Source organism: Clavibacter michiganensis, assembly GCF_021216655.1.
GTDB classification, from domain to species: domain Bacteria; phylum Actinomycetota; class Actinomycetes; order Actinomycetales; family Microbacteriaceae; genus Clavibacter; species Clavibacter michiganensis.
The window spans coordinates 1,645,044-1,759,260 of the sequence record NZ_CP080437.1 but is presented as its reverse complement, the minus strand read 5'-3'; the positions used below and the strand labels follow the sequence as shown (position 1 = coordinate 1,759,260).

100 protein-coding genes, 2 tRNA genes and 2 pseudogenes (2 of these 104 only partly in view) are annotated in these 114,217 nt (G+C 71.5%); 54 read left to right on the top strand and 50 right to left on the bottom strand.

Annotated features, from left to right (window positions below):
- From K0V08_RS08150 to K0V08_RS08135, 4 genes are all read right to left on the bottom strand, one after another.
- Positions 1-1,182, bottom strand: the 5' portion of a protein-coding gene (locus K0V08_RS08150) for a hydantoinase/oxoprolinase N-terminal domain-containing protein (protein ID WP_079534876.1). Its footprint begins 378 nt before the window's first position; the window shows 1,182 of its 1,560 coding nt (coding positions 1-1,182); it begins with the start codon at positions 1,180-1,182; its stop codon lies off the left edge, out of view.
- Positions 1,179-2,546, bottom strand: a complete 1,368-nt coding sequence (locus K0V08_RS08145; protein WP_079534874.1) for a purine-cytosine permease family protein — start codon at positions 2,544-2,546, stop codon at positions 1,179-1,181. The genes K0V08_RS08150 and K0V08_RS08145 overlap by 4 nt, the downstream gene beginning before the upstream one ends.
- Before the next feature lie 246 nt (positions 2,547-2,792).
- A complete protein-coding gene (locus K0V08_RS08140; RefSeq protein WP_128516991.1) occupies positions 2,793-5,339 on the bottom strand; it encodes a DEAD/DEAH box helicase in 2,547 nt (848 codons plus the stop codon).
- Positions 5,336-6,334: a HamA C-terminal domain-containing protein gene (locus K0V08_RS08135; protein ID WP_128516992.1), complete on the bottom strand. Its 999-nt coding sequence runs from the start codon at positions 6,332-6,334 to the stop codon at positions 5,336-5,338. Before K0V08_RS08135 ends, K0V08_RS08140 begins: the two co-directional genes overlap by 4 nt.
- Before the next feature lie 275 nt (positions 6,335-6,609).
- Here K0V08_RS08135 and K0V08_RS08130 point away from each other — a divergent pair.
- A pseudogene (locus K0V08_RS08130) lies at positions 6,610-6,897 on the top strand (restriction endonuclease); the annotation flags it as partial.
- 10 nt (positions 6,898-6,907) lie between these two features.
- Here K0V08_RS08130 and K0V08_RS08125 read toward each other — a convergent pair.
- The 3 genes from K0V08_RS08125 to K0V08_RS08115 all read right to left on the bottom strand — a co-directional run bounded on the left by K0V08_RS08125 (position 6,908) and on the right by K0V08_RS08115 (position 7,811).
- Positions 6,908-7,240 carry a HepT-like ribonuclease domain-containing protein gene (locus K0V08_RS08125; protein ID WP_079534870.1) on the bottom strand — a complete coding sequence of 111 codons (333 nt, stop codon included), beginning with the start codon at positions 7,238-7,240 and terminating at the stop codon, positions 6,908-6,910.
- Positions 7,240-7,701 (bottom strand): XRE family transcriptional regulator, encoded by a 462-nt coding sequence (locus K0V08_RS08120; RefSeq protein ID WP_012039140.1) that lies wholly within the window; start codon positions 7,699-7,701, stop codon positions 7,240-7,242. The genes K0V08_RS08125 and K0V08_RS08120 overlap by 1 nt, the downstream gene beginning before the upstream one ends.
- 38 nt (positions 7,702-7,739) lie before the next feature.
- Positions 7,740-7,811: transfer RNA gene (locus K0V08_RS08115), tRNA-Arg, on the bottom strand.
- Between the two features lie 234 nt (positions 7,812-8,045).
- Here K0V08_RS08115 and K0V08_RS08110 point away from each other — a divergent pair.
- On the top strand, positions 8,046-11,771 hold the full coding sequence (locus K0V08_RS08110) for a DUF4011 domain-containing protein (RefSeq protein ID WP_079534868.1): 3,726 nt from the start codon (positions 8,046-8,048) through the stop codon (positions 11,769-11,771).
- A complete protein-coding gene (locus tag K0V08_RS08105) occupies positions 11,771-12,037 on the top strand; it encodes a hypothetical protein (protein WP_079534866.1) in 267 nt (88 codons plus the stop codon). Before K0V08_RS08110 ends, K0V08_RS08105 begins: the two co-directional genes overlap by 1 nt.
- A gap of 41 nt (positions 12,038-12,078) precedes the next feature.
- On the opposite strand, the gene mscL is transcribed toward K0V08_RS08105, so the two are convergent.
- The gene (gene mscL / locus K0V08_RS08100) at positions 12,079-12,561 is read right to left on the bottom strand and encodes a large conductance mechanosensitive channel protein MscL (protein ID WP_079534864.1); all 483 of its coding nucleotides are present in this window, start codon (positions 12,559-12,561) and stop codon (positions 12,079-12,081) included.
- 32 nt (positions 12,562-12,593) lie between these two features.
- On the opposite strand from mscL, the gene K0V08_RS16165 reads away from it, so the two are divergent.
- Entirely contained in the window at positions 12,594-12,842 is a 249-nt protein-coding gene (locus tag K0V08_RS16165) for a hypothetical protein (RefSeq protein ID WP_394336960.1), read from the top strand.
- Between the two features lie 62 nt (positions 12,843-12,904).
- Here K0V08_RS16165 and K0V08_RS16160 read toward each other — a convergent pair.
- Positions 12,905-12,997, bottom strand: a pseudogene (locus tag K0V08_RS16160) (FmdB family zinc ribbon protein); the annotation flags it as partial.
- A 6-nt stretch (positions 12,998-13,003) separates the two neighbouring features.
- Positions 13,004-13,579, bottom strand: a complete 576-nt coding sequence (locus K0V08_RS08090) for a 5-formyltetrahydrofolate cyclo-ligase (RefSeq protein WP_043583310.1) — start codon at positions 13,577-13,579, stop codon at positions 13,004-13,006.
- Positions 13,580-13,619: 40 nt separating this feature from the next.
- Between K0V08_RS08090 and galU the strand changes: the two genes are divergently transcribed.
- The 7 genes from galU (at position 13,620) to K0V08_RS08055 (ending at position 20,352) form a co-directional block, all read left to right on the top strand.
- Positions 13,620-14,516, top strand: coding sequence for a UTP--glucose-1-phosphate uridylyltransferase GalU (gene galU / locus K0V08_RS08085; RefSeq protein WP_012039135.1), 897 nt, complete (start codon positions 13,620-13,622; stop codon positions 14,514-14,516).
- Positions 14,517-14,573: 57 nt separating this feature from the next.
- Complete coding sequence (locus K0V08_RS08080; RefSeq protein WP_079534860.1) at positions 14,574-15,242, top strand: GNAT family N-acetyltransferase; 669 nt, start codon at positions 14,574-14,576, stop codon at positions 15,240-15,242.
- Positions 15,243-15,328: 86 nt separating this feature from the next.
- Positions 15,329-16,297, top strand: a complete 969-nt coding sequence (locus K0V08_RS08075) for a hypothetical protein (RefSeq protein ID WP_079534858.1) — start codon at positions 15,329-15,331, stop codon at positions 16,295-16,297.
- A gap of 159 nt (positions 16,298-16,456) precedes the next feature.
- Positions 16,457-16,529: transfer RNA gene (locus tag K0V08_RS08070), tRNA-Ala, on the top strand.
- A 446-nt stretch (positions 16,530-16,975) separates the two neighbouring features.
- Positions 16,976-18,250, top strand: coding sequence for a cellulase family glycosylhydrolase (locus tag K0V08_RS08065; RefSeq protein WP_231689065.1), 1,275 nt, complete (start codon positions 16,976-16,978; stop codon positions 18,248-18,250).
- 77 nt (positions 18,251-18,327) lie between these two features.
- The gene (locus K0V08_RS08060; protein ID WP_079534856.1) at positions 18,328-19,947 is read left to right on the top strand and encodes a DUF7059 domain-containing protein; all 1,620 of its coding nucleotides are present in this window, start codon (positions 18,328-18,330) and stop codon (positions 19,945-19,947) included.
- 9 nt (positions 19,948-19,956) lie between these two features.
- Positions 19,957-20,352: a DUF3054 domain-containing protein gene (locus tag K0V08_RS08055; protein WP_012039130.1), complete on the top strand. Its 396-nt coding sequence runs from the start codon at positions 19,957-19,959 to the stop codon at positions 20,350-20,352.
- Positions 20,353-20,371: 19 nt separating this feature from the next.
- Here K0V08_RS08055 and K0V08_RS08050 read toward each other — a convergent pair whose 3' ends face one another.
- On the bottom strand, positions 20,372-20,809 hold the full coding sequence (locus K0V08_RS08050) for a hypothetical protein (protein WP_012039129.1): 438 nt from the start codon (positions 20,807-20,809) through the stop codon (positions 20,372-20,374).
- 120 nt (positions 20,810-20,929) lie between these two features.
- Between K0V08_RS08050 and K0V08_RS08045 the strand changes: the two genes are divergently transcribed.
- The 5 genes from K0V08_RS08045 to arfA all read left to right on the top strand — a co-directional run bounded on the left by K0V08_RS08045 (position 20,930) and on the right by arfA (position 26,968).
- The gene (locus K0V08_RS08045) at positions 20,930-21,931 is read left to right on the top strand and encodes a LacI family DNA-binding transcriptional regulator (protein ID WP_012039128.1); all 1,002 of its coding nucleotides are present in this window, start codon (positions 20,930-20,932) and stop codon (positions 21,929-21,931) included.
- Positions 21,932-22,035: 104 nt separating this feature from the next.
- Positions 22,036-23,385 (top strand): extracellular solute-binding protein, encoded by a 1,350-nt coding sequence (locus K0V08_RS08040; RefSeq protein WP_012039127.1) that lies wholly within the window; start codon positions 22,036-22,038, stop codon positions 23,383-23,385.
- 94 nt (positions 23,386-23,479) lie between these two features.
- Entirely contained in the window at positions 23,480-24,424 is a 945-nt protein-coding gene (locus tag K0V08_RS08035; protein WP_079534854.1) for a carbohydrate ABC transporter permease, read from the top strand.
- Positions 24,421-25,341 (top strand): carbohydrate ABC transporter permease, encoded by a 921-nt coding sequence (locus tag K0V08_RS08030; protein ID WP_079534852.1) that lies wholly within the window; start codon positions 24,421-24,423, stop codon positions 25,339-25,341. The genes K0V08_RS08035 and K0V08_RS08030 overlap by 4 nt, the downstream gene beginning before the upstream one ends.
- A gap of 88 nt (positions 25,342-25,429) precedes the next feature.
- Complete coding sequence (gene arfA, locus K0V08_RS08025) at positions 25,430-26,968, top strand: arabinosylfuranosidase ArfA (RefSeq protein ID WP_079534850.1); 1,539 nt, start codon at positions 25,430-25,432, stop codon at positions 26,966-26,968.
- A 70-nt stretch (positions 26,969-27,038) separates the two neighbouring features.
- Here the strand turns inward: arfA and K0V08_RS08020 are convergent, their stop codons facing one another.
- Positions 27,039-28,664 (bottom strand): S1C family serine protease, encoded by a 1,626-nt coding sequence (locus K0V08_RS08020; RefSeq protein ID WP_228511055.1) that lies wholly within the window; start codon positions 28,662-28,664, stop codon positions 27,039-27,041.
- A 135-nt stretch (positions 28,665-28,799) separates the two neighbouring features.
- Between K0V08_RS08020 and K0V08_RS08015 the strand changes: the two genes are divergently transcribed.
- Both K0V08_RS08015 and K0V08_RS08010 read left to right on the top strand, forming a co-directional pair.
- A complete protein-coding gene (locus K0V08_RS08015) occupies positions 28,800-29,312 on the top strand; it encodes a hypothetical protein (RefSeq protein WP_228511053.1) in 513 nt (170 codons plus the stop codon).
- Positions 29,313-29,321: 9 nt separating this feature from the next.
- Entirely contained in the window at positions 29,322-30,314 is a 993-nt protein-coding gene (locus tag K0V08_RS08010; protein ID WP_079534846.1) for an aldo/keto reductase, read from the top strand.
- Between the two features lie 67 nt (positions 30,315-30,381).
- On the opposite strand, the gene K0V08_RS08005 is transcribed toward K0V08_RS08010, so the two are convergent.
- Both K0V08_RS08005 and K0V08_RS08000 read right to left on the bottom strand, forming a co-directional pair.
- Positions 30,382-30,855, bottom strand: coding sequence for a hypothetical protein (locus K0V08_RS08005; protein WP_079534844.1), 474 nt, complete (start codon positions 30,853-30,855; stop codon positions 30,382-30,384).
- 95 nt (positions 30,856-30,950) lie between these two features.
- The gene (locus K0V08_RS08000) at positions 30,951-32,162 is read right to left on the bottom strand and encodes an MFS transporter (RefSeq protein ID WP_012039119.1); all 1,212 of its coding nucleotides are present in this window, start codon (positions 32,160-32,162) and stop codon (positions 30,951-30,953) included.
- Between the two features lie 376 nt (positions 32,163-32,538).
- Here K0V08_RS08000 and K0V08_RS07995 point away from each other — a divergent pair, with 376 nt between their 5' ends.
- From K0V08_RS07995 to K0V08_RS07970, 6 genes are all read left to right on the top strand, one after another.
- Entirely contained in the window at positions 32,539-35,043 is a 2,505-nt protein-coding gene (locus K0V08_RS07995) for a ribonucleoside-diphosphate reductase subunit alpha (protein WP_012039118.1), read from the top strand.
- A 171-nt stretch (positions 35,044-35,214) separates the two neighbouring features.
- Positions 35,215-36,210 (top strand): ribonucleotide-diphosphate reductase subunit beta, encoded by a 996-nt coding sequence (locus K0V08_RS07990; RefSeq protein WP_012039117.1) that lies wholly within the window; start codon positions 35,215-35,217, stop codon positions 36,208-36,210.
- A 134-nt stretch (positions 36,211-36,344) separates the two neighbouring features.
- Entirely contained in the window at positions 36,345-36,878 is a 534-nt protein-coding gene (locus K0V08_RS07985) for a GNAT family N-acetyltransferase (RefSeq protein ID WP_012039116.1), read from the top strand.
- 28 nt (positions 36,879-36,906) lie between these two features.
- On the top strand, positions 36,907-37,755 hold the full coding sequence (locus tag K0V08_RS07980; protein WP_079534842.1) for a sulfurtransferase: 849 nt from the start codon (positions 36,907-36,909) through the stop codon (positions 37,753-37,755).
- A gap of 1,028 nt (positions 37,756-38,783) precedes the next feature.
- On the top strand, positions 38,784-39,383 hold the full coding sequence (locus K0V08_RS07975) for a hypothetical protein (RefSeq protein ID WP_012039114.1): 600 nt from the start codon (positions 38,784-38,786) through the stop codon (positions 39,381-39,383).
- Positions 39,380-40,348, top strand: a complete 969-nt coding sequence (locus tag K0V08_RS07970) for a hypothetical protein (protein ID WP_012039113.1) — start codon at positions 39,380-39,382, stop codon at positions 40,346-40,348. Before K0V08_RS07975 ends, K0V08_RS07970 begins: the two co-directional genes overlap by 4 nt.
- A gap of 42 nt (positions 40,349-40,390) precedes the next feature.
- Here K0V08_RS07970 and K0V08_RS16065 read toward each other — a convergent pair whose 3' ends face one another.
- The 6 genes from K0V08_RS16065 to hrpA form a co-directional block, all read right to left on the bottom strand.
- Positions 40,391-41,836 carry an ABC transporter ATP-binding protein gene (locus K0V08_RS16065; protein ID WP_079534840.1) on the bottom strand — a complete coding sequence of 482 codons (1,446 nt, stop codon included), beginning with the start codon at positions 41,834-41,836 and terminating at the stop codon, positions 40,391-40,393.
- Positions 41,833-42,657, bottom strand: a complete 825-nt coding sequence (locus tag K0V08_RS07955; protein WP_079534838.1) for an ABC transporter permease subunit — start codon at positions 42,655-42,657, stop codon at positions 41,833-41,835. The genes K0V08_RS16065 and K0V08_RS07955 overlap by 4 nt, the downstream gene beginning before the upstream one ends.
- On the bottom strand, positions 42,654-43,628 hold the full coding sequence (locus K0V08_RS07950; RefSeq protein WP_079534836.1) for an ABC transporter permease: 975 nt from the start codon (positions 43,626-43,628) through the stop codon (positions 42,654-42,656). Before K0V08_RS07950 ends, K0V08_RS07955 begins: the two co-directional genes overlap by 4 nt.
- Positions 43,625-45,163, bottom strand: a complete 1,539-nt coding sequence (locus tag K0V08_RS07945; protein WP_079534834.1) for an ABC transporter substrate-binding protein — start codon at positions 45,161-45,163, stop codon at positions 43,625-43,627. The genes K0V08_RS07950 and K0V08_RS07945 overlap by 4 nt, the downstream gene beginning before the upstream one ends.
- A gap of 136 nt (positions 45,164-45,299) precedes the next feature.
- The gene (locus tag K0V08_RS07940) at positions 45,300-45,740 is read right to left on the bottom strand and encodes an AAA family ATPase (RefSeq protein WP_079534833.1); all 441 of its coding nucleotides are present in this window, start codon (positions 45,738-45,740) and stop codon (positions 45,300-45,302) included.
- A gap of 32 nt (positions 45,741-45,772) precedes the next feature.
- Positions 45,773-49,591: an ATP-dependent RNA helicase HrpA gene (hrpA, locus tag K0V08_RS07935; RefSeq protein ID WP_079534831.1), complete on the bottom strand. Its 3,819-nt coding sequence runs from the start codon at positions 49,589-49,591 to the stop codon at positions 45,773-45,775.
- Positions 49,592-49,731: 140 nt separating this feature from the next.
- Between hrpA and K0V08_RS07930 the strand changes: the two genes are divergently transcribed.
- From K0V08_RS07930 to K0V08_RS07915, 4 genes are read left to right on the top strand one after another with little or no spacing between them, the layout of a single operon-like run.
- Positions 49,732-51,318 carry a long-chain-fatty-acid--CoA ligase gene (locus K0V08_RS07930; protein ID WP_012039107.1) on the top strand — a complete coding sequence of 529 codons (1,587 nt, stop codon included), beginning with the start codon at positions 49,732-49,734 and terminating at the stop codon, positions 51,316-51,318.
- Entirely contained in the window at positions 51,315-52,157 is an 843-nt protein-coding gene (locus K0V08_RS07925) for an aldo/keto reductase (protein ID WP_079534829.1), read from the top strand. Before K0V08_RS07930 ends, K0V08_RS07925 begins: the two co-directional genes overlap by 4 nt.
- A 47-nt stretch (positions 52,158-52,204) precedes the next feature.
- Complete coding sequence (locus K0V08_RS07920) at positions 52,205-53,371, top strand: magnesium and cobalt transport protein CorA (RefSeq protein ID WP_079534827.1); 1,167 nt, start codon at positions 52,205-52,207, stop codon at positions 53,369-53,371.
- 40 nt (positions 53,372-53,411) lie between these two features.
- Complete coding sequence (locus K0V08_RS07915) at positions 53,412-55,313, top strand: thioredoxin domain-containing protein (RefSeq protein WP_079534825.1); 1,902 nt, start codon at positions 53,412-53,414, stop codon at positions 55,311-55,313.
- 4 nt (positions 55,314-55,317) lie between these two features.
- On the opposite strand, the gene K0V08_RS07910 is transcribed toward K0V08_RS07915, so the two are convergent.
- Genes K0V08_RS07910 through K0V08_RS07890 form a run of 5 tightly spaced genes read right to left on the bottom strand, consistent with a single transcriptional unit; the run spans position 55,318 to position 60,733 of the window.
- On the bottom strand, positions 55,318-56,286 hold the full coding sequence (locus tag K0V08_RS07910; RefSeq protein ID WP_172405427.1) for a 5-dehydro-4-deoxyglucarate dehydratase: 969 nt from the start codon (positions 56,284-56,286) through the stop codon (positions 55,318-55,320).
- Positions 56,286-57,518: an enolase C-terminal domain-like protein gene (locus K0V08_RS07905; protein WP_079534823.1), complete on the bottom strand. Its 1,233-nt coding sequence runs from the start codon at positions 57,516-57,518 to the stop codon at positions 56,286-56,288. The genes K0V08_RS07910 and K0V08_RS07905 overlap by 1 nt, the downstream gene beginning before the upstream one ends.
- A 4-nt stretch (positions 57,519-57,522) precedes the next feature.
- Positions 57,523-58,428 carry a carbohydrate ABC transporter permease gene (locus K0V08_RS07900; RefSeq protein ID WP_079534821.1) on the bottom strand — a complete coding sequence of 302 codons (906 nt, stop codon included), beginning with the start codon at positions 58,426-58,428 and terminating at the stop codon, positions 57,523-57,525.
- On the bottom strand, positions 58,425-59,387 hold the full coding sequence (locus K0V08_RS07895) for a carbohydrate ABC transporter permease (protein ID WP_079534819.1): 963 nt from the start codon (positions 59,385-59,387) through the stop codon (positions 58,425-58,427). Before K0V08_RS07895 ends, K0V08_RS07900 begins: the two co-directional genes overlap by 4 nt.
- Positions 59,384-60,733 (bottom strand): ABC transporter substrate-binding protein, encoded by a 1,350-nt coding sequence (locus tag K0V08_RS07890; protein WP_167435228.1) that lies wholly within the window; start codon positions 60,731-60,733, stop codon positions 59,384-59,386. The genes K0V08_RS07895 and K0V08_RS07890 overlap by 4 nt, the downstream gene beginning before the upstream one ends.
- A 110-nt stretch (positions 60,734-60,843) precedes the next feature.
- On the opposite strand from K0V08_RS07890, the gene K0V08_RS07885 reads away from it, so the two are divergent.
- The 3 genes from K0V08_RS07885 to K0V08_RS07875 are packed head-to-tail and all read left to right on the top strand — an operon-like array spanning position 60,844 to position 63,529.
- Positions 60,844-61,638, top strand: a complete 795-nt coding sequence (locus K0V08_RS07885) for an NAD-dependent epimerase/dehydratase family protein (protein ID WP_079534817.1) — start codon at positions 60,844-60,846, stop codon at positions 61,636-61,638.
- A complete protein-coding gene (locus K0V08_RS07880; protein ID WP_079534815.1) occupies positions 61,632-62,426 on the top strand; it encodes an IclR family transcriptional regulator in 795 nt (264 codons plus the stop codon). Before K0V08_RS07885 ends, K0V08_RS07880 begins: the two co-directional genes overlap by 7 nt.
- The gene (locus K0V08_RS07875) at positions 62,423-63,529 is read left to right on the top strand and encodes a hypothetical protein (protein WP_079534813.1); all 1,107 of its coding nucleotides are present in this window, start codon (positions 62,423-62,425) and stop codon (positions 63,527-63,529) included. The genes K0V08_RS07880 and K0V08_RS07875 overlap by 4 nt, the downstream gene beginning before the upstream one ends.
- On the opposite strand, the gene K0V08_RS07870 is transcribed toward K0V08_RS07875, so the two are convergent.
- The 4 genes from K0V08_RS07870 to K0V08_RS07855 all read right to left on the bottom strand — a co-directional run bounded on the left by K0V08_RS07870 (position 63,526) and on the right by K0V08_RS07855 (position 66,433).
- Positions 63,526-63,921: an SdpI family protein gene (locus K0V08_RS07870; RefSeq protein ID WP_012039095.1), complete on the bottom strand. Its 396-nt coding sequence runs from the start codon at positions 63,919-63,921 to the stop codon at positions 63,526-63,528. The genes K0V08_RS07875 and K0V08_RS07870 overlap by 4 nt on opposite strands.
- A gap of 37 nt (positions 63,922-63,958) precedes the next feature.
- Positions 63,959-65,326, bottom strand: a complete 1,368-nt coding sequence (locus K0V08_RS07865) for an L-serine ammonia-lyase (RefSeq protein ID WP_012039094.1) — start codon at positions 65,324-65,326, stop codon at positions 63,959-63,961.
- Positions 65,327-65,335: 9 nt separating this feature from the next.
- A complete protein-coding gene (locus K0V08_RS07860; protein ID WP_079534811.1) occupies positions 65,336-66,004 on the bottom strand; it encodes a hypothetical protein in 669 nt (222 codons plus the stop codon).
- A gap of 168 nt (positions 66,005-66,172) precedes the next feature.
- A complete protein-coding gene (locus K0V08_RS07855) occupies positions 66,173-66,433 on the bottom strand; it encodes a GlsB/YeaQ/YmgE family stress response membrane protein (RefSeq protein ID WP_012039092.1) in 261 nt (86 codons plus the stop codon).
- 186 nt (positions 66,434-66,619) lie between these two features.
- Here K0V08_RS07855 and K0V08_RS07850 point away from each other — a divergent pair, with 186 nt between their 5' ends.
- Positions 66,620-67,129, top strand: coding sequence for a DUF427 domain-containing protein (locus tag K0V08_RS07850; RefSeq protein ID WP_079534809.1), 510 nt, complete (start codon positions 66,620-66,622; stop codon positions 67,127-67,129).
- 18 nt (positions 67,130-67,147) lie between these two features.
- Here the strand turns inward: K0V08_RS07850 and K0V08_RS07845 are convergent, their stop codons facing one another.
- The 4 genes from K0V08_RS07845 to K0V08_RS07830 all read right to left on the bottom strand — a co-directional run bounded on the left by K0V08_RS07845 (position 67,148) and on the right by K0V08_RS07830 (position 72,045).
- Positions 67,148-67,666 (bottom strand): CoA-binding protein, encoded by a 519-nt coding sequence (locus tag K0V08_RS07845; protein WP_050976383.1) that lies wholly within the window; start codon positions 67,664-67,666, stop codon positions 67,148-67,150.
- A 251-nt stretch (positions 67,667-67,917) separates the two neighbouring features.
- The gene (locus K0V08_RS07840) at positions 67,918-69,213 is read right to left on the bottom strand and encodes an O-acetylhomoserine aminocarboxypropyltransferase/cysteine synthase family protein (RefSeq protein ID WP_079534807.1); all 1,296 of its coding nucleotides are present in this window, start codon (positions 69,211-69,213) and stop codon (positions 67,918-67,920) included.
- 100 nt (positions 69,214-69,313) lie between these two features.
- A complete protein-coding gene (locus K0V08_RS07835) occupies positions 69,314-70,318 on the bottom strand; it encodes a YeiH family protein (RefSeq protein ID WP_079534805.1) in 1,005 nt (334 codons plus the stop codon).
- The gene (locus K0V08_RS07830; protein ID WP_079534803.1) at positions 70,318-72,045 is read right to left on the bottom strand and encodes a dolichyl-phosphate-mannose--protein mannosyltransferase; all 1,728 of its coding nucleotides are present in this window, start codon (positions 72,043-72,045) and stop codon (positions 70,318-70,320) included. Before K0V08_RS07830 ends, K0V08_RS07835 begins: the two co-directional genes overlap by 1 nt.
- A gap of 222 nt (positions 72,046-72,267) precedes the next feature.
- Between K0V08_RS07830 and K0V08_RS07825 the strand changes: the two genes are divergently transcribed.
- On the top strand, positions 72,268-72,822 hold the full coding sequence (locus K0V08_RS07825) for a hypothetical protein (protein ID WP_079534801.1): 555 nt from the start codon (positions 72,268-72,270) through the stop codon (positions 72,820-72,822).
- Between the two features lies 1 nt (position 72,823).
- Complete coding sequence (locus K0V08_RS07820) at positions 72,824-73,360, top strand: hypothetical protein (protein ID WP_079534799.1); 537 nt, start codon at positions 72,824-72,826, stop codon at positions 73,358-73,360.
- A gap of 52 nt (positions 73,361-73,412) precedes the next feature.
- Here the strand turns inward: K0V08_RS07820 and treS are convergent, their stop codons facing one another.
- Entirely contained in the window at positions 73,413-75,659 is a 2,247-nt protein-coding gene (gene treS / locus K0V08_RS07815) for a maltose alpha-D-glucosyltransferase (protein WP_079534797.1), read from the bottom strand.
- Positions 75,660-75,841: 182 nt separating this feature from the next.
- On the opposite strand from treS, the gene K0V08_RS07810 reads away from it, so the two are divergent.
- Complete coding sequence (locus K0V08_RS07810; protein WP_079534795.1) at positions 75,842-76,063, top strand: hypothetical protein; 222 nt, start codon at positions 75,842-75,844, stop codon at positions 76,061-76,063.
- A 12-nt stretch (positions 76,064-76,075) separates the two neighbouring features.
- On the opposite strand, the gene K0V08_RS07805 is transcribed toward K0V08_RS07810, so the two are convergent.
- Positions 76,076-76,519 (bottom strand): DoxX family protein, encoded by a 444-nt coding sequence (locus tag K0V08_RS07805; RefSeq protein WP_079534793.1) that lies wholly within the window; start codon positions 76,517-76,519, stop codon positions 76,076-76,078.
- A gap of 579 nt (positions 76,520-77,098) precedes the next feature.
- On the opposite strand from K0V08_RS07805, the gene K0V08_RS07800 reads away from it, so the two are divergent.
- Positions 77,099-77,419, top strand: a complete 321-nt coding sequence (locus tag K0V08_RS07800) for a hypothetical protein (protein ID WP_079534792.1) — start codon at positions 77,099-77,101, stop codon at positions 77,417-77,419.
- A complete protein-coding gene (rsmI, locus tag K0V08_RS07795) occupies positions 77,416-78,231 on the top strand; it encodes a 16S rRNA (cytidine(1402)-2'-O)-methyltransferase (protein WP_079534788.1) in 816 nt (271 codons plus the stop codon). Before K0V08_RS07800 ends, rsmI begins: the two co-directional genes overlap by 4 nt.
- A gap of 19 nt (positions 78,232-78,250) precedes the next feature.
- On the opposite strand, the gene K0V08_RS07790 is transcribed toward rsmI, so the two are convergent.
- Entirely contained in the window at positions 78,251-78,811 is a 561-nt protein-coding gene (locus K0V08_RS07790) for a CGNR zinc finger domain-containing protein (protein WP_172401784.1), read from the bottom strand.
- 73 nt (positions 78,812-78,884) lie between these two features.
- Between K0V08_RS07790 and K0V08_RS07785 the strand changes: the two genes are divergently transcribed.
- Complete coding sequence (locus tag K0V08_RS07785; RefSeq protein ID WP_079534784.1) at positions 78,885-79,850, top strand: EamA family transporter; 966 nt, start codon at positions 78,885-78,887, stop codon at positions 79,848-79,850.
- 18 nt (positions 79,851-79,868) lie between these two features.
- On the opposite strand, the gene K0V08_RS07780 is transcribed toward K0V08_RS07785, so the two are convergent.
- The 5 genes from K0V08_RS07780 to K0V08_RS07760 form a co-directional block, all read right to left on the bottom strand.
- Entirely contained in the window at positions 79,869-80,972 is a 1,104-nt protein-coding gene (locus K0V08_RS07780; RefSeq protein ID WP_079534782.1) for an FUSC family protein, read from the bottom strand.
- Positions 80,973-81,044: 72 nt separating this feature from the next.
- A complete protein-coding gene (locus K0V08_RS07775; RefSeq protein ID WP_227334909.1) occupies positions 81,045-81,704 on the bottom strand; it encodes a sortase family protein in 660 nt (219 codons plus the stop codon).
- On the bottom strand, positions 81,701-83,230 hold the full coding sequence (locus K0V08_RS07770) for a tyrosine-protein phosphatase (RefSeq protein ID WP_079534780.1): 1,530 nt from the start codon (positions 83,228-83,230) through the stop codon (positions 81,701-81,703). Before K0V08_RS07770 ends, K0V08_RS07775 begins: the two co-directional genes overlap by 4 nt.
- Positions 83,231-83,498: 268 nt before the next feature.
- Positions 83,499-84,092, bottom strand: a complete 594-nt coding sequence (locus tag K0V08_RS07765) for a TetR/AcrR family transcriptional regulator (RefSeq protein WP_079534778.1) — start codon at positions 84,090-84,092, stop codon at positions 83,499-83,501.
- Complete coding sequence (locus tag K0V08_RS07760; protein ID WP_079534776.1) at positions 84,089-84,682, bottom strand: sugar O-acetyltransferase; 594 nt, start codon at positions 84,680-84,682, stop codon at positions 84,089-84,091. The genes K0V08_RS07765 and K0V08_RS07760 overlap by 4 nt, the downstream gene beginning before the upstream one ends.
- A gap of 24 nt (positions 84,683-84,706) precedes the next feature.
- Between K0V08_RS07760 and K0V08_RS07755 the strand changes: the two genes are divergently transcribed.
- Positions 84,707-85,294, top strand: coding sequence for a DUF1349 domain-containing protein (locus K0V08_RS07755; RefSeq protein WP_079534972.1), 588 nt, complete (start codon positions 84,707-84,709; stop codon positions 85,292-85,294).
- A gap of 416 nt (positions 85,295-85,710) precedes the next feature.
- On the opposite strand, the gene K0V08_RS07750 is transcribed toward K0V08_RS07755, so the two are convergent.
- Together K0V08_RS07750 and K0V08_RS16120 are read right to left on the bottom strand one after the other, a co-directional pair.
- Entirely contained in the window at positions 85,711-87,123 is a 1,413-nt protein-coding gene (locus K0V08_RS07750; RefSeq protein ID WP_079534775.1) for an MAC/perforin domain-containing protein, read from the bottom strand.
- A gap of 890 nt (positions 87,124-88,013) precedes the next feature.
- The gene (locus K0V08_RS16120; RefSeq protein WP_079534773.1) at positions 88,014-88,919 is read right to left on the bottom strand and encodes a GNAT family N-acetyltransferase; all 906 of its coding nucleotides are present in this window, start codon (positions 88,917-88,919) and stop codon (positions 88,014-88,016) included.
- Positions 88,920-89,020: 101 nt separating this feature from the next.
- Between K0V08_RS16120 and K0V08_RS07735 the strand changes: the two genes are divergently transcribed.
- The gene (locus K0V08_RS07735; RefSeq protein ID WP_079534771.1) at positions 89,021-90,571 is read left to right on the top strand and encodes an MmgE/PrpD family protein; all 1,551 of its coding nucleotides are present in this window, start codon (positions 89,021-89,023) and stop codon (positions 90,569-90,571) included.
- A complete protein-coding gene (gene prpB, locus K0V08_RS07730; RefSeq protein ID WP_079534769.1) occupies positions 90,571-91,485 on the top strand; it encodes a methylisocitrate lyase in 915 nt (304 codons plus the stop codon). The genes K0V08_RS07735 and prpB overlap by 1 nt, the downstream gene beginning before the upstream one ends.
- A 3-nt stretch (positions 91,486-91,488) precedes the next feature.
- Here the strand turns inward: prpB and K0V08_RS07725 are convergent, their stop codons facing one another.
- The 5 genes from K0V08_RS07725 to K0V08_RS07705 all read right to left on the bottom strand — a co-directional run bounded on the left by K0V08_RS07725 (position 91,489) and on the right by K0V08_RS07705 (position 96,067).
- Complete coding sequence (locus tag K0V08_RS07725; RefSeq protein WP_157444680.1) at positions 91,489-91,644, bottom strand: hypothetical protein; 156 nt, start codon at positions 91,642-91,644, stop codon at positions 91,489-91,491.
- Positions 91,645-91,704: 60 nt separating this feature from the next.
- Complete coding sequence (locus K0V08_RS07720; RefSeq protein ID WP_079534767.1) at positions 91,705-92,325, bottom strand: NAD(P)H-dependent oxidoreductase; 621 nt, start codon at positions 92,323-92,325, stop codon at positions 91,705-91,707.
- A 34-nt stretch (positions 92,326-92,359) separates the two neighbouring features.
- Positions 92,360-92,533, bottom strand: a complete 174-nt coding sequence (locus tag K0V08_RS07715) for a hypothetical protein (protein WP_231689064.1) — start codon at positions 92,531-92,533, stop codon at positions 92,360-92,362.
- Between the two features lie 65 nt (positions 92,534-92,598).
- Positions 92,599-94,407 carry an AAA family ATPase gene (locus K0V08_RS07710; RefSeq protein ID WP_079534763.1) on the bottom strand — a complete coding sequence of 603 codons (1,809 nt, stop codon included), beginning with the start codon at positions 94,405-94,407 and terminating at the stop codon, positions 92,599-92,601.
- A gap of 190 nt (positions 94,408-94,597) precedes the next feature.
- Complete coding sequence (locus K0V08_RS07705) at positions 94,598-96,067, bottom strand: dihydrolipoyl dehydrogenase family protein (protein WP_079534761.1); 1,470 nt, start codon at positions 96,065-96,067, stop codon at positions 94,598-94,600.
- A 247-nt stretch (positions 96,068-96,314) separates the two neighbouring features.
- Between K0V08_RS07705 and K0V08_RS07700 the strand changes: the two genes are divergently transcribed.
- The 7 genes from K0V08_RS07700 to K0V08_RS07670 all read left to right on the top strand — a co-directional run bounded on the left by K0V08_RS07700 (position 96,315) and on the right by K0V08_RS07670 (position 105,739).
- Positions 96,315-97,466 (top strand): bifunctional 2-methylcitrate synthase/citrate synthase, encoded by a 1,152-nt coding sequence (locus tag K0V08_RS07700; RefSeq protein WP_079534759.1) that lies wholly within the window; start codon positions 96,315-96,317, stop codon positions 97,464-97,466.
- Between the two features lie 247 nt (positions 97,467-97,713).
- The gene (locus K0V08_RS07695; protein WP_079534757.1) at positions 97,714-99,816 is read left to right on the top strand and encodes an ATP-dependent nuclease; all 2,103 of its coding nucleotides are present in this window, start codon (positions 97,714-97,716) and stop codon (positions 99,814-99,816) included.
- 557 nt (positions 99,817-100,373) lie between these two features.
- Positions 100,374-101,951: a methionine--tRNA ligase gene (metG, locus tag K0V08_RS07690; RefSeq protein ID WP_079534755.1), complete on the top strand. Its 1,578-nt coding sequence runs from the start codon at positions 100,374-100,376 to the stop codon at positions 101,949-101,951.
- 71 nt (positions 101,952-102,022) lie between these two features.
- Positions 102,023-102,973 (top strand): TatD family hydrolase, encoded by a 951-nt coding sequence (locus K0V08_RS07685; RefSeq protein ID WP_012039058.1) that lies wholly within the window; start codon positions 102,023-102,025, stop codon positions 102,971-102,973.
- Positions 102,970-103,884: a 16S rRNA (adenine(1518)-N(6)/adenine(1519)-N(6))-dimethyltransferase RsmA gene (rsmA, locus tag K0V08_RS07680; protein ID WP_012039057.1), complete on the top strand. Its 915-nt coding sequence runs from the start codon at positions 102,970-102,972 to the stop codon at positions 103,882-103,884. Before K0V08_RS07685 ends, rsmA begins: the two co-directional genes overlap by 4 nt.
- A gap of 10 nt (positions 103,885-103,894) precedes the next feature.
- Positions 103,895-104,833, top strand: coding sequence for a 4-(cytidine 5'-diphospho)-2-C-methyl-D-erythritol kinase (locus K0V08_RS07675; RefSeq protein ID WP_012039056.1), 939 nt, complete (start codon positions 103,895-103,897; stop codon positions 104,831-104,833).
- Positions 104,834-104,860: 27 nt separating this feature from the next.
- Entirely contained in the window at positions 104,861-105,739 is an 879-nt protein-coding gene (locus K0V08_RS07670; RefSeq protein WP_228511051.1) for a DMT family transporter, read from the top strand.
- 55 nt (positions 105,740-105,794) lie between these two features.
- Here K0V08_RS07670 and K0V08_RS07665 read toward each other — a convergent pair whose 3' ends face one another.
- A complete protein-coding gene (locus K0V08_RS07665) occupies positions 105,795-106,298 on the bottom strand; it encodes a CGNR zinc finger domain-containing protein (RefSeq protein WP_079534751.1) in 504 nt (167 codons plus the stop codon).
- 87 nt (positions 106,299-106,385) lie between these two features.
- Between K0V08_RS07665 and K0V08_RS07660 the strand changes: the two genes are divergently transcribed.
- Positions 106,386-107,261 carry an alpha/beta fold hydrolase gene (locus K0V08_RS07660; protein ID WP_079534749.1) on the top strand — a complete coding sequence of 292 codons (876 nt, stop codon included), beginning with the start codon at positions 106,386-106,388 and terminating at the stop codon, positions 107,259-107,261.
- Between the two features lie 12 nt (positions 107,262-107,273).
- Here the strand turns inward: K0V08_RS07660 and K0V08_RS07655 are convergent, their stop codons facing one another.
- A complete protein-coding gene (locus K0V08_RS07655; RefSeq protein ID WP_079534747.1) occupies positions 107,274-108,980 on the bottom strand; it encodes a glycosyltransferase family 39 protein in 1,707 nt (568 codons plus the stop codon).
- 136 nt (positions 108,981-109,116) lie between these two features.
- Here K0V08_RS07655 and K0V08_RS07650 point away from each other — a divergent pair, with 136 nt between their 5' ends.
- The 5 genes from K0V08_RS07650 to K0V08_RS07630 form a co-directional block, all read left to right on the top strand.
- Entirely contained in the window at positions 109,117-110,166 is a 1,050-nt protein-coding gene (locus tag K0V08_RS07650; RefSeq protein ID WP_231689063.1) for a ThiF family adenylyltransferase, read from the top strand.
- Positions 110,163-110,972 carry a nucleotidyltransferase domain-containing protein gene (locus tag K0V08_RS07645; protein ID WP_079534970.1) on the top strand — a complete coding sequence of 270 codons (810 nt, stop codon included), beginning with the start codon at positions 110,163-110,165 and terminating at the stop codon, positions 110,970-110,972. Before K0V08_RS07650 ends, K0V08_RS07645 begins: the two co-directional genes overlap by 4 nt.
- A gap of 99 nt (positions 110,973-111,071) precedes the next feature.
- Positions 111,072-112,064, top strand: coding sequence for a hypothetical protein (locus K0V08_RS07640; protein WP_079534743.1), 993 nt, complete (start codon positions 111,072-111,074; stop codon positions 112,062-112,064).
- Positions 112,057-113,517, top strand: coding sequence for a hypothetical protein (locus tag K0V08_RS07635; RefSeq protein ID WP_197278527.1), 1,461 nt, complete (start codon positions 112,057-112,059; stop codon positions 113,515-113,517). Before K0V08_RS07640 ends, K0V08_RS07635 begins: the two co-directional genes overlap by 8 nt.
- Before the next feature lie 140 nt (positions 113,518-113,657).
- Positions 113,658-114,217, top strand: the 5' portion of a protein-coding gene (locus tag K0V08_RS07630) for a GNAT family N-acetyltransferase (RefSeq protein ID WP_079534741.1). 52 nt of this gene lie beyond the right edge of the window; the window shows 560 of its 612 coding nt (coding positions 1-560); it begins with the start codon at positions 113,658-113,660; its stop codon lies beyond the right edge, outside the window.

The following is a 114,217-nucleotide window of genomic DNA, read 5'->3' as shown; positions in this document are numbered from 1 at the left end:
GCGCTCCACGACGTCCGCGACGCGCATGGCGATGGTGTCGAGCGCGCGACGGACGAGCTGCGGCGAGAGGTGCGCCACGCACGCCGGGTCGCCCACGTCGACCATGCCGGCCGCGACCGCGATGTCCGTGGTCGTGAGGGTGTCGCCGCCGAACACGAGCGCGCGGCGGCCGAGCTCGTAGCCGACCGACTCGGGGCCGACCAGGTCGCCTTCGCCGCGCACGAGGGATCCGCCGCCGATGCCGATGGAGAGCACGTCCGGCATGCGGAAGTTCGTCCGGACGCCGGCCACGCTGATCTCCGCCGTCGCCTCGCGCGGGAACCCGCCGGCGAGCACGCCCACGTCGCTCGTGGTGCCGCCGATGTCGACGACCGCGCACGTGCCGAGGCCGGAGAGGAGCGCCGCGCCGCGCATCGAGTTGGTGGGACCGGACGCGAATGTCGCCACGGGGTACCGGCGTGCGAAGTCCACGCCCATGAGCGTGCCGTCGTTCTGCGACAGGTAGAGGGGAGCGGTGATCCCGTGGCCGCGCACCGCGCCCTCGAGCCCGCCGACGATCTGGTCGGCCAGCTCCCGCAGCGACGCGTTGATGATGGTCGCGTTCTCCCGCTCCAGCAGGCCGATGCGGCCGATCTCGTGGGAGAGCGAGATGGCGACGTCCGGCCCGAGCTCGGCGGCGAGCACCGCGGCCGCCTCCACCTCGAACTCGCTGTTCACGGGTGCGAACACGCTGGAGATCGCGACGGACCGGAGCCCCCGCCGGGCGATGTCGGCCGCATGCCGCTTGAGCTCGTCGTGGTCGAGCGGGGCGATGACCCGTCCGTCGAACTCGTGGCCGCCGTGCGCGAGGTAGCCCGTGCCGCGCACCGCCGAGACGAGCTCCTCGGGCCAGTCGACGAACGGCGGCAGCGAGGCCGTGGCGGGAAGCGCGAGCCGCACGGCCGCCGTGGGCGCGAGCCGCCTGGCCTCGACGAGCGCGTTGATGAAGTGCGTCGTGCCGATCATCACCCCGTCGATGTCGGCCGGGTCGAACGGGTGCTGCCGGTCGAGCTCCGCGAGCGCGCCGACGATGCCGCTGGTCACGTCCTCCGTGGTCGAGGACTTGATGCCGACGACGACGCGGTCGCCGTCCATGAGCACGGCGTCCGTGTTGGTGCCGCCGACGTCGATGCCGATCCTCATCGCGCGGCCACCTTCCCGGCCGTGGCCGCGTCCGGCGCGGCGACGCCAGCGGCGGCATGGTCGGCCGTCTCGGTGCGCACCTCGCCGACACCGCGGATCAGCCCCGCCTTGCCGAGCACCGCGTAGAGCACGAAGGCCGTGATGACGGCGTTGAGGCTGCCGAGGCCGAAGGTCGCGTAGTAGCCGACGAGCGCGGACACGACCCAGATCGCGAGGCTCACGGGCACCCAGCGCGGCGCGCTCGCCGGCAGCGCGCCGGCCTCGCGGGACGCGTCGAGCGCCGGCCGCCAGTTCCTCACGACGAAGTACTCGGCGATCATGATCCCCACGATGGGCGGGAAGGCCACGCCCAGCAGGATCAGGAACTGCGTGAACTGCCCGAGGATCCCGGCCGCCGCGAGCACCGACCCGATCACGCCGACGACCACCGTCACGAGCGCCCGGTTCACCCGCCGCCCGAACACCGTGTCGATGAAGTTCACGACGCCGAGTCCCGACGAGTAGAGGTTCCAGTCGTTGATCTTGATGGTGCCGAGCAGGATCACGAGCACGCCGACCCAGCCCACCGACGACAGGATGATCGCCGACACGTCGGCCGTGCGCACCGCGTGCGCGAGCAGCACGCCGGACAGGCCCGTCAGGTACTCGCCGACCGTGATGCTCACGACGGTCTGCTTCACGACGTCGGCCGCCGAACGGTTGTAGCGCGTCTGGTCGGGCGAGATGAGCGCGCCGACGATGAAGCCGCCGGCCACGATCGAGGCGCCCGCGATGATCGACATCTGCGGGCCGGGCGCCGGCTGCGTGACGAGCTCGGAGATGTCGTGCTTCTGCAGCTCGATGACGACGGCCCAGCCGACGAGCAGCAGGAAGAGGGGGACGGCGACGTTCGCGACCCACTGCATGCCGTGGAAGCCGAGCATCACGACCGCGGTGATGATGAGGCCGAACGCCAGCGACCAGGCCCACACCGGCAGCCACGGCATGATCGAGTTGAGGCCCGAAGCGGAGACGCCCGACTGGATCCCGAACCAGCCGATGAGGCTGACGCCGATGGCCAGGCCGATGAGCGCGGAGCCGTTGTGCCCGAAGCCCGTCCAGCGCGACAGGATCGAGGTGTTCAGCCCCTCGCGCTGCCCGATCAGCCCGGTGAAGATGCAGACGACCTCGAGGATGACGGCGCCGATGGTGATCGCCCAGAAGGCGTCCCAGAAGCTCATGCTGAAGCCGAGCGTGGCGGCGACGACGAAGGCGCTCAGCGCGGAGAGCTGGCCGACGCGCTGGGTTGCGATCTGGAACCAGTGGTAGCGCGCCTCCTGCGGGACCCGCGCGAGCGCGTAGTCGTCGGGTGCGGTGGATGCCATGGGGAGTCTCCTCGGGGGATGCATGCGGCAACGGGTTGCCACAGCGTAGGTATCGGCCCGAGGAGGCCGCCATGTGCAGAGTGTCGTGTCGGGGGTGTGAAGCGGGGCGGGGTGCTGGGTAGTCAGCAAGGATCGTGCGAGCAATAAATCAGAGCTTCTCCCTACGCATAAGAAGGGTTCATGCTAAAAGCGCACTTCCCGAAGTGCGTATTGCTCATGCATCCTTGACCATCTGCCTGTCAAAAGTCAGTCGGCGCGCTCGATGCCCAATCTTTGATTGCGCTTGATTTCGGAAAGGGCAAATGTCGGAATGTCTAGTAGTTCAACATCCACGCTCATTAACCAATGTTGGCATTCCGCAGGAGTCCAAGATTCGTCAGGGATGACATCCGCCAACGAACGTGTGGTGGCTCGCGAAAGTCCAATCGCAATGAACGACATATCAGTTTTTCTCGGTACGCCCAGCTCGAGCATGAGCTGAACATCCAACGGCTCCATTCCTTCCGCTTGACCGAGACTTACGCTTGCCAGATTTACAACGTCGGAATAGCAAGCCAAGAATTTCGGTGCTTCGAATCGGGCGATATCTTCAACCTGTTCCATCACGCTACGGATCAACTTTGGGTAGATGACCTCAGCCCCCCGGCTTCGTTGCCATTTCGCGCGATTATCAATAATGACAGAAAGGGGAACGCCACGCATCCAGTGGACGATAAGTCTCGAAAGGGAGCGGCGACGAGACTCTGATTCAAAAGAGCCACCTAAGAATAACGCCACGTACGAAAGTGCGGCGTAATACTCTTCAAAGGCATCATCGCTCAAAGGTGACACCAAGGCAAGCCCTGCCGGATCTCCATGAGCAATAGTTGCGTCGTAAAGTCGTTGTATGGAGTTCGGACTAATGCCCGCGTGCCCTCTAACCAAACTTAACGGAATTGACAAGTCTACTACGGCTGTACTGATAGCACTCTCAATGCGCCGAGCGTCTTCGGCGTTCAAGTGAATGCCGTATGCGTCGTTTAGCGGTGCGCCATCAAGAACACGCCCCGCCGTCCAGCTAAAGGCAGCTTCCAACGTTGGGTCACTTAACCTCTGCCTGTCCGCTCTTTGGGCGCTAATGTAATCTGTGAAACCAATACCCGAGTTGAGGGCCTTGTGAATCGAGGGAGTTATTCGCGATCGGGTCCGCTTTGCTGGCTTTTGCTCCCAAAGAGCCGAGTCGTGAACGTCGATACACACAATGTTTCCCTGAAACTCTTGACCCCACCGCCCTGCTCTACCTGCGAGATTCCAGAAGTCACCTGCGGCCATTTTTGTGATTCCCTTTCGGGGACCGCGCATGAAGATGTTTCGACACGGAAGGTTGACTCCTTCGAGCAGTGTAGACGTGCACACAAGGTATTGAATGGCACCGGACTTGAAGGCTTCCTCGACGCGTGCCTTCAGGACAAGGGGCATGTCGCCATAATGGAAGGCGACGCCGCGAGTGACGACAACGGATAATAAGTACTTGTCGTGCACGACTCCGTTGGAAAAATCGATCAGCTCTTGGATCTCCGCGTTGACGCTGTCTGCATCTGGCCCTAATTCCTCGTAGATCTGGCGGGCGTACTTTTCCGCCTCCGCGGCCCCGTTTGCGTATATAACATTACCGCCACGCGTACCGCCCAAGGCGACGGTTATTAGGGCGACCTTCCCACCTGGGGTACTGGGATTGTGGGACAAAGAAATTTGTCCCAAATATAGCTCTTCGCCGCGATACGCTAACGTTAGATTGTAATCCCTAGGAGCGCGGTGCACTTGTCGAACGTAAACAAGGCTTTGCGTCACCGTGACGGTTTCTCCAAGCAGTGATGCGGCGGTATCATCCCCGGGCGCTCCGCTGATCAGGATCTCTGGATTCTCCGACAATGGGCTGGCAAATATGAGCTTGACGTCAGGCTGACGCCTCACGGACTCATCTACGACTTGTGACAACAGAATTCCTCGGGAGCCTTCTGAGATCTTTTGGGCCTCGTCGATAAAGATGGTTTCGCATACGAATGAGGGTATGCGCTGTTGTAACGCATGTAGCCTCTCTTGGGTGAGGACATAAACGCATATAACTACGGATTCATCGTCACCGTCCCAAGGAAGAGTGTAGATACCGACGCTGTCGGGGAACGTTCGGCGCATATTTGCGCCGACTTCTTCTACCAGAGCCCTTGTCGGCGCGAGATAAACGACGACCTTAGGACCGCCTGACGATATTAAATTACGTATCCACTCCTTGACTATAAATGACTTGCCGGCTGACGTCGGGGCAGAAACGCTAATCCACCGGTATTCATTTACTAGTTGCCAGAAATCACGCTGGAAGGGATTAACAGAAGTCGTCTCACCATCTGCGGAAACTATTGTAAGTTCATTGCGCCGTTGAAGCGAATCTATAGCGAGATCGCCTGTAATTGCTGGGTACGATATCGCCGTTGCAAGGTTCCGGTTTTGGGCCAAGCGCATTGCTGGTCGATTACCTACTCGTTCCAGCATGAGCATGGCCGCTACTTTTTGTGTTTCCGTTGTTTGTGTTGAGGACAATATTCCCTGAGCGACCCGGAGAACGCTTTCTTGCGCACCTTCGTCGTCTTGTGCCGTTAATGCGCTTGCGCAAGATAAAGCAAAATTCCAGTTTATCTCGGCTCCCGGGGCGGACGTTTCATCGAGCTGAAGTTCTTTCCGCGCTGTGTCCACCGCAATAGAAGCAAGGAGGCTCCTGAACGCGGGTATGGCGAGTACCTTGTCGCTTAAGCTCATGGTGTGGCGCCTCCCGTGGCTGAAGTTCCATCTACGTCAGCAGGGGCCACAATTAACGGTATGCCGAGCTCATTCTTTATGGCATCGCGGAAATCTTGAGCCGACGGGACGGGAACAAAGAATAGTTCTATGGTGTAGTTTTCCAGTGATCGATTGGTCAACCTGGTCTTCATTGACCTGCGCCACGATTTCAGTGCGGTATCGAGCCCTTCCTGCAGTTGCTCTAGGTCACGGGGTAGGGCGGGATAGTCGGCGTGGGAGAATCCAATCAAGCACGCTCCTCGCATTTCCACTTGCGCTGAGAGCATGGAGGCATTATCAAAGTATTCTAAAAGCTTAATGGTGATGTCCTCCGTGCCTGCATCGGCATAGTGTTTCAAGAGAAAGACATCTTGTTCATGGGCGTTGCCGATTAAGTACGGAGACAAGCTGTCGAGACAATCTGCCATTGCAGCCGAAACTGACTCATACATTTTGGCCTCACCCCAGTACAGGGCAAGATCTCCATTATCTTCCAGTTTTGCGTGAACACCATCGGCGCCATGGATCTGCATTTCGGTGCTAGTTTTAAGTGACATTTTGCTCAGGACCTGTGGAATGCCAAGGAGTTTTTCTAGCATCGCATAGAGAAGCAGCTCCGCACCCTCGCCAGTTTTCATCTGCGTTTGCGTAAATAGTTTTGATGCGTCGCGGGCTAGGCGACTGGTTGCCGCGTCTCGTTTGTCGTCGTCGAGTTGTCGAATAGCAATTATTTTACGGCGGGGGATGCAGTAATGAATAAGCATGTCTGCAAGTTGCTGCGCCAAGGCGTCAAGTCGCGCTCGCCCGTTTGGATCGCTCCTTAAGAAATGACACCTTAGGGTTGCTCGTGTTCCACGTACCGGAGTGACTTGGCCGTGTGAGATCAAGGTGCTTTCGAGCTCATCCCAACCTCCTCGGACAAGCCTCTCAATGGCGGCCTGGAGTGTTTCCGTTAGATTGTCTACATCAGGCACGCAGTGTCCTTGACCTTAAGTTCGTGTGCTCCAAAAGAGGTCTTTTTGGTTAGCGCAGCTCGGGCGTACGTACGGCTCACTCTACGCAAGTCAACCCCTGGGTAGAATGCCGATGCGCGATCGTCGCGGCCCCCATATGGGGGCTAGATAGTGTGTGCGGCAACCCGTGCGGATGTGGGCTGGCCCTCGTTCCGATGGCAAATCGACGGCCACTTTTGAAGGCTTTGAGGCTCTGACGGTACGGCCTTGGCGGGACTGTAGCCATCGTGGCGACGCTCGAGGGCTACCAGATCGTCAAAGCCATCGCCTGCAGCGAGGTGAAGCCGCAGCGCGTGGTCCACCGCGACGCGAAGTCGTATCTCGCGATCCTGCTCGACGACAACAACCGCAAGCCCATCGCCCGGCTGCACTTCAACGGCAAGAAGCAGAAGTACCTCGGGCTCTTCGACGCGCACAAGGTCGAGACGCGCCACCCGATCGGATCGCTCGACGAGATCTACGCGCACGCGGACACGATCCGCGAGGCGATCCGCGTCCACGCGGGCGACGCGGTCGGCGCATAGCGCGGAGCGCTCACCCCAGCAGCGCCCGCGCCACCCGCGGGAACTCCACCGCCACCGCCTCCCAGAGGATCTCCTGATCGGTCCCGGCGTAGTCGTGCGCGATGAAGTTCCGCACCGCGTGGATGCCGTTCCAATTGACCTCCGGATGCGCCTCGCGGAAGGAGAGCGGCAACCGCGCGGCTGCGGTGGACAGATCCAGCACCAGCGAGCACGCGATCCGCCGCTGCTCGTCGTCGTCGGGGTCGGCGAAGCGGGCATGCCCGCGTTCCACCACTCGACGCGCGGAGGCTGCGAAGCGCGCGATGTCGGCGAGCAGCGCCGGGACCCGCTCCTCGTCGAGCATCAGAGGGCGACCGCCTCGGTGCGGATGCGGTCCATGACCGCCCCCGTGCCCCGATCGGAGACCACGTCGACGTGGACGCCGAGGAGCTCCGTCACCTCGGCCATGAACCCCGCCACGTCGAAGATGGACGCGCCCGGCGCCGGGTGCACGAGGAGATCGACGTCGGACCCTGCGGTGGCGTCCCCGCGTGCGACGGACCCGAACACGCGGACGTCGTCCACGCGGCAGCGAGCCGCGACCTCGAGGATGCGCTCTCGAGATGCCCGGACCCGCTCCAGCGACGGGATCCCCAGCGCGGCACGAAGGCGTGCCAGCGTCTCCGCCGACGGCTGCCGGCGTCCGCTCTCGTAGGCGGCGATGTTGGGCTGCGGCACATCGGCGAGCGCGGCGAGCTCTCGTTGCGATAGCGCGGCGAGACGGCGCAGCCGCCGCAGCTCCTCGCCGACGGACGCATCGCTCATGGCCACGATGATAGCGGGTCGATATCGCGAAGCGGAGGTGCCCCTGGAGGGACTCGAACCCCCAACCCTTTCCTTAGGACGGAACTGCTCTTCCATTGAGCTACAGAGGCTGACCGGCCCATGGTAGCGGAGGCCCGCCCGCGCGGACGTGGCGGCGCCGACCGGCGAAGAGCCGGGACACGATCGCCGACGGGCCCCGCAGATCCGGCCCCGCGCCGCCCCGCCTGCCGGTTTCCCCACCCGCCGCGTCGTACTGTTGCCGGGTGTGGCGTGCCAATGAACGATCCGACGACGACGACGACCTGCTCTCCGGGTTCGCCGCCGAGCCTCTAGAGGACCCCCACGTGAATGCTTCCCACAACAGCACCAGCCCCCACGACCTCCGGGTCGGCGACGTGCAGCTCGGGAGCGGCAACGTGGCCGAGCCCCGCTGGCGCGAGTGGCGCGAGCAGCTGGCCGGCATCGGCGGCACCTCTCCTCTCCTGCACTTCGTGGACGCGCCCGGCTCCCGCATCGAGCTGAGCACCACGCACCCGGGCGGCCTCGCGCAGTTCATCACGGGCAAGACGACGCTGCTGTCGTCCCTCATCCGCGACGACCTCGCGCTCCGCAGCGCCCGCAAGGCCGCGAACCGCATCACGCAGAAGGGCATCGAGCTGGTGTCGGCCCGCGGCATCGAGTCGATCCACCTGGCCATCGGCCTCGCCGAGTGGCGCTTCGCCGACGAGCAGTTCCGCGCGCCCGTGCTCCTGCGCCCGCTCGCGATCCGCCGCCACGGCAGCGACTACGAGGTGCGCCTCAAGGGCCAGCCGTTCCTCAACCCGGCGCTCGCGCGGGCGCTCGAGGAGCAGTTCCAGATCACGCTCGACGCCGACTCGTTCGTCGCGCTCGCCGTGCAGAACGGCGCCTTCAAGCCGCAGCCGGTCATCGACCGCCTGCGCGGCCTCACCTCGCACCTGCCCGCGTTCGCGGTGCAGCCGCGCCTCGTCGTCTCCTCGTTCGCCGAGGTGGGCCGGGCGCTCGCCGAGGACGCCGAGCACCTCGACCACCTCGTCATCGATGCCATCGCAGGCAACCCCACCGCGAAGTGGGGCGTCGGCGAGGCGTACGCGCCCGTGGACCCGATCCCGCAGGACCAGCGCCCGCCCGTCACCGACACCCTGCTGCTCGACGCGGATCCCGAGCAGGAGTACGTCATCGCGCAGATCAACGCGGGCAACTCGCTCGTGGTGACCACGCTCCCCGGCACCGGCGGCACGCAGACCATCGTCAACTCCATCGGCTGCCTGGTCGCGCAGAACAAGCGCGTGCTCGTCGTGAGCCCCCGCGCCTCCTCGCTCAAGGGCATCGGCCAGCGCCTCGCCGACGTCGGCCTGCCCGGCCTCGCGGTGGCGCCGAAGTCGCTCAAGCGCGACGTCGTGCAGTCCATCGTCCGAAATGAGAAGGCCGCGCCCGCGCAGACCGCCGAGGTCGACGACGCGCTCGTGCGCCTCCGCCACGTGCTGCTCGACTACCGCTTCGCGCTCGGCCGCCCCGACAGGGACCTCGGCGTCTCCGTGCTCGACGCGCTCGGCGAGCTGTCGCGCCTGGCCCTGCTGCCGGATCCGCCGGCCACGACCGCGCGCCTGACCCGCGAAGCGGTGGTCGCCATCGCGCACGACCGCGCGAGCGCCGCCGCCTCGTTGGTCAAGGCCGCGAGCCTCGGCGAGTTCCGCTACGGCCCGGGCGACTCGCCCTGGTACGGCGCCACGTTCTCCACGAGCGCCGCCGCGACCCACGCGCACGACCTCGCGAAGTCGCTCTCCGCCGACGGCCTGCCGCGGCTGCTCGAGCGCGCCGACGAGCTCATCGGCCAGACGCGGATGCGCGCCTACACGTCAATCGACGAGCTCGGCGTGTACCTGCGCCTCCTCCTCGACGTGCGCGAGACGCTCGACAAGTTCCAGCCCGTCGTGTTCGACCGGTCGCTCAGCGAGATCATCGCGGCCACCGGATCCCGCCGCGACGCCCCCGAGATGACGAGCATCACGCGCCGTCGCCTCCGCAAGCTCGCGCGCGAGTACGTGCGCCCCGGCGTCCACATCTCCGACATGCACGAGAGCCTCAAGGCCATCCAGAAGCAGCGCATCCTGTGGCAGCGCTACGTCGCGGTCGGCTCCACGCCCGAGGTCCCGCGCGGCATCTCCGACGTGCACGTGCGCTACCAGGAGGTCGCCGCCGACCTCAAGGTGCTCGACGAGCCGCTGAGCATGCTCACCCGTCCCACCCCGCTCGGCAAGCTCCCCGTGGACGAGCTGCGCGAGAAGGTGGCCCAGCTCGCCGAGGACAGCGAGGTGCTCCAGAACCTGCAGGAGCGCACCTCGCTGCTGGCGGAGCTTCGTCGTCTCGACCTGGATCCGCTGCTCCGCGACCTCTCCGACCGGCACGTGCCGCAGGAGGCCGTCGCCGCCGAGCTCGAGCTCGCGTGGTGGCAGTCCGTGCTGGAGCAGATGCTCGCGGGCGACAAGGCGCTCCTCAACGCGAACACGAGCGTGCTCGACCGCCTCGAGTCCGACTTCCGACTCGTCGACGAGGCGCACGCCACCGCCAGCGCGGGCCTGCTCGCCTGGCAGCTCGCGGAGACGTGGAAGATCGGCGTGGTCGACTGGCCCGAGGAGGCGCACCACCTGCGCCAGCTGCTCGGCGGATCCACTTCCGTCGACGCCGCGGCCCTCCACCACTCCGCGCCCCACCTCTCGCGCACCATCGCGCCGGTCTGGCTCGCATCGCCCTACGAGGTGCCGGCGATCACAGACGAGATGCCGTTCGACGCGGTGTTCCTCGTGGACGCCGGCGCCATGACGCTCGCGGAGGCCCTCGGCGGCATCCGGCGCGGAAAGCAGACCGTGGTGTTCGGGGATCCCGTCACCCAGACGCCGTCGCCCTTCACGATCGCGGTCGTCCCGCAGCCGGAACGCTCCACGCCGCAGCTCGCGGACGACGACTCGACGCTCGAGGAGCGCCACGCCGACTCCGCGCTCGCGCGCCTCGGCGAGCTGCTCCCCACCCTCTCCCTCACGCGCAGCTACCGCGCGGGCGGCGAGGACCTGGCCGAGCTCGTCAACCGCCGCTTCTACGGCGGCCGGATCCAGTCCCTCCCGTGGGCGGGCACGTTCCTCGGCCACGGCAGCCTGTCGCTCGACTTCGTCGCCGACGGACACGGCATGCCCGACGAGGACACCGGCGCCGTCGAGAGCGTCGACGCCGAGGTGATCCGCGTCGTGGAGCTCGTGCTCGACCACGCGAGCCACCGCCCGCGCGAGTCCCTCATGGTCATCACCGCGAGCGCCCGCCACGCCGTGCGCGTGCAGCAGGCCGTGCTCCACGCGGCGGCCAAGCGCAGCGACGTCACCGAGTTCTTCATCGGCGACCGCGCCGAGCCGTTCATGGTCGCGACGCTGGAGCAGTGCGTGGCGCAGAGCCGCGACCGCGTGATCTTCTCGGTCGGCTACGGCCGAACCCCGCACGGCCGCGTGCTGTCGAACTTCGGCGCCCTCGCGGCGCCCGGCGGGGAGCGCCTGCTCGCCGTCGCCATGACGCGCGCGCGACGCTCGATGGTGGTCGTCTCCTGCTTCCAGCCCTCGGACATCGACCAGGACCGGATGAAGCACGGCATCGTCGCGCTCGCCCAGATCCTCTCGGAGGCGGAGGCCCGCTTCAAGGAGGACCCGATCCCGGACGACGGTGACGCCATGCTCGTCGACCTCGCCCGCCGCCTCGAGGGCCTCGGCCTCGCGCCCGCCCTCGGGCACCGCGACAAGCTCGGGCTCGTCGCGTCGTACGGCGGTCGGGCCATCGCGATCGAGACGGATCCGGTGGTCAACCAGACGAGCCTCCGCGAGTCGCTGCGGCTCCGGCCCGAGATGCTCAAGCGCCTCGGCTGGCACTACCTCCGTGTGCACTCCTTCGAGCTCTTCGCGGATCCGGACGCCGTGGCCCGCCGCATCGCCACCGCACTCGGCGCGATCTCCGACGCGCACCCGGTCACCGCGCCCGTGCAGGTCCAGGCCGGCGCGCACCGGGCGGACTGATGCCGGAGCGCGACGCGTCGGACGCCGAACCCGCGGCCGACGCCGCGCCTGCGGCCGACGCCGCGGGGGAGCGTCGCCCGACCCGCCGGTCGCGGCGGGCGTCGACGCCGCCGGTACCCGGATCCGACCCCACGCCGCAGGCCGCCGCCCGCGCGCCTGCGGTGCCCGCCGCCGAGGACGCCCCGCAGGGCTGGGGCGACGCGCCCGCCGCCTCGGACGCGAACGACGACCGCCTCCGGCTCGACCGCCCGCCCCACTGGGGCTGACGGGTCGACGCCGGAGGCGGTCGGGTCGTGCGGAGGGCGCGCTAGGCCGGCGTGCCGGGCTCGGCCACGTGCTGGCCGGTCGACGACGGCACCGTGTGCGAGCCCTCGGGCGACGGCCGCCCGGCCAGCAGGTCGCGGATCTCGATCAGCAGCTCCGTCTCGGTGGGCGGCACGTCCTTCGGCGTCGCCTCCTCCGCGGCCTTCTGCTTCGCGAACGCGACCTTCTTGAGGTGGTTCACCGGCAGCACGAGCGCGAAGTAGACGACCGCGGCGACGATCAGGAAGTTGATGATCGCGGCGACGACGGCGCCGAAGTAGATGGTGTTCTCTCCGCCCGACACCGTGGGGATCGTGACGGGCAGCGCCGTCGCGAGATCCTCCGCATCGAACAGCGCCCCGATCACAGGGTTGAAGACGGACGTGACGATGGCCGTCACGATCGCGGTGAACGCGGCGCCGATGACGACCGCGACCGCGAGGTCGATGACGTTGCCGCGGAGGATGAATTCCTTGAAGCCCTTCACGGGTGCTCCTGTCTGGCGGGCCGCCCGATCAGGTGGACGGCGAGGACGAGCCGGAGCCCGAGGACGCGGGACCGGAGGGGGTGCTGGGGGTCACGGTACCGGAGCCCTGGCCCACGGTGCCGGAGCCGGAGGAGCCCGACGAGTCCGACGAGCCGCTGGACGAAGACGATGAGGAGTCGGAGGACGAAGACGACGACGAGTCGCCCGACTTCGCCGACGACGACCCTGACGGCGACCGCGACCGCTTAGCCGCGTCCTCGGTGCGCGAGTCGTTGCGGTAGAAGCCGCTTCCGGTGAAGCTCACGCCCACGGCGGCGAACAGCTTGCGGAGCTTGCCGCCGCAGACGGGGCACTCGGTGAGGGAGTCGTCGGTGAACGCCTGGACGATGTCGAAGGCGTTGCCGCACACCGTGCAGCGGTAGGAGTACGTGGGCATGGGTCCCTAGAAGGAGTGGATGAGGGTCGGGGTCACGATGCCGTCGACCGGCATGTCGTGCTTCTCCCGCGGGAGCTCGTCGACGAACTCGGCGTCGAACACCACAGCGTAGACCGGGGGGCAGGCCTCCATGGATCCGAGGGTCTTGTCGAAGTAGCCGCGGCCCCAGCCCATGCGCATCCCGCCCTGGTCGACCGCGGCGGCGGGCACGACGATGAGGTCGACGTCGTTGATGGCGATCGGCCCGAGCAGCTCGCCCACCGGCTCCGGCAGGCCGAACAGGCCCTCGGTCTCGGTGCCGTCGCTCACGACCCAGTCGAGCAGGCCGTCGTTGCGCGACACCGGCAGGAGCACCTGCCGGTCGTTCGCATGCAGCCACTGGAGGAAGGGCCGCGTGGTGGGCTCGTCGACCGTGGAGAGGTAGCAGGCCACCCGGCTCGCGTCGTGGTTCGCCACGAGCTCCGTCAGGCGGCTGGTCAGCCCGTGCGCCGCCTCGTCGCGCTCCGTCGAGGTCATCTGCCGACGACGCTCCCGCAGCTGGGCGCGCAGGGCCCTCTTCTCGTTCCCGACTTCGCTCGGCATGGGTCGAGTCTAGGGAGATCCGCCCGGTACGCTCGATCGCATGGTCACCCACATCACGAAGGCTGTCATCCCCGCCGCGGGACTCGGAACGCGATTCCTTCCCGCGACGAAGGCGATGCCGAAGGAGATGCTGCCGGTCGTGGACCGCCCGGCCATCCAGTACGTGGTGGAGGAGGCCGTGGGCGCCGGACTGCACGACGTCCTCATGATCACGGGCCGCAACAAGACCGCCCTCGAGAACCACTTCGACCGCAACGCCGAGCTCGAGGCCACCCTCCAGCTCAAGGGCGACGACGCGAAGCTCCGCAAGGTCAACGAGTCCACGGACCTCGCCGACATGCACTACGTCCGCCAGGGCGACCCCAAGGGCCTCGGCCACGCGGTGCTCCGCGCCGAGATGCACGTGGGCCGCGAGCCGTTCGCCGTGCTCCTCGGCGACGACATCATCGACAAGCGCGACGTGCTCCTGTCCCGCATGATCGAGGTCCAGCTCCAGCGCGGCTGCTCCGTCGTCGCGCTCCTCGAGGTGGATCCCTCGCAGACGCACCTCTACGGCGTCGCCACGGTCGAGGAGACCGACGACGACGACGTCGTGCGCATCACCGGCATGGTCGAGAAGCCCGCCGCAGGCACCGCGCCCTCCAACCTCGCGATCATCGGCCGCTACGTGCTGCGCCCCGAGGTCTTCGACGTGCTGCACAAGACGGAGCCCGGCAAGGGCGGCGAGATCCAGCTGACGGATGCGCTCGAGAAGATGGCCGCCGCGCCCGAGTGGACGGGCGGCGTGTACGGCGTCGTCTTCCGCGGCCGCCGCTACGACACGGGTGACCGGCTCGACTACCTGAAGGCCATCGTCCAGCTCGGCGTCGACCACGAGGACCTCGGCGAGGGCCTGCGTGAGTGGCTGCCCGAGTTCGTCAAGACGCTCGAGCGCTGATCGGAGACGGCGCCGCGCGGTCCGGTCGCACCGGCGCTCCTGCGGAGGCCTAGGCTCATGGACGTGCCGCAGACCGTACCCACCATGCGGGACGGGCGCATCTCCGTCCGGCCCATCCGGCTCCGCGACTCCCGGGCCCTCGAGCGCTCGCTCCTCGACAACCGCTCCTGGCTCCGCAAGTGGGAGGCCACGAGCCCCTACGCGCCGATGGCGTTCGACACGCGCGCGAGCATCAGGTCGCTGCAGGCCAACGCGCGCGCCGGCCTCGGGGTGCCGCTCGTCATCGACTACGACGACGAGTTCGCCGGGCAGCTCAACGTGTCCTCCATCGCCTACGGCTCTCTCTCGAGCGCGACCATCGGCTACTGGGTCGGCCAGGAGTTCGCGGGACGGAACGTCACGCCCACGGCCGTCGCGCTCGCCACCGACTACTGCTTCACCGCGCTCGGGCTGCACCGGATGGAGATCTGCATCCGGCCCGAGAACGCGCCCAGCCTCCGTGTCGTGCAGAAGCTCGGCTTCCGGTACGAGGGGCTGCGCCGCCGCTACATCCACATCAACGGCGACTGGCGCGACCACTTCTGCTTCGGCCTCGTCGTCGAGGAGCTCTCCACCAGCGTGCTCGCGCGCTGGAAGGAGGGCGGCGTCGATCCCGAGTGGTCGCGCGTCCCCGACGCGGACGTGCAGGCGGCCGCCGTGCCGCTCGCCGTGCAGCGCCGGATCTGACCACCCACCTGCGGATGCGCCGGTCCCGCAGTGGACACGCGGCGCGCTTCCCGCGTCGGGCCCGCCGGACCTCCTAGCCTCGGGACATGCAATCCGGCGGCATCATCATCGCGCTCTCCGCGGTGCTCTGGCTCGCCTACCTCCTGCCCACGTGGCTGCACCGGCGCCAGTACATGGCGACCGAGCGCAACGCGGTGCGCCTCCAGCAGACCCTGCGAATCCTGGCCGAGACGGCCGAGGTCCCCGACGCGGTGCGCGCCGAGACCAACGCCCGCAGCGTCGTCGAGCAACAGCGCGCCCTCCGCCGGGCCGCAGAAGAAGCCGAAGCCGCCGCGCGTGCGCGAGACGCCGCCGCCGAGCGCGCCCTACCGAAAGTGGCCCCCGTGTCCGCAACGTCGCCCTCCGCCGCCACGCGCCTCCGTCGCAGCCGGCTCGCCGCCACCGCGATCCTCGCCCTCGCCCTCGTCGGCGTGATCGCCGGGATCGCGCAGGTCGCCGGTGCCGGCGCGTGGACGCTGCTCGTGATCTCCTCGCTCGCCACGTTCGCGTCGCTCGCCTTCCTGCAGCGCATGTCGCAGGTCGCCGCCGCGCGCCGCCTCCAGGCGCCGGAGGCCCGCCCGAAGCCGCGCACCGGGTTCACCGACTTCCTCGAGCAGGCCGCGCAGCCCGCCGAGCCCGTCGCGGAGCGCGAGGAAGGCGAGTCCTGGACCCCCGTTCCCGTGCCCAAGCCGCTCTACCTCTCCCGCTCGCAGGCACCCGGGCCGCGTCCCGGTGCCGGCAGTGCGCCCCGCACGCCGCTCTCGCCCGTCGAGGAGATGCGCCGCGCCGCCGCCGAGTCCGAGGCGACGCTGCGCCGCGCGCACCTCGAGCCCGAGGTCGCGCGCCTGTCCGCCGAGGAGGAGGCGGAGGCGCCCGCCGCATCCGCCGCTCCTGCCGCCCCCGCCGCGCGCACGGCTCCCGTCAGCCGCTTCTCGCGCATGGGCATCGTCGACGACGCCGAGCCCGGCATGGGCGACCTCGACGAGGTGCTGCGCCGCCGCAGGGCGGTCGGCTAGCGCGCCGGTCCGTCCATCGGAGGGCCGCCGCAGGGCGGTCGGCTAGCTCGCCGGTCCGTCCATCGGCGGGCCGGCGTCGGACGGTCGGCCTCTCGGATCCACGGCCGCCTCGGCGGTTCGAAGGGCTCCGCGCGACGTGGTAGTCTCGTGGAGTTGTCAGGGCCTATGGCGCAGTTGGTAGCGCGCCTCGTTCGCATCGAGGAGGTCAGGAGTTCGAATCTCCTTAGGTCCACAAGAACCCCGCTCCGGCGGGGTTTTTGCTTTTCCCGGCAGCGCTCGTGGGCGCATCCCTCACGGGGTGTGAGGGATGCGCGCGCGGCGCGCGCGGCGGTCCTAGCCTTCCCGCATGAAGACACGAAGAGGCCTCACCTCCGCACGGCTCGGACTGCTCCTCCCGGTCGCGCTCGCGACGGCGGGAGCGTCAGCTGCCTCGGCCTCCGCAGCTGACCCGGGCTCCGCCTCGGCGCATCCCGCCGCGGCGTCGACCGCATCCACCGCGTCCGGATGGCTCCACACGGACGGCGGGAGGATCGTCGACTCCACCGGTTCCACGTACACGATCCGCGGAGCCGCATGGTTCGGACTCGAGTCGTCGGGCTGCGTGCTCCACGGGCTCGACAAGATCACCCTCGACAGCGGCATGAAGCACCTCCACGACATGGCTTCACGACGGTGCGCATGCCGTTCGCGAACAGCTGCCTCCGGGCGTCGAGCGTCGCGGACTGGGGGACCACCGCCAATCCGGATCTGAAGGGCATCACCCCGCTGCAGCTCATGGACCGTGCCATCGCCTCTGCGAAGGCCAACGGCCTGAACGTGTTCCTCGACCAGCACCGCCCGACGACCGACGGCCAGTCCGAGCTGTGGTACACGAACGACCTCCCCGAGTCCCAGTGGATCTCCGACTGGAAGATGCTCGCGGACCGCTACAAGGACGACCCCACGGTCATCGGCGTCGACCTGCACAACGAGCCGCACGGCCAGGCTTCCTGGGGCACGGGCGACACGGCCACCGATTGGCGGCTCGCCGCCGAGCGCGGCGGCGACGCGGTGTTGTCGGTCAACCCGAAGCTGCTCGTCATCGTCGAGGGCACCGACAAGCAGCCCGACGGATCCGGCACGTGGTGGGGCGGGGCCCTCGGCGCCGCGGGCGACAAGCCCGTCGAGCTGAGCGTGCCGAACCGCGTCGTGTACTCGCCGCACGGCTACCCCGCGAGCATCTACGCGCAGTCGTGGTTCAGCTCGCCGGACTACCCGAACAACCTGCCCGGCGTGTGGGACGCCCACTGGGGCTACCTCGCGAAGAAGAGCATCGCCCCGGTGCTGCTCGGCGAGTTCGGCACGAAGCTGGAGACCACCAGCGACAAGCAGTGGCTCTCGACGCTCGTGTCGTACCTCCAGACCACCGGCATCAGCTCGTCGTTCTGGTCGTTCAACCCCGACAGCGGTGACACCGGCGGGCTCGTGATGAGCGACTGGGTCACGCCCGAGCAGGCGAAGCTCGACGCGATGGCGCCGATCCTGCACCCGGCCACCGGGGGATCCGGCTCCGGGTCGGGCTCGTCGTCGGGCTCCGGGTCGTCGTCGGGCTCCGGCTCGTCGTCCGGATCCACGCCCGCGCCGCAGCCGCAGCCGCAGCCCGCGCCCTCCACGTCGGGCGCCGTGACGGCCACGTGGCAGCCCGGCGGATCCTGGTCGTCCGGCTACGTGGCCGACCTCGACGTCACCGCGAAGTCCGCGGTCGCCGGGTGGACCGTGTCGTGGGCGAGCCCGGGCACGACCTCCGTGGGGAACAGCTGGGGCATGCGCTGCATCGTCGCCTCCGGCACCGTGACGTGCACGGGCGCCGACTGGGCAGGTGCGCTGTCCGCGGGTCAGACCGTCCATGTCGGTCTGCAGGCCGCGGGCGGGCCGGCTCCGTCCTCGCCGCAGCTCGCCGTCACGAGCCGCTGACCCCTCTTCCCTCATCCACGGCGCCGGTCGCCGGGCACCCGCCCGGCGGCCGGCGCCTCGCCGGTTAAGATCGACCGGTGCCCCGCCCCGCGATCCCGCCCGTGACCATCGCGACCCCGGAGGTGCGGGCGCTTCGCGCCGACCTCGAGGCGGCGCCCTTCACGCTGGCGTCGGCGCTCGACGTCTGGGGCGACGCGGCCGGGCAGGCGCTGCACCGCGGGAACCGGATCCCGGCCCGTCGCGCCGTCGAGGCCGCGCGCACCGCCGACGGCCTCCCGGCAGCCGCCGTGCTCGCGGCCCTGTTCGTGCTGGGCGACCCGGTCGACGCCGACGACCTCGGTGCAGCCCTGCCGACGCTGGGCCTCGAGGGTGCCGCACGCCTCGGCCTCGTCGAGGTCGACTGCGTGCGCGTGCGCCCGGCCGTCGACCTCCGCCCGTACGGCTTCATCGACGCGCACGGCGTCGGCGAGTGGTGGATCGCGTCCGACCTGGGCGAGCTCGCCACCGGCGGCGCCCTCGACGAGGACCACGTGCTCGGCGTCGGCGGCGCGTCCGCCACCCTCAGCGGCCTCATGATCTCCATGCCCGTCGCCAGCGCCCTCGACCTCGGCACCGGCTGCGGGATCCAGGCGCTGCACGCGTCCCGGCACGCCGACCGGGTCGTCGCGACGGACATCTCCGCGCGCGCCCTCGCGTTCGCGGCGCTGAACGCGGCGCTCAACGGGATCACGACCATCGAGCTGCGGCTCGGCAGCCTGTTCGAGCCGGTCGCGGGGGAGCGGTTCGACCACATCGTCTCCAACCCGCCCTTCGTGATCACGCCGCGCGCGGAGGGCGTTCCGGCCTACGAGTACCGCGACGCGGGGCTCGTGGGCGACGCGCTCGTCGAGGGCGTCGTCGCCGACCTCGCCGACCACCTGACGCCCGGCGGCCTCGCGCAGCTCCTCGGCAACTGGGAGCACCGCGCCGGGGAGCCCGGCCTCGAGCGCGTCGCGGGCTGGCTGGACCGGGCGGCGGCGCGCGCCATATCCGGCCTCGACGCCTGGGTCGTGGAGCGCGAGGTGCAGGACGCGGCGCTGTACGCCGAGACGTGGATCCGCGACGGCGGCACCCGAGCAGGCACCCCCGAGTCGGAGGCGCTGATGGACGCCTGGCTCGACGACTTCGCCGCGCGCGGGGTGGACGCGGTCGGCTTCGGCTACCTCACCCTCCGCCGGCCGACCTCGGGGACGCCGACGCTCCGCCGCCTCGAACGGCTGCACGGCGGCCTCGGCCACAACCCGACGGGCCTCGGCGACCACCTCCAGGCCTCCCTCGCCGCGCACGATGCACTCGCCGCCGTCGATGACCGCGCGCTCGCCGGGCTCGCGCTCGTGGTGGCCGGCGACGTCACGGAGGAGCGGCACTACTGGCCGGGCGCCGAGGATCCCACGGTCATGACGCTCCGCCAGGGCGCGGGCTTCGGCCGCGAGGTGCCGCTCGACACCGGGCTCGCGGCGCTGGTCGGGGCATGCGACGGGGAGCTCGCGGTGGGCGCCATCGTCGACGCCGTCGCGCAGCTCACCGCGGTGGACGCCGACGCCCTGCGCGCCGAGCTGCTGCCGCGGATCCGCGCGCTCGTCGCCGACGGGTTCCTCACGCTCCCGAGCGCGGTGTCCGACGACGGGCTCGCCGAGCGCCCAGCGCGCGACGCCTAGGATCGCGGGGTGACTCCCCGAACCGCCCGCCGCGCCGCCCGTCCCGAGATCGTCCGCGCCGTCGTCCTCGACGCCGCGCTCATCGTCGTCTTCGTCCTCATCGGGCGGGCGAGCCATGGCGAGGACCTCGCGCCGTCGGGCGTGCTCGGCACCGCGTGGCCGTTCCTCGCGGGCGGGCTCGTCGGCTGGATCGTCGCCCGTGCCTGGCGCAGCCCCTCGCGCGTCGTGCCCACCGGCCTCCTGGTGTGGGGTGTGACGCTCGTGGTCGGCATGGTGCTCCGCGCGCTCAGCGGCGAGGGCGTGCTGGTGCCGTTCGTCATCACGACCGCGATCATCCTGGCGGTGCTGATGCTCGGCTGGCGCGCGATCTCGGCCCTCGTCGTCCGTCGGCGCGCGCGGGCCTGAGCCCGGCGGCGACCCCGCGTCAGGCGGCGGGCGGCGTCCCGGACACGGCCTCCATCACGGCGATGAGCGCCTTCGCGTAGGCCTCCTCGGCCTCGAGGTCGCGGTGCTCGACCTCCTGGCCGTCGATCACGACGAGCACCACGTGCGCACCGTCCTCCGCGCCGCCGATCTCGCGCCGCAGCGACCGGAACGCCCCGCCGAGCAGCGCCCGGAGCTGGTCCTCGCGCGGCAGCCACAGGCTGTCCTCGAGCGCGACCGAGTCGAGCGCCCACTCGGTCGTGCCGTTGAAGCCGAGCACGGTGCCGGTCGCGTGCTCGTGCGCCTCGATCGTGAGCTCGCTGATCGTGAAGACGTCGGACTCGAAGCCCTGGCCGCGGATCCGGAACCGGTCGCCGGGCTCGGGGCTCCACTCGAGGCCGAGCTCCAGCAGGGTCGTGGCATGCGCGGTGGAGATCATCCGTGCAGTATGCCGGGCGCTCCCGGGCGTCGCCTCCGCGGGCGGGGGAATGCGTGTGCATTAGATTCGCATGGCACCGCGTGCGGCAGACGACGCCGACGGTCGGACAAGGGGAGGACCATGCGCGCGACAGTGAAGGACGTCGCCGCGCGCGCCGGGGTCTCCCCGAAGACGGTGTCGAACGTGATCACCGGCCGCGTCGCCGTGAGCCCCGCCACGCGCGAGCGCGTCGAGCGGGCGGTCGCCGATCTCGACTATGTGCCGAACCTCTCCGCGCGCGGCCTCCGCAACGGGCGCACGGGCGTCATCGCGGTCGCCCTGCCCGACCTCGGCACCGCGTACTCCGCGGAGCTCGCGCACCACCTGGTGGAGGTGGCGCACGAGGCCGGCTACAGCATCCAGATGGAGGAGACGGGCTCCCGGCCCGACCGCGAGCGCGACCTCATGTCCCGGGCGCGCGAGCACCTGGTCGACGGCCTGATCCTGAACCCCGTCCTGCTGTCGCGGAGCGCCATCGCCCGCGCCGAGTCGCTGCCGCCCGTCGTGGTGATCGGCGAGGTCGAGCAGGAGATCGTCGACCGGGTGCTCGTCGACAGCGTCCGGGCGGCGTACGACATGACCCGCCACCTCCTCGGCACGGGCGCCCGGCGCATCGCGGCGCTCGGCACGGCCACGCGCGAGGAGTCCGCGGCGGGCGACCTCCGCCGCATCGGCTACCGGCGCGCGATGGAGGAGGCGGGCGAGGTGCCCGTCGAGATCGACCGCACGGGCTGGAACAGCGCATCAGGGGCCGAGGCCGTCGAGGCCTGGCTGGCCGACGGCAACCCCGTGCCGGACGCCCTGTTCTGCTTCACCGACGGCCTCGCGTTCGGCGCCCTGCGCGCGCTCGCCGACCACGGGGTGCGCGTCCCCGAGGACATCCAGGTCGCGGGCTTCGACGACGTCGACCAGTCGCGCTTCTCGATCCCCACCCTCACCACCGTGCACTTCGACATCCGCGCCTACGCGGAGGCGGCCGTCGGCCAGCTGGTGCGCCGGATCGAGGAGCGCGACGGCCCGCCCGTGCAGCTCGTGATCCCGCACCGCATCGTCGTCCGCGGCAGCACGCGCCCTACCGCCTGACCACGCCTGACCCGACGGCGAACCTCCGACGGATCGGCCCGGGGGAAACGTTGCGCTTCGCATTACAACGATGTAAAGATCGTCGCATCACAAAGGAGTGGTCAATGGATCCTGTTACGGGAAAGGCCGGGGGACGTCCCTCGGCGTGGTCGAGGCGTCAGATCCTCATGGGCGGAGCGGCGGCCCTGGGCGGCGCGTTCCTGGTCGGCGGTCTCTCCGGCTGCGCGCCCCAGGTGGCGTCGGCCGGCGGCATCGTCGACCTGAAGTACTGGCACCTGCTATCCGGCGGCGACGGCATCCGGATGACGGAGATGGTGAAGGAGGCGAACGACTCCGGCGACGGATTCGACGTCACCGCCACCGTCCTCGCCTGGGGCCAGCCGTACTACACGAAGCTCGCCATGGCGTCGGTCGGCGGGCGCGCCCCTGACGTCGCCATCATGCACGCGGCCCGCGTGCCCGGCTTCGCGCCCGGCGGCCTGCTCGATCCGTGGGACACCGACAGGCTCGCCGAGCTCGGCGTCACCCAGGCCGACTTCGAGCCGCGCGTCTGGGACAAGGGCGTCGTCGACGGGAAGCTGTACTCCATCGCCCTCGACAGCCACCCGTTCATCCTCATGTACAACACGGACGTCGCGGCCCAGGCGGGCGTGCTGGGCGGCGACGGCCAGCTCGAGGAGATCACGTCGCCCGACCGGTTCCTCGAGGTCATGCGGGCGATGCAGGCCGTCACGGGCGAGCACGCCCTCAGCTACGGGTACCTCGGCGACGGCGCCCAGATGTGGCGCCTCTTCTACACGTTCTACAAGCAGATGGGCGGCGACATGGAGCTGCCGACGGGCGGCGAGGTCGTCTACGACCGCGACAAGGCCGTCGCGTCGCTCGAGTACATCCAGACCCTGCTCGACGGCACGATCGCCACCCCGAGCGGCGACGCGGGCACCGCCATCGCCGAGTTCGCGGGCGCCAAGAGCGGCGCCATCGTCACGGGCGTGTGGGAGCTCCCCACCTTCCAGAAGGCGAAGGTGCCCTTCGACGCGATGCCCATCCCGAACCTGTTCGGGACGCCCGCGACGTTCGCCGACTCGCACGCGTTCGTGCTGCCGCACCAGAGCTCGCCGGATCCCGTCAAGCGCGAGAAGACGTACGCGTTCGTCGCCGACCTGCTGAAGAACTCGCTGCAGTGGGCGGGCGCCGGGCACATCCCGGCGTACAAGCCCATCGTGGACAGCCCCGAGTACGCGGAGCTCCTGCCGCAGGCGCACTACGCGGACGCGGCCGCGCAGATCGAGTACGACCCGGTCGCGTACTTCACCGGATCCGGCTCGGACTTCCAGACGTACTTCGCCGAGAACGTGCAGAACGTGTTCCTCGGGCGGCAGGAGGCGGGCGTCGGCCTCGACGCCTTCATCCGGCAGATCGACGCGCTGCTCGCCAAGCCCAACCCCCTGTAGCGCGCGACCCCCGCAGCGCCCGATCGACCTCGCGGTCGCCGCCCGTGCGCGGCGCCGCACCCTCTTCCCAGCGAAACGACGAAGGAGTCCACTCGTGACGACAGCAGCACCACCCACCCCGGTCGCCCCCGCGGCCGGGCCGGCCTCCCCGCGACCCGCGGTCGGCCAGCCCAAGGTCAAGGCCAAGGAGCAGACCCAGGGCCTGCTCTTCATCGCCCCGTTCCTCATCACCTTCCTGGTGTTCCTGGTCTGGCCGGTGCTCTACGGCTTCTACCAGAGCCTCACCGGGCAGAGCCTCACGGGCGCCAACAGCGAGCTCATCGGCTTCGCGAACTACTTCGAGGCGTTCGGCGACAGCCAGATGTGGCGCTCTCTCGGCAACACCGTGGTGTTCACGATCGCGAGCACCATCCCCCTCCTGGTCGTCGGCCTCGTGCTCGCGCTCCTCGTGAACCTCGGCCTCCCGGGCCAGTGGCTCTGGCGGCTCGCGTTCTTCCTGCCGTTCCTCCTCGCGTCCACCGTCGTGTCGCTGTTCTGGCTCTGGATGTACAACCCGCAGCTCGGCGTCGTCAACGCGATCGCCGGCGCCTTCGGCCTCCCGCAGCCCGCGTGGCTGCAGGACTCGAACCTCGCCATGACGAGCGTCGTCGTCACCACCGTGTGGTGGACCGTCGGGTTCAACTTCCTCATCTACCTGGCGGCGCTGCAGAACATCCCCGACCAGCAGTACGAGGCGGCCGCGCTCGACGGCGCGGGCAAGTGGCGGCAGCTGTTCTCCATCACGATCCCGCAGCTCGCCCCGACCACCGCGCTCCTCGCGATCCTGCAGGTGCTCGCGTCGCTCAAGGTCTTCGACCAGATCTACCAGATGACCGCCGGCGGGCCGGGCGGCTCGACGCGGCCCATCGTGCAGTACGTCTTCGAGACCGGGTTCACGGGCTTCCGCTTCGGCTACTCGGCCGCCATCTCCTACATCTTCTTCGCCCTGATCGTCGTGATCTCGGTCATCCAGTTCACCGCGACACGGAGGAAGTCATGACCACCGCCACCCGTCCCGCCTTCTCCTCCGGCACGCTCGCCCGGAGGCCCGCCACCGGCGCCGTCGCCCGCCAGGGCCGCACCGGGACGCCCCGGTTCCAGCCGTCGCGCATCGCCGCGCTCCTGATCCTCATCGTGCTCGCCGCCGCGTGGCTGCTGCCGTTCCTCTGGGCGGTGCTCACGTCGTTCAAGTCGGAGACGGACGCCGCGGCCTTCCCGGTGACGATCTTCCCGGCCGGCGGCTTCACGCTCGACGCCTACGCCTCCGTGCTCAACGGCGGCACGATCCCGCTGTGGACCTGGAACAGCCTGCTCACCAGCACGGTGATCACGGTCGTCGCGGTCGTGTTCTCGGCGCTCGCCGGCTACGCGCTGAGCCGCATCGACTTCCGCGGCCGCAAGGTGCTGATGGGGGCGATCGTGGCGTCGATCATCATCCCGCCGCAGATCCTCATCGTCCCGCTCTTCTACCAGATGCTGTCGTTCAACCTGGTGGACACCCTCTGGGCCGTGATCCTGCCCCAGATAGCGCAGCCCGCCATGGTGTTCATCCTGAAGGCGTTCTTCGACCAGATCCCGATCGAGCTCGAGGACGCCGCGCGCGTCGACGGTGCCGGACGCGTGCGCGTGTTCCTGCAGATCGTGATGCCGCTGTCGCGCCCCATCCTCTCGGCGGTCGCGATCTTCGTCTTCATCGGCGCGTGGAACAACTTCCTCTGGCCCTTCATCGCCACGAACGACGCCACCCTCATGACCCTGCCGGTCGGCCTGCAGACGGTGAAGAACGCCTACGGGATCCAGTACGCCCAGAACATGGCGTCGGCCGTGCTCGCCGCGCTGCCGCTGATCCTGGTGTTCCTCTTCTTCCAGCGCCAGATCATCAAGGGCATATCGACCACCGGGTTCGGCGGGCAGTGATCCGCCCCGCGCCCACCGACCCGACCCGCAGATCCACCCATCCCGCCCGGGACGCACGCGCCCGGGCCTCACGTCCAGGAGGACGCCCATGACCCGCGCCCGCATCACCATCGACCGCGACTTCACCATCGGCGACGTGCCCCGTCGGCTCTTCGGCTCGTTCGTCGAGCACATGGGCCGCTGCGTCTACACCGGCATCTACGAGCCCGGCCACCCGACCGCGACGCCCGAGGGCTACCGGCAGGACGTGCTCGACCTCACCAGGGAGCTCGGCGCGACCGTCGTCCGGTACCCCGGCGGCAACTTCGTCTCCGGCTACGACTGGGAGGACGGCGTGGGCCCCGTCGAGGACCGGCCTCGCCGACTCGACGGTGCCTGGCACACGGTGGAGACCAACGCGTTCGGCCTGCACGAGTTCGTGGGCTGGTCGAGGGCCGCGGGCGTCGAGGTGATGGAGGCCATCAACCTCGGCACGCGCGGCGTCGACGCGGCGCGCTCGCTCGTGGAGTACGCGAACCACCCCGGCGGATCGAAGTACTCCGACATGCGGCGCCGGAACGGTGCTGAGGAGCCCTTCGACATCAAGCTCTGGTGCCTCGGCAACGAGATGGACGGGCCGTGGCAGATCGGGCACAAGACCGCCGACGAGTACGGCCGCCTCGCGCAGGAGGCGGGCAAGGCCATGCGGCTGGTGGATCCGAGCATCGAGCTGGTCGCGTGCGGCAGCTCCAACTCGGGCATGCCGACCTTCGGCCAGTGGGAGCAGACCGTGCTCGGCCACACGTACGACGTCGTCGACTACGTCTCGCTGCACGCCTACTACCAGGAGCACGAGGGCGACGTGCGGAGCTTCCTCGCGAGCGCCGTCGACATGGACTTCTTCATCGAGTCGGTCGTGGCGACCGCGGACGCGACCGGCGCGCGCCTGAAGAACCGCAAGCGCATCGACCTCTCGTTCGACGAGTGGAACGTCTGGTACCAGCGCGGGCTGGACGGCGAGGACCAGCCGCACCGCATCGAGAAGGCGGGCTGGCGCGAGCACCCGCGGGTCATCGAGGACGAGTACAGCGTCACCGACGCGGTGGTCGTCGGCACGCTGCTCAACTCGCTGCTGCGGCACGGCGACCGGGTGAAGATCGCGAACCAGGCGCAGCTCGTCAACGTGATCGCGCCGATCCGCAGCGAGGAGGCGGGGCCTGCCTGGCGGCAGTCGATCTTCTGGCCGTTCGCCCGGATGGCGCAGCTCGCGACCGGCCGGATCCTCCAGGTCGAGGTCGACAGCGACCGCTACGACAACGACCGCTTCGGCACCGCCGACGTGGTCGACGTGAGCGCGACCTGGGACGACGAGGCCGGCACCGTGTCGCTCTTCTTCGCCAACCGCGGGCTCGAGGAGGACGCGTCGACCGAGGTCGCGCTGCGCGGGCTCGATGTCGGCCGGATCCTCCGCGCCGAGGTCCTGCGCGTGCCCGACGGCGGCGACCGGCACGCGAGCAACACGCTCGAGTCGGGCGAGCAGGTCGGACTCGTGCCGCTCGAGGGCGTGCACGCGGAGGGCGGGCGCCTGACGCTCACGCTCCCGGCGCTGTCCTGGGCGGTCGTGGTGCTGGACGTGACCCGGAGCTGACGCGCGCCGCACGACGACGGCCCGTCCCGCGCGATGCGGGACGGGCCGTCGTCGTCGTGAGGGGAGCGGATCAGCTCACGGGGCCCTCGGTGAGGGTCACGGTGCCGGTCTTCTCGGCGCCGGCCGCGGTGGTCCACCCGAGCTCCACCGACTCGCCGGGCTTGTGCGCGGAGATCGCCGCGCTGAGCTCGGACGCCGAGGCGACGGCCTTCCCGTCGACCGAGGTGACGACGTCGCCCTGGGCGAGGCCCGCCTTCGCGGCGCCGGATCCGTCGACGACGCCCTGGACGGGCGCGCCCGCCACGGTGCCCGCGCCGTCCGCGAGCAGCACGCCGAGGAACGCCGGGTAGCCGATCTTCACGGTGCCGGACTCGACTCCGCTCTCGATCTGCTTCGCGATGGACACGGCCTTGTCGATCGGGATCGCGAACCCGGCGATCTGCGCGGAGCCCGACGAGGCGGCCGTGTCGATGCCGACGACCTCGCCCTCCGCGTCGACGAGCGGCCCGCCGGAGTCGCCGGAGACGATCGCCGCGTCCGTCTGGATCAGGTCGGTGAGCGTCTCGCCCGCGGCCGTGCCCTCGGACTGCGTCGTGATGGTCTGGCCGAGCGCCGTGACCTGGCCGGTCGCCGCGGTGAGCGTGCCCGTGCCGCCCGCGTTGCCGACGCCCGTGACGGCCTCGCCGACCTGGACGCCGTCGGTGTCGAGCTTCGCCGGCGTGAGCCCCGACGCGTCCTCGAGCTTGAGGACCGCGACGTCGTTCGTGGCGTCGGTGCCGACGACCTTCCCGACGTAGGCCTTGCCGGTCGACTCGACCGTGACGCGGATGCTGGTGGCGCCGCTGACGACGTGGTTGTTGGTGAGGATCGTGCCGTCGGACGACAGGATGATGCCCGTGCCGGCACCGGCCGCGTTCTCGTAGGTGAGCGCGGAGTCGATGGTGACGACGCCGGCCTTCTGCGCGGTGGTCGCCTCGGGGGAGGTGACCGAGGTGCCCCGCCCGGTGCCGGACTGCGTGCCGGATCCCGAGCCGGAGCCGCTGCCGGATCCCTGCCCGGGCAGCGTGGTCGTGCCGCGGCCGAAGCCCTGGCCCGGCGTGAAGGAGCCCGGGTCCTGGATCTGCGTGCTCCCGGCCTGCGAGCTCGAGCGGCCGAGGTCGGCCATGAAGCCCACGGCCGTGCCGCTGCCGAAGGAGAGGAGGAGCGCGAGGGCGGACGCCCCGGCGATGAGGCCCGTGCGGAGGCCGCGGTGCATGCGCTTCGGCGGGACGGGGTTCCCGGCCGCGTCCACGGCGTACGGGCGTCCGAAGGCGTCGGTCGCGGGGGCGGGCCACGGCGATCCGGCGGGGTGGCCCCCGGCGGGCATCGCGGTGGCGTAGGCGGCGGTGGGCTGCTGGGCGGCGGGCTGCTGCGCCGTCGGCTGCGCGGCGGGGGCGCCGGCGCCGACCGCGGGTCCCGCGGTGGCGTGCGCGTCGGTCGGGGCGGTCCACGCCGCGGGCGCGGCGGGTGCGCGGGGTGCCTCGGGTGCGGTGGGGCCGTCGGCCGCGGGACCGGCGGGCGCCGGCCAGGCGGGCTGCGCGGTCTCGGCCGGGGCCGGGGCCGGAGCCGCAGCAGGGGCGTGCGCGTCGGTCGAGCTGGTGTCGTCGATGGGGGCCTCGTCCGGACGTCCGGTCGGCTCCTGGGGTGTCTCGTTCATGACGGGTCCTTCGTGTCTCGGGTGGCCCGATGGGGGCCATGAGGAGATCACACCCGGCGACCCTATGAGCACCCCATGACGAGCACTAGCGTCCGCCAAGCATCCTGGTCCCCGCCCGGGCGTAGCCTGACCGTCATGACGCGGAGGTCGGACGGGGACGGCGAGCCCGCCGGCGTGGATCCGCGGTTCGACCCGGCGTTCCAGCTGGACTCCGGTCCAGCTCCGGCACCGCATCCGCGGACGGATCCGCAGGCGGGCGCCGACGTCCCCGGTCCGACCTCGACGACCGGCAACCCGGAGACGCACGAGACGCCGGCGCCGTCCGTCCCTCGAGCGGCCGACCGCCCGGCCCTCGCCGGCTGGCTCGCCCCGACGCTCTGGATCCTCGCCGTCGCCTTCCCCGCCGCGGGCCTGGGCCTCCGTGCGCTCGCCGCCCGCATCGCGACCTCCATGCCGTACTCGAGCTTCGGCGACCCGCTGGGCGAGCGCTGGCTCCTCGACGCCGTGCCCCTGCTCGTGACCCTCGCGCCGGGCGTCGTCGCGGGCGGCCCGATGGCCGTGATCGCCGCGCTCGCCGTGCACGCCCTCCGCCGCCGGCCCGCCCGGGCCGCGAGCGACGACCGCGAGGCGGGCGTCCCCCGCGCGTAGGCTCGACGCATGGAGCAGAGAAGCCTCGGCAGGACCCATCGGAACGTCTCGGTCATCGGACTCGGGACATGGCAGCTCGGCGGGGACTGGGGTGACGTGGCCGAGGACGACGCGCTCGCCGTGCTCGACGCCGCGGCCGAGGCGGGCATCACCTTCTTCGACACGGCCGACGTCTACGGCGACGGCCGCAGCGAGACGATCATCGGATCCTGGCTGCACGCGCACCCGGACGCCGGCGTAACGGTCGCGACAAAGATGGGTCGCCGCGACGCGCAGGATCCCGCGAACTTCACCCTCGACCGCTTCCGCGAGTGGACCGACCGGTCCCGCCGGAACCTCGGCGTCGACACGCTCGACCTCGTGCAGCTGCACTGCCCGCCCACGCCCGTGTTCTCGAGCGACCGCGTCTACGATGCCCTCGACGAGCTCGTCGCCGACGGCGCGATCGCGTCCTACGGCGTGAGCGTCGAGACGACCGACGAGGCCCTCCTCGCCATCGCGCGCCCGGGCGTCGCGAGCGTGCAGATCATCCTCAACGCGTTCCGCCTCAAGCCGCTCGACCGCGTGCTGCCGGCCGCCGTCGAGGCGGGGGTCGGGATCGTCGCCCGCGTGCCGCTCGCCTCCGGGCTCCTCAGCGGCCGCTACACCGCGGACACGACCTTCGCCGAGACCGACCATCGCAACTTCAACCGCGGCGGCGCCGCGTTCGACGTGGGGGAGACCTTCTCGGGCGTCGACTACGACGACGGCGTCGCCGCGGCCCGCGAGTTCGCGGCCGCCGCGCACGAGGCCGCGCCCGACCTCACGCCCGCGCAGGTCGCGCTCGCCTGGATCGTGCAGCGCGAGGGCGTCTCCACGGTGATCCCCGGCGCCCGCAATGCGGAGCAGGCGCAGGCCAACGCGCGCGCCGGCGACGCCCCCGCCCTCGGCGAGGTCTTCGAGCGCCAGGTGGCGGACATCTACGACCGGTACTTCCGCGCGGCGGTCCACCCGCGCTGGTAGTCGCGCCGGGCAGACGACGGCCCCGGTCAGCATCGCGCTGGCCGGGGCCGTCTTCCGTGCGGGAGGGCTACTGCAGCGAGTCGCAGGCGCTGGACATCTGCGTCTTCAGCTCGTCGCTGATCGGCTGGCCGACGCCGGGCGCGATCTGGTCGGCGAGGGCGGTGATCTGCTGGCCGGCGGCCGCGGCGCCGCTCTCGGTCGAGGCGGAGATCTCGGTGCCGAGGTCGCGGAACGCCTGCACGTCCGACTCCTCCAGCGTGGACTTGTCCTTCAGGCCGCACGCGATGTCGCGGGTCTTCGCGGCGATGGCCTCGCGGGATCCAGGGGCCGCGGCGTCGCCGGAGCCGGCATCGCCCTCGGTCGTCGCCTCGGGCGTGGGGCGCGCGGCCTCGGCGGATGCGGATGCGGACGGGGTGGGCGTCGCGGCGTCGTCGGCGGCCGGCGAGCTGCACCCGGCGAGCGCGAGGCCGAGCGCGAGGCCCAGCCCGGCGATCCCGGCGCGCAGACGGCGCGTGGTCAGAGGGGTCTGCTGAGAGGTCATGCCCTCACACTATCCAGCGGGAGGAGTCGTTTTTCCGCGGGAGCGGAGACTCTGGGGCGCGGATGCGGCGGGGTGCCCGAGGCGTGGCCCGACCGTCAGGTCATGACCGGGACGGGCTCCGTGTCCGGGATGGGGCCGGCGTCGCGGCCGCGGAGGTCCGGGCTGTGCCGGTGGAAGACGGCGGCGATGGCCGTGCCGGCCGCGAGCAGCGCCGCCGCGACGACGAACGCGCCCTGCGCCCCCTGCGCGTCGATGACGAAGCCGGCCGCGGCGGATCCGAGCGCGGCGCCGATGAGCTGCCCGGTGCCGACCCAGCCGTAGGCCTCCGCGGTGTCGCTGAAGCGCACCGACGACGAGACCACGGCGAACAGCACGGCCAGCGCCGGCGCGATTCCGACGCCCGCCAGGAAGAGGAAGACGGAGAGCCAGGCGAACTGCATCCACACGGCGGCCAGGGCGGTGCCGACCAGGATGATCGTGAGCCGCCGGGCCATCGCCCACGGGCTGATCGGGATGTGCCCGAGCGAGAGGCCGCCGATGAGCGAGCCGACCGCGAAGATCGCGAGCACGAAGCCGGCCTCCGGTCCGCCGTGCCCGTACACCGCCACGACGCCGGCCTCGATGGCGGAGCACGCCGCGATGAGGAGGAACCCGACCACGGTGCTGAGGAGCACGGGCGGCCGCCCGAGGACCACGCCGAACCGGCGCTTGCTGCGCGGGATGCGGACCCGGCCGAGCTCGGGGGAGGAGATGAACCACGCGCCGCCGCCGACGAGGAAGGCTGCCGCCACGAGGATCCCGGCGCTCGTGTCCACCTGGATCGCGAGGAACGTCGCGATGACGGGCCCGAGCACCCAGATGATCTCCTGCGCCGACGCGTCGAGGGAGAACAGGGGCGTGAGCTGCTTGGAGTTGACCATCTTGGGGTAGATGGTGCGGACGGCCGGCTGCACCGGCGGGTTGGCGAGACCCGCGACGAGGCCGAGCACCATGAACACGGGGACGGACGTGCTCTCGTCGCCGAGCGCCACCGCGACGACGGCGACCGTGCAGACGACCGACGTGAGGATGAGCACCGGTCGCATGCCCCACACGCCCATCCAGCGGCTCGTGAGCGGCCCGGCGACGGCCTGGCCGATGCTCGTCGCCGCGAGCACGAGGCCGGCCGCGCCGTACGACTCGTGGATCCGCTCGACGTGCATGAGGAACGCCAGCGAGAGCATGCCGCCCGGGAAGCGCGCCACGAGCTGGGCGGCGATGATCCGGCCCACGCCGCGGGTCTTGAGGAGGCTTCCGTACGTGCTCACGAGGGTCAGATCCTACCGGCCGGGAGGCCTCCTCCCGCAGCCCCGGGCGCCACCGGACAGCGATGTCGGCGGCGCTCCGTAGCCTGTGGAACCTGTGGACAAGTCCGCGGAGTTGTCCACACCTGTGGACGACACGCCCACTACATATGGGGTTGGGCTCGGCCGGGTGCCCGCATATATAGTGATGGGACGGCGGGCAACCCCCATCGTCCTGGCTCCGCGGAGCAGGGCGGACGAGGGCTCGCCGAGTATTTCCCCTGGTGAGGACCAGGGCTGGTGAGGCGCAGGCGACGGGCACGTCCCGCACCGCGTCACCGCCGACCGCAGGACAGTCCGCCGCCGATCAGCGCGGACGATGAAGACGACGAGGAGCAGAGTGTCCATCACCGTAGTGAAGCGCGACGGCACGCGGGAGCCGTACGACGCGAACCGCATCAACCTGGCCATCGAGGACGCGACGCAGGGCCTCGACGAGAACATCGGCTGGGTCACGCAGATCGCGTCCGAGCTGGAGATCACCCTCTTCGACGGGATCACCACGCAGCAGCTGGATGAGGCCGTCATCCAGGTCGCGCTCCAGAACGTGAAGGACGACCCGGCGTTCGACACCGTCGCCGCGCGCCTCCTCCTCAAGACCATCTACAAGCGCGTCCTCGGCGACTACTCGTCGCCCGAGGAGCTCAAGCGCCTCCACGCGGAGCACTTCGCCCGCAACATCCAGCGCGGCGTCGACGAGATGCTCCTCGACTCCCGCCTCGTGCAGCTGTTCGACCTGGAGCGCCTCGCCCAGGCCCTCGAGCCCGCGCACGACGAGCTGCTCAAGTACATCGGCGTCGTCACGCTGAACAACCGCTACGGCATCAAGGGCCGCAACGGCGACGCCCTCGAGGTGCCCCAGTACTTCTGGATGCGCATCGCGATGGGCCTCACGCTCAACGAGCAGAACCCGACCGAGACCGCCATCGCCTTCTACGAGAAGATGTCGAAGCTCGAGTACCTCGCGGCCGGCTCCACCCTCGTCAACGCGGGCACCATCTACCCGCAGCTCGCGAACTGCTTCGTCATGGAGATGCAGGACGACATCGAGCACATCGCGAAGACCACGCGCGACGTCATGTGGCTCACCAAGGGCACGGGCGGCATCGGCCTCTCCGTCTCCAAGCTGCGCGCGCAGGGCTCGCCCATCCGCTCGAACAACACCACCTCCACGGGCCCGATCCCGTTCATGCACACCATCGACTCGGTGCTCCGCGCCGTCAGCCGCGGCGGCAAGAAGTTCGGCGCCCTGTGCTTCTATATGGAGAACTGGCACCTCGACTTCCCCGAGTTCCTCGACCTGCGCCAGAACTCGGGCGACCCGTACCGCCGCACCCGCACCGCCAACACGGCCGTGTGGATCAGCGACGAGTTCATGAAGCGCGTGCAGAACGACGACGACTGGTTCCTCTTCGACCCGCTGGAGGTCTCCGACCTCAACGAGCTCTACGGCAAGGCATTCTCGGAGCGCTACGCGTTCTACGTCGCCGAGGCCGAGGCCGGTCGCATCCGCATGTTCAAGCGCATCAAGGCGCGCGAGCAGTTCAAGTCGATCCTCATCTCCCTCCAGACCACCAGCCACCCGTGGCTGACCTGGAAGGACACGATCAACAACCGCGCCCTGAACAACAACACGGGCACGATCCACCTCTCGAACCTCTGCACCGAGATCACGCTGCCGCAGGACGAGGACAACGTCTCCGTCTGCAACCTGGCGTCGATCAACCTGTCGCAGCACTTCGCCGACGGCAAGGTCGACTTCGCGAAGATCGAGCAGAGCGCGCGCCTCGCGGTGCGCCAGCTCGACAACCTCATCGACATCACGCGCTCCAGCGTGAAGGAGGCGGACTTCTCCAACCAGCAGAACCGCGCGGTGGGCCTCGGCGTCATGGGCTTCACCGACATCGTCGAGAAGCTCGGCTACTCCTACGAGTCGGAGGAGTCGTACGACCTGATCGACGAGATCATGGAGCACGTCTCCTACGCGGCCATCGACGAGTCGGCCGATCTCGCGAAGGAGCGCGGCGCGTACCCGAACTTCGAGGGCTCGCGCTGGTCGGAGGGCCTCGTGCCGCTCGACTCGATCGCGCTCATGGAGGCCGACCGCGGCGTGCCCGTCAAGGTCAACCGCACCACGCGCCTCGACTGGGACGCGCTGCGCGCCAAGGTCAAGGGCGGCATGCGCAACGCGACGCTCATGGCGATCGCGCCCACCGCGTCCATCGGCCTCGTCGCGGGCACCACGCCCGGCCTCGACCCGCAGTTCTCGCAGATCTTCAGCCGCTCCACCTCCTCGGGCAAGTTCCTCGAGGTCAACCGGAACCTCGTGAAGGACCTGCAGGAGCTCGGCATCTGGGAGACCGTGCGCGAGAACATCCTGCGCAGCCAGGGCGACATCCAGAACATCGCCGCCATCCCGGATCACGTCAAGGCCACGTACCGCACGAGCTTCCAGCTCTCGCCGTACGCGTTCCTCGAGGTCGCGGCGCGCGCGCAGAAGTGGATCGACCAGGCCATCAGCCGCAACATGTACCTCGAGACGCGCGACCTCGGCGACATGATGGACATCTACTTCGCCGGCTGGGAGCGCGGGGTCAAGACCACGTACTACCTGCACATGAAGCCGCGTCACACGGCCGAGCAGTCGACCGTGAAGGTCGACAAGTCGCAGGACGCCGACGGCACGAAGCGCAAGGGCTTCGGCGGATTCGGCGGCGGCGCACCCGCGGCCGTCCCCGCGTCGGCCGCTCCCGCATCCACGGCGACCGCGGAGGCCCCGGCCCCGCAGTCCGCTCCCGCGCCCCGCAAGGGCTTCGGCTTCGGCGGAGTGGGAGGTGCACGCTGATGAACGACGACACGTTCGGCGACTACGTCGTCCCCATGGACCCCATGGACGAGCTCCAGTGCGACTCCTGCCAGTAGGCAGGACCGCAGCAGCGGGCCGCGCAGCCATCGCGGTGCGGCCCGCCCCCTCACGAACCACGAGCTAGAACCACAAAGGGAAGAAGAGTCACCAATGTCGAAGATCCTCGGCACGGGAATCCAGGAGGGCCTCCTCCTCAAGCCCGTCAACTACCAGTGGGCCATGGACCTGTACGACCAGGCCGTCGCCAACACGTGGTTCCCCAACGAGATCCAGCTCGGCGAGGACATCGCGGACTTCAAGAAGATGACGGACGAGGAGCGCCACGCGATCACGTTCCTCATGAGCTACTTCAACCCGAACGAGCTCCTGGTGAACAAGGCGCTCGCGTTCGGCGTCTACCCCTACATCAACGCGCCGGAGTGCCACCTCTACCTGGCGAAGCAGATGTGGGAGGAGGCGAACCACTGCATGTCGTTCGAGTACGTCCTGGAGACGTTCCCGATCGACCGCGAGGCCGCGTACAACTCCCACGTCGACATCCCGTCGATGGCGCGCAAGGAGGAGTTCGAGGTCAAGTTCATCAAGCGCATGACCGAGCAGACCCTCGACATCACCACCACCGAGGGCAAGAAGGACTTCGTCCGGAATCTCGTCGCGTACAACGTGATCCTCGAGGGCATCTGGTTCTACTCGGGCTTCATGGTGTCGCTGTCGTTCCGCCAGCGGAACCTGCTGCGCAACTTCGGCTCGCTCATGGACTGGATCGTGCGCGACGAGTCGCTGCACCTGAAGTTCGGGATCAACCTCATCCTCACGGTGCTCGAGGAGAACCCCGACCTGCAGACGGAGGAGTTCGCCGCCGAGATCAAGCAGATGATCCTCGACGCCGTCGAGATGGAGGAGCAGTACAACCGCGACCTCCTGCCCAACGGGATCCTCGGGCTCAACGCGAACTACATCAACCAGTACGTGAAGTACCTGGCCGACCGCCGCCTGGAGGAGCTCGGCTTCGAGGCCGAGTACAAGGTCTCGAACCCGGCGAAGTGGATGGCCACGGCGAACGACACGCTGCAGCTCGTCAACTTCTTCGAGTCGACCAACACGTCGTACGAGTCGAACGCGTCGGCCACCGTCGGCGCCAAGTAGGACAGAGCGACTCGTCGCGGGAGACCGCGGCACCGCACCATCGACGCCGCCCGCGCCGCGCATCCACCCGGATGCCGGTGCGGGCGTCGTCGTGCCCGCACCGGCATCCGGTCGGGCCCGGAGGAAGAGGGAGCATGACCGAGCAGGAGACCGGGGCTCCGCACGTCGCACGCGACGGACGGGCGTACCGCACCGAGGTGGTCGGCTGGGATGACGCGCGCGGGGCACGGATCCGCGCGGCCATGGAGGCCGAGATGGACGTGCGCTACGAGGGGCGTCACGCCGACGACCCCGACTGGCCCGCCAAGGCCGCGGTCGCGTTCGCGTTCGACCCGGCCGACGTCGAGGCCGTCGTGCTGCTCGTCCTCGACGGCGACGACCGGGACGCGGCGGCGCACGGCGTCATCCGGCACCTCGGCGACGAGCTCGAGCTGAAGAAGGTGGTCGTGGATCCGGCGCACCGCGGAACGGGCCTCGCCCGCGTGCTCATGGCGGAGCTGGAGCGCGTGGCCCGGGAGCGCGGCGCGCGTCGGCTGATCCTGCAGACGGGCGACCGGCAGCCCGACGCCATCCAGCTCTACGCGACCGCGGGCTGGCTGCCCATCGACGTGTACCCGCCGTACATCCCGGTCACGAACTCGGTCTGCTTCCAGAAGCCGCTGGGCTGATCGCGGACGACGCTGCGAGCATGGGGTGATGGAGATCCTCATCACCCCCGCGGAGCTCGACCACGCCCTCCGCACCCGCGACGACGTGCGCGTGCTCGACGTGCGCTGGTCGCTCGGCGGCCCTCCCGGTCGGCCGCTGCACGAGGCCGGGCACATCCCTGGCGCCGTGTACGCGGACCTCGACACGGAGCTCGCGGGGCACGGCGCGCCCGAGGACGGGCGGCACCCGCTGCCCGCGACGGCCGACCTCCAGCGCGCGGCGCGCGGCTGGGGGATCCGGCAGGGCGACACGGTCGTCGTTCACGACGGCGGCGGCAACACGGCGGCCGCGCGCGCATGGTGGCTGCTGCGCGATGCGGGGCTCCCGGACGTGCGGATCCTCGACGGCGCGCTGCCCGCCTGGGTCGCGGCGGGCCTGCCGCTGGCCACGGGATCCACCGTGCCGGAGCCCGGCGACGTGACGCTCACGCGCGGCGCGCTGCCGTCCCTCGACGAGGACGCCGCCGCGGGGATCGCGCGCTCCGGGACGCTCGTCGACGCGCGCGCGGGGGAGCGGTACCGCGGCGAGGTCGAGCCGGTGGATCCGCGCGCCGGGCACATCCCCGGCGCCGTGAGCGCGCCGACCACCGGGAACCTCGACGCGGACGGCGCGTTCCTGCCGGCCGACGCGTTGCGGGCGCGCTTCGCGGCCCTCGGCATCCGACCGGGCGACGTGGTGGGCGTCTACTGCGGCTCGGGCGTCACGGCCGCGCACGAGATCGCGGCGCTCGCCATCGCCGGGATCGACTCGGCGCTGTACCCGGGCTCGTGGTCGGCGTGGGCGAACCGGCTGGAGCGTCCCGTGGCGACGGGTGCGGAGCCGGGTGCGGGCCGATGAGCGGGTCGCGATGATCCGCCGGTGGAGCCGGGGACCATCGTCCGTGACGGCACCGGGAATCCTGCGTCATTCACGCGGAATCCTTCTCGCGATCGCCTCTCCCGGGTCGTGCGCGGGTCGGGAGATCCGACGCGCGGGCAGGTACCGGTTCACGGACGCGCGTCTCACGGAGAGCGTCGAGCGCATTCTGCGTCGATCGCGCGAGGGCGCCCACGCGTCTTCTCGAACGTGCGCCTGGGCTGCTGCCGAGGTGGATTCGAGATGGGTGCGCGTCGTCTTCTCCTGCATCCGCGGCCCGGAGCGGCGTGCCCCCGTTCCGGGGTCGTCACCGTGGCTGATCGGCTTCTTTCCTCACCTCCCCTTCGCTCGCCTCGCGCACGAGAGCCAGCAGGAGGCAGGTTCAGCGGTGAATCCGGTCGTGACCATCTGCGCCTCTTCGCGCGCCTAGCACGATCTGATTCCGCGCATCACCCGTTGACCGCGGAATATGGATCGCCTACAGTGGGCGAATGCGTGATCACGGCGATTCGTGATCACGACGATTCACGTGATGCGCCATTCGTCTGCCGGTAGCGCGTGATCATTCGGGGGGATGATGAAGGAATCGACGGCGGAATCTGAGGCTGGGGCCGCTGGCCCCCATTCGCGATGCGGCACGCGCGACATCCTCCCTCCAGATGGAGCAGAGGCCGTGCTGAGCGTCGTCGGTCTCCGGGACGGCACCGCGCCCCCGGCGCCGCCCTCGACGACGACCGGCTCCCCGCATCCGACCTCGTGCCCTGTGCATCGCCCGCCGTGGCGCTCGATGCGGCGCTGTCCGACTCCTCCGGGCCAGGGGGCCAGGACGCCTCCCTGCTGCTCCGTCGGGTCCCGCGCGGATGCGCGTGCCAGGGACCGGCGCGCCACCCGCGTGCTCACCGTCCCCGTGTCGCTGTCGGCCCTCCCGCCGACCGTGATCGATCCACCCACCCGCACCCAGGAGGTACGACCGTGATCGATCCACCCACCCGCACCCAGGAGGTACGACCGTGATCGTCGCCATCATCATCGCCTGCGAGATCGGCTTCTGGCTCATCCTCGCGGCCGGGCTCGGGGCCAGGTACGTGCTGCGTCAGCGCGTCCTCGGCGCCGTGCTCCTCGCCTGCGTGCCCGTGGTCGACCTGGTCCTGTTGGTCGCCGCGACGATCGACCTGCGCGACGGGGCGACGGCCAACTGGACGCACGGCCTGGCCGCCGCGTACCTCGGACTGTCCATCGTGTTCGGGCACTCCATGGTCCGGTGGCTCGACGCGCGCTTCGCGTACCGCTTCGCCGGCGGGGAGAAGCCGACGCCGCCTCCCCGCACCGGCCGCGCACGGACCCGCCGGGAGTGGAAGGCGTGGGCGATGACGGTGGTCTCGTGGGTGATCTCGTGCGGCCTCCTCGTCGCGGCCATCGCCTACGTCGGCGACCCCCCGCGGACCACCGCCCTGGAGGAGTGGATCTCCCGGCTGACCATGATCCTGGCCATCCTCACCATCTTCCCGATCGGGTGGACCATCTGGCCGGGCCCGGAGCCCGACGAGGCGAAGACGACGGGACACGACGTCGTCGACGCCCGCCAGGACGAGGGGACGGCGGCCCGATGAGCAAGCAGAGCAGGGCGGCCTCCCGGGCCGCGCGGACGCCTGTCCTCGACCTGACCCGCATCGGCATCGGGGCGGATCCGGCCGAACCCACGTCGCCGCCGGCGAGCTGGAGCGGCATCCGCGCCTCGGCCCACACGATCGTGAAGGCGAACCGCGCCTGGCAGGCGATCGAGCACTTCCCGATCGGCCTCGGCGTCGGACGGCTGGACCTCAGCCGCCTGCGGGCGGTCGGCCTGGTCGTCGCGTCGTCCGTGTACGCCTGGGACGAGGCCGCCGAGGACGACCAGGCGGCCCTCCGCGACACCGCGCACACCCCGTACGCGCACGTGCTCATCGGCCTGCTCCAGGATCTGGGCGTCGACACCCCGGCGAACCGGTCGGAGATCGCGGGCATCGAGCGCCTCTTCGAGCTCGAGCTCGCGGCGGCGAAGGGGGAGGGCGACCCCGTCGCCGTCTGGAAGGAGCTCTCCCGGTTCCGCTCCGCCGACATCCGTCTCCAGCTGCGCATCCAGCTCGACCTCCTGGGACGGGACCAGCACGCGCTCGTGGACTGCCTCCGCCCCGTGCTGGAGGTCCTCGAGGTCGTGGACGACCTGCAGTCGGTCGAGGAGGACCGTCGGAGCGGCTCGTTCAACACGTACCTGTTCCTCCGCAGGCGCCTCGGAGGGGAGGAGACCCAGGCCGAGCTGGACCGGTTCGCACGCGCGTGCACGCGCGACTTCCGACAGCTGGCCAGCCGGCTCGGCGAGGACGACCAGCGACAGCTGGCGATCACGCTCCTGCGGCCCCGGACCGTCGCCCAGTACGCGGTCATCCGCCGGCTCGCCCGCCTTCCCCTCCCGCTGCTCCGCGCGATGCTGTCGCGCGAGGTCCTCGAGCCGCTGTCGGCGCCCTTCGGGTTGTTCTGGTCCCAGCCCGCGTTCCAGGAGGACCGGGACCGGAGTCCCCTCGCCGTCGTGCCGTGACGTGGCGACGGGCACGGAGCCGGGCGGCGACCGAGGACGTCGTCAGGCGAGACGGCCGGCGTCCAGCGTGAGCACCCGGTGGGCGCGATCGGCCGCTGCCGGGCTGTGCGTGATGAGCAGGATCGCGACGCCCGTGCGCGTCCGCGCCTCGTCGAGGGCGTCGAGCACCATCCGCTCCGCGGTGGCGTCGAGGGACGCGGTGACCTCGTCGCACACCAGCAGGGTCGGTGCGGAGGCCATCGCCCGGGCGATCGCCACGCGCTGGCGTTGACCGCCGCTCAGCTGGTGCGGCCGGCGCTCGAGGAGGCGCGGGTCCAGCCCGAAGCGTGCGAGCAGCTCGGCGGGATCGGCGGAGGTGGAGCCCTGGCGGCCAGCTGCGCGGCCCGCGCGGACGAGGGCCGTGCGCACCGTCTCGCCCGGGTGCAGCGCGGCGCGGGAGTCCTGGAGGACCGGGATCACGAGCGGCTTCTCGGATCGGGTGCGGTCGTCGCCCGCCCACGGGACGCGGGCCCCCGCCACGTCGAGCGTGCCCGCCTCCGGCACGAGGAGGCCGGCGATCGCCCGGCCGACGCTCGTCTTCCCGGATCCGGATCGGCCGCGGAGCGCGAGCATCGCCCCGGGCGGGATGGCGAAGGAGGCCTCCTCGACCACCCGGTGCGCGCCGAACCGGATGCGGAGGCCGGACACGTCGACGGCGGGAGCGGACGCGGTGGGCAGGGCGGGAGCCGTGCGCGCCCCGGCGGTCGCCGGCCCGCGGGCGTCCGGGGAGGGCGCGGCGTCCGGCGGGGAGACGGATCCCCGCACGCCGTCGCGCAGGGTGATGACGCGTCCGCCGGTCCGCGCGAGCACATGGGGATCGTGGCTGGCGATGACGACGGTCGGGAGCCACGGGAGGCGGGTGACGTGACGCGCGACGAGGCCGGTCGTCTCGGCGTCCAGCGCGCTCGTGGGCTCGTCGAGGAGGACCACCGCGGGCCGGGCGGCGAGGAGCGCCGCGAGGATCACGCGCTGCGCCTGGCCGCCCGAGAGCTCGGATCCGCGACGGCGCAGCAGCGCGGGGTCGAGGTGCGCGTCGCGCGCGGCGTCGAGGGCGAGCCGGCCGAGGTCCGCGCGATCGGCGGACCGGCGGGCCGCCTCGCGGACGTGGTGGAGCGCGGTGCGCGCGGGGTCGAGGGCGCTCGCCGGATCCTGCGGCATGTGCCCCACGACGCGTCCGCGGAGGAGGCGGCGGCCGGCCGGGGTGAGGGGATCCACGCCGTGGACGCGGACGGTCCCCGCCGAGATCGAGGTCCCGGGGGAGAGGTGCCCGAGGAGCGCGTGAAGGAGGGTCGACTTCCCGCTGCCTGACGGCCCGGACAGGCCGACGACCTCGCCGGGCGCGATGCGGAGGTCGATCCCGCGGAGGAGCGCCGCGCCTGTGCCGCTCGCGCCGCTCGCGCCGGTCCCGCCCTGGATGGTGAGGCCGCTCACCTCGACGGCGGGGATCACCGGCCCGCCCCGCGCCGCCGGCCGGACGCGTCCACCGCCAGCGTGACGCCGAGCGCGACCACCACCAGGAGCCCCGCCGGCACCAGGGTCGCGAGCACGTTCGCGCGGATCCCGACCACGTCCTCCCGGACCATGCGCCCCCAATCCGCCGCGGGCGCGCTCGCGCCGATCCCGAGGAATCCGGCGGCCGCGGCGAGCTGGAGCGCGGCGATGAAGCGGAGGCCCGCGTCCGCCAGGGCCACCGACCGGATCCCGGGGAGGATGTCGTGCCGCAGCCTGCTGCCGATCCCGTCGCCCCGCGCTCGGGCGAGGACGACGTGGTCGGCCGCCGCGACGATGCGCGTCTGCTGCCGGATGACGCGCACGGAGAAGGGGGCGCTCACGAGGGCGATGGCGGCGACGATCGCCGCGGGCTCACCCGGAGCGCCCGCGGCGAGGACCAGCAGGACCAGCAGCGCGGGCAGGGCGGCGACGGCGTCGACGACGCGCACGGCCCCGTCGGCCACGCGGGACGGGCGGAGCCCCGACCAGATCCCGAGCGCGAGCCCCGCGACGCTCGCGGCCACGGTCGCGGCGACGGCCTCGAGCACGAGTCCCCGCCCGCCCGCCGCGACGCGCGCGAGCAGGTCGCGCCCGAGCAGCTCCGTGCCGAGCGGATGCGCGGCATCCGGCCCTGCGAACGGCCGGCCGACGACCTCGTCCGGCGACCCGAGCGGCAGCAGCGGCCCGAGGAGGGCGGCGGCGACGACGCTCGCGGCGAGGATCAGGGCGAGCGTCCGGGCGCCGCCCCTGGCGCGGGATCCGGCGGGCGCGTCGCTCATCCGCGCACCGTCTCCGCGCCCCGGCGGCGTCGGAGGAGGGCCGCGCCGACGTCGCCCGCCAGCAGGATCGCGAGGGCCGTGCCGCCGAGCACGAGGGCGACCGCCTGCACCATCGGCACGTCCCGCGCGGACACCGCGTGCGCGAGCTCCAGGCCGATGCCCGGGACCCCGAACAGCGTCTCGACGACGATCCCACCGCCGAGCAGCCCCGCAGCCACCAGCGCGAGCGACTGCAGCGCCGGAGCAGCCGCGTTCGGCAGCACGTGCACGAGCGCGAGGCGCGGACCGCGGATCCCGTGCAGCCGCGCGTGCTCGATGAACGGCGCGCGCATCACGTCGACGACGGCCGCGCGCAGCATCCGCGCGGCCGGGCCCGCGCCGGCGAGGGCGAGCGTCGCGACCGGCAGCAGGAGCACCTCCGGATGCTGCCACGCGGCGTCGCCCAGCGGCAGGAGCGCGACGGCCGGGAGCACCGGCACGAGCGAGGTGAGGAGCACGAGGAGCGCGGTGGCGACGAGGAAGTCCGGGGTCGCCATCATGACCACCGTCAGGGTGGTGACCAGTCGGTCGGCCGCGCTGCCCTCGCGCATGCCGGACGCGAGGCCGAGGCCGGTGGCGGCCACGGCGATCACCGCGACCGCGAGGGCCGTGATCGTCAGCGTGTCGGCCAGGCGCTCGGCGAGGACCGGCGCGATCTCGCGGCCGGAGACGAGCGAGCGGCCGAGGTCGCCGTGCAGCGCGCCGGCGGCCCAGGTCAGGTACCTCTCCGCCACCGGGCGGTCGAGGCCCAGGTCCGTCCGCAGGGCGGCGCGCTCCGCGGCCGTCGCGCCGGTGCCCGCGAGCGCGCCGGAGGCATCCCCCGGGAGCGCGGCCGCGCTCAGGAACACGACGACCGAGAGAGCCAGCAGGGTCAGCAGCGCTGCGGCGCACCGGCCGGCGATCCAGACCGCGAGCGGTGGCCCGGCCCTCACCCTGCGGAGGCCCGGGTGACGGTCGCCCGCGACAGGTCGGGGAACTGCAGCTCGCGCACGCCGCTCACGCCGTCGGACTGCGCGCTGATCGACGGCACGAACACCGGCGCGATCGTGTAGCCCTTCGCCCACAGGATCTGCTGCGCCTCGTGCGACGCGGCGAGCCGGGCCTCCGGGGTGACCGCGCTGCGCGCCTGGGCGACGAGGGCGTCCGCCTCGGGCAGGGCTCCGGGCACGTGGTTCGGCTCGAAGAGCGCCGGCGGCGTGTACCCGGCCGCGAACGGCAGCTTCTGGTACGCCGCGTAGTCGGCGTAGAGCTGGCCCGCGGGCAGCTCGGCGAGGGTCGCGTCGACGCCGATCGCGCGGAGGTCCTGCACGATCAGCGTCGCGGTCTCGACCATGCCGGGCAGCTCGGGGCCCGCCGTGAGCGTCACGGCCATGCCGCTCTGGCCGGCCTCCGCGAGCAGCGCCCTCGCCTTGTCCGGGTCGTGCTCGCGCACGGGCAGGGTCGTGTCGTAGCTCGGGAAGCCGAGCCCCGGGACGTCGTCGCCCGCGAACGCATGGCCGAAGTAGACGGTGTCGACGATCTGCTGGCGGTCGATCGCCAGCTTGAACGCCTCCCGCACGCGCTCGTCGGCGAAGGGGGCGAAGGCCGGGTTCATCACGAACTGCAGCGAGGAGGCGTACGGCAGCTCGCTCGTGGAGACGGTGATCCCGGACGCGCCCGTGAGCTCCTGCGCCTGCGCGGGGGCGAGTCCGCTCGCGTAGTCGACCTGGCCCTGGCGCAGCGCGTCCTCGCGGGCGGTCTGGTCGGAGATGGACAGCAGCTCGATGGAGTCGAGGGTCGGTCCGGTGCCGAGGGCGTTCCCGTAGAACGTCGCATTCCGGGTGAGGACCGTGCTCCGCCCCGGCTCGAACCCGCTGATGGTGAACGGCCCCGAGGACGGCGTCGACTCGGTGAACTCCGTGGTGCCGTCCTTGATGGCGAGCATGCTCTGGCAGATGAGCTGGCGCCCGTCGGCGACCGGATGGCGCGTCGGGAGCGTGACCGTGAGGTCGTCGACGGCCGTGGCGGCGTCGACGTCGAGGTCGCGCGCGACGATCTGCGTGAAGGGCAGGCCGTGCAGCAGCCCGGGAGCGCGGAGCGAGTAGATGACGTCGGCCGCGGTGAGCGTGGATCCGTCGGTGAACGGCACGTCGGGCCGCACGTGCAGCGTGTAGGAGGAGAGGTCGGGGCTCACGTCGATGGAGGAGAGGGCGCCGTAGGCGACGCCGTCCGCCGCCGACGCGTCGATCTCGCAGAAGGGCGCGTGGACCAGCCGTGCGCGCACGTAGTCCAGCGCGGTCGGGCCGACCAGGTAGTCGAGCGTCTCTGCCGCGCCGCCGCCGGGGAAGGCCGCGCGGAGCGTGCCGCCGGACGCGGCGGCGTCGGCGGACGACGCGGAGGACGGCGCGCAACCGGCCGCTCCGGCCGTGATCGCGAGGGCGAGCAGCGCCGCGACGATCGCGGGATGCCTCCTGGGGAGCGTGGTCATGGGATCCTCCGTGCAGCTGCGTGGGGATCCGCGCGGTGGCACGGATCGAGATGCAGGCTAGCGGCTTATCGAGAACCATTCTCATGAAACTGCACACCCTCACCCGCGCGTCATGGGCCCGGGGCTCCGCCGCGGATCAGCCCGGCAGCCGCTCCAGCTCGTCGGCCAAGTCCGCGATCGCGCGCCGGCCGTCGAGCTCGACGTCGGCGGATCGGCGGAGCAGCGGCTCCACCTCCCGCGTGCGCCGGCGGATCTCCTCGCGCTCGGCGGGGTCCTTCCCGTAGTCGTTCCCGGTGCGCGCGGCGACGCGCGCGAGCAGGACGTCGAGGGGTGCGCTGAGCAGCACGACGTGCGCGAAGCGATCGCGGAACGCGCCCTGGTCCTCGACGGTGCCGGAGACGATGATGCGCGGCTCGCGGTCGAGGAGGCGGGCCATCCGGGGCTCGTCCCATCGGCCGTCCGGCAGGGTCCAGCCGTCGAGGTCGGTGTCGAGCGTGCGGTGCCCTCGCCGGGCGAGCTCGGCGAGGAGCGTCGACTTCCCGGCGCCGGACATGCCCGTGACCGGGATCCGCGCCATGCGCCGACGGTACCGGCGGCGCGGCCCGCGCCTCAGCCCGCGAGCACCTTGCGGATCCGCTGCAGCGACACCGGCTCGGCCGTCGGCAGGTGCTGGGCGAAGAGGCTGAGGCGCAGCTCCTCGAGCATCCAGCGGGCGTGCGCGAGCGACTCGGGCGCGTGCGGCGCGGACGGGATGACGCCGCCGGCCTCGCGGTAGAGGTCGGTGGCCTTCAGCACCTCGGTCATCCACGCGCGGTCGCGCGCGGGCTGGTCGGGCAGGCGCTGCACACGGTGGGTGAGTCCGGACAGGTAGGCAGGCAGGCGCTGGAGCCGGGCGAGACCGGTGGCCGAGACGAAGCCCGGGTGCACGAGGCCGTCGAGCTGCTCGCGCGCGTCGGTGAGCGCGCCGATCAGCTGCATGCTCGTGGCCTGCTTGATCGCGCGCTCGGCGTCGCGCGCGCCGGTGAGGATCCGGTTCACGAGCGCCACCGTGTCGAACATCGAGTCCATGACGACGCCGGAGACGCGGTCGCGCGCGGTCTCGAAGAGCTCCTTGGAGTAGATCGCGCCGCCGGGGGCCACGCGCTCGAGCACCTGGTCGATGGCGGCCAGCAGGCAGTCGTCGAAGAGGGCCTGCACGTTCGGGTACGGGCTCGTCGCGAGCATGAGCTTCTCCTGGCTCGTGAGGTGCTGCTTCACGTATGCCGAGGGGTTCGCGATGGCGAGCACGAGCAGGCGCCGCACGCCGCCGGGCATGGCGCGGGCCTGGTCCTCTGCGGTCGCCATGAGGCGGATCGCGACGGTGGATCCCTCGTCGACGAGCGCCGGGTAGGCGCGGATGACGTGCCGGCTGTCGCCCGTGCCGCCCTGCGCGGTGTCGACGAAGCGCGGCAGCTCGTCGAGGTCCCACGTGGTGAGGCCCGTGCGCTCCATGCCGCGGGGCGCGCCGCCTGATGCGCCGGCGACGCGCTCGACGGGCCGCGCGGTGGCCCGGGCGACGCTGTCGCGGGCGCGGCTGGACAGGCGCGCCTGCAGCTCGGTGAGGTCGCGGCCGGCGGCGACCTCGCGGCCGCGCTCGTCGACCACGCGGAACGCCATGCGGAGGTGGGCGGGGATCCGGTCGAGGTCGAAGTCGTCGTCGGCGACGCGCACGTGAGCCTTCCGCATGATGAGGCCCGCGATCGTGGTCGTGAACGCGACCGGGTGCTGCGGATCCGGCTCGGGCAGCCCCTCGAGGAGCCGGTCGGCCCAGTCGGCGGCGGGCACCACGTTCTTGCGCAGCGCCTTCGGGAGGGCCTTGATCATGGCGGTGACGAGATCGCGCCGCATGCCGGGCACCTGCCAGTCGAAGCCGGCGGGGCTGAGGCGCGCGAGCAGCGCGAGCGGCACCTGCACGGTCACGCCGTCGTCGGGCGCACCCGGCTCGAAGCGGTAGGTGAGCGAGAGGCGCTGGTCGCCCTGCTGCCAGGTGGGCGGGAACGCGGCCTCGTCGACGTCCACCGCGTCCTCCGCGAGGAGCTCCTCGGCGGTCATGGTGAGGAGCTCGGGCGTCTCCTGGCGCTGCTTCTTCCACCACCCCTCGAAGGCGCGCGTGGAGGCGACGTCGCGCGGGATCCGCTTGTCGTAGAACTCGAAGACGGCCTCGTCGTCGTTGAGGATGTCGCGGCGGCGCGTGCGCTCCTCCACCTCGGCGAGCTCCTCGCGGAGCTTCCGGTTGGCGCGGTCGAACGCCTGCTGCGACTCCCAGTCGCCCTCGACGAGCGCGTGCCGGATGAAGAGCTCGCGCGCGTACGCGGGGTCGATGCGCGAGAACTGCACGCGGCGCTTGAGCACGATGGGGACGCCGTAGAGCGTCACGCGCTCCCATGCCACGGTCGCGCCCTGCTTCTTCTCCCAGTGCGGCTCGCTGTGGGTGCGCTTGACGAGCCCGCCCGCGATGGGCTCGGCCCACGCCGGGTCGATGGCCGCGTTGGTGCGCGCGAACAGGCGGCTGGTCTCGACGAGCTCGGCGCTCATGATCGCGTCGGGCTGCTTCTTCGCGAGCGCGGATCCGGGGAACACCACGAACCGGGACTGGCGCGCGCCCACGTAGTCCTTCTTCTGCGCGTCCTTCAACCCGATGTGGGAGAGGAGGCCCGCGAGCAGCGACCTGTGGATCCCGTCCGGGTCGGCCTTGGGCTCGTTCATCTGCAGGTCGAGCGGGCGCGCGAGCTGCCGCAGCTGCCGGAAGACGTCCTTCCACTCGCGCACGCGCACGTAGTTGAGGAACTCGGCCTTGCACATGCGGCGGAACGCGCTCGAGGAGAGCTCGGCCTCCTTCTCCTCCAGGTGGTTCCAGAGGTTGAGGAGGGTGATGAAGTCGCTCGCGGGATCCACGAACCGCGCGTGCTGCTGGTCGGCCTGCGGGCGCTTCTCGAGGGGCCGCTCGCGCACGTCCTGGATGGTGAGGCCGGCCACGATGATCATGACCTCGCGGCTCACGCCGTGCTTGCGCGACTCGACGACCATGCGCGCGAACCGCGGGTCGATCGGCAGGCGCGAGAGGTCGCGGCCCACCTTCGTGAGCGCGGGCGTCCCGTCGGGGGAGCGGATGACCGCGCCCAGCTCCGTGAGCAGGTCGACGCCGTCCTTGATGCCGCGCGAGTCCGGCGGCTGCAGGAACGGGAACGCGGCGATGTCGCCGAGGCCGAGCGACACCATCTGCAGGATCACGGCCGCGAGGTTCGTGCGCAGGATCTCCGGCTCGGTGAACTCGGGCCGGCGGGCGAAGTCCTCCTCGGAGTACAGGCGGATCGCGATGCCGTCGCTCGTGCGGCCGGAGCGGCCCGAGCGCTGGTTCGCCGACGCCTGCGAGATCGCCTCGATGGGGAGGCGCTGCACCTTGGAGCGCACGGAGTAGCGCGAGATGCGGGCGGTGCCGGCGTCGATCACGTACTTGATGCCGGGCACCGTGAGGCTCGTCTCGGCGACGTTGGTGGCGAGCACGATGCGGCGGCGCACGCCCGCCTGCGTCGACGGCTGGAAGACGCGGTGCTGGTCGGCGGACGAGAGCCGGCCGTAGAGCGGCAGCACCTCGGTGTGCGGGAGGTTCCGGCTCCGGATCGCGTCCTCGGCGTCGCGGATCTCGTTCTCGCCGCTGAGGAACACGAGCACGTCGCCCGAGGACTCGGCCGCCAGCTCGTCGAGCGCGGCGTTGATCCCCTCGAGGAAGTCGCGATCGTCGGCCGGGCGCTCCAGCGGCGCGTCGGCGAGGTCGTCGTCCTCGCCCGCGACGGCGGCCTCGGCGACGAGCGGGCGGTAGCGGATCTCCACGGGGTACGTGCGCCCGGACACCTCGACGATGGGGGCGTCGCCGAAGTGCTTCGAGAAGCTCTGCGGGTCGATGGTGGCCGACGTGATGATGAGCTTGAGGTCGGGCCGGCGCGGCAGCAGCTGCTTGAGGTAGCCGAGCAGGAAGTCGATGTTGAGGCTGCGCTCGTGGGCCTCGTCGATGATGATCGTGTCGTACTTGCGGAGCAGCCGGTCGCGCTGCAGCTCGTTGAGCAGGATCCCGTCGGTCATGAGCTTGATGCGGGTGTCGGCCGAGACCTTGTCGGTGAAGCGCACCTGGTAGCCGACGAGCTGGCCGACCTCGCCGCCGAGCTCCTCCGCGATGCGCTCCGAGATGGTGCGTGCCGCGAGCCGGCGCGGCTGCGTGTGGCCGATGCTCTCGCGGCCGAGCTCGAGGCAGATCTTCGGCAGCTGCGTGGTCTTGCCGGATCCGGTCGCGCCCGCGACGATGACGACCTGGTTGTCGCGGATGGCGTCGGCGATCTCGTCGCGCATCCGGCTGACGGGGAGCTCGGGCGGGTACGCGATGCTGATTTCCATGCTGGTGTGAGTCTATCCGCGGGCCGTCGAGCACCCCGTGGGCGGACGCTGGTGGCTATCGTCGTGAGGGAGGCGCCGGACCGCTGGGCGCACGGGCGGCATCCGTCGTCCGAGTCGACGACGACCGACGGGATCCGCCCATGACCTCCGACACGCCCCTCCAGCCCGAGCACGAGCAGCCCCACGGCGGGTTCGCCTCCGTCTCGGTCGCCGCGATCCTCGCCGAGTCCGCCGAGCGGCACGCCGACCGGGTCGCCGTGGTCGTCGGCGACGTCTCCACCACCTACCGCGAGCTCTGGGACGAGACGCGCGCCTACGCGGGCGCCCTCCGCGACCGCGGGGTGGGCGAGGGCACGCGCGTCGCGATGCTCATCCCGAACGTCGCCGACTTCCCGCGCGTCTACTACGCGGTGCTCGCGCTCGGCGGCGTGGTCGTGCCCGTGCACGCGCTGCTGAAGAGCGAGGAGATCGCGTACGTGCTGCGCGACTCCGGATCCGCGCTCCTGGTCTGCGCCGGCCCGCTGCTCGAGCAGGGCGCGAAGGGCGCGGCGCTCGCCGACGTGCCGGTCATCAGCGTGCTCGTGCCGGCCTCCACCGAGGGAGGGCCCGACCGGCTCGAGGAGCTCGCGCAGGCCGCGACGCCCATCCGCACCTACGTGCCGCGTCGGCCGTCGGACACCGCGACGATCCTCTACACCTCCGGCACCACCGGCCAGCCGAAGGGCGCGGAGGGCAGCCACCTCGCGCTCGTGATGCAGGTCGACGTGCTCATCCTCGACACCTTCGACCTGCGCGCCGGCGATCGGATCCTCGGCTGCCTGCCCCTGTTCCACACCTTCGGCCAGACCTGCACCATGAACGCGTCGTTCCGGGCGGGCGCCACGATCGTGATGGTGCCGCGCTTCGACGGCGACACCGCGCTCGCGCTCATGGTCGAGCACGAGACCCAGGTGTTCATGGGCGTGCCCACCATGTACTTCGCGCTGCTCGCGGCCGCCGCCCGGAACCCCGCGCGCCCGGTCCTCCGCTACGCCATCTCGGGCGGCGCCGCGATCCCCGTCGCCGTCATCGACGCGTTCCGCGAGCAGTTCGACGCCGAGATCCACGAGGGCTACGGCCTCACCGAGACCTCGCCTGTCGCGTCGTTCAACCACGTCGGCGTACCGGCCCGGCCCGGTACGGTCGGGAAGCCGATCTGGGGCGTGCAGATCGAGATCGCCGACCCCGAGCACGAGGACCGCGTGGAGCTCGTCGAGCGCGGCACGCTCGGCGAGATCGTGATCCGCGGCCACAACCTCATGAACGGCTACCTGCACCGCCCCGAGGACACGGCCCGCGCGGTCGTCGACGGCTGGTTCCGCTCGGGCGACCTCGGCACCATCGACGAGGACGGCTACATCCGCGTGGTCGACCGGACGAAGGACATGATCCTGCGCAACGGCTACAACGTGTACCCGCGCGAGGTCGAGGAGGTGCTCGCCCGGCACGAGGCCGTCGCGCAGTGCGCCGTGTTCGGCGTGCCGCACGAGGAGCACGGGCAGGAGATCGTCGCGGCGATCGTGCCGAAGGCGGACGCCACCGTCGACGCGGCGGAGGTCGTCGCGTACATGAAGGAGCGCATCGCCTCCTACAAGTACCCGCGGCGGGTCGAGGTGGTCGAGGCGCTGCCGCTCGGGCCGAGCGGCAAGATCCTGAAGCGGACGCTCGTCGAGCGGTTCGGCGCGTGAGCGGCGGGGTCCTCCGCGCCTCCATCCCGTCGGTCGCGATGGGCGACGGCGTCCCGATCCCGCAGTTCGGCGTGGGCACGTACAAGGTGTCGGACGGAGACGCCGAGCGGATCGTCACCGAGGCGCTCGAGGTCGGCTACCGGCACATCGACACCGCGGCCATGTACGGCAACGAGGAGGGCGTCGGGCGGGCGATCCGCGCGTCCGGCATCCCGCGCGACGAGCTCTTCGTCACCACCAAGGTCTGGAACGACGACCACGGTCGCGAGCGGGCGACGGAGGCGGTGCGCCGGAGCCTCGACCGGCTCGGCCTCCCCGCGGTCGACCTGATCCTCATCCACTGGCCCGCCGCCGCGCGCGGCCTCTACGTCGAGACGTGGGAGGCGCTCGCCGCGGCGCGCGAGGAGGGGCTCACCCGCTCCATCGGCGTCTCCAACTTCCTCGTGCCGCACCTCGAGGCGCTGGATGCGGCCGGGCTGCCCGCGCCCGCGGTCGACCAGATAGAGCTGCACCCGCGCCACCAGCAGCGCGCGACGACCGAGCACCTCGCCGAGCACGGCATCGCGGTGCAGGCGTGGAGCCCGCTCGCGCGCGGCGCGGTCGCCGACGCGCCCGTCGTGCGCGACGCCGCCCGCGCGCACGACCGCACGGACGCGCAGGTCGTGCTCCGCTGGCACGTGCAGCGCGGCACGATCGTCTTCCCGAAGACCACGCGGCGCGAGCGGCTGGTCGAGAACGCCGACGTGTTCGACTTCGCGCTGACCGACGACGAGATGGCGGGGATCACCGCGCTCGAGGCCGTCGGACGCGTGGGCAGCCACCCCGACCAGGTGGTCTGACCGGGTCGCTCCCCACCGGCACGGACGCGTCACCTCCGCCGGGTACCGTGTCCGTCATGTCCCAGCACCGCATCCGCACGCGCCTCAAGTCCGTGGTCTCCCGGGGCGTCGCGCCCCTCGGCGGGCATGCGGGCGGCGCGTCGCGGGCGCGGGCCGAGCGGGAGGATCCGGCGGAGCGGTCGGGCGCGCGCCGCCCGAGCCTCGTCGACAACGGCGTCTACGTCGACGGCTGCCGCGTCGCCTCGCCCGCCACGCTCGCCGACACGTTCCGCGAGCTCGACGAGCGGCCCGAGGCGATGGCGTGGATCGGCCTCTACCGGCCCACGGTCGAGGAGCTGCAGGCGCTCGCCGAGGAGTTCGACCTGCACGAGCTCGCGGTGGAGGACGCGGTGCAGGCCCACCAGCGCCCCAAGACCGAGCGTTACAGCTCCACGCTCTTCACGGTGCTGCGCGCGGCCCGCTACGTGGACGACCGCGAGGAGGTGGAGTTCGGCGAGCTGCACGTGTTCCTCGGCCGCAACTTCGTGATCACCGTCCGGCACGCCGAGTCGCCCGACCTCTCCGCCATCCGCACGCGCATGCAGGAGCGGCCCGAGCTGCTCTCGCACGGCCCCCAGTCGGTGCTCTACGCGATCCTCGACGCCGTCGTCGACGGGTACGCGCCCGTCGTCACGGGCCTCGCCAACGACATCGACGAGATCGAGGACCAGGTGTTCGACGGGGATCCCGCCGTGTCCCGCCGCATCTACGAGCTCTCCCGCGAGGTCATCGACTTCCAGCGCGCGGTGCGCCCGCTCGGCGGCATGCTGCAGCAGCTGCAGGCGGGATCCGGCAAGTACGAGGTCAGCGAGGACCTGCAGCAGGCGCTCCGCGACGTGGCCGACCACGTCATCGTCGTGAACGAGCGCGTGGAGGAGTTCCGCGTGCTGCTGCGCGACATCCTCACCGTGAACTCGACGCTCGTCGGGCAGCGCCAGAACGAGGAGATGCGCGAGCTCAGCGAGTCGAGCAACCGGCAGAGCGTGGAGACCCGCAAGATCTCCGGCTGGGCGGCCATCCTCTTCGCGCCCACGCTCGTCTCGAGCGTCTACGGCATGAACTTCGACATCATGCCGGAGCTGCACTGGGACTGGGGCTACCCCTTCTCCCTCGTGCTGATGCTCGGCGTGAGCGGCGTGCTCTACGGCATCTTCCGCAAGCGCGACTGGATCTGACGCCGGGGTCGGCGCCGCGCCCCGCGCGTAGCGTGGACGCATGCCCAACCGCCTCGCCGACGCCGTCAGCCCGTACCTCCTGAGCCACGCGGACAACCCGGTCGACTGGCGGCCGTGGGGCGAGGAGGCGTTCGCGGAGGCCCGCCGCCGCGACGTGCCCGTGCTCGTCTCGGTCGGCTACTCGACCTGCCACTGGTGCCACGTCATGGCGCGCGAGACGTTCTCGGATCCGGCGCTCGCCTCGCGTCTGAACGAGGGGTTCGTCGCGATCAAGGTCGACCGCGAGGAGCACCCGGAGGTCGATGCGGCCCTCATCACCGCGGCCGGCGCCTTCACGGATCAGCTCGGCTGGCCGCTCAACGTCTTCACGACGCCCGAGGGCCGCACCTTCCACGCGGGCACCTACTCGCCGCCCGAGCCGCGCGCCGGGCACCCGTCGTTCCGCCAGGTGCTCGACGCCGTCGCCGACGCCTGGACCACCCGGCGCGACCAGGTCGAGCAGGGTGCGGGGCAGCTGAGCGCCGCGATCCGGGAGGCCTCCGAGCGCGGATCCGTCGCGTCGCCGCTCCCCGACGCCGCCGCGCTCGACCGGGTCGCCGCCGAGCTCGCCTCGTTCGAGGACGCGGAGCACGGCGGGTTCGGATCCGCGCCCAAGTTCCCCGTCGCGCCCGTCGTGCTGCTGCTCGACACGCTCGCGACCTCGGGGGCGCTCGCGCCCGAGCGCGCGACGTCGACCGGCGCGCTGGTGCGCCGCACGCTCGACGCGATGGCCGGGTCCGACCTGCGCGACCCGGTGGAGGGCGGCTTCTTCCGCTACTCCACGCGCCGCGACTGGTCCGAGCCGCACTACGAGCGGATGCTCTACGACAACGCCCTGCTCCTCGACGCCTACGCGCGCGCCGGGGACGAGGAGGTCGCGGCGGGGATCGTCGCGTTCCTCACGGGGACCCTGAGGCGGGCGTCGGGAGGGTTCGCGTCGGCGCAGGACTCGGAGAGCACGGTCGGCGGGCGCCGCGTCGAGGGCGGGTACTACGCGCTGGATGCGGCCGGTCGCGCGGCGGAGGAACCGCCCGCGGTCGACGGCAAGGTGCTCACCGGCTGGAACGGGCTCGCGATCGGCGCGCTCGCCCGGGCGGGCCGCGCGTTCGGACAGGGAGAATGGATCGAGGCAGCCCGCGCCGCCGCCGACATGCTGCTCCAGGAGCACGTGCGGTCGGACGGATCCCTCGTGCGCGCCTCGATCGACGGCCGCGTCTCGCCCGCGGTCGCGACGCTCGAGGACCACGGGATGCTCGCCGACGGGCTCCTCGCGCTGGCGCTCGCGACGGGCGAGGTCGCGTACGCGATGCGGGCGCGGGCGATCGTCGACGCGCTGATCGCCGCGGCGGACGGCGACCCGCAGCCGGGCGCCGCGGGCTTCCGCGTCCCGACGGGCGCGGATCCGGTGCTCGCGGGCTTCGGCCTCGACCTCGCGTCCGACCCTTCCGAGGGCGCGTACCCATCGGGCCTCACCGCGGCGGCGTCGGCCGCGCGCGTGTTCGGGCGGCTCACGGCGGATCCGCGCTACGAGCGGGCGGCCCGCGCCGCGCTCGCGACGGTCGCCGCGGGAGGGGCGAGCCGGCCGATCGCGTTCGGCGGGGCGCTCGAGCAGGCGGTCGCGATCGAGGCGGCCGGCCGCCAGCTCGTCGTGGTCGTGCCGGACGGCGCCGACGCGGCGGGCGACCCGCTCGCGGACCTGGCGCGCGGCCGCATCCACCCGCCCGACGTGTCGCTCGTCGTCACGGAGACGGCGGCGCGGGCGTGGGCCGACGCGGGCTTCGAGCTGCTCGCGGACCGCGCCGCGGGGTCCACCGCCACCGCCTACCTGTGCGCCGACTTCGTCTGCCGCCTCCCGGTGACGACGGCCGAGGCGCTGCGGGCGCAGCTGGCCGACGCGACCTGAGGGCTCAGGCGACCACGTCCTCCCCGTGGGCGAGGATCCGCTCGAGCTCGGCCAGCTGCCGCGGCGACGGATCCACGAGCGGTGCCCGCACGGATCCCACCGGCACGCCGCCCAGGCGCAGCCCCGCCTTGATGAGCGACACCGCGAATCCCGGCGTCTCGTCGCGCAGCCGCACGAGCGGCGTGAAGAACTCGTCGAGCAGGAAGCGCTGCCGCTCGAGGTCGTCGGCGCGGTACGCGGCGTGGAACGCGCTCGCGATCCGCGGCGCCATCGCGAACACGGCCGACGAGTACAGCGGCACGCCGATCGCCCGGTAGGCGGCCTGGCTCGACTCGGCCGTGAGCAGCCCGTTGAAGAACTGCACGTCGTCGCGTCCGGCTCGGCGCGCGGCGAGCACGAAGCGCTGGAACAGGGCCACGTCGCCCGCGCCGTCCTTGATCCCGGCCAGCGTCGGCAGCGAGAGGAGCCGCTCGACCGTGGCCTCCGTGAACTGCGCCTGGCCGCGGTGGTAGGCGATGAGCGGCAGGGGAGTGGTCCGGGCGACGGCCTCGACGTACGCGGCGAGGCCCTCCTGGGGACCTGCGACGAGGTACGGCGGCAGCACGAGGATCCCGTCGGCGCCGAGCTCGGTGGCCAGCTGCGCGCAGCGGCGCGCGTGCCCGAGCGGCCCGCCTACCCCCGCGATGACGAGGTGGCGGCCGCCCGCCGCGGCGACACCGGCGCGCACGGCCTGCGCGTACTCGTCGATGTCGAGCGCGTGGAACTCGCCCGTGCCGCACGCGACGAACGCGGCGCCCGCGCCCTGGTCGAGGCCGTGGGACACGTGCGCGGCGAGCACGTCGACGTCCACGCGATCGGCCTGGTCGAACGGCGTGACCGGGAAGAAGAGCACGCCCTCGAACGGCGGGAGGAGGCCGGCGGATACGGGAGCCGGGGCGGTGGCGGGGTGGGCGGCGGTGTCGGTCGTCGTCATCAGAACCTCGGGAGGGTGGGGTCGTAGGCGGGCTGGATGGTCTGCATGTAGCCGGAGTCGTCGCGCGCGGTGCGGCCCGACTCCACGTACACCAGGTGCTGGCGGTCGAGCGCGGCGTGGTCGAGCTCGACGCCGAGGCCGGGGCCGGTCGGCACGGCGACGGATCCGCCGACGATCTCGAGCGCGCCCGGCACGATCACGTCGTCGCCGCGGTTCCACGGGTAGTGCGTGTCGCAGGCGTACGCGAGCTCGGGGCTGGCGGCGGCGACGTGCGTCATGGCGGCGAGCGAGATCCCGAGGTGCGAGTTGGAGTGCATCGAGAGGCCCACGCCGAAGGTGCGGCAGATGGCGGCGAGCTCCCGGGTGTGCGCGAGCCCGCCCCAGTAGTGGTGGTCGGAGAGCACGATCTGCACGGCGTCCTTCGCGAACGCCTCCTGGATCTGCTCGAAGGTGACGACGCACATGTTCGTGGCGAGCGGCTGCGGCACCTCGGCGGCGACGCGCGACATGCCGTCGATGCCGAGCACCGGATCCTCGAGGTACTCGAGCACGCCGTCGAGCTCGGCCGCCACGCGCACCGCGGTCTCGTGCGTCCACGCTCCGTTCGGGTCGATGCGCAGCGGGTGCGTCGGGAACGCCTCGGCCAGCGCGCGGATGGCGGCGACCTCCTGGTCGGGCGGGAAGACGCCGGCCTTCAGCTTGATGGAGCCGAAGCCGTACCGGTCGATGAGGTGGCGCGCCTGCGCGACGATGCCGGCCGGATCCAGCGCCTCGCCGAACGCGTCGGGCTCGGCGCCCGGGTGCGCCGCCCACTTGTAGAAGAGGTACGCGCTGTACGGGACCCGGTCGCGCACGCGCCCGCCGAGCAGCTCGCTCACGGGCAGCCCGGTGATCCGGCCCCACGCGTCGTGCGCGGCCACGTCGATCATCGAGAAGACGACGCGGCGCTCCTGCCGGCTGAGCGGTCCGGCGTCGCCGCCGAGCGCCGCGTCCACCGCCCGCTCGATGCCGTGCAGGTCGGTGACGCGCAGGCCGACGATCGCGTCGCGCACGGACGCGACGCGCGCGGCCACGACGGCGCCGCCCTGTCCCTCGCCGAGGCCGACGACCCCGCCGTCCACGACCAGCTCGACGATGGTGCGGAGCGCGAGCGGCTCGTGCACGCCGTCGGCGTTGAGCAGCGGCGGGTCGCGGAAGGCGATGGGGGTGACGACGAGGTCGTGGATGATCATGGTGCTATCCCTTCGTCGCGCCCGAGGTGATCCCCCGGATGAGCGACCGCTGCATGAGCAGGTAGATGACGAGGCTCGGCAGGAGCGCGAGCAGCGCCCCGGCGAGCAGGACGCCCGAGCCGACCGTGGGGTCGGTGCGGAGGACGCTGAGCGCGACCGTGAGCGTGTAGTCGCTCGGGTCGTTCGCGGCGATGAGGGGGAGCAGGTACTGGTCCCAGATCATCATGAAGCCGAAGATCGTGACGACGCCCAGCACCGGCTTGCACAGCGGCAGGATCACGGTCCACAGCATGCGCAGCTCGCCGCACCCGTCGAGGCGCGCGGCCTCCTCGATCTCGAGCGGGATGTCCTTCATGAACTCCGTCATGACGAGGATCGAGAAGCCCCACACCGCCACCGGGAGGATCACGCCGAAGGGCGTGCCGCGGAGGTCCAGCCCCGTGCCGCCCACGTCCCCGATGACCTGCGACAGCGGGATCGCGATGACCTCCTCCGGCAGCATCATCGTGAGCAGGAACAGCAGCAGCACGAACGACTGCCCGCGGAACCGGTGCCGGGCGAGCGCGTAGGACGTCAGGATCGCGACGCTCACCTGCAGCACGAGCCCGCCACCCGCGATCACGAGCGAGTTGCGGAGGTAGCCGAGCACGCCCGAGTCGAACGCGACCCGGAACGACTCCAGCGACAGCTTCTGCGGGAACAGGTGGATGCTCGTCGACGACGTGAAGGCGTCGAACGCGCCGGACACGATGATCACGAAGGGCGCGGCGAACACCACGAAGGCGACGGCGCAGAGCGCGAAGCGGATCACGTTCGACGGGCGGAGGCCGGGCTTCCAGCCGAGCGCGCTGTCGAACTGGCCGTCGTTCCCGCGGCGGGATGCGCCCGTCGGGCGCTCGAGGATGCTCATCGGACCTTCTCCTTGCGGGATGACAGGGCGCGGACGCCCACGGTGAGGCCCAGGGTCGCGAGCAGCAGCAGCACGGAGGCCGCCGACGCCACGCCCAGGTCGTTGGCCTTGAAGCCGAGCGAGAACACCCGGGTCATCCAGACCTCGGTGGATCCCGCGGGTCCGCCGCCCGTGAGCACGTACACCTCGGTGAAGGTGCGGAGGCTGCGGATCGCGGCGAGTGTCAGCACGACGCTGACGGCGGGGCGGAGGGCCGGCATCACGATGTACCGGAAGCGCTGGCGCATGGTCACGCCGTCGACGGCCGCGGCCTCGTAGAGCGTGCGGTCGATGCCCGTCAGGCCCGCGAGGATGATGACCATGTTGTAGGGCGCGCCCGTCCAGACGCCGACGAGCATCACGTACCCGAGCGCCGTCGACTGGTCGCTGATGAAGCCCTGCGGCGGGATCCCCACCATCCCGAGCAGCGAGTTGAGGAACCCGGTCTCGGTCGGGAAGTAGAGGATCCGCCAGATCTCGCCGATGACCGCCACCGCGGTGACGACCGGCAGGAACACGGCCGTGCGCACGAACCACAGCCGGCGCGACGTGCCCTCCAGCAGCAGCGCGAGCGCGAGGCCGATGATCAGCGCGCCGACGGTCTGCCCGATGCCGAGCAGCACGGTGTGCCCGAGCGCCTCCGTGAAGCGGCGGTCGCGCAGCACGTGCACGTAGTTGTCGAGCCCCAGGAACTTGTCGCCGAGGAACGGCTGGACCTTCACGAAGCTCATCCGGAAGCCCTCGAGCATCGGGATGAACTTGAACAGCGCGCCGAGCACGAGGCCCGGCACGAGGAAGGCCCACGGGATCAGGGAGCGCGTCCGGAACGGCAGGCGGCCCTTCGGCTGCACGGGGCTGCGGCCCGCGGGCGCGCGGCGCTCGGGATCCACGAGGAGAGGTGCGGGGGCGCCGATGGTCATCCCTGCACCCCCTGCTCGTCGAGCTCGTCGGAGAGCTGGGACTGGATGTCGGACAGCGCGCCGGGGATGTCGCTGGAGCAGTCCGCGATGACGCCGTTCAGGCCGTCCGCGACGATCTGGCGGTACGGCGTGAAGTCGATCGCCCACGGGAACGACCTGCCGTGGTCGTCGTAGACCTCCTTCGCGGTGTCCCAGCGCGGGTCGGCCTTCACCGTGCCGATGTCGACCGAGGTGTTCACGGGGATCCGCACCACGGGCTGCGCGAGCACGCCCTGGTCGTTCGTCTTCACCTGCATGGCGAGCTCCTGCGCCTCGGGCGTGATCATGAACTCGGCCAGCTGCTCCTGCAGGTCCTGCTTCTTCGAGGAGGCGCCGAAGTAGATGTTCTCCCCCTCCGCGAAGGAGTCCGTGCCGCCGCCCGGGCCGGCCGGGGTCGGGATGACCTCCACGTTGTCCGCGCCGACGGCCGCGTCGAACGAGCTGAGGTTGTAGGGACCGGTCTGGTAGATGCCGGCCGTGCCCTGCGCGAAGAACGGCGTGTTGGCGGTGGTGAGGTTGACGGAGCCGGGGACGACGACGCCCGGCGTGCAGAACTGGTCGCGGATCCACTCCACGGCCGTCTCGGTGCCCGGGTTGTCGAAGTCGGCGGTGTAGGTGCCGTCGCCCCCGTCCTTCAGGATGTCCCCGCCGGCCTGCCAGATGTACGACGCGGCCCAGCGAGCGATGTAGCCGTTCTCGGCGCTGCCCGGCACGACCATGCCGTAGGTGTCGGCCTTCCCGTCGCCGTCGGGGTCGTCGTCGGCGAACGCCTTCGCGAGCGCGGAGAGGTCGTCCCACGTCTTCGGCACCGGCAGGCCGAGCTTCTCGCGCCAGTCCTTGCGGATGAAGGTGATGTTCGCCTGGCGCGACCACGGGATGCCGTAGTGGTCGCCGTCGGTGCCGAGCGTGCTCTTCCACGTGGCGTCGGAGATCTGGTCGCCGCCGGCGACGGCGTCGCGGTCCACGGGGCGGAGGAACCCCTGCGACTCGTAGGCGCCGAGGTTGCCCGCGTCGGTGACCATCACGTCCGGGAGGCTCCTCTGCTGGGCGCGCGCCTGCAGCTGGGTGTCGAACTCGGGGATGGGCTTGTAGTCGATCCTGATGCCCGTCTTCGCGGTGAAGGCGTCGAACACGAACTGGTACGACGCGGCGTCGTCCGGCGTGCTGCGCGTCCACACCTCGAGGGAGCGGTCGTCCGCGGATGCGCCGCCGCCGTCGCCCCCCGACGAGCAGGCGCTCAGGGCGCCGGCGAGCGCGGCGACGGATGCCAGGGCGATCATCCGTCGGGCGGGTCGGGTCTTCATCATCGGAACTCCATCCGCATGTGTGAATGCATTACGTCAGTGTGAATGCGGTGCTAACGTAGGTGGACTCGACGGCGATGTCAATCGCCGGAGCCCGACCCTGGGGAGAAGGCATGACGACCTCGAAGCGCATCGTGATCACGGGAGCGGCGGGCATGGCCGGGCGGGGCGTCCGGCCCCTGCTGCGGGCGGCGGGCCACGAGCTCGTGCTCCTCGACCTGGTGGATCCGGATCCGGTCGACGGGGAGCGCGCGACCATCGCCTCGGTGCGCGACGTCGCTGCGATGCGCGAGGTCGTGCGCGGCGCGGACGTCGTGGTGCACCTCGGGGGCATCAGCCGGGAGCGGCCGTGGGAGGACGTCCTCGCGGCGAACGTCGACGGCACGCGGACCGTGCTCGACGCCGCGCGCGAGGAGGGCGTCCGCCGCGTGCTCCTGGCGAGCTCCACGCACGCCGTCGGCTTCCACCCCGCGCCCGCGGAGCCGGTGGACCACCTGCCGCCCCGGCCGGACAGCCTCTACGGCGTGACGAAGGCGACCATGGAGGCGCTCGGATCCGTGTACGCCGACCGCCACGCGATGAGCGTCGTGAGCGCGCGCATCGGCACGCTCCTCGACCGGCCGAACGGTCGCCGCTCGCTCTCCACCTGGCTCTCCTTCCCCGACCTCGCGCGGCTCATCGAGGCCGTCGCCGCGCTCGAGGAGCCCGGTCACCACGTCGTGTGGGGCGTCTCGCGCAACACCCGCGCGTGGTTCCGCCCCGACGCCGGCGAGCGGATCGGCTACTACCCTGAGGACGACGCGGAGGCATTCGCGGGCGGCATCGACGACGTGGACGACGCCGACGGGAACGGCCTCATCGGCGGCGAGTGGGCCGCCCCGGAGCACGCACTGGGAGACGCATGGTGACCGAGGAGCAGGCCGCGGAGCGCGGCGCCCGGCCGGTCAAGTCGGCGGAGCGCACGCTCGCCCTGCTGGAGCGGCTCGCCGCGTCGTCCGAGCCCGTCTCCGTGGTGGACCTCCACCGCGCGTCCGGCTACCCGCGCTCGAGCCTGCACCAGCTCCTGCACACGATGGCGGCGAGCGGCTGGATCGAGATGCTGCAGGACGGCACGCACGTCTCCATCGGATCCCGCGCGCTCGTCGTCGGCACCGCCTACCTCGACCGCGACAAGGCCCTGCCGCACGCGCTCGCCGCGCTCGAGCGGATCCGCGACGAGACCGGGTACACCGCGCACTACGCGCGCCGCGAGGGCGACCGGGTGCTCTACCTGGCCACGCGCGAGACGACCGAGTCGCGGCGGGCGACCTCGCGGGTCGGCCGCCAGCTGCCCGCGCACGCGACCTCGCTCGGCAAGGCCCTGCTCGCGGAGCTCAGCGCCGAGGAGCGGCGCGAGGCGCTCGGATCCGGCCCGCTCGCCGCCCTCACGCCGCAGACCGTGACCGACCCCGCGGCGCTCGACGCGCAGCTCGACCAGGCGCACGAGCGCGGCTACGCGCACGAGCGCGAGGAGAACCTGGCCGGCGTCAGCTGCGTTGCGGTGAGCGTGGGCTACCGGATCCCCGCGACCGACGCGATCAGCTGCTCCATGCCGGTCGACCGCGCGACGCCGAAGGAGGCGGAGCGCGTGGCCCGCATCATCGGCGCGCACGCGGAGCGGCTCGCCCAGACGCTGCGGTCGGCGGGCGTGCGGTGAGCGTCTCCTTCTGCGCCTACCCGTGGGACCTGATCGACGACCCTGGGGCCGTGGCGCGGGTGCGGGCGGCGGGCGCCGACGGCGTGGCCATCGCCGCGGCCTACCACTCCGTGCGGGCCGCGACGCCGCTGCATCCGCGCCACCGCATCGTCGACGCGCGCTCGGCCGCGCTGTACCTGCCCGTGCGCGAGGGGGCCTGGGGCGAGCTCCGGCCCGACGACGACACCCCGTGGGTCGGCCCGGACGCGTTCGCGCGGGCCGCCGGGGTCGCGCGCGCGGCGGGCCTGCGGGTCGAGGCGTGGATCGTGCTCACGCACTCGACGTCGGTCGGCACGCGCAACCCGGGCAGCTGCGTCGTCAACGCGTTCGGCGAGGCGTACCCCTACGCGCTGTGCCCCGCGCGGCCCGAGGTGCGGGAGTACGCGGCCGCGCTGGTCGCCGAGACGGCCGCGGCGGTGGACCTCGACGGCATGATGCTCGAGGCGTGCGGCCCCATGGGCCTCGGCCACCTCGGCCACCACGAGAAGACCGCGGGCGCGGACTGGTCGGCCGAGCAGGAGGCGCTGCTCTCGATCTGCTTCTGCACGGTGTGCGTCGCGCTGCTCGCGGAGGCGGGGGAGGATCCGGACGTGCTCCGTGCCGAGGCGCGCGCCCGCGTCGACGAGGACGGCGGGCTCGGCGGCCTCGACGCCGTGCTCCGCGTGCGCGGCCGGGTCAGGCGGCAGCTCCTCGACGCGTGCGTCGCCGCCGCGCGCGCGGCCGGCGTGCCGCGCGTCGTGGTGCACGCGCAGGCGGATCCCTGGGCCACCGGGCCGTTCGCCGCGCTCCTCGACGACCTCGACGAGGTGGACGGCGTAGTCGTGCTCGACGCCGTGGCCCACGATCCCGAGGCGATGCGCGGGCTCCGCGAGCGGCTGCCCGGCACCCCGATCGGCGGCTACCTCTGGGCGCTGCCGCCGGCGAGCCCCGCGAGCATCCGCGCCGGCTGGCCCGACGCCGTCCGCGGGCTCGACAACACGTACGTGTACCACCTCGGCCTCATCGGCCGGGAGCGCCTGGACGCCGTGGGCGATGCCCTGCGCGCGGCGGCCGCGCCGCGCTAGTCGCGACGGATCCGCGGCGGCCCGTAGCGCTCGGCGTCCTGCCGCTCGGCCTCCTGCCGGCGGGCGATCCGCTTCGCGGCCTGCCCCGCCCGGAACGTGCTCCAGATGATCCCGCCCACGAGCAGCAGCCCGCCCCAGCTCGCGACGCTGTTCATGCCTGCGCCGGCCGCGATCCCGCCGATGACGCCGCCGATCGCGACGGGCAGGCAGGTGCTGCGGAGCGCGGGGAGGGCGGCCACGTGCCCGGCGCGCCAGGCCTCGTCGCTGGCCATGAGGGGGCGGGTGCGGATCCCGATCCAGCCGTTGCGCTTGAGGAGCCCCCAGGCCGCGAGCTGCGTGGTGCCGAGGATCAGCAGCGCCGCGACGGCGAGCAGCAGCGCGGGGACACCCATGCGCCCAGCCTGACACGGCCGGCCGCCGCCGGGGCGCTCAGCACTCGATGACGTTGACCGCGAGGCCCCCGGTGGACGTCTCCTTGTACTTGGTGGACATGTCGAGGCCCGTCTGCCGCATGGTCTCGATCACGGTGTCGAGCGAGACGAGGTGCGTGCCGTCGCCGTGCAGCGCCATGCGGGCCGCGTTCACGGCGGTGGACGCGGCGATCGCGTTCCGCTCGATGCACGGGATCTGCACGAGCCCGCCCACGGGATCGCACGTGAGGCCGAGGTGGTGCTCCATCGCGATCTCGGCGGCGTTCTCGACCTGCCGCGGGGATCCGCCGAGCACCGCGCAGAGGGCGCCGGCCGCCATCGCGCACGCCGTGCCGACCTCGCCCTGGCAGCCGGCCTCCGCGCCCGAGATGCTGGCGTTGGCCTTCACGAGCGAGCCGATCGCGGTGGCGGTGAGGAGGAAGTCGCGGATCCCGTCGCGGTCGGCGCCCGGCACGAACCGCAGGTAGTAGGAGCCGACCGCGGGGATGATGCCGGCCGCGCCGTTCGTGGGCGCCGTGACGACGCGCCCGCCGGATGCGTTCTCCTCGTTGACCGCGAGCGCGAACGCGTGCAGCCACTCGTGCGAGGTGTCGCGCGCGCCCTCGGCGTCGATGGTCGCGAGCTGCGACGCGACCCGCGCCGCCCGCCGCCGCACGTTGAGCCCGCCCGGCAGCGTGCCCTGGCCGCCCAGCCCCGCGGTGACGCACGCGGCCATGGCGTCCCAGATCGCGTCGAGCCCGGCGACGGCGCGGCGGGATCCGTGGATCGACTCCTCGGTGTCGCGCGCCACGTCGGCGATGGAGCGCCCTGTGGTCTCGGCGAGCTCGATGAGCTCGTCGGCGTTGGAGAACGAGTGCGGCAGTCCCGTGGGCAGCGCTGCCGAGGGCGCCTGGTCCTCGCGCAGCACGAAGCCCCCGCCGACCGAGAACCACGTGCTCTCGAGCACGGTGCCGCCGTCGGCGTCGAGCGCGGCGAGGTGCATCGCGTTGGGGTGGCGGGGGAGCCGCGTGAAGGGCTCGAACGTGAGGTCGCGGCCCACCATGCGCACCGGGTGGATCCCCGCGAGCGGCACGTCGACGCCCTCGCCGAGCCCGGACCAGCGGCCGCGCACCTCGTCCGGGTCGCACGTCTCGGGCGCGAGGCCGGCGAGCCCCGCGACGACCGCGTCGGGCGTGCCGTGGCCGAGGCCGGTGGCGCCGAGCGAGCCGAAGAGCCGCACGGTGACGCGCGCGATCTCCGTGAACCGCGGCGACGCCCGGCACTCCTCGGCGAAGAGCAGGGCCGCGCGCATGGGTCCGACGGTGTGCGAGCTCGACGGCCCGATCCCGATGGAGAAGAGGTCGAGTGCCGAGACGTACGCTGTCATCCCGTCAGACTATGCCGCCGCCTCCGCGCGGTCCGCCGCGGGGGCGCTCGCGGGACCGGCGGATGCGCCGGACGGCCGGCGGGCGGGCCCGCGCGAGGCGAGCGCCAGCCAGGTCCAGCCGATCGCGAGGCCGAGCATGGTGATCACGCCGCGCGGGAAGAAGATGTGGCTGTCGACGAACGAGACGGCCGCGACCACGGCGATCACCGCACCCGGCAGCGCCCGGAGCCCCGCGTGCCGGATCACGAGCGCGCTCGCGAGCACGGTCACGGCGACGTACGACCAGACGCCCGCGACCACGATCCCGTCCGCGAGCGCGTACACGGTGGTCACGCCCTGCCCGCCCTCGAGCTTGAGGGCTCCTGCGGCGATGCCCGCGAGGATGTCGAGGGCCTGGTAGCAGACGGCGTAGACGAAGCCGAGGACCACGGCGAGGATCCCGAGGCGGCGGTCGTGGCGGCGCGTGAGGAGGATCGGCGCGATCGCGAGCAGCGGGAAGACGGGCAGGAGCGCGATGTGGAGGTCGCGCCAGTGCACGGCGGTGTCGTCGGTCAGCGAGCTCGGGTGCGACAGGCCGGCTGCGGCGAGGGCCAGCGGCGGGAGCGCGACGGCGACGAGGACGGCGGCCGTGCGGGAGCGGGAGGGCGAGGAGGAGGGCGGGGCGACGGCGTCGGGCATGCGGTCATCGTAGGCAGAGCCCGCGACGCGACCCGCCCGGCTCAGGAGCCCGACATGACGAGAGCCCCGCGGCGACACCGGATGGGGAGGCGGCTCCGGGGATGACGAGAGCCCCCGCCGCCGATCCGGTCCGGATCAGGCGACGAGGGCTCCGTGGAGCAGGAAGGACTAGGCCTTCTTGCGGCCGACGATCGCGCCGTAGACCAGCAGGACGATGATCGCGCCGACGATGGCGAGCGCGAGCGAGCCGAGGTCGAAGCTGTCGACGCCCTTGTTGAAGAGCGCGCTGCCGATGAAGCCGCCGAGGAAGGCCCCGACGACGCCCAGGATCAGCGTGACGATGATTCCGCCACCCTGCTTGCCCGGGAGGATCAGCTTGGCGAGCGCTCCGGCGATCAGACCCAGAACCAGAAAACCGATGATGCCCATGTGCGTTACTCCTCGAAGATTTCGTGCTGTGTTGACACCCGAATGCGGGTGGACGAGCCCCAGTCAAGCACCCTGAGGACCATTCGTGCAAAAACGTTTAGTGGATACGTCTTTACCGGACGGGGGTGCCGGGCCCGTCCCGCCGCGGGATCCGGGGCGCTCAGGAGGCCGCGGTACCGTCGGCGCATGCGCATCCCACCCGCCCGACGTCCCCGCGAGATCCCCGGCGATGGCCAGGAGTCGGTGTGGGACTACCCGCGACCGCCGCGCGTGGATCCGTCGTCGGAGCGCATCGTGATCGAGCTCGGCGGCCGCGTCGTCGCCGACAGCCGATCCGCCGTGCGCGTGCTCGAGACGAGTCACCCGCCGGTCTACTACCTCCCCTCCGCCGACTTCGCCGCGGGCGTGCTCTCGTCCGCCGCCGGTCGGTCGTGGTGCGAGTACAAGGGGGAGGCCTCGTACCTCTCCCTCACGGCCGGCGGCGTCACGGCCGACCGCGCCGCCTGGTGGTACCCGTCGCCCACGCGCGGCTTCGAGGTGCTCGCCGACAAGGTCGCCGTGTACCCGTCGCGCATGGACCGCATCACGGTCGACGGGATCACGGTCGAGGCCCAGGAGGGCGACTTCTACGGCGGCTGGATCACGCCGCGCGTGGTCGGCCCGTTCAAGGGCGCGCCGGGCACGCTCGGCTGGTGATCCGGGCGGCCGTCTCCGCTAGACCGCGGCCTTCCGCGAGCTGATCACGCCGGTGTCGAAGCCGAGCAGGTGCAGGCCGCCGTGGAAGCGCGCGTGCTCGACCTTGATGCACCGGTCCATGACGACCGTGAGGCCGCGGGCCTCGGCGTCGACCGCCGCGTCCTGGTTCCAGATGCCGAGCTGCACCCAGATGACGGGCGCGCCGATCGCGACGACGTCGTCCACCACGGACGGGATGTCGCTCGCCTTCCGGAACACGTCGACGATGTCGGGCACCTCGGGAAGCGACGCGAGGTCGGGGTACGCCTCCTGCCCGAGGATCTCGGTGGCGTTCGGGTTCACGAAGTAGACGCGGTAGTCGCTCGACTGCTGCAGGTACGTGCCGACGAAGTAGCTGGACCGGGCCGGGTTCGGCGAGGCTCCGACGATCGCGACGGACTTCGCGCGGCGCAGGATCGCCTGGCGCTCCTTGGCGCTCGGGCCGGTCCACGTGCGCTCGCTGCGGAGGAGCGCGGCGAGCGGGCTGGAGCGGGGGATCGCGCAGGTGAGGCCGTTCTGGAGCTGGGTGGTCTGGGTGCCGTCGGCGTCGCCCCCTCCGGCTGGCGCTGTGGCGACCGGCTCGGCGGGAGCGGATGCGTCCGCGTCGGCGGCGTGCGCCTCGGCGGCGTCGCCGGCTGCGCGGTCGGCGGCCTCCTCGGCCGGGGCGAGCGGGTCGAGATCGGCGGCGTCCGCGGCGGGATGCGGCGTGGATCCGGTGCGCTCGGGCGGCACGCCGCCGGTGTCGAAGCTCACTTCGCTCCCTCCGTGGCGGCGGTCAGCGCCTGGTCAAGGTCGTGGATGATGTCGGCGACGTCCTCGATGCCGACGCTGATGCGGACGATGCCCGGCAGCACGCCCGCGTCGACCAGCTGCGACTCGCTCAGCTGCGCGTGGGTGGTGGACGCCGGGTGGATGACGAGCGTCTTGGCGTCGCCGATGTTGGCGAGGTGGCTCGCGAGCTCGACCGACTCGATGAAGCGCTGGCCCACCGCGCGGCCGCCCGCGACCTCGAACGTGAACACGGATCCGGGTCCGGTCGGCAGGTACTTGCGGGCCCGCTCGTGGTGCGGGTGCGCGGGGAGGCCGGCCCAGTTGACGGCGGTGATGCGCGGATCGGCATCCAGCCACTCGGCGACCGCCCGCGCGTTGTCGATGTGCGCCTGCATCCGGTACGGCAGCGTCTCGACGCCCTGCGCGAGCAGGAACGCGGAGTGCGGCGCGAGCGCGGGCCCGATGTCGCGGAGCTGCTCGGCGCGGAGCCGGGTGAGGAATGCGTACTCGCCGAAGTTGCCGGTCCAGTTGAGGCCGCCGTAGCTCGGCACGGGCTGGTCCAGCAGCGGGAAGCGCGCGCTCTCCCAGTCGAAGAGGCCGGACTCGACGACCACGCCGCCGAGCGTGGTGCCGTGCCCGCCGAGGAACTTGGTGGCCGAGTGGATGACGATGTCGGCGCCCCACTCGATGGGCCGGTTGAGGTACGGCGTCGCGATGGTGGAGTCGATGACGAGCGGGACGCCCGCCGCGTGCGCGACGGCCGCGAGCCCCTCGATGTCGGCGATCTCGCCCGACGGGTTCGCGACCGTCTCCGCGAAGACGAGCTTGGTGCGGTCGGTGATGGCGGCGGCGTAGTCGGCCGGGTCGCTCGACTGCACGAACGTGGTCTCCACGCCGAAGCGGCGGAGGGTCACGTCGAGCTGCGTGATGGATCCGCCGTAGAGGTTCGCGGAGGCGACGATGTGGTCGCCGGCGCCCGCGAGCGACGCGAAGGTGATGTACTGCGCGCTCAGCCCGCTCGCCGTGGCCACCGCGCCGAGGCCGCCCTCGAGGCTGGCGACGCGCTCCTCGAACGACGCGACCGTGGGGTTCGACAGGCGCGAGTAGACGTTGCCGTACTTCTGCAGCGCGAAGCGCGCGGCGGCGTCGGCGGTGTCGTCGAAGACGAACGCGCTCGACTGGTAGATGGGGAGGGCGCGCGCACCCGTGGTGGCGTCGGGGATGTTGCCCGCGTGGATCGCCCTCGTCTTGAACCCGTACTCGCGATCGACCATGGGGTCGACGCTAGCCCGCGCTCCCGACGGTTCCCCGGCCGGGCCGTAATGCGGCGACATGCGCGGCGACATGCGCGCGCGAGCGGTGGCAGCCGGCGGATCAGGACAGGCGCACGGCCGCGAGCGCCAGGCCCGCGATCAGCGCCCAGGAGAGGAGGCCGGCGGCGAGCGCGGACCCGCCCTGGCCGACGAGCTCGCGGAGGCGCAACGCGGATCCGAGCGCCACGAGCGCGATCGCCAGCAGCGCGGTCTGCACGACCTGGGCCGCGTCGAGCACGCCGACCGGGAGCGGCACGAAGGTGCGGACGAGCACGGCCGCGAGGAACCCGAGCACGAACAGCGGCACGATCGGCGGACGCGCAGCGCCCTCGACCCGGCCCTCGCGGCGGCGCATCACGACGCCGGCGACGGCGACCACGGGCGCGAGCAGCAGCACGCGCGTGAGCTTGACGGCGATCGCGATGGTGAGGGCGGCGGATCCCGCGATCTGGGCGGTCGCGACGACCTGCCCCACGTCGTGCACGCCCGCGCCCACCCAGTGCCCGAACGCGACGTCGTCGAGGCCGAGCGGGCCCGCGAGCGGTGGCAGCACGGCGATCGCCAGCGTGCCGCACAGCGTGACGAGGGCGACGGGCGCGCCCTGGTCGGCGGGCTTCGCGCGCGTGACGCCGGCCATCGCGCCGATCGCGCTCGCGCCGCAGATCGAGAAGCCGGTGGCGAGGAGGAGCGGCTGCTGGCCGGGCATCCGGAGCGCGCGGGCGATCGCGTAGGTGCCCGCGAACGCGAGGACCACGACCGCGACGACGAGCAGCACCGCGCGCCAGCCGAGCCCGACGATGTCGGAGAGGCCGAGCTGGAGTCCGAGGAGCACCACGCCGATCCGCATCAGCCGCTTGGACGCGAGCGTGAGTCCGGGCTTGAGCGCACCGGTGAGCGCGGGCCGGGCCGCCGGGATCTGCGCCGCGACGATGCCGAGCGCCACCGCGACCGTGAGCAGGGGGATCGCCGGGACGAGCGCGTGGACGGCCCACGCGATGAGGGCGGCCGCCGCCGCGGCGCCGAGGCCGGGGAGCGCGGGGTGGAGGCGCGTGGCGGTGGCGGGCATCAGATCCAGCCCGAGGGGATCCACGCGTGCAGCCGCCAGAACCAGGTGGGCACGAGCTGGCCGGTCCACAGCGGGTAGAAGAACGCGCTGACGAGGGCGCACACGACGAGGATCACGCCCACGATCACGACGCCGCGCGTGCGGCGGGGCCGCGGATCGCCGCGGTCGCCGAGGATCATGCCGAGCACCATCGCGAGGCACAGGATGAGGTACGGCTCGAAGGCGATCGAGTAGAACTGGAAGACCGTGCGGTTCACGTAGAGCAGCCACGGCAGGTACCCGACGACCATGCCCATCAGCACCAGGCCCACGCGCCACTCGCGGCGGGCGGCGAGCCGGTAGACGAGGTACAGCATCGCGGCCACCGAGAGCCACCAGATGATGGGGTTCGCGATCGAGGTGATGGACGCCGAGCACGCGTCGATCGTGCAGCCCGACTCCCCGTAGCCGTAGCCCTCGTAGTAGAACTGCGTCGGCCGGTAGAGGAGCAGCCAGAGCCGCGGATCCGCCCGGTACGGGTGCGTGACGTCGAGCCCCACGTTGAACGCGTACTGCTGCGCGAGGTAGTGCCAGAGGCTCTGGATCGACAGGGGCACCCACGCGAGCCCGCCTTGCCAGGCGTTCGCGCCCTCGGCCGCCCAGTTCCGGAAGTACCCGTTCGAGGTGGCGAACCAGCCCGCGTAGGAGGCGAGGAACGCGGCGATCGCGGGCGGGACGAGGAGGAGGAAGGAGACGGGACCCTGGACCGCGGCGCCCGCCGTGAACCACGCGGCGAGCCCGTGGCGGCGGCGCAGCAGCATGTCGGTGAGCACCACGTAGAGGCCGAAGCCCGCGAGGAAGAAGATGCCCGACCACTTCACCGAGGAGGTCGCGCCGAACGCGAGGCCGGCCGCGATGAGCCATGGACGCCAGAGGATGACCGGGCCGAACTCCAGCGGTCGCGCGTCGTCGGGACGGGCCTCGCGTCGCAGGGCGAGCAGCCGCTCGAACCGGCGCTCGTGCCAGGTGCGGTCGAGGAGGATCGCCCCGAAGCCCAGCAGGCCGAAGAACATGACGTGCGTGTCGAGCAGCGCGATGCGGCTCATCACGATGGCGTGGCCGTCGATCGCGAACAGGAACCCGGCCATCGTCGCGACGACCGCGGAGCCCGTGAGGCGGCGGGCGATGAGCATGAGGAGGACGACCGCGAGCGTGCCGACGACGGCCGTCGCGATGCGCCAGCCCACCGGATCCGCCGCGCCGAAGACCGCGAGGCCGAGCGCGATGATCCACTTGCCGAGCGGCGGATGCGCCACGAACGCGGGCGCCTGCAGGTAGCCGTCGGTCTGCCCGGCGATGAAGTCGGGGTTCGGATCGGTGGGCCACGAGCCCTCGTAGCCGAGGTTGAGGAGGGTCCACGCGTCCTTCACGTAGAAGGTCTCGTCGAACACGAGCGTCGCCGGGTGGCCGAGGCTCTGGATCCGGAGGATCGCCGCGAGCAGCGTGATGACGATCGGGCCGCCCCAGTGCCATGCGCGACGGCGGGCGGGGGTGGAGACGAGACGCGCCCAGAGGTCGTCGAAGCGGGATCCGCGGGCGGTGACGGCGCGCTCGTCGGCGCGCTGGGCCGCCCGGGTCGGCGTCGCGTCCGGATCGAGGGCGGTGTCCGCTGTCACGGGAGCCGGGGTGCCGGTCGTCTGCGTGCCGTCGTCCCCGTGCTCGGCGGGGCGGTAGGGCGAGTCGGGCACGGCTCATCATCGCACGCAGGTGCGCGGACGCCCGGGCCGCGGACGCTGCGCGGCCCGGCCGCGTCGAGACCTCGTGAGGTTCCGGCCGGGAGCCGTAGGGGTGTCGTGAGCGCGCTCGCGCAGCGGGGTCGCGGGCGGATGGACTGGGCGCATGCCCTTCCCGTGCCGCGTGCCTCCTGTCCCCGTCCGTCCCGTCCCCGTCGGCTCGGCAGGGGTGCGGCGATGAGCGTGATCGCGGCGGTCGCGCCGGAGCGCCTGGGGGCGTCGACCACGGCCGCCCCCGCCGTGCTCGACGACGTCGTGGTCGCCGGGGTGTCGATGCGACGGCTCGTGGAGGTGTGCGGGACCCCGTGCGTCCACTCCGGCGATGCCGCGGGGATCCGCGAGGGCGGGGATGAGGGCGGGGACGGGTGCGGCGCGCTCGTCGTCGTGGCGGTGACGGCCGTCCTCGCGGGCCCCGTCGGGGAGCGCGTCGTGTGCGTCGACGGGCACCTCGACGGCGTGGACGCGCGCTGGGCGGAGGCGCGCGTCCTCGGCCGTGCGGTCGGCGGCCGATCTGCGGCGCGGATCGTCGCGGCCGCGCCGACGTCGGGGACGGCCGTGGTCGCGCTGCCCGACGACCTGGCCGTGGGGGACCTCGTCGTCGTGCCATGCGGGGGATCGCCCGCCCTGCACGACGTGCGGTTGAGCGGGCGTCCCGTGGGGACGGGGCGCGTCCGAGGCGGCCGCGGCGCGGGGGAGCGCCGCGTGCCGCCGCGTCGCCGGCGGAGGCACTGAGGTGCGCGCCCCGCTCGTCGACCCGTGGGCCGGATCGAGCCGGCCGCGGACGCCGCGCATGTCCTTCGCGGGTGACGCCATCCCGGCGCTCGCCGACCTCCTGGCCTCCCTCGAGGAGCGGGATGAGGAGGATCCGCGTCCCGTGCGCGCGCTCGTCGTGGGCGTCGACGCGCAGGCCGGCGGGATCCGCGGGGTGCACGCCGCCGGGCGCTGCCTCCGCGCCGTGCGCGTGCCGGAGCACCTGCCGCAGCTGCGCCACCTGGTGGTCGTCGTCGGTGGGCGCGTCGGGGCCATCCGGCCCGACCTCCGGGCGCTCGATGCCTGGGTGGTGCGCAAGCACGCGGGGCTCGAGCGCACGCGCGGCGCGGACGTCGCCGTGACGGGGATCCTCGCGTCCGGCTGCGTGACGCCGCGGCTCCTCACGAACCGGGTCGTCGACCTCGTGCGGCACCCGATCGCCGCGCCGCGGATCGCCGTGGAGTGGGCGGACATCCGCGACCGGCGGATCCGCGACGTCGCCCTCGAGGCGTGGTGCTGATCCGCCGGCCGCTGCGCGACGAGCCCGCGGGCGCCGGGCCCGGCCGGGCGGCCTAGGCCTCCTCGGTCTCCTGCTCCTCGTCGAGCAGCAGGAACAGGCCCGCGTAGGGCTCGAGCTGCACGGGGAAGCTGGACAGGTCGTCGACCGTGCCGACCTCCTCGCCCGTCGTCGCGTCGCGGACGACGCGGCGGGCGGGGAGCTCCTCGGAGCGGACGGTCGCGAGGATCGACTCGCCCGTGAAGTTGAGCACCGTGAGCTGCAGGCGCGCGTCGGCCTCCGGGTCGCCGTTGTCGAGGCGGTGCACCATCACGAGCATGCCGGGGTGGCCGACGTCGGGGACGTCGACCTGCGTGCCCAGCGCGACGTCGAAGCGCTCGCGCACCTCGAGCACGCTGCGGAGGCCGGAGACGAACGAGGACGGGTCGTCGACCTGCGCGGGCAGCGATCCGTACAGCGAGCGGCCGCGGGGCATGCCGGATCCGGATCCGGTCGCCTCGGGGGCCGCGTCGAGCAGGTCGTGCCCGCCGCGGTGGACCCAGCGGGTGTCGCCGCCCTCGATGAGGTCGGCCACCTGGGACGCCTGCAGCGGCAGCACGCCGAGCAGGTCCCACGCGGACAGCGCGAAGACGCCCGGCTGCCACGCGTTGAACTTGGCGAGCAGGAGGTGCGCGGCGCGGATCCCGGCGACGTCGTCCTCCCCGATCGCGTCGAGGGTCGTGAAGCCCTGCGCGGCCGCGATGACGGACGCCGTGGTGCAGGCGATGCCGTTCGTCGTGAACACGTGGTTGTAGTCGGCGCTGTCGCCCGTGAGCTCCTCGAGGAGGTCGCCGCGGATCGTCTCCGCGAGGTCGGCGCCCGTCATCTCGTCGCCGCGGAACGGGAAGACGTCCGCGCAGTGCTCGGTCGCCCAGTGCACGAGCTCGTAGGTGAGCTCGTCGTGGTTCTGGAGCGCGTGCACGAGGGTGACGGGCTCGACGCCGACCTCGAGCGAGGTGCGGAGCGTGAGGCGCAGGAACTCGGTGTCGCCGGTCGCCAGCGCGTGCTGGTACGCGGGCCGGTTGATGAAGTCGTAGGAGAGGTCGGCGCCGACGCGGCCGGTGTCGCGGATGTCCTCCATCGTGAGGTTCAGCTCCTGGAAGGAGAACCCGCCGACCTTGCGCACCATGCTCGCGATGAGGTGGTTCGCGGCCTCCGAGAGCGGGTGGCCCTCGGACCACGCCGGGCCCTCGACGCTCTTCTCCACGCCGAGGAAGCCGTTCGCGTCGAGCCGCAGCGCGCTCGCGCCGAGGTCGCCGAGCGAGTGCAGCGCGTCGCCGATGACCATGCGCATGCCCGCGAACGTGGGGTCGAGCCAGTTGATGGAGGGCTGGCCCTGCTTGAAGTAGTGCAGGTAGACCCAGCGGCGGGTGCGGCCGTCGACGCCGAGCACGGGCGCGGTGGCGCTCCAGTTGGTCTCCTTGACGCCCGGCGCGTAGAAGATCACGCGCTGCAGGCGGCCGATGATGTAGCCCTGGTCGGCGAGCGCCTGCTCGGCGGCGACGTCGAGGTTCACGGCGTCGCGGCCCGGCAGCACGTCGGGCAGCAGGCCCCAGTCCTCCTCGGGGATCTCGACCATGTGGTAGATCCCGGGGAAGTCCTTGTAGCCCATCTCCGCGAGGCGGAAGTCGGCGCCCTTGCCGGTGTGGCCGGGCACGATGTCGTCGATGACGCTGCCGCCGTGCTGGTCGGCGACGTCGGTGAGGCGGCGGAACTCGTCCTCCGTGCCGAACGCGGCGTCGATCTGGGTGCTGATGCGGTCGAAGTGGCCGTCGACGCTCGCGGTCTGTGACCACTCGGTGATGCCGCCGGCGAGCTTCACGGGGCCGGTGTGCACGGCCTCGATGCCGATCGACTGGAAGATCTCCCACAGCTGCGGGTCGCCGAGCGCGCCGAGGTACGACTCGCCCTCCTTCGTGATGAGCGAGATCGGGTAGGCGGTGAACCAGACCGAGGCGGTGTCTATGGCGCGCCGTGCGTCCGGCCGGGCGTACGGGTTCGACCACATGCTGGGCGATCCGGAGAGGCCGCGGCTCAGCACGTCGGCGTCGCCGAGCATCGACTGGCGGCGGAGCCACTCCACGTAGGAGGGGTTCGACGCGTCGGCGGCGCGCGGGTCGTTCGATGAGCGGCGGATCCCGCTGGCGCGCAGCTGCGGACGCGCGCGCAGGCGGGCGGGGCGGGCCGGGAAGCGCTCCTCGTCGTACGTGATCTCCGTGGGCTCCGGCTCGGGGATCGCGTTCGTCTCGATGGCGTCGTCCACTGGTGCTCCTCGGGGTGGGTGGTGGTGCGTCGTGCCCGATCCGGGCAGCGTCGGCCCGCGGGGCCGCTGTCACGAGCGTACGCAGGATGCGGGGGCGCCGTGCGGGGTCGCGGGGTGGCCGGGCGCGCCGCGGTGACGTCGGGAGGCGTCCGTCGTCGGGAGCCGGCGGCTAGCCCGGCCGGATGAGCGATGACGCGGGCGAGCGCCCTCCGGGACGCCCGAAGCGCTTCGACTTCCCGCGGCGCGTGGCGGCCTGGGCCGCGGTGCTGGGCGGCGCGGTCGCGACGTACCGCGGCGCGACCGGGGACCTGGGCTCGATCTTCCTCATCACCGGGCCCGCCCTCATGGTGCTCGGCGTCATCGGGATCCTCGTGTACCGGTGGATGGCGCGGCGGGGGCTGTAGCCGCCCGTCGGATCAGGCGGCGCGGGTGCGTCGGCCGAGGAGCCCGTCGACGCTGAAGCGGCCAGCGCCGAGCAGCACGAGGACGACCAGGCCGGCGATCAGGGCGAGCACGAGCTCGTAGCCGCCGCCGTCGACGAAGACGCCCTTGTCGGCGTGCACGATGACGAAGGCCCCGAGCAGGTTGAGGATGTTCAGCGCCGCGACCACGGGCGTCAGGAGTCCGAGGATCAGCGCCGCCCCGCCGACGGTCTCGACCGTCGCGGCGAAGACCGCCGCCGCGGCCGGGACCGGGATGCCCATCTGCGTGAAGGAGGCGGCGGTGCCGTCGAGCGTGTAGTCGAGGAACTTCTGCAGACCGTGCGCCATCAGGATGAAGCCGATCGCCACGCGGGCGATGAGCAGGGCGGCGTCCTGGAGGACGGGCGACGTGCGGGCGGGGTGGAGCAGCGTGCGCATGCGGGGTTCTCCTCTGTTCGGTGGTGGTGGTGGAAGCGCGGGGATCGCGTCGTGTGGTCCGAGGGGCCGGGGTGCGTGGTCGGCGTGCGCATCCCGGCGGTGCGCGATCGGGCGATCTCGGTGGGGAGCGTCGAGGGCTCGACGACGTCGAGGGCCCATGTCCACGGACGCCGTCAGCGAGCGCGGCGGCGACGCCTCCCGCTCATGCGCGATCGGACGCCGGACGAACGCCGCGCTGCTCGAGACCGTGCCGGGATGCGGCTGATGAGCCTGCCGGACCGCCTGCGATCGGGTGTCCCGAAATGCCCTCGGACACTCCACGCTATTTCGTTGAACGTTCAACGACCGTAGGGCGGGGTGGGCGGAGGAGTCAAATCCCTGCGCGGTGGGATGGGTGATCCCGCGGAGTCGCGCTGGCCTCGGCAGCACGGGCCTCGCCGCCCACGGGTGCCGTGCCAGCATGCATCCGTGCCCCTCCTCGATCCCCGCCGCATCTCCGAGCTCGCACCCGCTGCCGCGGACGCCGGGGTGGCCGCTCACGTGAGCGCGGGCGCCGACGCGCCCGCGGTGAGCTGACCCGTGTTCCTGCGAAGCCGGTCGCGGGGCCGCGAGACCTGGGGCTACGTGATCCTCGGCCTCTTCCTCTGCCTGACGTCGGTGCTGGGCCTCACGGGCGTCCTCGGCGAGCTCACCACCTCGCGCGGATCCACTCTCGTGCTGTTCGGGGTGCCGCTCGGGCTCCTGTCGATCGGCGTCGGCGTGGCGAATGCGCTCCGCGGCTGGGGCGACCCGGGCGCCGAGGGGGTCGAGGACCCCGCGCACGTCGGCGACCGGGCCGGCCTCCCGCGCGAAGGTGGGATCGAGGTCGAGAGCCGGCCGGATGGGATGATCGACCGGTGATCATCCTCGGCGCGACCCCCATCGGCAACCTGGGCGACGCGTCGCGGCGGCTCGTGGAGGCGCTGTCCTCCGCCACGGTGATCGCCGCCGAGGACACCCGCACCACCATCCGCCTGCTCGGCGCGCTCGGCGTCGAGAACCGGCCGCGCCTCATCGCGCTGCACGACCACAACGAGCAGGAGCGCTCGGCCGACCTCGTCGAGCTCGCGCGCGAGACCGACGTGCTCGTCCTCTCCGACGCCGGCATGCCCGCGATCTCCGACCCCGGCTTCCACCTGGTGGAGGCGGCAGCCGCGGCGGGCGTCCGCGTCACGGTGATCCCCGGACCGAGCGCCGTGCTCAGCGCGCTCGCCGTGTCCGGCCTCCCCACCGACCGCTTCACGTTCGAGGGCTTCCTGCCACGCAAGGGCGGCGACCGGCGCCGCGTGCTCCGCGAGCTCGTGCGCGAGCGCCGCACCATGGTCTTCTTCGAGTCGCCGAACCGGCTGCAGGCGTCGCTCGAGGACGTCGTCGCCGAGTGGGGCCCGGATCGCCGGCTCGTCGTGTGCCGCGAGCTCACGAAGCTGTACGAGGAGGTGCGCCGGGGATCCGCCGCCGAGCTCGCCGCCTGGGCCGCCGAGGGCGTGCGCGGCGAGATCGTCGTGGTCGCGGAGGGCGCCGCGGCGCTCGGGGTGGATCTCGCGACGGGCGTGACGCAGGTGCTCGAGCTGGTCGCCGACGGCGCTCGACTCAAGGACGCGGCCGGCACCATCGCCGAGGCGACCGGACTCGGCAAGCGGGACCTGTACCAGGCGGCGCTGCAGGCGAGGTGACGCGGGCCCGGGCCCGCGCCTAGCCGACGGGATCCGCCGCGCGGCGCTCGCGGAACGCGACCATGTTCATCCGGTTGCCGCAGCGCACGCTGCAGAACCGCTTCGACCCGTTGCGGGAGAGGTCGACGAGCACGCCGTCGCAGTCGTCGGCGGCGCATTCGCGGAGGCGGTCGGTGGCGTCGGAGCGCACGACGTCGACGAGGGCCATGGCGGCCTCCACGAGGATCCGGTCGGCGAGCGGCGCGTCCTCCGGCGTCGCGTGCAGGTGCCAGTCGAGGGCGTCGTGCCGGACGAGCCGGGGCGCCGCGTGGTGACGGGCGAGCAGCTCGTTGACGGGATCCACCATGGCGTCGCGGTCGAGGCCCCAGAGCTCCCGGAGGCGCGCGCGGGCGCGGTGCACCTCGCGGAGCTCGCGGTCGTCGCGGTCGAAGCGGCCGGAGAACCCGCTGCGGGTCATCAGGTCGGCGAGCTGCGCCGGGGTCGCCAGCAGGTCGTCGCCGGAGCGGGTGGCGCGCGGGGCCGTGTTGAGGATCACGGCGTCGAACGTCAGCACGTCCTCCGTGTCAGGGGTGAAAAGCAAGTTGACTCCTTATCCATGACGAGTCTAACGTCAGGACCGTAGGCCGCATGGCCCCTGACGAGACGAGCGCACCATGGAACGACGCCACCTGACCACCGGACTCGTCCTCGCGATCGTCGCCGCCTGCTCATTCGGGCTGTCGGGCGCCTTCGTGAAGCCGCTGCTCGAGGCCGGGTGGAGCCCGGTCGCCGCCGTCGCGCTGCGGGCGCTCGTCGGCGGGCTGATCCTCGCGCCCGTCGCGCTCGTGCAGCTGCGGGGCGACCTGCGGCCCGTGCTGCGGGCGTGGCGGCGGGTGCTCGGCATGGCGCTCGTGGGCGTCGCGGGCGCGCAGGTCATGTACTTCGCGGCCATCGAGCGGATCCCCGTCGGCACGGCGATCCTCATCGAGTTCATGGCGCCGCTGCTGCTCGTGGCGGTCGCGTGGGCGATGACGAGGCGACGGCCCGCGGTGCCGGTGCTCCTCGGATCCGTCGCGGCGGCCGGCGGGCTCGCGCTTGTGGTGTCGCCGTCGGGTGGCGGGGCGCTGGATCCCGTCGGCCTCCTCTTCGCGCTCGGTGCGATGGTCGGCTGTGCCGGCTACTTCGCGATAGCGGCCCGGGGCGCCGACGGGCTGCCGCCGGTGGCGCTCGCGGCCGCGGGGCTGCTCGTCGCGGCGGTGCTGCTGGCGCTGGTCGGCGTGACCGGGATCCTGCCGTTCACGGGATCCGTCGCCGACGTCGTGATGCTGGGGAGCGTCGTCCCGTGGTGGGTGCCGATGCTCGTGGTCGGCGTGGTCGCGACGGCGCTCGCGTACGGGGCGGGGATCACGGCGGGTGCCATGCTCGGATCCCGTCTCGCGTCGTTCACGGGCCTCCTCGAGGTCGCGGCCGCCGGCGCCTGGGCCTGGCTGCTGCTCGGCGAGGCGCTGACGGCCCTGCAGCTGGTGGGCGGCGCGCTCATCGTGGCGGGCATCGTCGCGGTGCGGTTCGACGCGCGGGCGGATGCGCTGCCGACGGGCGGCGAGGCGGGCGCGGCGGCCGCTGCTGCGGCGTCGGCCTAGTCGGCGCGCGGATCCGCGCTACGGCGCCGGCGACTCCGCCGCGTCGACCGGCTCGAGGTGCCGCAGCACGCGCTTGAGGTGCATCGCCGTGAGGACGCCGGGCCCCATCGCCCGCCCGAGCTCCTGCGACTGGCGGTCCACCGCCTCCACGAGCAGCCGCACCTGCCGGGCGGCCTCGCCCATCGCGCGGTGGCGCTCGGGGGAGTCCGGGTCGTCGAGGTCGAGGACGCCCGCGACCGCGTGGCACGCGTCGTGGATGGGGGCGGCGATGCCCTGGTCGAGGCCGAGGGATCCGCGCTGCTCCCAGATGGTGTCTGCGAGCGACGCGGACACGTCGCGGACGTGGAACACGATCTGGTCCATCGCCTCCAGCCGGGCGTGGTCGATGCGCACGTCGTGCTTGTTGACGAGCGCGCGCGGATTGCCCTTCCGGCTCTCGTCGGCCTCGGCGAGGTCGGCGCGCACGGCCCGCGCGGTGCCGGCGAGGTCCTCGCTGGCGCGGATCCAGTCGGCGTGCGCGGGCGGGGACTTGGACTCGACGGCGTCCCCGACCTCCCGCAGCCGCTGGGCGACCTCGCGCTGGAACGCGCTGATCCGCGCGCCCGCGGCCCCGCTGGAGAGCTGCGGCGCGATGAGCACGTTGATGATGAGGCCCGTCACCACACCGACGGCCATCTGCACGAGGTAGCCGAGCGAGTACGTGTCGGCGTCCTGGCCGCCGATGATCAGCACGAACAGCGCCGCCATCGGCACGTACTCGCGGCCCGCGCCGAACCAGCCGGAGCCGGAGAGGATCACGCCGATGCCGACGATCACGGGGATCGACCACCACGAGGGGCCGGTGGTGAGGATCACGGCGGTCGCGAGGACGATGCCCGCCGCGAGGCCGAGGAGCGTCTGGAGGCCGGTGCGCGCGGATCCCATGAGCGTCGGGTACATGCTCACGAGCGCCCCGAGCGGCGCGTAGTAGGGGTACTCGTTCGCGACGCCGGGCACGTAGGGCGCGACGGCCCAGGCGATGCCGACCGCGAGCGCGGTCTTGGCGGCGAGCAGCAGCCGGTCGGGGGAGACGGCGGCGTGCCAGGCGCGCGTGACCTCGTGCCGTGCGCTGTCCATGCCCATGTGCCGAGGCTATCGACGCCGGGAGCGCTCGGCCGCATCGGGCGGCGGCCGTCGGGCGCTCCCCGCGCGGGATCAGGCGCGCGTCGCCTCGATCACCATGTCGTCGCGCGACGGGCTGCCGTCCGGGCGCTGGAGGCAGGTGATGACGACGAGGCGGCCAGGGGTGTCCGCCCAGACCTCGGCGTCGTCCGGGAGCTCGCCCTTGGGTACGGCGCGGCTGGATCCCACGGCGTAGTCGACGCCCGCCACTTCGATCACCGCGCCGGGAGCGACGCTCGCGCTGCCCGCCCGGTCGTCGATGAGCAGGTCGCCGGGGCCGGTGCCGCCGCCACGGACCGAGTGCATCACGACGAAGACCGTGCCCGTCGCCGCGTCCTCGGGCGCGACGCCGAGGTCGCGCACGCGGTACGCGGAGGAGAAGCCCGGGGGATCCACGACGCCGCCGACCACGTCGACCGCGCCGAGCGGCACGTCGAGCCCGACCGAGGGGGCACGGAACCGGCCGAGGCCGGAGTCGACGGACGTGGCCGCGTCGGCGCTCGCCGCGGGGGCCGGCACGTCGGCCTGCACCGGGGCGCCCGCGAGGTCGCGCGGGAGGTCGGACGCGCCCGGCCATCCGCCCACCGCGGCCAGCGCGCCCGCGACGACGGCCGCGGACGCGACGACGACCCCGGCGGCGGTGAGGAGCCGCCGCCGGGTCGCCTGGCCAGGCGTCGTCACAGGGGTCGTCACGGCCTGCGCATCGTGGCGCGACGGCGCGCGACCGTGCGGCCCGCGATCGCGGCGAGGCCCGCGAGGCCGAGGGCGGCGAGCGCGAGGCCCGGCCACGGGTCGGCGGCGACGGACGTGCCGCCGGTCGCGACCGCGGGGCCCGCGTGACGCGCGCCGGTCGCGGTCGCCGTGATGGCGGAGACGGCCGCCGCGCTCACGGTGATGGTCGCGGGATCCGAGACCGCCTGGCCCTGCGCGTCCACCAGGGTCAGCGTGTGCGTGCCGGGGTCGGTGCCCGCGGGGATCGTGACGGTGCCCGACGCGGTGCCGTCGGACGACGCGGTGACGGATCCGACGTCGGTCGGCGTCGAGTGCAGGATCACGCGGTACGTCGCGCCCGGCGTGAGGCCGGCGGCGCGGAAGGCGACGGTGCCGCCCGCGGTCGGCGCGGATCCGCCCGGCAGCGCGATCGCCGCGAGCCCGGCCGTGACCCGGTACGTGCGCGTCGTGCGCCCGTCCGCAGCGGTCACCGTGACGGTGACCGTGCGCCCGTCGACCGCGACGGACGACGTGGCGGATCCGTCCGCGGTGGTCACCCGGACATCGCCGGCCGCGAGGGCGGGGAGGCCGACGGGCACGACGGCCCCGGTGGATCCGGCCGCGTCGCCGAGCGGCACGGTCACGCCGCCCACGGTGATGGAGGCCGCTGCCGCGTCGTCCGAGACGAGGAGCTGCGCGCGGAGGGCCGTGATCTCCTGGTCGTCCACGCCGAGCGTGGTGCGGATGTAGGAGTCCATCCCCGCGTAGCGCGACGCGATTCCGGACTCGAAGGTGCCCTGGAGGAGCGCGGGCTTCGCCCAGTCGACGCCGAGCTGCGTGTTGGAGAGCAGGTAGTCGTGGAGGATGTCCGCGCTGCCGACGCCGAGGATCCGGTCGAGCAGGTCGATGACGGTGCCCGTGCGGTCCATGCCGTGCGAGCAGTGGATGAGGATCGTGCCGTTGCCGGTGTGCGACGCGATGGCCTGCAGGATGCTGCGGTACGCGCTGATCATCACGCCCGGGTCCGCCGCGTCGACGCGGCCCTTGTCGATGAGGTCGCGGTACATGACCGTGTCGTCCGGGTAGTCGCCGTCGGCGCCGAACATCGAGATGGCGACGGTCTTCGCGCCCGGGATCGGCACGTCGGGCTTCGCCTGGATCTGGCCGGGCGTGCGCAGGTCGATCACGAGGTCGACGTGGTGCGCGGTCGCGAGCGTCGCGGCGCCGGCGGCGGTGATCTTGTCGAGCGACTCCGTGCGGATCAGCCGGCTCGCGGCGACCGTGCGCCCGTCGACGCCCGTGAACGCGCCGAGCTCGCGGCCGTTGACGAGGCCGGGCACGTCGGTGATGAGGTGGTCGCTCGCGGTGGGCGCGGGCTGGAGCGCGGGGTCGGCGGCGGCGTGCGCGGCGGGCGCGCCGATGCCGACGGAGAGCACCACGGCGGCGGCCGCCGCGGTGAGGGCGCCGATGCGCGCGGGGGCGGCACGGCGGGCAGGGGGGATCGTCACGTTCGTCCTTCTCGAGGGGGGGGATGCGCGCGGGGTCGCGCAGGCCGGCCCGCGCAGGCGCGCGGGAGATCGGCATCAGGATCATGGGGCGCGGTGCGGCGCCGTGCATGAACGGGATGTTCTGCTTCCGTGAACTCGCGACTGGTGGGCGCCGCAGCGCTGACCGCTGAGGTGGCCCGCCACGGCCACGATCCCGGACATCGCGGGATCGACGCTTCCGCGAGGTCCGGCACGAACGGACGATGCCCGGGGCGGGGATCCCGTACCTCTACGACCTACCCCGTCCCGTCGGCGCGGCCGGAGATCCCAGGATGCGCCGCACGGCCTCGCGGACGAAGGCCTCGTCGGGTGGCTCGGGATCGAGCGCGCGGTGGATGCTGAGCCCCTCGACGAGCGCGTCGAGCATGCGCGCGGTCACGGGGTCGACACGCTCCTCGAAGGTCGCGCGGCTGCGGGCCATCCAGGTCTGCGTGATGGTCCGGTACTCGGGTCGGCGGGCGGCGAGCGTGTAGAGCTCGTGGGTGAGGACGAGGACGCGCTGCGTCCCCAGGAGGTCGCGCACGATGACGTCGACCACGGCGGCCTCCGTCTCCTCGGTCGTGCGGGCGCCGCCCATGCGGTGTCGCATCCGCTCCGCGACGCGGTCGGCGAAGCGGGTGAACGCCTCGTGGAGCAGGTCGTCCATGCCGTCGAAGTGGTAGGTCATCGAGCCGAGCGGGACGTCGGCCGCGGCGGCCACCCGGCGGTGCGTGGTCCCGTCGACGCCGACGTCGGCGATGACGTCGAGGCACGCGTCGATGATCCGGTCGCGGCGGTGGGGATCCGATCGCCGGGGTGCCCGTGTCGGAGTCGGGGCCGTCATGGTCGGGGTGCGATCTCGCGGATCACCCGGGCGGGGTTCCCGACGGCCACCACGCCCGCGGGGATGTCGCGGGTCACGACCGAGCCGGCGCCGATCACGCTGTCGTCGCCGATGCTCACGCCGGGGCAGACGATCACGCCCCCGCCGAGCCAGACGTTGTCGCCGATGGTGATCGGCCGGGCTGCCTCGAGCCTGTCGCGGCGGGGCTGCGGGTCGATGGGGTGCGTGGGCGTGAGGAGCTGCACGTTCGGCCCGATCTGGCAGTCCTCGCCGATGGTGATCGCGGCGACGTCGAGGGCCGTGAGGTTGCAGTTGACGAACGTGCGGGCGCCGATGCGGATGTTCTCGCCGTAGTCGACGAAGAGCGGCGGCTTGACGAACGCGTCCTCGCCGAGCGATCCGAGCAGCTCCTCGAGCAGGGGGCGCGCGGCCACTTCGTCCTCGACGGCCGCCCGGTGGTACGCGTCGGCCAACCGGACGGCGCGCTGCGCGATGCGGGCGCTCTCGGGGTCGTCGGCGATGTAGAGGTCGCCGGCGAGCATCCGCTCCCGGTTGCTGCGGTCGTCTCCGGCGAAGTGGTCGGTTGCCATGTGTACAAGCGTACACTCGTGCGCATGAGCGACATCGACTGGAACAGCGGCTCCTGGACGAACGCGCCCGCCCACGTGGCGGTCGCCGACGACGGCATGCGCGTCACCGCCGTCGAGGGCAGCGACGCCTGGCGCATCACCTCCTACGGCTTCGTGCACGACACCGAGCACGCCCTCCTGGTGCCGTTCGACCAGGGCGCGGCCATGGAGGTGTCGTTCCGGCTCGACCTCTCCGCCCAGTTCGACCAGGCCGGCATCTTCGTCCGCGTCGACGAGAGCACGTGGATCAAGGCCGGCGTCGAGCGCAGCGACGGCGAAGACGGTCTCGGCGCGGTCGTCACCCGCGGCATGTCCGACTGGTCGCTGGCGCCCGTCCCCGACTGGCGCGGCCGGCTCGTCACGATCCGCGCCAGCCGTTCCGGCGACGCGCTGACGATCCGCGCCCGGGTGGACGACGAGCCGTGGCGACTCGTGCGGGTGGCGCCCCTCGACCCCGATGCCGCCGTCACCGCGGGCCCGATGTGCTGCGCGCCGACGCGCGAGGGTCTCACCGTGCACTTCACCGCGTGGCTGATCGGGACGGCGGACGCGGGCCTGCACCCGGACGACTAGGGGTGCGGCTCGCCGCCGCGCCACCAGCGGCTGGCTCGGGGCGGGAAGCCCATCCCGGCCGCACGCGGCGGATGGGCGCACGGATCGGGGTCGGATCCGCTTCTCCGCTCCGCCCGAGGACGACGCGACGTGCATCATCCCACCGGGCGCCGGAGGGGGCTCGCGCGAGCAGCGGGTGCTGGCGACGAGAATCCATGGCCCGAGCCCGCTCCGTGTGGATTGCGGATCAACGTGCTCGCGCGACCGAGCCCGCCGCTCCGGGCGGCGGGCTCGCTTCATGTCCGGTCCCGTCGACGGGCCTGACGGCCCGTGTCCACGGAGGGCGTCAGCGGCCCGGCATCGGACCGACGGACGCTGGCGGCTGGCGCCCTCGTCGCGCATCGGAGCCGGGGCAGGAGAGGGTCAGGCGTGCCGGTTCAATTGGCGTAGGCGATGTAGACGTAGTCGCCGCCGGCCCCCTTGTTCAGATCCCCGGGAAGGGTCTTGTAGCCGTAAGGCGCGGGCACGAAGCTGTCGTTGCCACCGATCACCCGCACGTCGAGAATGTTCTCGTCCGTGCCGTATTCGCCCTGCTTCATGCAGAGGAACACGTCATCACCGCCTGCGCCTTGGTTGAGATCGACGTTGATCTTCGAGTACCCGTCCGGCACCTTGTCGCCGTTGTAGATCACCTGCATGGCTTGAAGCACGCGCTTCGGCTTCCTCAATCCGGAGACCGGCACCTTGTGCCAGCAGAGATAGATGAACTTTCCGCCTGCGTGCCTGTTGAGGTCGTAGTCGTCCTTCGTGTAGCCGTCCGGTACATGGGGCTGATCGTCGTTGCCCACCACGACGGTGAGGTCATCGACCACGTCGGGGAAGTGGGACAGTTCGAGCGAACGCGCGGGTGCCCACTTGTCGTCGAAGTAGGACTCCAGGATCTTCCCCCGCTCCGGCGTCGAGCAGAGAGTCCACACGCCGGTCAGGGGCCGGGTTCCGTCGAAGCGGACGATGACGGGGTTCTGGGCGACGGATGCCGACCACTCGTCGTACTGCACGCGGCCGTCGAATACGCGTGAGGCGAGAGCCGGGTTCCCACCGAATGCATTCTTCACCGTGTTGGAGCTCGAAGCGAACTGCGAGAGCTGCGAGGCGTACTTGATCTTGTCCTCGTTGCTGATCTGGCCTGTCACCGACTTGTATGACAAGTCCGCTGTGACCGAGATCGAGAGCGTCCTGTCCACGGTGAGCTTGTTCACGGAGGAGGTGAACAAGGTCTTGCCGCCGATCAGCATCCCGGAGAGGTAGAACGCGCCCCACGTGTCGAGGAAGCCCTTGTACTCCGCCTGCTCTTCGCTCGTCGATGCTGCCGCGGGGAGCCCGTCGAGGGCTTCCAGGAAGCTGCCGCTGAGGAGCTCTCGCAGCTTCTTGCTCGGAGGCAGGCCGATCGACCACAGCTTGACGACCTGCTCTACGCGGGAGAACGCGTTCTCCGACCTCCGCATCGAGCTGGAGCCGAACTGCGTCTCCAACGAGCCGCTGAAGAACATGTTGGATCCCGAGACCGCCACGGACGCGGCGAGGCTCTGCTGGTATTCCTCGACGGTGTTGCCGTAGATGGAGACGTATTCGCTCCCCGCGACGCCTTCAGCGTTCATCAGCTTCGGGATCCTGTACTCGGTTCCGTTGATCTCGGTGGTTCCCCATTCCGCCTTGCTCCAATCGAAGATCTGGAATATGGCGGAGTCGTTGGTGGCATCGTCTCCGAACACGTCGTACGTGGAGCCGGTCAAGCTGACCCCTGGAAGAATGCGTGGAGTGTCGGTTTCAGTCACGAAGAAGTCAGACATGAGCTCTCAATCGAGGTGGAGGGGTGCCTGGATGCATGAGACGTCCAGCAGTGGACCGGCGGGATGGGCGGCCCTTGATGTGTACGATCCGCTCTCGGCGCGGGAGCGTCAAGGCCCCCGATTCGGGTGCGATTTCGAGACGTCAAGGCCCCCGATTCGGGTCCTATTCCCGGTGCGCAGGAGCCCCCGATTCAGGTGTCATCTCGAGGAGCGCAGGCCCCATTCGGGAGCGCGAAAGACGCAGAGACGGCGTGACGGATGCGAATGCGATCGGTCCTCGGCGCAGCGCGGACCAGCATGATCGAGAGGGGACGGCGTTCGCATGGAGCATGGAATCGCAATCGAGGCTGATCAGGAGGTCCGAGCGTCCAGCTCGGGAGCCGGGCATGGTGCGCTTCTGCCGTGGCGTGCGAGTCCTCTCCGGCGTCGCGGTCGAAGCCGAGCGGGCTGGCGCAACCGTCGGGAGGCCGAGGCGGGGTGCCGCACCTGACCTGCGGCATCGCCGGAGAGGACCGTGCGGGCATCGGCTTCGTGCACCACCGATCCGGGCCATGGATGCGACGAACCCGATCTGCTGATGCGTGGACAGTCCCTACGTGTAGCCGGCCGGAATCGCGGACATGCACGCCGGAGGAGCCCGTGCGTCGGCGGGCTGATCGGACGTGTCCACGAGAGAAGGGCCGGCGCGTCGAATTCGACGCGATCTCTCGTGCCCGCATCCGCTCTCGAGCGTGGCGCAGGCGGCCGCCGGCGCCACCGCATCCAGGAAGGCAGCCCTCGGCACCTCCCGTCACAGTCAGCTTCCCGTTCTCAGGGTCCGCCAGAGCGTCCGATCCCGTTTGGCTGTCTGGCAGGCGAGCGGGGAACAGATGTGGGCCTGCGTCAGGTCATCAGCCGCGGAGCGCGACGAGCCACGCGTCCACCGCGTCCTCGCGCTCGACGCGGAACCCCGCCCGCTCGTAGAGGCGCCGCGCGGCGCTGCCCTGGAGCACGTCGAGGCGGAACGGGCGGCCGTCGTCGTGCCGGGCGATGAGATCGCGCAGCACCTCGCCGCCGATCCCCGCGCCCTGCAGGGCGGGATCCAGGTAGAAGTGCTCGATCCAGTGCGCGTCGGGCTCGTCGCGGCGGGCGATGAGGCCCGCGTCGCGGCCGCCGACCCGGATCACCCACGTGCGCTCGGGTGCCCATCTGTCGAGGAAGCGACGGCGGACCCGCACCGGATCCCACCGGCCGAGCCGCTCGAGGTCGGGCCGGAGCACGACGGCGCGGAGCTCCGCCATCCAGGTCGCGTCGTCCGGGAGGGCGGGGCGGAGGATCCAGCGGGGGAGCGGCCCGGGCGCCTCCCGCAGGTCGCGCTCCATGCAGACGCTCGTCGGATCCGCCGCGTACGGCCCGAACCGCGGCACGTGCCGGTAGCCGCCGCGCTCGTACATCGCGATGGCCGCGGTCTGCGGCAGGCCGGTCTCGAGCCGCATGACGTCGGCGCCGAGCGCGCGGGCCCGGTCCTCGGCGGCGACCAGCAGCGCGCGTCCCACACCGAGGCCGCGCGCCGCGTCCGTGACGAACACGCGCTTCAGCTCCGCGGATCCGTCGCCGCCGTCGACGACCGCCGCCGTGCCGAGCGCGCGGCCGTCGACGCGCGCCACGAGGAACGTGACGCCGGGCCGCTCGAGGTCGCCGACGTCGAGCGCGTGGTAGTTCTCGGCCGGGTAGAGGGCGAGAGCGAAGTCGTCGGCCTGCCGCAGCAGCGGCAGCACGTCGTCCTGTCGCGGGGACTCCGGGGTGACGGTGAGCACGCCCCAGCGTAGGACGGCCCCGCCGGTGGATACGCTGGACCGGTGCCGCGCGGACGGGGCCACGAGCCCTCCGCGACAGGCGCCCGACCGTGAGGAAGAGCATGCAGATCCACCGCGTCCGCGTCCACCGCAGCGACGAGGCCCTGCCTCCCGGGGAGCAGCTGGCGGGGCGCATCGCCGCCGTCGCCGCGGATCCCGTCGAGGTCGACGCCGAGGTCACCGAGATGATCGTCAACCGCATCATCGACAACGCGGCCGTCGCGACCGCCTCGCTCACCCGCGCGCCCGTCGTCGCCGCGCGCGCGCAGGCCCTCGCGCACGGGCCGTCCACGGGCGGCGCCGGCGCGACCGTCGTGGGCGCGGATCCCGCCACGCGCGTCAGCGCCGAGTGGGCGGCGTGGGCGAACGGCGTGGCCGTGCGCGAGCTCGACTACCACGACACGTTCCTCGCGGCCGAGTACTCGCACCCGGGCGACAACATCCCGCCGATCCTCGCCGCCGCGCAGCACGCCGCCGCTGGAGGCCGCCCCGACGGCCGCGCGCTCACGGGCGCCGACGTGATCCGCGGCATCGCGACCGGCTACGAGATCCAGGTCGACCTCGTGAAGGCCATCAGCCTGCACGCGCACAAGATCGACCACGTCGCGCACCTCGGCCCGTCGGCCGCCGCCGGCATCGGCACGCTCCTCGGCCTCGACGAGGGCACGGTGTTCCAGGCGATCGGCCAGGCCCTCCACACCACAACGGCCACGCGCCAGTCGCGCAAGGGCGCGATCAGCACGTGGAAGGCGCACGCGCCCGCGTTCGCCGGGAAGATGGCCGTCGAGGCGATCGACCGGGCGATGCGCGGCCAGACGAGTCCCACACCCATCTACGAGGGCGAGGACGGCGTGATCGCGTGGCTGCTCGACGGCCCCGACGCGGGCTACGACGTGCCGCTGCCCGCGCCCGGCGAGGCGAAGCGGGCGATCCTCGACACATACACGAAGGAGCACTCGGCCGAGTACCAGGCGCAGGCGTGGATCGACCTCGCGCGCCGCCTGCACCACGCGCACCCCGTGCTCGCCGACGCGGACGCGATCGACCGCGTCCTCATCCACTCCTCGCACCACACGCACGTGGTCATCGGATCCGGCGCGAACGACCCGCAGAAGTACGACCCGCGCGCCAGCCGCGAGACGCTCGACCACTCGATCCCGTACATCTTCACCGTCGCGCTGCAGGACGGCGCCTGGCACCACGTCGACTCGTACGCGCCCGAGCGCGCCGGCCGCCCCGACACGGTGGACCTCTGGCGCCGCGTCACCACGACCGAGGACCCGGAGTGGACCCGCCGGTACCACTCCATGGATCCGGCGGAGAAGGCGTTCGGCGGCCGGGTGGAGATCCGCCTGACCGACGGCTCGACCATCGTCGACGAGATCGCCGTCGCCGACGCGCACCCGCTCGGCGCCCGGCCGTTCGCGCGCGCCGACTACGTCGCCAAGCTCCGCGCGCTCGCTGACGGCGTGCTCGAGGACCGCGAGGTCGACCGCTTCCTCCAGCTCGTCGAGCGCCTGCCCGAGCTCGGCGCCGACGAGCTCGCCGGCCTCACCGTGACCGCACGACCCGGCCTCCTCGACGGCGTCGGCTCCCCGAAGGGACTCCTCTAGTGCTGCACTCGAACCTCACCTCCGCCGCCAAGCGCCGCGCGTTCCGCGAGCGGCTCGCGAGCGGCGAGCTGCTCCGGATGCCCGGCGCGTTCAACCCGCTGTCGGCCCGCCTCATCCAGGACAAGGGCATGGACGGCGTCTACATCTCCGGCGCCGTGCTCTCGGCGGATCTCGGCCTGCCGGACATCGGCCTCACCACCCTCACCGAGGTGGCCGGGCGCTCGCAGCAGATCGCGCGCGTCACCGACCTGCCCTGCCTCGTGGACGCCGACACGGGCTTCGGCGAGCCGATGAACGTCGCGCGCACCGTGCAGATGCTCGAGGACGCCGGCGTCGCGGGCCTCCACATCGAGGACCAGGTGAACCCCAAGCGCTGCGGGCACCTCGACGGCAAGCAGGTGGTGGACGAGTCGACGGCGCTGAAGCGGATCCGCGCGGCCGTCGACGCCCGCCGCGATCCCGACCTGCTGGTCATGGCCCGCACCGACGTGCGCGGAGTGGACGGCATAGCCGCGGCGGTCGACCGGGCCCGCGCTCTCGTCGACGCGGGCGCCGACGCGATCTTCCCCGAGGCGATGGCCGACCTCGCCGAGTTCGAGGCGATGCGCGCCGCGGTGGATGTGCCGATCCTCGCCAACATGACCGAGTTCGGGAAGAGCGAGCTGTTCACGACGCAGCAGCTCGCGGACGTGGGCGTCAACATCGTGATCTACCCGGTGTCGCTCCTGCGCCTCGCGATGGGCGCCGCCGAGCGCGGCCTCGACGCGATCCTCGAGGAGGGCACGCTCGCCGGCAAGGTGCAGGAGATGCAGACCCGCGCCCGCCTCTACGAGCTCCTCGACTACGCGGGCTACAGCGCGTTCGACGAGGACGTCTTCACCTTCACGCTGGAGGGGAACCGCGGCGGGGCGTGATGCCTAGTCGCGCTCGTCGAGGCCGCGGAGCGTCCCGTCGAGCGCGAGGCCGAGGGCGAGCACGGCCAGCAGCATCCCCATGCCGACCGACGCGAGGACGTTCCCCGCACGGATGACCGCGCGCACCCCGCCGGATCGGGCGGCGGGGGCGGCGGGCATCCGGCGAGGCTAGCCGCGAGTCGGACTCGGGCGGTCGGAGCGCGCACACGCGCCCCGGCCTCAGGGTCGCGGATCCACCGGCTCGGACCCCGTCGCGATCGCGATCGCCGCGACCACCTCGGTCACGGCCCGATCGGCCTCCGCCGCGACGGCCTCCCGGTCGCCCGACTCGGAGTCGTGCACGAACGCGGTCGCGCCCCGCCGGACGCCGCAGTAGTCGAGGATCCCGTGGCCGACCTGCGTCTCGAACGCGGTCAGGTAGCCGTGCCGCGCGAAGGACGCGCGGCTCGTGCCGGACACGGGGACGAGGTGCACGGTGAGGCGCTGGAGCCGCTTCTCGATGCGCCCCTCGTCGTCGATCCCGAAGGCCCAGCCGGCGATGAACGTGCGGTCGATCCAGCCCTTGAGCAGCGCCGGCATCGACCACCACCACACCGGGAAGACGAGCACGACGTGGTCCACGGCATCGAGCCGCGCCTGCTCCGCGAGGACGTCCGCGGGTGCGGGGGAGTCGCCCGCGTACGCGCCCCGGTCGGCCATGCCGAACACGGGGTCGAAGCCCTCCTGCGCGAGGTGGGCGACCTCCGCCCGGTCGGGTCCGAGCGCGGCGACGAGCCGGCGGGCGACGTGGTGGGTGAGGGAGTCGGGATCCGGGTGGGCCGTGACGATGAGCGCGGTCATGCGTCCATCCGACCACGCCCGACCGGACGCCGCGTCAGTCCAGCTCGCCCGCCAGCGCCTCGTCCTGCAGCAGGCGCCGGGCCGCGATCCCGATGATCGCGCTGTACGTCGGGTACGCGAACCGCACGTGCGCGAGGGTCGCGACGTCGACGCCCGCGGCCATCGCGGTGGTGACCGACTGGATCACCTCGACCGCGTTCTCGCCCACGGCATGCGCGCCGAGGATCAGCTCGCGGCGGCTCCATACTTCGCAGCTCGACGCGGCAAAAGACCTCAGTGGGAGGCCCTACGCCCACGGAACTCTTTCGACGGCAAGTCATTTGCCCTTCGAATAAATTGGACGACTGCCCGTACTCGTCCGGGCAAGGCTTGGGAGCCTTCCAGATTGGTCCACTGCTTGACCACTTCCTGGGCTAAGGCTGTCTTATTAATTTCACTTCTCCTTCCAGTTTGGGAGAGATCCAGGGGATTGGTATACCGATCGCCTGCCCATACCGGATGAGACCGAGGGTGTAGCGCAAGAATGGCGCTTTTCAGTATGTTTGGTGGTACGTAGCTTTCGATAGTGTAAGCGTCAGTTATCCACGCGTAATTATCGGAGTCCGAGTTCAAGCCAAAAGCCTCTTTGATCTTCTTTTTGGCCGGATTGATGTCCTGGGCTCTTGAGGATCGGTCCGAGTCAATAAGAATCATAAGATGACGATTTAAGCGAGGAAGCATGATGAACTCGCTAACCTCATTGTCTTCCACGGTGAGATGTTTTAAAAGGGCTCCACCATAAAACATGATGGAGAAATGCACACCTTCAGTCAAAGAGTCATCAATTATGCGGATCCAATGCCTCAGGTATATCCGGTCCGAGGGTCCTTCTACCCACAATATACAATTCGCCTGGACGATATCAGAAGCTCGATACCCGAGATCCCGAGCAATGTTTGCGATCTCACTCGGTCGGATGCTTGGATCGACTTTGGTGCCGTCCACTGTTAGGCGAACGTGGGAAATGGAGGCTAAGGCGGAATCGAGAAAATGGGCAGAGTGAGTAGCAATCAGATACTGGTTGCTAGTTTGTTCCTTCAAGTAACGTAGTAGTCGACGCTGCAGAACGGGATGAAGGTGCACCTCTGGCTCCTCGATGCAAACCAGGTGGTTTTCCAGGAGGGTTGCGGCGACGGCCAAAATAATGACCTCGTGGACGCCTGTGCCGAGAGCGTCGAGCTCCAAAACACGACCGCCACTCTGAACCAGGATCCGGTCTTGGTCCGAAGGCACTGTGATTCGCGCAGTAGTATCCTCCAGCACTTGCTTCACAAACTCGTTAATTTCCTCGAACTTTGCCTGCGCTGAGGCGTACTCACGCAGGGCTGGGTTCTCCAACGCGGCCAGTCGTTTCACTAGACCCGCACCGCTGAAGTCCGATTCGCCTTCGCTCGTTACGCGAATTTGGCGAAATGCGGCTATGGTACTGACGGGCGGGATTTTAGATGGTAGGTCAAGCGCTTCAATGAATTCAGCAAGTAATTTTTGGTCATGTTTTGAGCCTGATATCGAGCTGGTAGGGCGTACTGCGGTGCTCCAGTACGGAGGGCCGCCGTAATTACCGAGGTTCGGCTGTGTATTGTATTCTGCCAGTGCGCGCGCTAACTGTGCGGGCGACGGGACGAGTGTTCCAGACTGGATGCCATCCGGAAGGACAAAGTCAAACCACGGATCCTCTCCTGGCCCCTTAAAGGCATCGAGAGCAAGCATGTGGTCGATGGCTCGTTTGTGAGTTGCTGGCACTGCTGACGTGGGCTCACCAAAGGCGGCAAGAAGGGCCATTTCGTGAGGTATGGCAAAAGAGACGCTCAGGGTGAACTGTGTAGATACATTATCCCCTTGTGGTCTGTCAAAGCCTTGAGGTGCCGAGAACGGGTTGCGAGGAAGCATGTTGGATAAGAGTGAGCTTGCCACGCGTAATGCATTCGACTTGCCACTGTTATTCTGTCCGACAATCAAGTGAACCTTATCCATCGCGCCAATGCGCTGAACCTCCTTTCCCCAAAAGCTTCTGTATCCAGAAAACCCGAATCCTTTTAGCATCTGCGGCACGGTGCCCCCAAGGCGTATGTATTCTTCAATTAAGACTTACGAACCTAATGCGGCTGTAGCGTGTTCAGCCCCAGATGTCGTCAGCGACAAAAGGTGTGCGCGACTCACCAAGAGCCGATTCATAAGTGTGCTCCCTGGGCTGAAGGGCTTGGATACCCCAGTCAGGGGCTCATGGTGAGCGTCAGTCCAGCTCGCCCGCCAGCGCCTCGTCCTGCAGCAGCCGCCGGGCCGCGATCCCGATGATCGCGCTGTACGTCGGGTACGCGAACCGCACGTGCGCGAGGGTCGCGACGTCGACACCCGCGGCCATCGCGGTGGTGACCGACTGGATCACCTCGACCGCGTTCTCGCCCACGGCGTGCGCGCCGAGGATGAGCTCGCGGCGGCGGTCGGCGATGAGGAGGAGGAAGCCGGCCTCGCGGTCGTCGATCACGGCGCGGTCGACCTCGGCGAACGGGACGCGCGCGACCACGCACGCTCCGTCGCGCTCGCGCGCCTCCGCCTGGGTGAGGCCGACGCCCGCGTAGTCGGGGTCGGTGAAGCCGCCCGCCGGGAGGAGCTGCAGCGGGATCCGCCGGTTGACGCCCAGCACCGCGTTCTCGGCCGCCGCCTCGCCCTCGGACTGCGCCGCCTGGACGAGCATGTCCTTCCCGTTGGCGTCGCCCACCGCGAGGATGTGCGGCACGCGCGTGCGGAGGTACCGGTCGACCGGGATCGCCGAGCGCGCCACCTCGACGCCCGCGTGCTCGAGCCCGAGGTCGTCGACGTCGGCGGGCCAGCCGGTGGCCATGATCACGGCGTCGAAGCTGGAGGACTGCGGGCGGTCGCCTTCACGCCAGAGCAGGGTGATGGATCCGTCGCCCGTCTTCGTGAGGCCCGTCACCGTGTCGATGCCGGTGCGCACGCGCACGCCCTGCGCGGCGAACGCGTCGGCGACGGCCTCGGAGATCGCCTCGTCGGACGCAGTGAGCACGCGCGGCGCGACGTCGAGCAGCGTCACCTCGGAGCCGAACGAGCGGAAGACGGTCACGAGCTGCGCGCCCGTGTTGCCGGCGCCGATGACGGCGAGTCGGCGGGGGATCCCCGGCAGCGCGAGCACGTCCGCGGGCACGGTCGCGAGCTCCGCGCCGGGCACGGGCAGGCGGCGCGAGTGGCCGCCGACGCACACGATGATCGAGCCCGCGGTGATCCGCCGGCCGCTGTCGAGCTGGAGCGTGCGGTCGTCGACGAAGCGCGCGCGGCCCTCGTGGATCAGCGTCACGCCCGCCGCCTCGAACCGGGCGGCCTCGTCCTTGAGGGAGCGCACGCGGTCGACCTGCTCGTGCACGCGCGCGACGATCGACGGCCAGTGCGGCGTCGCCTCGCCCACGCCGATCCCGTTCTCGCCCGCGGAGCGCACCTCGCGCACGAGCCGCGCGGTCTTCGCGAGCACGCGCGTGGGCACGCATCCGGTGTTGACGCACGTGCCGCCGACGCGGCCGGCCTCCAGCACCACGACGGATGCGCCCAGCTCGGCGGCGCGGAGGGCCGCGGCGGTGCCCGCGGGTCCGGCGCCGATGACGGCGACGTCGTAGTGGGCCAGTGCGTCGGGTGCGTCCGGTGCGTCGGGCGAGGCGGCGGCGGGATCGGCGTGGTCGGTGCTCTCGGGCATGGCGTCCTCCGGGTCGGCGCGGCTGCGCGGTCGGCGCGTCGGGTGCGCCTGCTCGTGAGGCTACCGAGCGGATCCCGCTCCGACGCGGGTGCGGAGCCGCCCGTCACCGGCGTCCGCTCCTCCCCAGGAGGCTTCCGCGCGTCCATCCCGCGGCCGTCCCCGGTCCTCGCCCCCGCGCAGCCCGCCCCGATACAGTGACGAACGCACCCCGAGGCGACCCGATCCGCCCGACCGACGCGGGTGCGGCATGACGCGAAGGAGCACCATGACCGACATCCGCAAGGGCCTCGCCGGGGTCGTCGTCGACACGACCCGCATCAGCAAGGTCGAGCCGGCCACCAACTCCCTCCTCTACCGCGGGTACCCGGTGCAGGAGCTCGCCGCGCACTGCTCCTTCGAGCAGGTCGCGTACCTCCTCTGGCACGGCGAGCTGCCCACCGACGAGGAGATCGCGCACTTCGAGAACCAGGAGCGCGCCGAGCGGCGGCCGTCCGACGCGGTGCTGCGGATCGTCGACGCGCTGCCCGTCGACGCCCACCCGATGGACGTCCTCCGCACCGCGGTGAGCGCGATCGGCGCCGCGGATCCCGCGCCCGACGACCACTCGGCCGACGCCGACCTCGAGCGGTCCGTGCGGCTGCTCGCGCAGATCCCCGTGCTCATCGCGTACGACCAGCGCCGCCGCCTGGGCCTCGCCCCGGTCGAGCCGCGCGACGACCTCGGCCTCGCTGAGAACCTGCTCCTCATGGTCCACGGCGAGCGCCCCACCGAGGCCGACGCGAAGGCCATGGAGGTGTCGCTGATCCTCTACGCCGAGCACTCCTTCAACGCCTCCACGTTCACGGCCCGCGTCATCACCTCGACCCTCGCCGATCTGCACTCGGCGGTCACGGGCGCGATCGGCGCGCTCAAGGGCCCGCTGCACGGCGGCGCCAACGAGGCCGTGCTCGAGACGCTCGACGAGATCGGCGACGCGTCACGGGTCGAGGCCTGGCTGGATGAGGCGCTCGCCGCGAAGCGCAAGGTCATGGGCTTCGGCCACCGCGTCTACCGTGCGGGCGACTCGCGCGTGCCCACCATGAAGGCCGCGCTCGACGACCTCGTCGCGGTGCGCGTCGAGGCGGGCGGCGAGGCGGCGGAGTCCGCCCGCCGCGCGATGGATCTGTACGACGCGCTCGAGCGCGGCATGGCCGAGCGCACGGGGATCCTGCCGAACCTCGACTACCCGTCGGGCCCCGCCTACGCGCTCCTCGGCTTCGAGACCCGCGCCTTCACGCCGCTGTTCGTCGCCGCGCGCGTGGTCGGCTGGACCGCGCACGTCGTGGAGCAGCGGGCGTCCAACTCGCTGATCCGGCCGCTCTCCGAGTACGACGGACCGGCGGAGCGCCACCTGTCGTGACCGCGACGCGGGCTCGGTACTTAGTTCACGGATGGTCGCGGACCCAAGCAACTCGAGCGGGTCAAGCTCGCACGGCGTCCTCGTCCCACGGCAGGCGCGGTGGGTAGTAATCGAGTGTTAGGAACAAAAAGCACGGCCTATGGTGCCCCCCATTCTAGGACGTGTCCGGCGCCCGCGTCCGTCGTAGGATTGTTACTACGAGGAGACCGCCAAATCTAGCCTCGTCTTCGCAATCAATCGAGGACCCATGAAGCTCACCAATATCCGAATTCAGAACTTTCGAGCTCACGCGGATACGACAATTCCATTGTCGCAACTCGGTTGCCTGATCGGCGAAAATAACGCGGGCAAGTCCTCGGTGCTTCATGCCTTACAGTTCGTACTCGAAGAGAAAAAGCTGACTGCGACTGACTTTCGAGATCAGAGCGTGCAGGCATGCGTCGTGCTTCGAATCGAAGACATTGATGCAGACGACTTGTCCCGAGTCGGTGAGGCTCACCGTGAGCGCGTCGCGAGTATGATCCGCAACGGATCACTAACTCTCGTGCGCACCCAGGCCGCTGCTGCCACCGCGGAGTCCCGGTACATGGACTATTCGCCGACATCAGATAGTTGGGACGATGCCCGCCTCGAGGCGGCAATTACTGGTAAAAAAGGCGTTAATTTGCGGGCTGCCGCTGTCGAATGTGAGCCACTTTTCGCTGACGTGCTAGATGCCGCCCCGAAGATCGGGGACGTACGCGATTACTGGAGGCAATTCAAGCAGCAGCTCCCCGAAGAAGAGTTGACGGAAGTCCCTACAAAGTTTGCTACTGGAATTAGCGCGGGCTTGAAGCCGCTCCTGCCAAGTGTTATATATATCGAGGCGGTTAAAGATGCGACGGCTGAAGCCAAGCCGACTGGATCGGCCACATTTAGTAAACTCCTTGAATTACTCTTCACGGAAGTCGAAGACCAGCTCGGTAGCATCGAAAAGCAATTTGCTGGTATTCACTCGAAGCTGAGTCGTGTACTTGAAGCAGATGGCAAAGCGAGCGACCAAAGGTTGCCTGCCGTAAAGCTTATCGAGGCGACGATCGAGCGCTTCGTTCAGAATAGCTTCCCAGACGTGAAGTTGCAGATGAACGTTCCCGCTCCCACGCTGACGACAATTTTAAGCGGAGCGGAGCTGGCGATCGACGATGGGCACCTCGGAATGCTCGCGAGCAAAGGCGATGGTCTTAAGCGAACTGTTCTGTTCGCCATTTTGCGGGCGTATACGGAGCTCCGCGGACGTGGCCTTGGCGAGGAGCCGGCCCCTGCCTCAAAAAGGCATGCGTATGTTCTCCTCTTCGAGGAGCCGGAGCTATACCTTCATCCACGTGCTCAGAGGCAGCTGATGGCGGCGCTCGAAGTATTCTCCCGTGATCACCAGGTTTTGGTCACCACCCATTCCCCCGGTTTCTTCACGCCGACAACAAGTGGCTTTGCAAAGTTGCAAAAGACGAGGGACGGTGTCATTCCTTACCCTGTCGATATTGCTTTGCAGGCGAGGGACGCGTACCAGCTCATTCATCACGAAAACAACGAGGCTGCGTTTTTCGCTAGAACCGTGGTGCTCGTCGAGGGCGATAGTGACACGATTACATTCCCTCACCTAGCCAAGATGATCTCGACAGATTGGGATCAAAATGATCGAAATGTCATGTTTGTAAAAACGGGCGGTAAGGGTAGTATCTCGCGATACCGAGACTTCTTTAAAAATTTTAATGTTGCAGTCCACGTCATCACTGACCTCGACTCTCTCGCCGAGGGATTTAAGCACCTTGCGGTTGACCAAGGACTAAAGCGACAGCACTCTGTTTTGATGGCGGCTGTAAATGAGTACCTTCCCGAGGAAAGTTCTCCGAATAGTGAAAAAGTGGGGAAAATAGTCGCACGGCGTAACTCCGGCGCACTTTGGCGGGCAGCTCAGGGGCACCTGTCGGCATGGCGGGAAGCTCGTGACGAGGTGGAGGCCCAAGCTGTTGAGCAGGTTTTGGAAGAGCTCTTCGATCTTGGCCAGGGTCATTCCAAAGAAAGCATCCTTGCCTCGCCTCCTACTACGTCAATCGAAGAGCAGCGGGATGCGGTGATTGTTGGACTGGCCCGTGAGCGCGTCTACGTCCTGAGGCGGGGTGACCTAGAGGTATATTGCGGCGGATCCGCAAGTTCGGAGAAGGTGGAAGCTTCAATTGCTTTCTGCAAAGAAATCACTACAATCGAACAATATTCTGGACGACTCGGTGGGGAGGCGGAGCCAATGCTTGAGGAGCTCCGAGACATATTTGCTCAAGTATTTGCCGGTACCGATGATCTTGCTTTAACGTGACCCTGGCGTTTCAGGAAAATTGTGTCCGCGCCCTTGTGATAGGAGGTCATTCGCAGAGCTCTGATGGCTGAGGCCGTGTTTGCGTCGCGGGTTGGCATGCGAGGTATCGCTCACGCGTCTGCAGTCACGTTCGCGCTTGCATGGTTGCGCCCTGGCGTGCCTGATTACATTGGCGGCCTCCCCGCCCTTAGCTTGCTGAAGTGCGCGACCGTCACAAATGGCCGTTTGGCGGCGCGACACGTGCCTTGCATGCCTCCCGTCTTTGACGCACATGACCACAAGTGCGTGTTATTATTCAATTTGCGTACTCGAACATGAAGTAACTAATCGCTTGTAATTCGGCTTGGGTCTACGGTTGGCCGGCCGGCGGGCCAGCCGTGCGAAGAAGAGCCCAGGAAACGGTGGTGGCGCGGCTCTCGTCGCGGTTGGGCGCGAGTTTAGATCCTCGGCGGCTCGGTGACGAAGCCAGCGTCGATCGCGGCGTCCCGCCCGGAGCCGCCGCCCGAGCCCCGGTCACACGACAGGGAGCGCTCCCGCCGATCGTTAGGATGGAGCCCATGTCCCGCGGCGAGCCCTTCTACATCACCACGCCGATCTTCTACGTGAACGACGTCCCGCACATCGGGCACGCGTACACCGAGGTCGCCGCCGACGTGCTCGCCCGCTGGCACCGCCAGCGCGGCGACGACACCTGGTTCCTCACGGGCACCGACGAGCACGGGCAGAAGATCCTCCGCACCGCCACGGCGCACGACACCACCCCGCAGGCCTGGGCCGACCGCCTCGTCACCGAGAGCTGGCAGCCGCTGCTCGAGGCCGTCGACATCTCCAACGACGACTTCATCCGCACCACGGACGCCCGCCACGAGGAGAGCGTCAAGATCTTCCTGCAGCGCCTCCACGACGCCGGGTTCATCTACACGGGCGAGTACAAGGGCTACTACTGCGTCGGCTGCGAGGAGTACAAGCAGCCCTCCGACCTCCTCGAGGGCACGGGTCCGTTCGAGGGCCAGCTCGTCTGCGCCATCCATTCGAAGCCCGTCGAGCTGCTCGAGGAGAAGAACTACTTCTTCCGCATGAGCGACTTCGGCGAGCGGCTGCTCGCGTTCTACGAGGAGCGCCCCGACTTCATCCAGCCCGAGAGCGCGCGCAACGAGATCCTCTCGTTCGTCCGCCGGGGCCTCGAGGACCTGTCGATCTCGCGCTCCAGCTTCGACTGGGGCATCCCGATCCCGTGGGACGAGAGCCACGTGGTCTACGTGTGGTTCGAGGCGCTGATGAACTACGTCACGGCCATCGGCTACGGCGTCGACGACGAGCGGTTCCGCCGCCGTTGGCCCGCGACGCACCTCGTGGGCAAGGACATCCTCCGCTTCCACGCGGTCATCTGGCCGGCCATGCTCATGGCGCTCGGCGAGGAGCCGCCCCGCCGTGTCTTCGGCCACGGCTGGCTGCTCGTCGGCGGCGAGAAGATGTCGAAGTCGAAGCTCACGGGCATCGTGCCGCAGACCATCACCGACACCTTCGGCATCGACGCGTTCCGCTACCACTTCATGCGCTCCATCGCCTTCGGCCAGGACGGCTCGTTCAGCTGGGAGGACCTCAGCGCGCGCTACCAGGCCGAGCTCGCGAACGGCTTCGGCAACCTGTCCTCCCGCGTGATCGCCATGGTCGGCCGCTACTTCGACGGCCGCATCCCCGCGGCGGACGAGCTCACCGAGGCCGACGAGCGCGTGCTCGCCGTCGCGCGCTCCGCCGCGGCCACCGCCGACCAGGCCATCGACCGGCTCGCGATCCACGAGGCGCTCGCCGCCGTGTGGACCCTGGTCGACGAGCTCAACGGCTACATCACGAGCCAGGAGCCGTGGGCCCTCGCGAAGAAGGACGAGGATCGCGCGCGCCTCGAGACCGTGCTGCACACCGCGGTCCGCGGCCTCGGCACGCTCGCCGTGCTCCTCGCGCCCGTGCTGCCCGGCGCCACCGCGAAGCTCTGGACCGCGCTCGGCGGCACCGGCACGGTCGGCCAGCAGCGCATCGACCTCGCCGACGAGTGGACCGGAACCGGCACCGTCACCCCGCTCGAGGCGCCGCTGTTCCCGCGCATCGAGCAGGAGCCTGCGACGCCCGTCGTCTGACGCCCGCCGACGGGCATCCGGGTGCCGCGCCCCGCCGGGCGCGGCACCCGCCCCTCGGTAGAGTGAGCGCGATGTCCGACTCCAACTACGTGCGCCAGCGCGACACCTCCGCGGCCCACGGCCAGACGCGCGACCTCACGTACCCGCCGCTGCCCGAGGCGCTCACGGTGCCCGTCTACGACAACCACACGCACCTCGAGATCGCGGACGGCGAGTCGCCCATCGACTTCACCGAGCACCTCGACCGGGCGAGCTCCGTCGGCGTCCGCGGCGTGATCCAGGTGGGCGGCGACCTCGAGACCTCCCGCTGGTCCGCGGAGACCGCGGCGCACGAGCCCCGCATGCTCGCTGCCGTCGCGATCCACCCGAACGAGGCCCCGGCCTACGAGGAGGCGGGCACGCTCGACGACGCGCTGGCCGAGATCCACGAGCTCGCCGGACGCCCGCGCGTGCGCGCCGTCGGCGAGACCGGCCTCGACTTCTTCCGCACCGGCGAGGAGGGCCGCGCGGCCCAGCAGCGCTCGTTCGAGGAGCACATCCGCATCGCCAAGGAGCGCGGCATCGCCCTCCAGATCCACGACCGCGACGCGCACGACGAGGTCGTCGCCACGCTGCTGCGCGTCGGCGCCCCCGAGCGCACCGTCTTCCACTGCTTCTCCGGCGACGAGGACCTCGCCCGGATCTGCGCCGAGAACGGCTGGTACATGTCGTTCTCCGGCACGGTCACCTTCAAGAACGCGGGGGACCTGCGGGAGGCGCTCGCCTTCGCGCCGCGCTCGCTGCTGCTGGTGGAGACGGATGCGCCGTTCCTCACGCCCGTGCCGTTCCGCGGCCGGCCTAACGCGCCGTACCTGATCCCGCACACGCTGCGCGCGATGGCCGCGCACCTCGGCACCGACGTGTCGATGCTCGCCGCGCAGATCTCCTCCAACACCGAGCTCGTCTACGGGCGCTGGGACGACGAGCCCGTGACGTCGCCGTCGAAGGACCCCGCCGAGATCGACCCGGCGGACCGCGCGTGAGCGACGAGACGGCACCCGCCGCGCCCGCTCCCGCCGCCGCGCCGACGCTCCTCGGCCCCGCCGAGATCCGCGACCTCGCCGAGCTGCTCGGCGTCGCGCCCACCAAGAAGCTCGGCCAGAACTTCGTCATCGACGCCAACACGGTGCGCCGCATCGTGCGGGTCGCGCGCGTCGAGGCCGGCACGCACGTGGTCGAGGTGGGGCCGGGCCTCGGATCCCTCACCCTCGGCCTCCTCGAGACCGGCGCGAGCGTCGTCGCCGTGGAGATCGACGGCCGGCTCGCCGAGCAGCTGCCGATCACGGTGGCGCTCTACCAGCCGGACGCCGAGCTCACGGTCGTGCACGAGGACGCGCTGCGCGTCGCCGAGCTGCCCGGGGATCCCACCGCGCTCGTCGCCAACCTCCCGTACAACGTCTCCGTGCCCGTGCTGCTGCACCTGCTCGAGCACTTCCCCGCGATCCGCACGGGCGTCGTCATGGTGCAGGCCGAGGTCGGGCATCGCATCGCCGCGGCGCCCGGATCCAAGGTGTACGGATCCCCGAGCGTCAAGGCCGCCTGGTACGGCGCGTGGCGTACGGCAGGCCAGGTCAGCCGCCAGGTGTTCTGGCCTGTCCCGAACGTCGACTCCGTGCTCGTCGCGTTCGAGCGGCACGCGGAGCCGTTCGCCTCGGAGTCGCTCCGCGTCCGCACGTTCAAGATCGTCGACGCGGCGTTCCAGCAGCGCCGCAAGATGCTCCGCCAGGCGCTCGCCGAGCTGCTCGGCGGGAGCGAGGCGGCGTCCGCCCTCCTCGAGGCCGGAGGGGTCGCCCCCACTTCGCGGGGCGAGGAGCTGAGCGTCCACGACTACCTCCGCGTGGCCCGTGCCTGGGCGGATCGCGACGCGGACGGAGTGCCTCCCAGCCTCCGCTAGGTTGGATCACATGACCTCCGCGGCCACCACCTCAGATGTGGTGCACGCGCGGGCCCCCGGCAAGATCAACGTCTCGCTCACGGTCGGCGCACTCCAGGAGGACGGCTACCACGACGTCGCCACCGCCTACCAGGCCGTCGGCCTCTACGAGGACGTGTGGGCCACGAAGGCCGACGGGTTCTCGGTCGAGTTCGGCGGATCCATCGACACGTCGCACCTCACCACCGGCGCCGACAACCTCGCCGTGCGCGCGGCCCGGCTCCTCGCCCGGAGCACCGGCTACCGCGGCGGCGTGCACCTGCGCATCGAGAAGAACGTCCCCATCGCGGGCGGCATGGGCGGCGGATCCGCGGACGCCGCGGCCACCCTCCTCGCCTGCGACACCCTGTGGGGCACCGAGCGCACGCGCGACCAGCTGCTCGCGCTCGGCGCGGAGCTCGGCGCCGACGTGCCGTTCGCGCTCGCCGGCGGCACCGCCATCGGCACCGGTCGCGGCGACCGCCTCAGCCCCGCGCTCGCCAAGGGCACCTTCCAGTGGGTGCTCGCCATCGCCGAGTTCGGCGTCTCCACGCCCGACGTCTACGGCGAGCTCGACAAGCACCGCGAGCGTCACGCGCAGGACATCTTCCCGGCGCAGCAGATCCCGCAGGTCGACTCGGGCGTGCTGCAGGCGCTGCGGGCGGGGGATCCGCACATGCTCGCCGAGGTCCTCCACAACGACCTCCAGGCGCCCGCCCTCCACCTCGCGCCCGGCCTCGGCGAGGTGCTGCAGCTCGGCGAGGAGAACGGCGCGCTCGCGGGCATCGTCTCGGGATCCGGCCCCACGGTCGCGTTCCTCGCGGCGGACCTCGACAGCGCGCTCGAGCTGCAGATCGCGCTGAGCGCGGCCCGCCTCACGGTCATCCGGGCGACCGGGCCCGTGCACGGCGCCCGCATCATCACGGGCTGACGCGGCCCGCTCCGCACCATGCGCACGATGCTGCCCCGCGCCATCCGGCCGTCCCGCCCCGAGTGGGCGCTCATCGGCATCACGGCGATCTGGGGCGGCACGTTCCTCGCGGTGCACGTCGCGATGGAGCACAGCGGGCCGCTCTTCTTCGTGGGTCTCCGCTTCCTCGCCGCGGGCCTGATCAGCGTGATCCTCTTCCGCCGGGCCCTCCGCGGGATGCGCCGGATCGACCTCGCGGCCGGGGCGGCGATCGGCCTCATGATCTTCCTCGGCTACGGCCTCCAGACGTACGGGCTGCAGACGATCCCGAGCAGCACGTCCGCCTTCATCACCGCGCTGTACGTGCCGCTGGTGCCGCTGCTGCAGTGGGCGGCATTCCGGAAGCGGCCGAGCGCGCTGGCCCTCGCGGGCGTGGCGCTCGCGTTCGTCGGACTGCTGCTCGTCGCCGGTCCCCAGGAGGGGGTCGCGCTCGGCGCGGGGGAGCTGGCGACGCTGGTCAGCACGCTGCCGATCGCCGCCGAGATCATCCTCATCGGGCTGTTCGCCGGTCGCGTCGACGTCGGCCGGGTGACCGTCGTGCAGCTCCTCGTCGCCGGCGCGCTCTCGCTCGCGTACATGCCGCTGGCCGGGGAGGCGATCCCCGCGTTCTCCTGGGTGTGGCTCGTGGCGGCGGTGGCGCTCGGGGCGAGCAGCTGCCTCATCCAGCTCACGATGAACTGGGCGCAGCGCTCCGTCTCGCCGACGCGCGCCACGATCATCTACGCGGGCGAGCCGGTCTGGGCGGGCCTCATCGGGCGCGTGGCGGGGGAGCGGCTGCCTGCGCTCGCGATCCTCGGCGCGGCGCTCATCGTCGCGGGGACGCTCGTGAGCGAGCTGAGGCCGCGGGCGGCGCGGGAGCCCGTCTAGCGCACGGCCCCCGTCTCGCGGAGGTGGCGGATCAGGTCCTCCGGCCCGGCCCGGCTCAGTCGCGCACCCGCTGCGCGTGGGCGCGGGCCTTCATCCGGTTGCCGCAGGTCGCCATGGAGCACCACTTCGCGGTGCCCGGGCGGCTGTGGTCCACGAGGAACAGCTCGCACTCGGCGTTGGCGCACGGGCGGAGGCGGCCGGGGAGCCGCGCCGAGACGGTCGACCAGGCGAGCACGGCGTCCACCGGGAGGCGGTCGTCGCGGGGGGCGCGGAGCTCCCAGGTGATGCCGGCGGCGGTGACGCGCGGCGTGCGGACGGCGCCGTCGACCACGGCCGCGAGCTCCTCGAGGGCGGCGGGCGCTGCGGCATCGCCGCGGATCACGGCGTGCAGTGCGTCTCGGGTGCGCCGGAGACGCTCGAGCTCGGCCGTGGTGCCGGTGCCGCCCCACGTGCGGGCGAGCTCGCGGCCGGATGCGCCGGCGAGGCGGTCCTCACGCTGCCAGTCGACCACGGGCGCGCTGTTCAGCAGTCCCAGCAGCAGCTCCTCGTCCGGGTCCATGGGTCCTCGCCTCCTGCGCGCTCGGGCGGCGCGATGGATCCATGCTACCGTCTCGCTAACCACCAAAACAACTCAAAGGGGTTAGCAATGGTCACCGTCCATCACCGCACCGTCTCGGTCTCCGTCGACGGGCTCGACGACCTCGACGTCTTCTGGCGCGAGGCCGGGCCCGCCGACGCGCCCGTGCTCCTGCTGCTCCACGGGTACCCGTCGAGCTCGCACATGTTCCGGCACCTGATCCCGGCGCTCGCGGGCCGCTTCCGCGTCATCGCACCGGACCTCCTCGGGTTCGGCCGGTCGTCCGCGCCGTCCGTCGAGGAGTTCGACTACACCTTCGCCGCGCTCGCCGAGGTGACCGCACGCTTCCTCGCCGCGATCGGGGTCGAGCGCTACGCGATCTACGTGCAGGACTACGGCGCCCCCGTCGGCTGGCGGCTGGCGCTCGCCGACCCGTCCGCGGTCACGGGCGTCATCACGCAGAACGGCAACGCCTACGAGGAGGGCTTCGTGCCGTCGTTCTGGGATCCGATCTGGGCCGACGCCGCCGAGCGCACCGACGCCACGCGCGATGCCCTCCGCCCGGCCCTCGGTCGCGAGGCCGTGGAGTGGCAGTACACGCACGGCGTGCCGGACCCGTCGGTCGTGGATCCCGACGCCTGGGAGCACGACCTCACGCTCCTCGCCCGCGCCGGCCAGGACGACGTGCAGCTCGCGCTCTTCCGCGACTACGCCACCAACCGGGAGCTCTACCCGGCGGTGCACGCCTGGCTCCGCGAGTCCCGCGTGCCGGTGCTCGCGATCTGGGGACGGGACGACGAGATATTCGCCGCCGCCGGTGCGGAGGCCTTCGCGCGGGACGCGCCGCACGCGCGCATCGAGCTGGTCGACGGCGGGCACTTCCTCCTCGAGTCGCACCTCGACCGCGTCGTCGCGGCGATCGGGGAGTGGCACCCCGTCGAGTGAGGTGCCGCGGGATCAGCCCGCCGCGACCCGCTCGTAGCGCTCGACGTTCGCGTTCATCACGTGCCAGTCGTCGGTCTTGGCAAAGCCGCGCGGGGTGAGGGCCTCGGCCACGTCGTCCCGGATGTCCTGCTTGTCGCTCGTGACGAGCCACACGACGTCGGCGCCGTCGACCTCGTCGACCCGGTCGGCGAGCGGGTAGGTCTCCTCCCAGAGGCCGTCGGTGTCGCCGGGCGGGGTTCGCAGCAGGATGTCGTCCATACCGCGGAACGCGTCCGGGTACGAGTACGCGACGATGCGCGAGGTCGCCTTCGGGTGGCGGCGCACGGGTCCGAAGATCACGGCCTCGGTCGTGCCGGGGGCCTCCTGCGCGCGCTCCTCCGACACGATCCGCGCGATGGCGGCCCAGTCGGAGTCGGCCTTCACGGTGGTGGTGCGGTCGTGCACGAGCTGCATCACCGACAGCGCGACGAGCACGGCCGTGACGGCGGCGACGAGCGGCTTCCAGCGGAGCGCGAGGATCCCGACCGCCATGAGCATCGCGAACGCGGGCGCCGTGTACGCCATGTAGCGCGGCGAGTACAGAGGCGACATGAGGGTGGATGCGCCGATGAGCAGCAGGGTCGGCACGACGAACCAGACGACCGCGAGCTGCAGGATCGTCGGCGACCACCCGGCGTGCAGGTACGCCGACTCGAACTCGGCGAGGGCCCCCTCCGGCTCGAGGCGCGAGGCGCGGCGGGCGCGCACCAGGCGGATCCCGCGGCGCACCAGCAGCGCGAGGCCCACGAGCGCGAGCGCCCAGGCGAGGAGCGCGAAGACGTCGTTCTGGTAGAAGAGCTGGGTCGAGACGACCTGCGTGATCGTGTTCGGGCCGATGGGCTTGATCCAGCCGACCTGGCCCGACTGCTCCGTCACCACGCGCACGAGCGGCAGCGAGAGCAGTCCTGCCGCGATGGAGGCGAGCGCCCAGCCGAGCAGCGACACGACCATCGGCCGGCGACTGCGGCGGCCGACGCGCGCGGAGGCGATGGCCCAGAGGATCACGACGCCGTGCGCGCCGACCAGCAGCGCGAGGTACACGAAGGTGGAGGCGCCGAGCCAGGCGAGCAGCCCGTAGAGCGCCCACCACCTCGCCTGCACCTGCCAGCGGGATCCGGCGCGGCGGGCGGCGAGCACGAACGCGACGGTGAGCGCGACCGCGATGAGGGTGCCGAGCGCGAACGAGCGGCCTTCCGTGCCCATCCAGGCCGAGCGGGGGATGACGACGAAGACCAGCCCCGCGACGATGCCGGTGGCGCGCGTGGAGATCGTGCGGGTGAGGAGCACCACGCCGGCGGCGGCCAGGCCGATGAACACCGCGCTCGGGAAGCGCAGCGACGTGGGCGAGTAGCCGACGAGCTCGAACCACACCTTCATGCCCGCGTAGTAGAGGCCGTGCACGGCGTCGACCGTGCTGAGCTCGCGAAGGAGGTCGTCCCAGCCGCGCGTGGCCGAGATCACGGTGGCCGCCTCGTCGTACCAGACGGAGGGGGCGCCGGCGAGGGGGAGCGCGAGCAGGAAGCCGAGGAGGCCGATGAGCCAGGCGTCGCCCCAGCGGCGGTGGTGGAAGCGGCCGAGGGGGCCGGACGGGCGCCCGCCGCGGGGACCGTCGGCGGGCCGTCGTACGCTGGGTCCGGTCGACGCGCGTCCGCGTCCGCCGTCCGTACGGAGGTCTGTCATGGGGTCGTCTCTGCCGCTCGTCGATCTGGACGGCACGCACCCCGGGGGGCGGGGCCTCGGTGGTCATGGCTCCGGGCAGGATGCGCACGAACGGCGCGAACGCCACTCCCGGCACCTCGCCCTTCCCGGCATCGGGATGGGGGGTCAGTCCCGCATCGACCAGGCGCGCGTGCTCGTGATCGGCGCGGGCGGCCTCGGTTCCCCCGTGCTGCAGTACCTGGCCGCGGCGGGGATCGGGACCTTGGGAATCGTAGACGACGATGCTGTGGACCTCTCCAACCTCCAGCGCCAGACCATCCACGGCACGCCCGACGTCGGCCGGCCGAAGACCTCGTCAGCGGCGGATTCCGTGCACCGCACCGACCCCGGCATCGAGGTCGTGGAGCACGCGGAGCGGCTCACGGCCGACAACGCCATCCGGATCCTCAGCGGATACGACGTGGTCGTCGACGCCACCGACAACTTCGCCACGCGCTACCTCATCAGCGACGCGGCGGCCCTGGTCGGCGTGCCGTGCGTGTGGGGATCCGTGTACCGATGGGACGCGCAGGTCACCGTCTTCTGGGACGCGGCCCCCGACGGCCGCGGCATCGACTACCGCGACGTGTTCCCCGAGCCGCCTGCCGACGGCGCCGTCCTCTCCTGCGAGGAGGCGGGCGTGTTCGGCGCGGTCTGCGGCACGGTCGGTGCGCTCATGGCGACCGAGGTCATCAAGCTCGTCACGGGCGCGGGGACGCCGCTCGTCGGCCGGGTCGTCGTGCTGGACGCGCTCGCCGGCACCAGCCGCACCATCGGCGTCAAGCGCGCGAAGGGCCGCCAGCGTGTCACGGCGCTCGCCGACTACGACCTGTTCTGCGGCGTGGGCGCGGCCTCCGACGGCACCGAGCTCGACGCGGAGGAGGTGGAGCGGATCCTCGCCTCCGACGAGGAGGTGGTGCTCCTCGACGTGCGCGAGCCCGACGAGCGCCTCGTCGACTCCATCCCCGGCCACGTCGCGGTGCCGGTGCGCATCGTCACGGTGGATCCGGGCGCGGTGCCCGGCGCGATCACCGACCGCGTGATCGTCTACTGCGCATCGGGCGTGCGCTCGCGGGCTGCCGCGGCGGCCCTGCGCGAGGCGGGGCGCGACGCGGTGAGCCTGCGTGGCGGGATCCAGGCGTGGCGCAGCGTGGCGGGGCGGGCGTGACGGACTCCGCTGACGCCGGGCCGCTCCTCGGCCTCGACGACGACGCGTTCCTCGAGTTCGCCGCCGACGCGCTCGCGTCCGTGACCGGTGCGCGGGGAGTCGCGCTCGGCGGATCCCGCGCCCAGGGAGCGAACCGGCCCGACAGCGACTGGGACGTGGCCGTCTACTACCGCGGCTCCTTCGACCCCGACGGCCTGCGCGCGCTCGGCTGGCCCGGCACCCTCAGCGCGCGCGGCGGCTGGGGCCCGGTCTTCGACGGCGGCGGCGCGCTGCACGTCGACGGCCGGACGGTCGACGTCCACTACCGCGACCTCGACGCGATCGAGGCCGTGCACGAGGAGGCGCTCGCCGGCCGCTTCACCATCGAGACGCTGCTCTACCACCAGGCGGGCCTGCCGAGCACGATCCTGCTGGCCGAGGTCGGCGTGAACCGTGCCCTCCGCGGCGAGGTCCCGGCGTTCGAGTACCCGCCGGCGCTGCGCGCATCCGCGCCCGGGATCTGGTGGCAGCGGGCCGAGCTGACGCTGCACTACGCCCGCGAGGGCCACGCCCGCCACGGCCGGGTCGCGCAGTGCGCCGGGCTCCTGTCCGAGGCGGCATGCTCCGCGGCGCACGCGATCCTCGCCCACCGCGGCGAGTGGATCACGAACGAGAAGCAGCTGCTGACGCGCGCGGGGCTCCGTGGAGTGGACGCGGTCGTGGGGCGCATGGGTGCCGAGCCCGTGGAGCTGCTCCGTGCGGTCGACGCGGTCGAGGTCCTTCTCGTCGACGCGGTGCGGCGGGACGGGATCGCGGGCGGGGGTTGAGCGGGGCGACGCGTCCGTCTCCCGCCTCCCGCGACGACGTCGCCGGTCCTCTATATCCTCCGGTGAGGAAATGACTTCGACGGGGATCGGTGGCGTGCGATGGACGAGCAGCGCGGGTTGGGCAAGGCCAGGGACGGCATCGCGAAGGCGATGGACGAGGCCGCCCGGAGGGCGCGCGCCGCGTCCACGCAGGTGGGCGAGCGGGTGGGGGACCTTCGGGACACGACGAAGGAGACCGTCGAGAAGCTCGCGGCCAGGAAGCCGGATCCCTACGAGGACGCCGTCGCCGCGTACAACGTCGCGTACACGGGGATGAACGACGCGGGACTCGCGCTCCTGCGCCAGCGCGAGCGGTCGACCGACCTGATCGAGCACGTGGAGGCGCTGGTCAACAGCATCGCCAACACCCCGAAGTCCTTCGACGCGGCCATCGGCCGGATCGACGTCGACAAGGCGGAGTTCCTGGACGTCGAGGAGTTCGCCCGGCGGGACCTCGAGGCCGCCCGGCGGTCCGCGGCCGGAGGCGGTGCCGGGTTCGCGGCCGGGGCCGCGGTCGCGAGCGTGGCGCCGAGCGCGGCCATGTGGGTCGCGACCACCTTCGGCGCCGCGTCGACCGGCACCGCGATCTCCGCCCTGTCCGGCGCCGCGGCCACGAACGCGGCCCTCGCCTGGCTCGGCGGCGGCGCCCTGGCAGCCGGCGGCGGCGGGACGGCCATGGGCGGGGCCATCCTCGCGCTGTCCGGCCCGATCGGCTGGAGCGTCGCGGGAGCGGCGATCCTCGCGTCGGTCGCCCTGTTCGCGTGGAAGAAGGGCGAGACCCGCGAGGAGAAGCAGGAGGCGCTCGGCGCGGTCACGCGCAACACCGCGCGCGTGGAGGAGCTGGCCACCAGGGTCGACGCCCTCCTCCGACGCACCGACGAGCTCCGGACCTTGCTCACGACGAGCTACCGCGAGGCCATGCGCTCCTTCGGCGCCGACTTCTCGGCCCTCCCGGCGAGCGACCGGTCGCGCCTGGCCGCCCTGGTCAACAGCACGCAGGCCTGCGCGGCCCTGCTGAGCGAGCGCGTCGAGGGGGACGCCGACCGTGGTTGACGTGCCGGACCTCGCCGAGCGCAACCAGGAGCAGGCGGTCGCGGCATGGGTGAACCACCTCAACCAGGTGCGCCTCGACGGGCTGCTCGACGCGCTCCGGCGGCAGGACGGGAACCTCCGCGACGCGCTGGCGCGCGTCGACGCGGCGATCCGCACCATCGACCTCGAGGTGGTCGGGCGGAACAGGGGCGGGACGAAGGGGATGCACGGCTTCATCGCCGAGGCGGCCGAGAGCGGCATCGGGGACGCCCGGAGCCAGATCCTGGGCCAGGGGCGGGTCTACGAGTGGGTGAACGACAACGGGCCGGTCGACCTGCTGCGCGGCGGCGTCGAGATCCAGCAGAAGTTCGTCGCGGCGGGCGGTCGCTTCGGGCTCGGCGCCATCGCCGAGCACCTCGAGAGGTACCCCGACTTCGTGAGCGGCGGCGGCAGGTACCAGATCCCGAGCGACCACTTCGAGGTGATCCAGGCGCTGCACGGCATGAGCCGGGAGGAGGCGGGCCGCCTGCTGACGCGCGGCGGTGAGGGGCCGTCCTTCCGCGACTGGAAGGCCGTCCAGACCTTCTTCGCGACCCGCGACCTGGGGATCGAGTCGCTCGAGGCCTCGCACCTCCGCTACGACGAGGTGCAGCGGGGCGTGTACGACGCGACGCTGGAGGGGGAGAAGGACTCGCTGCGCGCGACCGACCAGGGGCGCAGGGACGATGCCCACCGCGCGAGCAGGCCGACGGCCCGCGAGGGCGCGAAGGCGACCCTCGTCGCCGCCGGGGTCGAGGGGGCCACGGCGTTCGTGCTCGCCGTGGTGCGGAAGCGCCGCGCCGGCACGCGGCTCCAGGACTTCACCGAGGAGGACTGGACCGAGATCGCGGGCGACTCCGGCCGTGGCTTCCTGACGGGCGGGATCCGCGGCCTCAGCATCTACGCGCTCACCAACTTCACCGCCACGTCCGCAGCCGTGGCCAGCGCCATGGTGACCGCGGCGTTCGGCGTCGCGGAGCAGGCGCACCGGCTCCGGATGGGCGAGATCGCCGAGGCGGAGTTCCTCGAGAACGCCGAGCTGGTCTGCCTGGAGGCGGCCGTCGGCGCGCTGTCTTCCTTCGTGGGTCAGGCGCTCATCCCGGTGCCGGTGCTGGGGGCGGTCATCGGGAACACGGTGGGCATGATCATGCACTCGGCCGTCTCGGACGCGCTCTCCCGGCGGGAGGCCGCCCTCGTCGAGGGCTACCTGCGCGACCAGCGCGAGCTCGACGAGCGCCTCGCCGCCGAGCACCAGGCGCTGATCGACGAGCTCGACGCGAGCATGGCCACCTGCCTCGAGGTGCTCGAGAGGGCCTTCTCGCCGGACGTCGAGGCGGCCCTGGTGGGGTCGGTCGACCTCGCGCGCTCGGTCGGGGTGGAGACGGAGCGGATCCTGGACTCCGACGAGAAGGTCCGCGACTACTTCCTCGGCTGACGAGGACCGCGGGGCACCTCATCTCGTCGCTGCGCCCGACCACCGCGAACAGCCGCAGCGTCCCGTGGCTCTCCGTGCAGCGGTCGGCGGCGCGGGTCGGATGCCTGTCCTGGGCGATCCTGTCGTGCCAGGCTCGCAGGATGAGCGCCGAGCCCGTCATCGTCCGTTCCGACGACCCGCGGGCGGCGGAGCTGCTCGCCGCCGGTCGGATCGTGACCGCCCGGTCGTGGGGCGCGCAGCTCGACGCGGCGGACGTGGATCCCGCCCGCCTGCGCACGCTGGTCGACCGGGTCGCCGGGTCCGCCGTGCTCCGCGAGCTGGGCCCGGACGACGTCGGTGCGATCCTCGCGCTCGACGCCGCGACGCTCGACGACTACCCGGGCGGCCCGGCCACCCGCCACGCGGGCCTCACGTCCGACTCCGCCCGCGTCCCGGCGCCCGGCCGCCGCGGCTACGGCGCGTTCGACGCGAGCGGCGCGCTCCTCGCGATGACGTTCGTCGACCTGGATCCCTCGGGCCGCGCCGCCGAGACCGACGTGACGGTCGTCGACGCCGCCCACCGCGGGCGCGGCCTCGGCACGGCCGTGAAGGCGGCGTCCGTGCTGGCGCTCCTCGAGGTGGGCGTGACGTCGTTCCGCACCGGAGGGTCGAGCGAGAACGCGGCGATCGTCGCGGCCGGCGCGTCTCTCGGCTACCGCGT

What these genes read in the sequence shown, in the direction of transcription:
- K0V08_RS07750 (WP_079534775.1), bottom strand. Translation starts at nt 87,123, where the DNA reads ATGTCTGACTTCTTCGTGACTGAAACCGACACTCCACGCATTCTTCCA.
- K0V08_RS07860 (WP_079534811.1), bottom strand. Translation starts at nt 66,004, where the DNA reads ATGCCCGACGCCGTCGCCCCGCCCTCCTCCTCGCCCTCCCGCTCCCGC.
- K0V08_RS07735 (WP_079534771.1), top strand. Translation starts at nt 89,021, where the DNA reads ATGCAGATCCACCGCGTCCGCGTCCACCGCAGCGACGAGGCCCTGCCT.
- K0V08_RS08005 (WP_079534844.1), bottom strand. Translation starts at nt 30,855, where the DNA reads ATGACCTCTCAGCAGACCCCTCTGACCACGCGCCGTCTGCGCGCCGGG.
- K0V08_RS08015 (WP_228511053.1), top strand. Translation starts at nt 28,800, where the DNA reads ATGACGCGGAGGTCGGACGGGGACGGCGAGCCCGCCGGCGTGGATCCG.
- K0V08_RS07805 (WP_079534793.1), bottom strand. Translation starts at nt 76,519, where the DNA reads ATGCGCACGCTGCTCCACCCCGCCCGCACGTCGCCCGTCCTCCAGGAC.
- K0V08_RS07695 (WP_079534757.1), top strand. Translation starts at nt 97,714, where the DNA reads ATGAAGCTCACCAATATCCGAATTCAGAACTTTCGAGCTCACGCGGAT.
- K0V08_RS07710 (WP_079534763.1), bottom strand. Translation starts at nt 94,407, where the DNA reads ATGCTAAAAGGATTCGGGTTTTCTGGATACAGAAGCTTTTGGGGAAAG.
- K0V08_RS07870 (WP_012039095.1), bottom strand. Translation starts at nt 63,921, where the DNA reads ATGGGTGTCCCCGCGCTGCTGCTCGCCGTCGCGGCGCTGCTGATCCTC.
- K0V08_RS08030 (WP_079534852.1), top strand. Translation starts at nt 24,421, where the DNA reads ATGACCACCGCCACCCGTCCCGCCTTCTCCTCCGGCACGCTCGCCCGG.
- K0V08_RS07720 (WP_079534767.1), bottom strand. Translation starts at nt 92,325, where the DNA reads ATGACCGCGCTCATCGTCACGGCCCACCCGGATCCCGACTCCCTCACC.
- K0V08_RS08065 (WP_231689065.1), top strand. Translation starts at nt 16,976, where the DNA reads ATGCCGTTCGCGAACAGCTGCCTCCGGGCGTCGAGCGTCGCGGACTGG.
- K0V08_RS07840 (WP_079534807.1), bottom strand. Translation starts at nt 69,213, where the DNA reads ATGGTCGATCGCGAGTACGGGTTCAAGACGAGGGCGATCCACGCGGGC.
- K0V08_RS07895 (WP_079534819.1), bottom strand. Translation starts at nt 59,387, where the DNA reads ATGACCATCGGCGCCCCCGCACCTCTCCTCGTGGATCCCGAGCGCCGC.
- K0V08_RS08140 (WP_128516991.1), bottom strand. Translation starts at nt 5,339, where the DNA reads ATGAGCTTAAGCGACAAGGTACTCGCCATACCCGCGTTCAGGAGCCTC.
- K0V08_RS07655 (WP_079534747.1), bottom strand. Translation starts at nt 108,980, where the DNA reads ATGACAGACCTCCGTACGGACGGCGGACGCGGACGCGCGTCGACCGGA.
- K0V08_RS07940 (WP_079534833.1), bottom strand. Translation starts at nt 45,740, where the DNA reads ATGGCGCGGATCCCGGTCACGGGCATGTCCGGCGCCGGGAAGTCGACG.
- K0V08_RS08120 (WP_012039140.1), bottom strand. Translation starts at nt 7,701, where the DNA reads ATGAGCGATGCGTCCGTCGGCGAGGAGCTGCGGCGGCTGCGCCGTCTC.
- K0V08_RS07865 (WP_012039094.1), bottom strand. Translation starts at nt 65,326, where the DNA reads ATGACAGCGTACGTCTCGGCACTCGACCTCTTCTCCATCGGGATCGGG.
- arfA (WP_079534850.1), top strand. Translation starts at nt 25,430, where the DNA reads ATGACCCGCGCCCGCATCACCATCGACCGCGACTTCACCATCGGCGAC.
- K0V08_RS08090 (WP_043583310.1), bottom strand. Translation starts at nt 13,579, where the DNA reads ATGCCGAGCGAAGTCGGGAACGAGAAGAGGGCCCTGCGCGCCCAGCTG.
- K0V08_RS08010 (WP_079534846.1), top strand. Translation starts at nt 29,322, where the DNA reads ATGGAGCAGAGAAGCCTCGGCAGGACCCATCGGAACGTCTCGGTCATC.
- K0V08_RS07990 (WP_012039117.1), top strand. Translation starts at nt 35,215, where the DNA reads ATGTCGAAGATCCTCGGCACGGGAATCCAGGAGGGCCTCCTCCTCAAG.
- K0V08_RS07810 (WP_079534795.1), top strand. Translation starts at nt 75,842, where the DNA reads ATGAGCGATGACGCGGGCGAGCGCCCTCCGGGACGCCCGAAGCGCTTC.
- K0V08_RS07880 (WP_079534815.1), top strand. Translation starts at nt 61,632, where the DNA reads ATGGTGACCGAGGAGCAGGCCGCGGAGCGCGGCGCCCGGCCGGTCAAG.
- K0V08_RS07915 (WP_079534825.1), top strand. Translation starts at nt 53,412, where the DNA reads ATGCCCAACCGCCTCGCCGACGCCGTCAGCCCGTACCTCCTGAGCCAC.
- K0V08_RS07985 (WP_012039116.1), top strand. Translation starts at nt 36,345, where the DNA reads ATGACCGAGCAGGAGACCGGGGCTCCGCACGTCGCACGCGACGGACGG.
- K0V08_RS08145 (WP_079534874.1), bottom strand. Translation starts at nt 2,546, where the DNA reads ATGGCATCCACCGCACCCGACGACTACGCGCTCGCGCGGGTCCCGCAG.
- K0V08_RS07665 (WP_079534751.1), bottom strand. Translation starts at nt 106,298, where the DNA reads ATGGACCCGGACGAGGAGCTGCTGCTGGGACTGCTGAACAGCGCGCCC.
- K0V08_RS08080 (WP_079534860.1), top strand. Translation starts at nt 14,574, where the DNA reads ATGGACGTGCCGCAGACCGTACCCACCATGCGGGACGGGCGCATCTCC.
- K0V08_RS07755 (WP_079534972.1), top strand. Translation starts at nt 84,707, where the DNA reads ATGAGCGACATCGACTGGAACAGCGGCTCCTGGACGAACGCGCCCGCC.
- K0V08_RS07955 (WP_079534838.1), bottom strand. Translation starts at nt 42,657, where the DNA reads ATGAGCGACGCGCCCGCCGGATCCCGCGCCAGGGGCGGCGCCCGGACG.
- K0V08_RS07705 (WP_079534761.1), bottom strand. Translation starts at nt 96,067, where the DNA reads ATGCCCGAGAGCACCGACCACGCCGATCCCGCCGCCGCCTCGCCCGAC.
- K0V08_RS07900 (WP_079534821.1), bottom strand. Translation starts at nt 58,428, where the DNA reads ATGAGCATCCTCGAGCGCCCGACGGGCGCATCCCGCCGCGGGAACGAC.
- K0V08_RS07650 (WP_231689063.1), top strand. Translation starts at nt 109,117, where the DNA reads ATGGGGGGTCAGTCCCGCATCGACCAGGCGCGCGTGCTCGTGATCGGC.
- K0V08_RS07945 (WP_079534834.1), bottom strand. Translation starts at nt 45,163, where the DNA reads ATGACCACGCTCCCCAGGAGGCATCCCGCGATCGTCGCGGCGCTGCTC.
- K0V08_RS07765 (WP_079534778.1), bottom strand. Translation starts at nt 84,092, where the DNA reads ATGACGGCCCCGACTCCGACACGGGCACCCCGGCGATCGGATCCCCAC.
- K0V08_RS07980 (WP_079534842.1), top strand. Translation starts at nt 36,907, where the DNA reads ATGGAGATCCTCATCACCCCCGCGGAGCTCGACCACGCCCTCCGCACC.
- metG (WP_079534755.1), top strand. Translation starts at nt 100,374, where the DNA reads ATGTCCCGCGGCGAGCCCTTCTACATCACCACGCCGATCTTCTACGTG.
- K0V08_RS08020 (WP_228511055.1), bottom strand. Translation starts at nt 28,664, where the DNA reads ATGAACGAGACACCCCAGGAGCCGACCGGACGTCCGGACGAGGCCCCC.
- galU (WP_012039135.1), top strand. Translation starts at nt 13,620, where the DNA reads ATGGTCACCCACATCACGAAGGCTGTCATCCCCGCCGCGGGACTCGGA.
- K0V08_RS07725 (WP_157444680.1), bottom strand. Translation starts at nt 91,644, where the DNA reads ATGCCCGCCGCCCCCGCCGCCCGATCCGGCGGGGTGCGCGCGGTCATC.
- K0V08_RS07780 (WP_079534782.1), bottom strand. Translation starts at nt 80,972, where the DNA reads ATGGGCATGGACAGCGCACGGCACGAGGTCACGCGCGCCTGGCACGCC.
- K0V08_RS07785 (WP_079534784.1), top strand. Translation starts at nt 78,885, where the DNA reads ATGGAACGACGCCACCTGACCACCGGACTCGTCCTCGCGATCGTCGCC.
- K0V08_RS07640 (WP_079534743.1), top strand. Translation starts at nt 111,072, where the DNA reads ATGGACGAGCAGCGCGGGTTGGGCAAGGCCAGGGACGGCATCGCGAAG.
- K0V08_RS07850 (WP_079534809.1), top strand. Translation starts at nt 66,620, where the DNA reads ATGCGCATCCCACCCGCCCGACGTCCCCGCGAGATCCCCGGCGATGGC.
- K0V08_RS07670 (WP_228511051.1), top strand. Translation starts at nt 104,861, where the DNA reads ATGCTGCCCCGCGCCATCCGGCCGTCCCGCCCCGAGTGGGCGCTCATC.
- K0V08_RS08125 (WP_079534870.1), bottom strand. Translation starts at nt 7,240, where the DNA reads ATGCTCGACGAGGAGCGGGTCCCGGCGCTGCTCGCCGACATCGCGCGC.
- K0V08_RS07760 (WP_079534776.1), bottom strand. Translation starts at nt 84,682, where the DNA reads ATGGCAACCGACCACTTCGCCGGAGACGACCGCAGCAACCGGGAGCGG.
- K0V08_RS08050 (WP_012039129.1), bottom strand. Translation starts at nt 20,809, where the DNA reads ATGATCTCCACCGCGCATGCCACGACCCTGCTGGAGCTCGGCCTCGAG.
- K0V08_RS07675 (WP_012039056.1), top strand. Translation starts at nt 103,895, where the DNA reads ATGACCTCCGCGGCCACCACCTCAGATGTGGTGCACGCGCGGGCCCCC.
- K0V08_RS07835 (WP_079534805.1), bottom strand. Translation starts at nt 70,318, where the DNA reads ATGCCCGCCACCGCCACGCGCCTCCACCCCGCGCTCCCCGGCCTCGGC.
- K0V08_RS08075 (WP_079534858.1), top strand. Translation starts at nt 15,329, where the DNA reads ATGCAATCCGGCGGCATCATCATCGCGCTCTCCGCGGTGCTCTGGCTC.
- K0V08_RS08105 (WP_079534866.1), top strand. Translation starts at nt 11,771, where the DNA reads ATGCCGGAGCGCGACGCGTCGGACGCCGAACCCGCGGCCGACGCCGCG.
- K0V08_RS08040 (WP_012039127.1), top strand. Translation starts at nt 22,036, where the DNA reads ATGGATCCTGTTACGGGAAAGGCCGGGGGACGTCCCTCGGCGTGGTCG.
- K0V08_RS07970 (WP_012039113.1), top strand. Translation starts at nt 39,380, where the DNA reads ATGAGCAAGCAGAGCAGGGCGGCCTCCCGGGCCGCGCGGACGCCTGTC.
- K0V08_RS07825 (WP_079534801.1), top strand. Translation starts at nt 72,268, where the DNA reads ATGAGCGTGATCGCGGCGGTCGCGCCGGAGCGCCTGGGGGCGTCGACC.
- K0V08_RS07890 (WP_167435228.1), bottom strand. Translation starts at nt 60,733, where the DNA reads ATGATGAAGACCCGACCCGCCCGACGGATGATCGCCCTGGCATCCGTC.
- K0V08_RS07855 (WP_012039092.1), bottom strand. Translation starts at nt 66,433, where the DNA reads ATGGGCATCATCGGTTTTCTGGTTCTGGGTCTGATCGCCGGAGCGCTC.
- K0V08_RS07905 (WP_079534823.1), bottom strand. Translation starts at nt 57,518, where the DNA reads ATGATCATCCACGACCTCGTCGTCACCCCCATCGCCTTCCGCGACCCG.
- K0V08_RS07910 (WP_172405427.1), bottom strand. Translation starts at nt 56,286, where the DNA reads ATGACGACGACCGACACCGCCGCCCACCCCGCCACCGCCCCGGCTCCC.
- K0V08_RS07700 (WP_079534759.1), top strand. Translation starts at nt 96,315, where the DNA reads ATGACGCGAAGGAGCACCATGACCGACATCCGCAAGGGCCTCGCCGGG.
- K0V08_RS07660 (WP_079534749.1), top strand. Translation starts at nt 106,386, where the DNA reads ATGGTCACCGTCCATCACCGCACCGTCTCGGTCTCCGTCGACGGGCTC.
- K0V08_RS07685 (WP_012039058.1), top strand. Translation starts at nt 102,023, where the DNA reads ATGTCCGACTCCAACTACGTGCGCCAGCGCGACACCTCCGCGGCCCAC.
- hrpA (WP_079534831.1), bottom strand. Translation starts at nt 49,591, where the DNA reads ATGGAAATCAGCATCGCGTACCCGCCCGAGCTCCCCGTCAGCCGGATG.
- K0V08_RS08045 (WP_012039128.1), top strand. Translation starts at nt 20,930, where the DNA reads ATGCGCGCGACAGTGAAGGACGTCGCCGCGCGCGCCGGGGTCTCCCCG.
- K0V08_RS07930 (WP_012039107.1), top strand. Translation starts at nt 49,732, where the DNA reads ATGACCTCCGACACGCCCCTCCAGCCCGAGCACGAGCAGCCCCACGGC.
- K0V08_RS07885 (WP_079534817.1), top strand. Translation starts at nt 60,844, where the DNA reads ATGACGACCTCGAAGCGCATCGTGATCACGGGAGCGGCGGGCATGGCC.